We start from the raw sequence: 112,694 nt of genomic DNA, 5'->3' as shown, positions 1-112,694 counted from the left end.
TGCCGGTCTCGGACAACTATTTTGCCGCGCTGAACGCCGCCGTGTTTTCGGATGGGTCGTTCGTCTATGTGCCGCCCGGTGTGCGCTGCCCGATGGAGCTTTCGACCTATTTCCGCATCAATGCCGAAAATACCGGTCAGTTCGAACGCACTCTGATTATCGCCGACAAGGGGGCTTACGTCTCTTATCTGGAAGGCTGCACGGCGCCGATGCGCGACGAAAACCAGCTTCATGCCGCCGTGGTCGAGCTGGTGGCGCTGGAAGACGCCTCGATCAAATATTCGACCGTGCAGAACTGGTATCCTGGCGACGCCGAAGGCAAGGGCGGTATCTACAACTTTGTGACCAAGCGCGCCGATTGCCGGGGCGCGCGCTCGAAAGTGTCGTGGACTCAGGTGGAAACCGGTTCGGCGGTGACGTGGAAATACCCGTCGTGCATCCTGCGCGGTGACGACAGCGTGGGGGAATTCTACTCCATCGCCGTCACCAACGGGATGCAGCAGGCCGATACCGGCACCAAGATGATCCATCTGGGCAAGAACACCCGTTCGCGCATCATCAGCAAGGGCGTGTCGGCGGGCAAGTCGTCCAACACCTATCGCGGGCTGGTTTCGGCCCACGCCAAGGCCGGCGGGGCGCGTAACTTCACCCAGTGCGACAGCCTGCTGATCGGCAAGACCTGTGCCGCCCACACCGTGCCCTATGTTGAGTCCGACACCGCTTCGGCGCAGTTCGAGCACGAGGCGACGACGACCCGCCTCAGCGAGGATCAGTTGTTCTACGCCATGCAGCGCGGCCTGTCGCAGGAAGAGGCGGTGGCATTGCTGGTCAACGGTTTCGTGCGCGAAGTGTTGCAGGAACTGCCGATGGAATTTGCCGTCGAGGCGCAGAAACTGCTGGCCATCAGCCTTGAAGGGAGCGTGGGATGACGGAAGCCACTACACTCTATCGTCCCGTAGGCACTGCCGAACTTCGACTGATCGAAGCGACCGGATGGAGCGCGTTTCCGCCGCGTTTGCCTGAGCAGCCCATTTTCTATCCGGTTACGAATGAAGGCTATGCCGCTCAAATCGCTCGCGACTGGAATGCGGTTCATAATGATGACCACCGGGGTTATGTGACCCGCTTTGACGTGCGGACGGATGTTCTGAGCGCCTACGAAAAGAAGATCGTTGGTGGGCGTGAACACGAGGAATATTGGGTGCCTGCGGAGGAGCTTGACGCTTTCAACGCGGCCATCGTTGGCAAGATCGAGGTGACGCAAACTTTCGGTCTGGCCACGGAAGAAGAGAACAATAACAATGCTTAATATCGAAAACCTCACCGTCAGCGTTGACGATAAGACCATCCTCAAGGGCCTGAACCTGAACGTTCCGGCGGGTGAAGTGCACGCCATTATGGGCCCCAACGGCGCCGGGAAATCGACGCTGGGCTATACGCTGGCCGGGCGGCCGAATTACGAAGTGACGCAAGGGGCGGTCGATTTCAATGGCGAAGACCTGCTGGAGAAGGACGTGCATGAGCGCGCCGCGGCGGGGCTTTATCTGTCGTTCCAGTATCCGCTGGAAATCCCCGGCGTGCCGGCCATGACCTTCATCCGCACGGCGCTCAATGCCCAGCGCAAACTGCGTGGCGAAGAGGAGATGTCGGCTCCCGAATTCCTCAAGACCATCCGCGAGGTCGCCAAGACGCTGAAAATCGACATGGACATGCTGAAACGTCCGCTCAATGTCGGCTTCTCCGGCGGCGAAAAGAAGCGCATGGAAGTGCTGCAAATGGCGCTGCTGCAACCGAAGTTCCTGATCCTCGATGAAACGGATTCGGGGCTTGATATCGACGCGCTGAAGGTGGTGTCGGACGGCGTTAATGCCCTGCGTAGTTCTGATCGCGGGATGCTGGTCATCACCCACTATCAGCGCCTGCTCGATCATATCAAACCCGATCGCATTCACATCCTCGTTGGTGGCAGGATCGTCCATTCGGGCGGCCCGGAACTGGCGCTGGAGCTGGAAGCGCACGGCTATGACCGCTATGTCAATGAGGCGGCGTAATGGCGTTTGACCTGACCCCGCTCGACCTGTTCGACCCGTCGTCCTACCCGACACGGCGTCATGAGGAATGGAAATATTCCGACCTGTCGCGCGCCCTGCGTGACGCGCCGGCGCGCGCCGAGCTGACGCATCTTCAGGCCGAAGCCGGTGATTTCGGGGGCTTCTACTGGCACTGTGCGGGTGACGGGCAACTGGCTGACCTGCAAGCCGCCGTTTCCAGAGCGGTCCAGAGTTCGGGTGGGCGTCTCTACCTCGACTTGAGCGATGTCGGGGAAGAGGGCGCGGTCGCCGGTTATCAGGGCGAGGGCCGCATCACGCTGGGCACGGGTGAACACCTTATCCTGCTCGAAGACTATAGCGGGGCGCTGGACTATGCCGCGAGCACGGTCCTGCACTTCGATCTGGCCGAAAAGGCCACGCTGATCCGCGTGGTCATTCTCGATGAGCCGGAAAGCGCCGTGTCGGTGCGCCGTTCGACCGTGACCACCGCGCCGGGTAGCGTCTTCAAGCAGTACGTCTTCGCCACCGGGGCGAAGTTCCAGCGCTTTGAAACCCATGTCGAACACGCCGGGCATGGCGCGCAAGTCGAGATGCACGGGGCCTATCTGCTGAAAGACACAGCGCACTTCGACTACACGACGCGCGTCAACCACGCCGAGGTCGATGGCGTGACGGGGCAGTTGATCAAGGGCCTCGTCAAGGACCGCGCCACAGCGGTCTTTCAGGGCCGCATCTATGTCGAAAAGGGCGCGGACGGCACCGATGCGCGGATGCGCCATCAGGCCCTGATGCTCAATGACGGGGCGCACGTGCGCGCCAAGCCGGAGCTGGAAATCTACGCCGACGATGTGCAGTGCGCGCATGGCAATACCATCGGCGCGCTGGACGAGTCGGCGCTGTTCTTTTGTCAGTCGCGCGGTATGCCCGAAGAGGTGGCGCGCGCCCTCCTGATGCAGGCCTTTGTGGTGCCGGTCGCCGAGCAGATCGAAGACGAGGCCCTGCGTGAGATGGTGCTGAACTGGATCGCCGACAAGACGGAGGGATTCTATGCCCTTTGATGTCGAAGCGGTCCGCCGCGATTTTCCCATCCTCAGCCGTCAGATCAACGGTAAGCCGCTGATCTATCTCGATTCCGGGGCCTCGGCGCAGAAGCCGACCGCGGTTATCGAGGCGATGAGCCATCACATGGCGCAGTCCTACGCCAATGTGCACCGCGGCCTGCACCGGCTGGCCAACGAGGTGACCGATGCCTTTGAGGCCGGACGCGAGACGGTGGCGAAGTTCATCAACGCCGCGAGCCCGGAAGAGGTGATCTTCACCAAGTCGGCGACCGAGTCGATGAACCTCGTCGCCCAGACCTGGGGGCAGGCCCATATCAAGGCCGGTGATGAAATCCTCATCACCGAGTTGGAGCATCACGCCAATATCGTGCCGTGGCACATGCTGGCGCAGCGCACCGGTGCGGTGCTGAAATGGGTGCCGATCCTTGACGACGGTAGCCTCGATAGGGCGGCGTTCGATCAGTTGCTGACCGATCGCGTCAAGCTGGTCGCCGTGGCGCATATGTCGAACGTGCTGGGCACCATCAACCCCGTGCGCGAAATCGCCGACAAGGCCCACGCCGTGGGTGCCAAGGTGCTGATCGACGGTTGTCAGGGCGTGGTCCATCTGCCCGTCGATGTGCAGGCGCTGGGCTGTGACTTCTATGCCTTTTCGGCGCACAAGCTGTACGGCCCGACGGGGTTGGGCGTTTTGTGGGGCCGCTATGATCTGCTGGAGGCCATGCCGCCCTGGCAGGGCGGCGGCGAAATGATCGCCCACGTTTCCAAAGAGCGCATCACCTACGCCGAGCCGCCGCACCGTTTTGAGGCGGGCACGCCGGCTATTCTTGAGGTCATCGGGCTGAAAGCCGCCATTGACTGGCTGTCGCAGATTGACCGTGAGGCCGCTGCGGCGCACGAAATGGCGCTCTATGAACGCGCCCATGCGGGGCTGAAAAAGATCAATGCCCTGCGCATCTATGGTGAAGCGGCAGAAAAAGGGTCGATCCTGACCTTTTCTCTGGGCGCGGCCCACGCCCATGACGTTGCGCAGATCCTTGACCGCTACAATATAGCGGTGAGGGCCGGGACGCACTGCGCCGAACCCCTGATGACGCGGCTGGGTGTGACGTCTACGGTGCGCGCCTCCATCGCGCTTTACAATACCGAGGCCGAGATCGACGCGCTGATTGCGGCGGTCGAAAAGGCGCAAGGGTTTTTTGAGTAATGACCATGTCCAAGCACGAGATCATTTCCCTGTCCGGCGATGACGCCAGCGAACCGGTTGGCGAACCGGGTCAGGCCGAGCTGTTTGCGCCGGAAGAGACGACGGCGGTCGAACCGCTCCCTCAGGAAGAGCTGGATCGTCTGACCGACGAACTGATCGCGGCGTTCAAGACGGTGTTCGACCCGGAAATCCCGGTTGATATCTATGAGCTGGGCCTGATCTATCGCGTCGATATCAATGACAACCGCGAAGTGGTGGTCGATATGACCCTGACCGCGCCGGGGTGTCCGGTGGCCGGCGAAATGCCGGGCTGGGTGCAGAATGCGGTGATGGGCGTGCGCGGTGTTGCCGATTGTCACGTCAATCTGGTCTTCGATCCGCCGTGGGACTCTTCGAAAATGAGCGACGAAGCCAAGCTTCAGCTCAATATGTTCTAGTTCGCATGGGAGAAACGCGGTTTCCCCCATGTGCCCCCTTTCGTCAGTGTAAAAGGCCGCAGAGATAGCTATGGATATTCAGCCTGTTATCACGCCTCGTCCCCGTCGGCCGCGTCCGGCCATCGTGTCGCTGACCGATGCGGCGGCCGCTCAGGTGAAGGCCATTATGGCGCGCGCCGACAAGCCCTATGTGGGGCTGCGCGTCGGTGTGAAGCAGGGCGGCTGCGCGGGCCAGGAATACGTGCTGAGCTACGCCGAAGCCGCCGACCCGCTGGATGAGGTGGTCACCGACAAGGGCGTGACCATACTGATCGAACCCAAGGCGGTGCTGTATCTGGTCGGCACGGTCATTGATTATGAGACGACGAAGCTGGCGTCGAAGTTCGTGTTTAACAACCCGAATGAGACGGATGCCTGTGGCTGCGGCGAGAGTGTAACGATCAAGCCCGCAGCCACGGAATCTGATTAAAAATCGGCTGCGGCGAGAGTGTAACGATCAAGCCCGCAGCCACGGAATCTGATTAATCAGCCTCAGGCCCGCAGGGCGAGCGGCACAAACTCGATTTCCCCGCTGCGCCCGGTCAGCCAGTCGAGCGCCTCATCCGCCGTATAGAAGTTGCGCATCGTGTCCTTGGGGAAGGAGGCGTAGTCCTGCTGGATGTAGACCTCTTCCACCGCGTCATGCGTCACAAAGGCGACCCGGCGTCCGTCGTGGAAATCGCGCGTCCATTCGGCCCAGGTCTGCGCAAAGCGTTGGCGATCTTCGTCTTCCAGATGGCCGGTATAGCGGCGAAAGTCGATCAGACGGTCATAACGCCACGGTTCGCCGATTTCGGCATAGGCTTCGATGAAGCGGTCGCACAGTTCGGCGCTGGGGAAGGGGCCGAAGACGCGGGCAATGAGGATGGAATGGGTTTCATCCAGAAACACGCTGAGGCGGTATTTTTGCGACATGGGTAAGCTGTGACTTTGTGACGTGCCAGCCGAGTGTAGCGGGCAATGCTTAAAATCCGCTTAGCTTAAAAGTGAAATGCCGTTTCGGTAATCGGTTAAGGTTGTGACGAAGCCAACCACTCGATGGCTTCGTCACGGCGGTCGAAGAGTTGTATGAAGGCCTTGGGGAAGGCGTCACCGAGAGCGTTCAGGCGCGCACGGTCGAACGGGTCGTTGGAAATGAGGGCCAGACGCCGGCGCGGTGGAGGCGGCGTACCAGCGGCTTGAGTCAGCCAAGCGGCCGCCCGCATCAGGTCGGACAGTTCAACCACGCCCTGAGCCGAGCGCATATCCAGAATACGGTCGTAGAGCCAGGGCTTCTCGATTTTCTGATAAAGGTCGATCAGGGCGTCCACAAAGCCTTCGCTGGTATAGTCACCGCGGGCGGTGACTATCAGCAGGTTGTTATCCGTGTCGATCAGATGGGAGAGACGGAGAGGGCGCGGCACGGCGGACCTTACAGAACAGGAAACGGCTACCCTACTCTTAAAGATCGTCCGTTAAAAAACGCTTATATCCTATGTATTTAAGCGGCAACGGCCCCTTCAGTGATCAATTCGGAAGGTTCAACCGGGCCGCCGCGCGCTTCGGCGATCAGTTCCTGAGTGCGGCCTTCGATGCGCGCTTGCAGCACGGCCATGAACTGCGCCTTGTCGAGGCCGGGCGCGATCGGTTCAAGGAATTCCAGCACCGCTGTGCCGGCGGTCTTGCGATACTGGGTTTCCTGCCAGAACAGGCCGAGATTGGTGGCCACGGGCACTACGGGGCGGTTGAAATTTCTGTACATGTGCCACACGCCGGAACGATAGCGGCGATAGGTGCCGGGCGCATTGAGGTGGCCTTCGGGATAGATGAGGATGTGACGACCGTCACGGTCGGCTTCGGCCGAGCGCTGGCTGAGGCTGCGGCGCGCTTCGCGGCCGCCGCAATTGTTGACCACAATGGCGCCCAGCTTGCGCAGCAGCGTGCCCATCAGCGGGAACTTTTCCAGATGATCGCCGGTGACAAAGGCCACGTCCTCGAACTGCGAATAGAGGCAAAAGCCGTCACCCCACGACTGATGCTTGGCGGCGAAGATGACCGGCATGTCCGGAACGAGGTGACGGCCGCGGACCTCAAGCCGGATGCCAGCCAGTACCCGCATGGCCCAGACCATCCGCCGCGTATAGCGCTGTACCACCCACAGAACCGGTTTGCGGCCCGGCAAGAGCGACAGGCCAACAGCCATAAGGCTGTAGCTGATGGAGAAAACCCAGTAGGCGAGGGCGAACGCAAAGGCGCGCATGGAGGTATCCACAAAGAAAGCCAGTGACGGAGTCGTCACCAGCTTCTTGTCGCATAAATTTGAACAATGTTCAAATTATATTTTCCCAGTTATATTTCTCAGGCGGCGTCGGTCGCTTTCAAGGCGGATTTGGCGCAGGTGACCATGTTGCGACCATTGTTCTTCGACTGATAGAGGGCCTTGTCGGCGCGGTCGAGCAGGTCGTAGGCGTCTTCGCCATAGTCACGTTCGGCGATGCCGACGGAAATCGTGATCGTGCCCAGATCTTCATTGGTGGAACGGCGCTTGAGCACGCGAGAGGCGATTTCCTGCCGCGCTTCGTTGAGCAGGCGCTCGACAACGGCCATATTTTCGCTGGGGAAGATCATGGCAAATTCTTCACCGCCGTAACGGGCGGCCATGCGCGGGGCGCGACCGATGCGTGACAGGACCGAAGCGACGTAACGCAGGACCTGATCGCCCGTCTGATGGCCCCAGGTGTCGTTGAAGCGTTTGAAATGGTCGATGTCGAGAACGGCCAGGGTGATATTCTTGCCTTCGTCGCTGTCGCAATGGCGTTCCAGCGCTTCGTCGAAGGATTTACGATTGGCCAGATTGGTCAGGGCGTCGGTCATGGCTTCCAGACGCACCTGATCAAGGTGTTTGCGCAGACGTGCCACTTCGCGTGAGGATTCGCTAAGGCGGACTTCGAAATGGGCGTGCTGGTTGAGGATTTGTGAGGTGGCGTCCGTCAGACGCCCGACAAGCTGGCGTAGGCGTTGCGCGTCGGAATCCCCATCAATGCTGGTGCGTGCGCCTTCAAGCGTCTCGTTATAGTCTTTCTGCGCCTTCTGGGCTTCGTTGATGACTTCGCTGACCGAGGCCAGCTCGCGCGTCAGACGCAGGCCTGCGTCGCGCACCTCATCATTCAGCTTGAGGCGAGAAATGAATTTCGAAGCGAGGCTTTCGGAGATTTCCTCGGTAATCTTCTCACCCGAACCGATCAGGCGATGAATCTCCTGCGCCAGAGCCGAGTTGGGATCGCCCGCGACATAGAGCCAGATTTCATAATTGAGCGGCGTCGGCCAGACCCCGTGCACTTCCATCAGCCGAATGGCCTCCACGGCCAGACTATAGGCATTGGAACTGCGAACGCTCACTTCTATGTCGTTGCTCATAAAGGCTTCCTTGTGTCACGAATCGGGTGACGAGAAACACATTAAGTCAATTTCTCTGACAGGCGGTTAACGCGGGAACTTATTTTGCTTTACCCTAGCCCTCAGCGGTAGGCGCTGCGCAGCATAAAGGCCGGCACATGGCCGCCGAAACCCAGACCGTCCGGACCTTTGGGCAGGCTGTCTTCGTTGTCTTTCAACGGAAAATCGTCAGAGACCGCCGTTGCGCGCGGCGGCGGGGTGTCTGCCACGGGAGATTTGCGGCGGCGCGTTTTTTTCTCCGGCAGCGGAGCGGCGTCCACAACGACCTCTTCCGGGACCACGACTTCGGCGACGGCCTCAGGGGCTGATTCGCTCTTGCGGCCACGCTCACGGCGCGGGCGGGCCGAACGGTCACGCTCCGTGCGCTCACCACGACCGCGCGCGGGCTTTTCCCGCTCCGGACGTGCATCGGCCAGCGGGCTCCAATCGACGTCCAGTTCCAGCGGATTGGGCTCTTTCTTGATGAGCTTCAGAACCTTGTCGTAGTTCTTTTCATCGTTGGGCGCGAGGATCAGATAGGCCTCACCCGTGCGACCAGCGCGACCTGTCCGACCGATACGGTGCACATAGTCATCAGCATGGTGCGGCACATCGAAGTTGAACACATGGCTGACGCTGGGGATATCCAGCCCGCGCGCCGCGACGTCCGAGGCCACCAGCAGTTTCAGTTCGCCGCTGCGGAAGGCATCAAGCGTCTTCATGCGCAGGGACTGATCCAGGTCGCCGTGGATCGGTGCGGCGTTAAAACCGTGTACCGACAGGGACTTGGCGACGATATCGACATCGGTCTTGCGGTTGCAGAAGACGATGCCGTTATTGATCTCGAGCTGCCCGATCAGGGTGCGCAGGGCCAGCCGCTTGGCCTTTGCCAGCAGTTTGGAGTCGCCCGACGGCACGCGATAGACGTATTGGGTGATGTTTTCGTTGGTCGTTGCCGGGCGCGAGACTTCGATGCGGACCGGGTTCTTCAGGAACTGTTCGGTCAGGCGCGTGATTTCCGGCGGCATGGTCGCCGAGAAGAACAGGGTCTGACGCGACGGCGGCGTCAGTTTGAAGATGCGCTCGATGTCGGGGATGAAGCCCATGTCGAGCATGCGGTCGGCTTCATCAACGACCATCAGTTGCACGCCATTCAGCATCACCTTGGAGCGCTCAAACAGGTCGAGCAGACGGCCCGGGGTGGCGATCAGCACATCGACGCCCTTGTCCAGCTTGGCCACCTGATCGGCCATGGAGACACCACCGATCAGCAGGGCCCAGTTCAGTTTGCAATATTTGGCATATTTCTCAAAGGCTTCGGCCACCTGATCGGCCAGTTCGCGCGTCGGCGCCAGCACGATGGCGCGCGGCATACGGGCGCGTGAACGTCCTGAAGCCAGCTTCTCGATCATTGGCAGGGTGAAGGCCGCCGTCTTGCCGGTGCCGGTTTGGGCGATCCCCAGAACGTCCAGTCCGATCAGGGCAATGGGGATGGCCTGTTCCTGAATGGCGGTCGGCGTATCGTAGCCGGTATCGGCCACGGCTTTCAGGATATCGGGGTTCAGGCCTAGATCGGTAAATTTGGTCATTCAGCTTTGAAGGGTTGCCGTTTCGGACAGTCGCAGGAAAAAAATCAGCCGCCGCGTAAGCGCGGACACGGCGATAAATACGCCGGTAAAGGCTTTGCGGCCTCTAGTATCAGATTTTACATAAAAGGACAGAGATTTATTGCGCTGCGGCGGCTCAGACGTCCAGATCATCGCCGACAAATTCAGCGTTTTGCTGAATGTACTTGAAGCGCAGTTCCGGTTTACGACCCATCAGGGTTTCGACCAGATCCTCGATGTCGCTCTCATTCTCCGGCAAGGTGACGCGCGCCAGGGTGCGCGTCTTCGGGTCCATCGTCGTTTCCTTGAGCTGCGCCGGCATCATTTCGCCCAGCCCCTTAAAGCGGCCGATTTCAGGCTTCTTGCCCTTGAACTCTTTTTCAAGGATTTCAAGTCGATGCGCGTCGTCCTTGGCATAGACGATCTTGGTGCCGTGGCTGATGCGGTACAACGGGGGCATGGCCAGATAGAGGTGACCATTGCGGATCATCGACGGCATGGTGCGGTAAAAATAGGTGATCAGCAGCGAGGCGATGTGCGCGCCGTCGACGTCGGCGTCGGTCATGATGACGATGCGCTCATAGCGCAGGTCGTCTTCCTTGAAACGCGCCCCCGGCTGTACGCCGAGAGCTAGCCCCAGATCGGACAGTTCCTGATTGGACTTGGCCTTGTCGGCGGTCGCCGAGGCGATGTTGAGGATCTTGCCGCGCAGGGGCAGGATGGCCTGCGTATTGCGGTTACGCGCCTGCTTGGCCGAACCACCAGCCGAGTCGCCTTCGACGATGAACAGTTCGGTGCCATTGGCGTCCTGACGCGCGCAGTCTGCCAGCTTGCCCGGCAGACGCAGCTTGCGCGTCGCTGAGGCGCGCTGCACCTCCTTGTCCTTGCGCTTTTTCAGGCGGTCTTCGGCGCGTTCGACGACGAACTGCAACAGGCGATCGGCCTGCTTTGGCGAACTGATCAGCCAGTGATCGAACGGATCGGCCAACGCCTTTTCGACCAGACGCTGAGCCTCGCTGGACGACAGGCGGTCCTTGGTCTGGCCCTGAAACTCAGGGTTCTTGATGAAGACCGAGATGACCACGCCGGCTTGTGCCACCACGTCTTCGGCGGTGATAATGCCGCCGCGTTTGTCGCCGGTCATGTCGGCATAGGCCTTCAGCGAGCGGGTGAGGGCGGCGCGCAGGCCCGCCTCGTGCGTGCCGCCGTCAGGCGTCGGGATGGTGTTACAATAGGACTGCGTAAAGCCGTCAAATTCACCGAACCCGGCCCCGGACCAGGTAACGGCCCACTCTACGGCCCCGGCTTCACCTTGCCGTTCCACGCGGCCGGAAAAGATGTCGGTGACGGTTTCCGTCTCCTGAACGCGCTCAGCCAGATAGTCGGCCAGCCCGTTGGGAAAGTAGAACTTGTCTTCAGCCGGCGTATGGTCGCTGATCTGGCTGGGGTCGCACTTCCAGTGGATTTGTACGCCGCGGAACAGATAGGCTTTTGCTTTCGCCATGCGGTACAGGCGCGCCGGTTTGAAGTGCGCGCCGACGCCGAAAATCTCTTCATCCGGCTTGAAGCGCTCACGTGTCCCGCGCTTCTTCGACGGCGCAATCTGCTGGATGGGCCCCTGACTGAGGCCACGCGAAAAGACCTGCTGCCATTCAAAACCGTCGCGCCACACCGTTACTTCCAGTGTTTCGGACAGGGCATTGACCACCGAGACGCCGACGCCGTGCAGACCGCCGGAGGTTTCATAGGCCTTGCCGGAGAACTTGCCGCCGGAGTGCAGGACGGTCATGACGACTTCCAGCGCCGACTTGCCGGGGTATTTGGGGTGCGGATCGACGGGGATGCCGCGACCATCATCGCGTACCGACAGATAGCCGTCGGCGTCCAGTTCGACCCAGATGGCCTTGGCGTGACCGGCGACAGCCTCGTCCATGGCGTTGTCGAGCACTTCGGCGAACAGGTGGTGCATCGCCTTTTCGTCAGTGCCGCCGATGTACATGCCCGGACGCTTGCGCACCGGTTCCAGCCCTTCCAGCACCTCGATCGCATCTGCGCCATAACCTTCGGCGGTCATGGCGGACGGCTTGCTGGCGGCGACAGGCGGGGCCTTGATGGGCTCAGCTTTGGCCGGGGTGGGTTTGGCAGCAGGCATGGCTGGCGTATCCGTCTGAGGCACGGGGGCGTCGCCGCCGAAGAGAGAGGGCTGGGGAGGCGTAGTGGACATGCGCGTACTGTGGACCGATTCGGTGAATTTCCATCCGACAGGCGATGGAGGACGTGAACAATCCATAAACAAAAAGGCCGCAAACCCCAAGGGGCTTGCGGCCGATTTCTGTGGCTTAATGCCAGATGGCTTAGCCGGAAGACTTAGAACGCCGCCTTGAGGGTCACAGCGATCTGCTCCTTCATGAGGTTGCGGCCGTTAGCCGCCAGGCCCAGAGCGTGGTCGCCGGTGTCCCAGTAGCGGACGTCGAGCGACAGGTTTTGGGTCAGGGCGTAACCAGCACCAATGTTCCAGGTGGTATAGTCACCTGCCGACAGTTCCTGTTTGCCCATGGCACCCGAAACCGACCACTTTTCGGTCAGCGGATAGGCCGCGTTCAGCTCATAGTACGGGTTTTCCAGCGTTTCCCAGTTGGTGTACATGGCTGCACCGATCGTGCCCTTGCCCATCGGGTGCGAGAAACCAGCCTTCAGTTCGCCGAAGTTCAGCGCGTCTTCGTCCGGATAGGCATAGTAGATGGCACCGAAGTCGAACGACCAGTTGCCAACGGTCGGCTTCACGCCGGCGTACAGATCGACTTCCAGCGAAGCGTCCGAGCCGAAATCGACGTTCGACGCCCAGGTGCCGGCGTAGAAGGAGCCGTTGGTGTAGTCGATACCACCCTGAACAGCGGCTTCCTTGTTCGATTGCGAGATACCGCGCCAGACGTAGTTGTTGGTGGCGGCGATGTTGTAGCTGAGGGCGCCTTCAGCGGAGGCGGCACCGGCGACCAGAGCGCTGGCGGCGATCGTAGCGGCGAGGAGGAACTTCTTCATGATCTGTATCCTGTTTTATGGTTCAGATTATAGCCCGCAGCACGCAACTGCGGTGTAAATCGAAGTTTAATGTAGCAATTTTTACGCTGCGTACTACCCCCTGCGGAAGGTTTGGTGGCGCTTGATGTAAAATTGTCACGAATCTCTAACGCGATATTCACACAGGTCAACATAAATTATATAATTGATTTTAAATAATAAAAATTCGCGTTGAGGCGGGTTCTCTTTTGTGTGTGTTGCAAATGTGGCGAGGTTTTCCTGCGGCGCAGCGTTACTTTTGCGCCGCAGTGCGCAAAAAAGCGAATCGGTCTCAGACAGAGAAACCGCCCGCGCGAGTAGAGGGCGGTTTCCTGATCCAACCGTCTTTACGCCTTAAAACGCGGCCTTCAGGCTGAGCACAACACGTTCGTCGCTGTAACGTGTATCGACATCGGTATCGTGGTAACGCAGGTCCACAGACAGGTTGGAGGTGAAGGCGTAGGCCCCACCGAGGTTCCAGGTATTGTAGGTGCCATAGTCACCAAATGCGCCGGAAACGGACACCTTATCGGTCAGGGGGTAGGCGGCGTTGACTTCGAAATAGTCTTCGAAATTGTCATCTGTGTTGAAATAGGCCGCTGCACCGATCGTGCCCTTGCCGAGGGGGTGGCTAACGCCCAGTTTGACTTCCTCGAAATTCAGGTCGTCTTCCTGCGGATAGAGATAGGCCAGCACGCCGATGTCGAAGGTAAAATTACCGGCTGTGGGCTTTACCCCTGCGTAAAGGTCCAGCTCATAATCGGCCTTGCCACCGAAATCGACGTTGGACGCCCAGGTGCCGGCGTAAAAGATGCCGTTGGTGTAATCGATACCGCCCTGAATAGCCGCGTTTTCGTCAGTCTGGGTGACGCCACGCCAGACGTAGTCGGACGTAACCCCGACATTATAGCTGACCGTACCTTCGGCCGAGGCGGCACCCGCCGTGAACAGAGCTGTAGTGGCTGCGGCAATGATAATTACTTTTTTCATGATGACTTCCTCATTTTTTATGGAGCCACCTGAACGCTTCTCCTGCACAGTATTGGCGCTATAGAATTTTTGTGACGCCACAGTTTTCATAGTACATGTAAGAAAAGAAATTTCTATTCCCCGTTCAACAAACAAATGGACTGTATCAAAAATGCAAAATTTAAAAGAATTGTATTCATGGAAACTACATATAGATTATACGATATAAAAAAATGGAGCGCCCGAAAGCGCTCCATCCATGTCATTTATTTTGTATTTAAATATTAGTGATGCACTTCGTCATGCAGAGCCGAGTCGAGACCCGCTTCTTCATCCGCTTCCGACACGCGCAGGCCCGTAGTGAACTTGCAGATGACGAGGATGACGAGGGTGCCGATGGCCGACCACAGGATCGTGTAAACCAGACCCATGATCTGCGTACCGACGCTTGCACCTTCCGAAAGGCTGTTGATCGCCGGATCGGCGAACACGCCGGTCAGGACCGCGCCGAGGGCACCGCCCGCGCCGTGGATGCCGAAGGCGTCCAGCGAGTCATCGTAGCCGAGCAGCTTCTTGACCCACGAAGCGAAGACGTAGCAGACCGGACCCGCGATCAGGCCGATGATCAGGGCGCCCGTCGGGTTGACGAAGCCCGCAGCCGGGGTGATGGCGACCAGACCAGCGACTAGACCGGACAGGATGCCAAGCAGCGACGGCTTGCGACGGATGGTCCATTCGACCAGCTTCCACGACAGGGCCGCAGCCAGTGCCGCCAGGATCGTGTTGAGCAGGGCGGCCGCGCCGATGCCGTCCGGAGTCCAGGCCGAGCCAGCGTTGAAGCCGATCCAGCCGACGAACAGGAGCGCGGCGCCGATCATAACGAAGATCAGGTTGTTAGGCGCCATTTCTTCGGTGCCATAACCCTTACGACGGCCGAGGAAGAGGGCCGCAACCAGACCAGCCACACCGGAGTTGACGTGAACAACGGCGCCACCGGCGAAGTCGAGCACGCCCATGCTGCCCATGAAGCCGCCGCCCCACACTTGGTGACAGATTGGCGCGTAGACGAAGACCGACCACAGGGCCATGAACAACAGCAGACCCGACAGCTTGATACGCTCGGCGAAGGCGCCGGTGATCAGGGCCGGGGTGATGATGGCAAAGGTCATCTGATAGGAGATCCACAGCATTTCAGGCAGGCCGGGAGCCAGATTGAAAGCCGTATCCTTGGTGACGCCCTTCAGCAGGACCGTATCGAAACCGCCGATGAACTTGTTGACGGTCTCGGCCGGAAGACCGAACAGCGCCTTATCAGCCACCCCGAAGGACAGGCTGTAGCCGACGACATACCACAGGATGCCCGCGACGCACGACACGGCGACGGATTGCGTCACGGTGGCGATGACGTTCTTCTTACGCACCATACCGCCGTAGAACAGGGCCAGACCCGGCAGGGTCATCATCAGCACGAGGGCAGTCGAAAGGAAGACGAAGGACGAGGACGCAAGGTCCAGTTCCAGCGGCTTCTGGTGAGCGAGCAGGGCCGGAGCCGGCGCTTCGGCCGCAGCCGCTTCAGCCGGAGCGGCCTCTGAGGCCGGGGCCACTTCCGAAACCGCAGCTTCGGAAGTGACAGCCGCCGCGTGGGCGACGGTGACGACCGGAGCCGTCATGAGGAGGGCTGCGGAGGCCGCAAGCACCTTTGAGAATTTAATCCACGTTTTCAAGTTATCCCCCTTGGATAAGCGGATGTTGCACTCGCGAAGAGTGCCGCCATCCGATTGTTTCGCAAAGAGTTTTATTAAGACTTGAGGCGAGGAGCGGGCGTCGCGGGGCGCAATGCGTCATTTATGTGTCAATATGGCCGTCTGAAACGCGCAAACCCAGAAAAACGTTTTGGTATCATGTGATACGATAAAGGTATCATTTGAAATTAAATTTCCACCCGGCTTGACGTAACGGTATCTGGTGGTGGTTTGGATCGCCAAACGCAAACAAGCCGCCCCTTTTCAGGAGCGGCTTGTTCTTTGAAATCAACCCTTTGCAGGGAGATGTTCAGATTAGCCCTTGTAGTACATCTCGAACTCGATCGGGTGCGGACGCAGTTCGAAGGCCATCACTTCTTCCATCTTCAATTCGATGTAGGAGTCGATGAAGTCGTCGTCGAACACGCCACCCTTCTTGAGGAAGGCGCGGTCCTTGTCGAGGTTGTCAAGGGCTTCACGCAGGCTGCCGCAGACTTCCGGCACGGCCTTTTGCTCTTGCGGCGGCAGGTCGTACAGGTTCTTGTCGGCCGCGGGGCCCGGATCGATACGGTTTTCGATACCGTCGAGACCGGCCATCAGCAGGGCGGTGAAGGTCAGGTAGGGGTTGCCCAGCGGATCGGGGAAGCGCGCTTCGATACGCTTGCCCTTCGGCGAGGAGACCCACGGAATACGGATCGAGGCCGAACGGTTACGCGACGAATAGGCCAGCTTCACCGGGGCTTCGTAGCCCGGAACCAGACGCTTGTAGGAATTGGTCGTCGGGTTGGCGAAGGCGTTGATGGCCTTGGCGTGCTTGATGATGCCGCCGATGTACCACAGGCACAGGTCCGACAGGCCGGCATACTTGTCACCGGCGAACAGCGGCTTGCCGTTCTTCCAGATCGACTGGTGGACGTGCATGCCCGAACCGTTGTCACCGAACATCGGCTTCGGCATGAAGGTCGCGGTCTTGCCATAGGCGTGGGCGACGTTCTGCACGACGTACTTATAGAGCTGGGTACGGTCGGCCATGGTCAGCATGTCCGAGAACTTCAGGCCAAGCTCGTGCTGGGCCGGAGCCACTTCGTGGTGGTGCTTTTCCGGTTCCATGCCCAGTTCGCCCATGACGGCGAGCATTTCGCCGCGCAGGTCCTGGCACGAGTCGACCGGGTTAACCGGGAAGTAGCCGCCCTTCGGGCCCGGACGGTGACCCATATTGCCTTCGGCATATTCCTTGGCCGAATTGATCGGCAGTTCCGAAGAGTCGAAGGAGAAGCCGGTATTGTTCGGGGCGATCGACCAGCGGACGTCGTCGAACAGGAAGAATTCGGCTTCCGGACCGAAATAGACGGTGTCGCCGATGCCGGCCGACTGCACGTAGGCGAGCGCCTTCTTGGCGATCGAGCGCGGGTCGCGGTTATAGGGCTCGTTGGTGTCCGGATTGATGACGTCGCAGAACAGGAAGAGGGTCGTCTGCTGATAGAAGGGGTCGATATAGGCCGTCTTCAGGTCCGGGCGCAGCTTCATGTCGGATTCGTTGATGGCCTTCCAGCCGGCGATCGACGAACCGTCGAACATGGTGCCGTCATTGAGGAAGTCTTCATCGACGAGATCGATGTCGAAGGTCACATGCTGCATCTTGCCGCGAACGTCGGTGAAGCGAACGTCAACGTACTTGACGTCCTTTTCCTTGATGAGCTTGAGAATGTCTGCTGCGGTCATTTTTTGACGCCCTGGGTTTTTGGTTGGGTAGTTTGGGGAGGATCAGACCGCTTGCGGTCCGGACTCCCCGGTGCGGATGCGAACGACATCAATGACATCGCTCACAAAAATCTTGCCGTCGCCAATCTTGCCTGTGCGTGCGGCGGTCTGGATGGCCTCAAGTGCGGCCGGTGCCAGATCGTCGGCAACCACGAGTTCAATTTTGATCTTCGGCAGAAAATCAACAACATATTCCGCACCCCGGTAGAGTTCGGAATGTCCTTTCTGGCGGCCGTAGCCCTTGGCTTCCAGAACGGTCATACCCTGCACGCCGATTTCCTGAAGGGCTTCCTTCACTTCGTCCAGCTTGAAGGGTTTGATAACAGCTTCGATCTTTTTCATGAGCAATCCTGATCACGACCGTTAACAGCGAAAATCTTTTGCATTGCGACAGAATGCAAGCCAGATTCCGGTGAAACAGCTCACTTGACTGTAAAGATTTATTACGATGCGTGAGCGCACCCGTCCTGCCTTTAGACCCAGACGAGAGCGAATTCAAAAGGAAAATACGCCTGTTAGCTGATTTCCCCTTTTGGGTGTCTGATCATAGGCGCAGTGCAACCCGATATGATTGCGCCTGAAATTAAATGCAGTCGTTGATCAGGTAAAGTTTAAAACGAAACACGCGGCAAAAAAGGCTCCTGACACGCTGAAAAAGCGCCGTGATTGTTTTGCCCCTCGCCGGGTGCGGGCTCCCCCTTGACCTTGGCTTGCAATCAAAGCGTGTAGTTGAAGCTGATCGACAAGCGTGAGTGCGGGCTTTGATTAGTCGCAACCTCATGCCTAAGCCAGCTTTCCCACAGGAGCAAGGTGCCGCGGGCCGGGGGCACAGGCACGAAGGTCTGACGAAAGGGGAGTGCTGAGGGCAGGCGTTGTGGTGCGCACATCATAAAGCCCAGTCGCGGATCTTCAAACTGCAGGGCACCGGACCCGTTGGGCACTGTCAGGTACAGCGTGCCAGAAAAGGCGCTGTGGGTGTGGATGTGCGCCGAATGGGCACCACCCTGCTCAAGCAGGTTGATCCACATAGTCGCCATGCGCGGGGTTTTACCGCGAAGGTCCAGTTCAATCAGACGCGCATATAGAGTCACCTGAACGTCCAGCATATCTATCAGTTCGCTGAATGCCGGGTCTTCGGTCCTAAGGTCAACTATGCTTTCATAAGACGTGTAGCCGAGATAGCCCTGACGTCTGGACCAGTTACGCCCGGCCGTGTCGGTTTGCGCCAGACGCATCGAAGCGGCTTCCAGTCGTGTCAGAAGGGGCTCTGCCGGACTGTCCGCCAGATCGGTGCGATAGACCTCTGTGACGAACAACGGCATCAGTGTGGCAGGTGCCGGTACTTCCTTCATGGTGCTCCCCCATAGGTAAGTTTTTTGGTGAATCTTATGTCTGTGGAGACAATATACGAAAAAACCCCTGAACCGTGAGGCTCAGGGGTTTTCCGTAGAAAAGGTACAAATCCTTTTGGGATTAATACTCGTACGACTCTTCGATGGCCTGACCGGCGCCGCCTTCGAGAAGGTCGGCAGCGGCGGCTTCGTCAGCCAGACGGTCTTCTTCAAACTGCGAGGCGATAACGTTTTCGCCCGCGGCCTGACGCTCGGCTTCTTCAGCCGAACGCGCGACGTTGACCGTGATCGAGATCGTGACTTCGGCATGCAGGCGCACCTTGAGGGTGTGCAGGCCGAGGGTCTTGATCGGGGTATCGAGAACGATTTGATTGCGCTCGACCTTGCCGCCGGTTTCGGCGACCGCGTCGGCGACGTCACGGCCGGTGACCGAACCGTAGAGCTGACCGGTTTCACCCGCCTGACGGATGATCACGTACTGCTGACCGTCCAGTTCGGCGCCTTGCGTTTCGGCGGCCGAGCGAGCGGCGGCGTTACGGGCGACGATCTGTTCCTTCTGAGCTTCAAAGAACTTCAGATTGGCGGTCGTGGCGCGCAGGGCCTTGTGACGCGGCAGCAGGAAGTTACGGGCAAAGCCGTCCTTAACCGACACGACGTCACCGATAACGCCCAGATTTTCAACGCGTTCCAGGAGAACAACTTTCATGGGTGCGTCTCCTTACTTCACGACGTAGGGCAGAAGTGCCAAGAAGCGGGCGCGCTTGATGGCCTTGGCCAGCTCACGTTGCTTCTTTTGCGACACAGCGGTGATGCGCGACGGCACGATCTTGCCGCGCTCGGAGATGTAGCGTTGCAGCAGCTTCACGTCCTTGTAGTCGATCTTCGGGGCGTTGGCGCCGGAGAACGGGCACACCTTGCGGCGGCGGAAAAACGGACGACGAGCCGGAGCGGAGCCGACGGGAGCGCCCGGAGTGGCGGCGATAGTGTCTTCAGCCATCTTCAGATCTCCTTATTGCTCAGCGAATTCAGCACGTTCGGAACGCTCAGCGCGCTCCGGACGGTCACGACGCGACAGAACCGGCGACAGTTCCAGATCCAGCTCTTCGACGCGAACGGTCAGGAAGCGGATGACGTCTTCGTTGATCGACAACTGACGTTCCATTTCCTTTACGGCGGCGGCCGGCGCATCAATGGCCAGCAGCGAGTAGTGCGCCTTGCGGTTCTTCTTCACGCGGTAGGTGAGGTTGCGCAGACCCCAGTATTCGATCTTGGCGACCGAGCCGCCCAGTTCTTCGATCAGCGCCTTGAGGGTATCGTTGAGACCTTCCGCCTGTTGCGGCGAAATGTCCTGCCGTGCGAGCACGACGTGTTCATAAAGTGCCATTTGGTCCTCTTCCGTTGAGCGGGGTGGCGCGCATCCGGGCGGAAGTCCCGGACACACGATGGATCATGGCTCCTCACAATGAGGGATGACCACCACGCAAGCGAAGCGGGCGCTATAGTCTATAACTCCCGCATAATCAAGTCTCGGTAATCGCGAGAAAACGGTCTGCAACGGGCGCTTTCTGCGCTTACGGTGCTCACGTACAAGGTTAAGCTGCGCGCCGGTTCTCGAAACACACCCGTTTCGCCGCGTTTTGACGCGATTACGGTTCGGAAAAGCCGTTATTTCAGGCCATTCGCGGCGGCCAGCAGGCTGGGGACGTGGGTGGCAGCGTCTTTCGAGTCATGCACGAAAGCGATCTTGCCATCCTTGCTGATCACGTAGGAAACGCGGCCCGACATGGGCACCGCCGGCAGCTTGGCGTCGTATTTTTCAGCAATCTTGGCCCCCTTGTCGGAGCCCACCGGGAACTTGCCGCCGCAGTCCGCGGTCGAGAACTTCTGAAGCGTCGGCACATCATCCGCCGAAAGGCCCACAACGCTGATCTTTTTGGCGGCGAACTTGTCCATGTTCTCGGAAAACTGACGCGCCTCCAGCGAACAGCCACCGGTAAAGGCCTTGGGATAGAAGTACACGATCACCGGGCCCTGCTTCAGGGCCGATTTCAGCGAAAAATCATGAACCTTGCCATTGGTGGCGGCCTTGACCATGAAGTCGGGCGCCTTGTCGCCCACCTTGAGCGCGGCAAGGGCGGGGGAGGCGGCGGTAAGGGCAAAGGCAGCGGCAATCAGAGCGGCACGGGTGATCATGGGACGTCTCCATTGGATTTGTAACGTCTTATACGACGGTTTGCCGCCCTTGGCTCAGATAATCTGGCCGGATTTGACTTGTCCATTGCAACGTAAAAGCTTGCAATGGACAAGTGGTCCTCATTGGTAAGGCGGGTTGTGCTTTTCGATGAAGCTGACCACGGCATCCATGGTCTGCACACGGGTCGCTTCACGCGACAGGTGGTGATCCTCGTCTTTCAATAAAATCAGATCAACCTCCTTACCGGCTTTTTTGAGGGCGTCGCGCATCCGGTAGCTCTGATCAATCGGCACGACCGTGTCGTCCTTGCCGTGAATCAGTTGGATGGGGATGGTGACATTGGCCGCTTTCAGGTCCGGAGACACCTCCGCCCAGCGGCTTTCATCGCCCAGAAAACGCTTCCAGTAGAGCACCTTCCGAGCCTTTTTATCATAGCCGACGGACTCTTCTTCGTAAGAAATCATCTTCTTGAGATTGGTGACGGGCGCAATGCCGCTGGCGCAGCGATAGACGCCGGGATCGAGCGTCGCGCCCGCCATGGCCGCATAGCCACCGTAGGAGGCACCGACGATGCACACCCGCTTGGGGTCGATCGTGCCTTCCTTGGCCAGATAGCGCACGCCGTCCGACAGGTCGGTCTGCATTTTGCGGCCCCATTCGCCATAGCCCTTTTCCGTAAAGGCCTCCCCATAGCCGCTGGAGCCGCGGAAATTGGGTTGCAGGACGGCATAGCCGCGCGAGGCAATGGCCTGAGACATCCACTCGTAGCTGATGTCGTCATAGGACTCTGGCCCGCCATGCGGCAGCACGATAAGCGGCAGGTTTTTCGCTTCCCGACCCGGCGGCAGGGTCAGGTAGCCGTTAATCTCCAGCCCGTCCGCCGCCTTATAGGTCACCTTGCGTTTTTCGGCGACCCATTCTGCAGGCACTTCGGGGCGCGTTTGCCCTACGATCTTGAAGCTTCTGGTGGTGTAGTCGATAAAGTAGTAGGAGCCGGGATCGCCAGGGCCTTCGCCATAGACAATAATCTTTTTGCCATCATCCGAAACGTCCACAAGGCTGCGGTAGGTATAGTCTGGCATCCCTTTTTCGATCAGACGTGGCAGGCTGGCCAGATCAGGGGCAAAGAAGGTATAGGCGAGGCCATCGGGGCTGTAGTTGATAAATCCCGCCAGCTTGCCCGTCGCCGGATGATAGAAGGTGCCGACATTGCTGCCCTTGGTATCCAGAGGCTCGCTGAACCGGCCATCCGGGAAGACTTCGTAATAGTTGCCGGCCTTTTCGCCAGCATTGATATAGACCAGCACCGATTCGTCATCGCGGCCGCGTCCCAAAAGAGACGGGGCGTCCAGCAACTGCTTTTCCGAGTAGATCGCACGATACTTGCCATTCTGCCGGTAACGCAGCGTCCACACCCTGGTGTCACGATCATATTCGGCCCGCGCCATGATCTCGCCATCCGGACGCACGATCCAGTTTTGAACGTGATGGGGCACAACCTCCATTTCACGACCGCGCCCGGTATTCAGATCGAAATTATACAGACTGCGCAGGCCCTCGCCCTGAATTTTGACGTTGGAGGCGGTGACCCGGTAAGCGTCCTTGATCTTGATGCGGTTATAATCGCCCATAACGATGGGATAAAAACCCTCCACATTATCAAACATCGCGAAGGTCTTGTTGCGCGACAAATCGAGTATTTGTCCCGAATAATACTCATCCTTGCCGCCGACAAAGTCGCGCAGATAAACGGATTGCGACGAAATCAGGATGATGCGCGTCTCATCCCCCCAAAACAGCGAGCGGACCTTCACATCGCCGACCTTCAGCGCTTTGAAGTCATCCTTTTCAAGGTCAATATCCAGCAAGAGGCGTTGGGCCCCGTACCCTTTAATCAGGGCGATACGCTTCCCGTCGGGCGACAGGGCGACCTTATCAATGTCCGGTAATTTGCTAAAGGCCGTCAGTGGCGGCGGTGGCCCCAGTGTATTGGCCGGATCAGCTTCGGCCGCCGTCGAAAAGGCACAGGCCGCCAGAACGCCTGCAAAGACGCTGTGTTTGAGCATACGCATGAAATCCCCCTTAGACCCTTCTCCGTGGACGGCCCAACCGTCCTCAATCGCTTCTATCTTTACGAATATTTGCGGTCACCTACAACCGTTTTTCATGTCGATCAGATCAGCGGTGTCCGTCGGGGCGGGGCGCAAGCCTCTTGCCCTTGGGGGCGGATTGCCCTAACCCATGCCGCTCAAATCAACTGGTCGGGACAAGGCATTACATGACTCTGGCATTCGTTTTTCCGGGACAGGGCTCTCAGAGCGTCGGCATGGGGAGCGAGCTGTTCGATAATTTCGCGGCTGCCCGTGAGGTCTTCGGCGAAGTCAACGAGGTGTTGGGGCAGGACCTGCTCCGGCTGATGCGCGAAGGCCCGGAAGCCGACCTGACACTGACCGAAAATGCGCAGCCCGCCCTGATGGCCGTTTCGCTGGCGGTTGTTCGCGTGCTGAAGGCGGATTTCGGGGTTGATGTGTCGAAGGCCGCTTTCTGCGCCGGTCACTCGCTGGGCGAATATTCGGCGCTGGCGGCGATGGAGGTGCTGACGCTTGCGGACGCGGCCAGACTGTTGAAACTGCGCGGTCAGGCCATGCAGCGCGCCGTGCCGGTGGGGCAGGGCGCTATGGCGGCCCTGATCGGGGCCAAGGCCGATCTGGCCCTGGCCGAAGCCGCCTGCGAAGCCGGACGTGCCGCAGGTGTGGTCGTCGTGGCCAATGACAATAATGCCGGGCAGGTGGTGATTTCCGGTGAAAAGGCCGCCGTCGATCTGGCGGTCGAAAAGGCGAAGGAACTGGGGGCCAAGGCCATGCTGCTCAATGTGTCTGCACCTTTCCACAGTCCGCTGATGCAGCCGGCGGCCGAGGAAATGGCTGAGGCCCTGTCCAAGACCACCTTCCATGACCCGAAGTCCGTGCTGGTGGCCAATGTCACGGCCCAGCCGGTCGGCGACAAGGCGCAGTTTGCGCCGCTGCTGATCGAGCAGGTGACGGGCCGCGTGCGCTGGCGCGAGTCGGTGCAGTGGCTGGCGCAGGACGGCGGCGTGACGCAGTTTGCCGAGCTTGGCGCGGGCAAGGTGCTGAGCGGCATGATCAAGCGTCTGGCCCCCGACTCCGAAGCCGTGGCGCTGAATGGCGCGGCGGATTTTGAAGCGTTTGCCAAAAGCCTCTGATTTTTTTCCTTCTCACAGGAGACACCTATGTTTGAACTGACCGGCAAGACGGCGCTTGTGACCGGGGCCACCGGCGGGCTGGGGGCGCAGATCGCCCGTGCCCTGCATAAGCAAGGGGCTAAGGTCGTGCTGTCCGGTACGCGCGAAGCCGTGCTTCAGGAACTGGCCGCCGAGCTGGGCGAAGGCGCCTTCGTCGCCGCCTGTAACCTGTCGGACCCGGCTGAGGTCGATGGCCTGATCGCCAAGGCCGAAGCGGCGGCCGGTTCGCCGCTCGACATCCTCGTCGCCAATGCGGGCATTACCAAGGACGGCCTGATCCTGCGCATGAAGGATGAGGACTGGGATGCGGTGATCAAGGTCAACCTCGAATCCTATTTCCGCCTGTCACGCGCCGCCGTGAAGGGCATGATGAAGCGCCGCCACGGTCGCATCATCGGCATCACCTCGGTGGTGGGCGTCATGGGCAATGCCGGGCAGACCAACTACGCGGCCTCCAAGGCCGGCATGATTGGCTTCTCCAAGGCGCTGGCGCAGGAAGTCGCCTCGCGCAATATCACCGTCAACTGCATCGCGCCGGGCTTCATCGCCTCGCCGATGACCGATGTGCTCAATGAGCAACAACGCGAAGGCATCCTGTCGAAAATCCCGGCCGGTGCTCTGGGCGAAGGGGCCGATATTGCCGCCGCCGCCGTCTATCTCGCCAGCAATGAAGCCGGTTACGTTACGGGTCAAACCCTGCACGTGAACGGCGGCATGGTGATGATTTAACCCCGCCATCACGTCTTTGTTGTGAAAGACTGCCTTTCGGGCCGCTGAAAATGGCTTGAAACCTGCACAGTGTGTGCATAAAAGGCAGTTGGCTTAGATTCCGATACCCGGCCCCTGCAAAGCCATAAGCCGCTTTGGGTCGTGTTTATATAACCTGTTAGAGGGCCTGATATGTCTGAAGTTCTTGAACGTGTTCGCAAGATTGTGATTGATCATCTGGACGCCGATCCGGATAAGGTCACGGAAAAGGCGAGCTTCATCGACGATCTTGAGGCCGACAGCCTCGACATCGTTGAGCTGGTCATGGCTTTCGAAGAAGAATTCGACATCGAAATTCCTGATGACTCGGCTGAGCACATCCTGACCGTTGGCGACGCCGTCAACTACATTCAGGAAAAGCTCTCCGCTTAATCTGAATTACCGGATTGAGGGCGTGGTTTCGACGGTCTGTGCCGCATCGAAGCCGCGCCCTTCTGCTATTTGCATAACAGGGCTGATTTTAAATGGTTCGTCGCGTCGTCATCACAGGATTGGGTCTTTTGTCGCCTTTGGGCGCGGGTGTGGATATTTCGTGGAAGCGTCTGCTTGATGGGCAGTCGGGGGCCGGAAACATCACCGCCTTTGATACCACAGACTATGCCTGCACGGTGGCCTGCGAAGTCCCGACGGTTGATGGCCGCGGCGGTGGCGGCCCCGACATCGAAGGCTCTTTTGATCCGTCCACCGTCCTGTCGCCCAAGGAACGCCGCAAGGTCGATGACTTCATCCTGTACGCCATTGCGGCGGCCGATGAAGCGCTCAATGACGCCAACTGGCACCCCGAAAGCGCCGAGGATCAGGAGCGCACCGGCGTCATGATCGGGTCGGGCATCGGTGGCCTTGGAATTATCGCTGATACGGCGCTTGAGCTTCAGGCCAAGGGCCCGAAGCGCATTTCGCCCTTCTTTATCCCGTCCTCGCTGATCAATCTGGCCTCTGGTCAGGTGTCGATCCGTCACGGCCTCAAGGGCCCGAACCATTCGGTCGTTACCGCCTGCGCCACCGGCGCGCACGCCATTGGTGACGCCGCCCGCCTGATCAAGTGCGGCGATGCCGACGTGATGGTCGCAGGCGGGGCCGAATCGGCCATCGTGCCCATCGGTATTGCGGGCTTTATCGCCTGCCGCGCCCTGTGCACCGCCTTCAACGATCAGCCGACCAAGGCCTCGCGCCCCTACGACAAGGACCGCGACGGTTTCGTCATGGGCGAAGGTGCGGGCATTGTGGTGCTGGAGGAATACGAACATGCCAAGGCGCGCGGTGCCAAGATCTACGCCGAAGTGCTGGGTTACGGCCTGTCGGGTGACGCCTACCACATCACCGCACCGTCGGAAGACGGCGACGGCGGCTACCGCGCCATGGTCGCTGCGGCCAAAAACGCGGGTATTGACCCGGCCGAGATCGACTACGTCAATTCGCACGGCACCTCGACCATGGCCGACGGCATTGAACTGAAGGCTATCGAGAAGTTTCTGGGTGAGCGCGCGGCCACCGGTACGGTGTCCTCGACCAAGTCGGCGATCGGCCACCTGCTGGGTGGGGCAGGCGCGGTCGAAGCCATCTTCTGCGCCCTGGCCATCCGCGACCAGATCGCGCCACCGACCATCAATCTCGACAATCCGGCCTATGAAACCCCCATCGACCTTGTGCCGCATAAGGCCAAGCCGATGACGATCAACAAGGTTCTGTCGAACTCGTTCGGCTTCGGCGGTACCAATGCCGCCCTGATCCTCGGCAAAGTGGACTAAGATGGCGAAGCAGAAGGCCCGCCCAGCCCCGCGGCGCAAAGACCGGCGTCTGATGGCGCCGGTGGCGGGCCTCTTGTCCGGTATCGTCCTGCTGCTTCTGGCGGCAGGACTGTTCGTTTTTGCCAATACCTATGGCCCCGGACCTTCGGCGAAATCCGGAAATGTCACCGCCGTGACGGTCGAACGCGGGCAGGGGCTCAATGCCATTGCACGTAAGCTGAAGCAGCAGGGCGTCATCCGTTCGGTGACCTTCTTCCGAATCGCTGCCAAGCTGGATGGCCGCGACAATGCCCTACGCGCCGGGACCTATGAATTTCCGTCGCGCCTGTCGATGATCGGTGTCCTCAATCAGATCCTTGAGGGCCGTGTGGTGCAGCACTTCATCACCATCCCTGAAGGCCGCACCTCGGCGCAGGCGGTACGCATTCTGATGGCGACCAAGGGCCTGACCGGCGATGTCGAAGTGCCGCCGGAAGGGTCTATCTTGCCTGAAACCTATCAGTACGAGATCGGTGAAACCCGTCAGTCGGTGCTGGATCGTATGCTGGCCGCCGGGCGTGAAACGCTCGATGAGCTGTGGGCCACACGCGCGCAGGACTTGCCGCTGAAAACCAAGGAAGAAGCGCTGATCCTCGCTTCGGTCGTCGAGAAGGAAACGGGTCTGGCCCATGAGCGCCCGAAGGTCGCGGCCGTGTTTGTGAACCGCCTGCGTCAGGGGATGCGTCTGCAATCTGACCCGACCGTGGTCTATGCGGTGTCCAAGGGCGAGCCTCTGGGGCGTGGGTTGAGGCGCTCCGAACTGGATACGCCCAGCCCGTGGAACACCTATCTGATCGACGGTCTGCCGGTCACCCCGATCGCCAATCCGGGCAAGGAGTCTTTAAAGGCCGTGCTCAATCCACCGTCGAGCAAGGACGTGTATTTCGTTGCGGACGGCACGGGCGGCCACGTCTTCGCCGAAACCTACGAGCAGCACCTGATCAATGTCGCCAAATGGCGTCAGATCGAGGCGCAGGCCACGCCCGCTTCGGCCCAACCCGTCAAGGACACCGGTAAATGACCCTGTCGAGCATGACCGGCTTTGGCCGGGTGGAAGGCCATCATGGGACGGTCGCCTGGGTTTATGAGGTGCGTTCGGTCAATGGGCGCTCATTGGACCTCAAGACGCGCGTGCCGTCAGGCTACGACTATGTGGAGCGGGCGGCGCGTGATCTGGTCAAGCAGCGTTTTCAGCGCGGTCAGGTGTCGCTGAACCTCAGCCTCCAGACGACCGAGGTCCAGACGGGATACAGCATTAATCACGCTGTCCTCAACCAGTATCTCGAAGTGGGGCAGGGCCTGATGCAGGCCGGTCAGGCGACCATGCCGTCGCTGGACGGGCTTTTGTCCCTGCGCGGCGTCATCGAAGCGGCCAGCGCGGAAACCAGTACCGACGTGGCGGCGCTGGAAGCGCCCCTGCTGGCCGATCTGGGAGCGGTGCTTGAACACCTGAAAACCGCGCGTCAGGACGAGGGGCGGGCGCTATTTGAGGTGCTGAGGCAGCACCTGAGCGCCATGACAGACGCCGTGGACCGGGCTGAGGCGCTGGCGGCGCAGCAGACCGAAGTGATCCGCGAACGCTTCACCCGGCGTCTGAATGAGCTTTTGCCCGATGCTGACCTTCAGGAGCGCATCCTTCAGGAAGCTGCCGTCATGGCCGTCAAGGCCGATGTGCGCGAGGAACTGGACCGACTGCGCACCCATATCACCTCCGCGCACACGCTCCTCAGCGACAGCCAGTCGCAGGGGCGCAAGCTCGATTTCCTGTCACAGGAATTCATGCGCGAGGCCAATACCCTCTGTTCGAAAGCCGCCTTCAGCGACCTGACCAAGGTGGGGCTGGAGTTAAAGTCGGTTATCGACCAGTTCCGAGAACAGGTTCAAAACGTAGAGTAATATGCCTAATTCCCAACGTCTTCGCCGCGGCCTCATGCTGATCGTTTCCTCGCCTTCGGGCGCGGGTAAGACCTCGCTGTGCCGCCGCCTGATGGCCGATCACGCCGATCTGGATCTGTCGATTTCGGTGACCACCCGCTCACCGCGCCCCGGTGAAAAGGACGGCCGTGAATATCACTTCATCAGCGACGCGGCGATGGATGATCTGGTCAAAAACGACGCCCTGCTGGAATGGGCGGCGGTGCACGACCATCGCTATGGCTCGCCGCGCGAACCTGTGGAAAAAGCCCTGTCTCAGGGCCAGAACGTTTTGTTCGACATCGACTGGCAGGGGGCGCAGCGCATCTCGGCCAAGGCGCCGTCGGACGTGGTGCGTGTCTTCATCCTGCCGCCGTCGATGGAAGAACTGAAGCGTCGCCTCTATGCCCGCGCGCAGGACGCCGACGACGTGATCCAGCGCCGTCTGAGCCGTGCCAAGGGCGAGATCGCGCATTGGGCCGAATACGACTATGTCATTCTGAATGATGATTTCGACCGCTCCTATGCCGAGCTGGTGCATATCTATCATTCAGAAACGGCGCGCCGGTCGCGTGGCCTGTGGATCGCTCCGTTCGTCGATGAGCTGATGGGTGAAGATATTTAGCTCATTATGTGTCTGCCGTAGACGTCATAATGCGGATTTTGCATTCTGCCGGTCGGTGACTTCGCCATCGTGATGTTGTTTGAAATGGTGGTTTGAACGCTATAATACCAACGGCCGAAGATGCTGACCGCATCCGGCCGTTGAGAACTCGAGAATGTCTCATATGTATCAGTGACATGAGAAATTCTCGAACGGAATACCAAGAGTCATTTTCAATGACCCTTGGTATAATTCCACTGGGAATCAGTCTGCTTCAAACGAGCTAAGCGCTGGGGACAGGCTGTGTTTCGCCTCGGCACGTAGCCGGGCCCTGCGGTAAAGCGTCGCCAATAAGCCGCATTTGCCCGCAATAAGCCGGATATGACCGTGATCAGGGCTTTGCGCGAGGGGCGGGCTTTGATACACACGACGCAATATGATGCGGACGCTCTTCGTAACGGAACCGCGTCGCGGTGACGGAGGGTGTTTGTGAAGTCCACTGAGCGTTGGTTCGCCATGGCGGGGGTGGTGCTGATGTCGATGGTGGCCATCGCTGGCTTCGCTATCGCCATCTATGCCGCATGGCTGTTCCACGACCTGCCCGACGGCAATGAAATTGTCGATTATCGCCCGCCCACCTCGACGCGCCTGTTTGCCTGGGACGGCACGCTGATCGGTGAGTTCGCGCAGGAACGCCGTATCTTCATCCCCTATAACCGCATCCCTGAGCGCGTCAGCCGCGCCTTTCTGGCTGCCGAAGACCGCAACTTCTTCAACCATTCCGGCGTCGATGTCGGGGGCCTGTCGCGGGCCATGGTCAAGAATGTCATCAATTTTGTGCAGGGCCGCCGCCTCGAAGGCGGATCGACCATCACCCAGCAGGTGGCCAAGAACGTCCTGTTGTCGAACGAGCGGACCATCGGGCGCAAGCTGAAAGAATTTATTCTGGCGCGGCGGCTGGAAACCTCGCTGACCAAGGAACAGATTCTCGAACTCTATCTGAACGACATCTATCTGGGCTATCGCTCGAACGGGATTGGTACGGCGGCCTATAACTATTTCGGCAAGTCGGTCGATCAGTTGACCCTCGCCGAGACCGCCTATCTGGCGGCCCTGCCCAAGGGACCGCACAACTACCATCCCATCCGTCGCAAGGATCAGGCCATTGCCCGCCGCAACTGGATTCTGGGCGAGATGGCGTCGGTAGGCTGGGTGACCAAGGCCGAGGCCGAGGCCGCCATGCGTGAGGACCTGGTGGTGCAGTCGGCCCCGCAGCGCGCCAAGTATCGCGATGCCGACTTCTTCGTCTCTGAGGTTGAGCGTCGCTCCAAGGCCCTGTTCGGAGAAGATATCTACTCCGCCGGCTACTATATGAAGACCACGCTTGACCCCAAGCTCCAGACGGCGGCGCGCATCGCCCTGATGGACGGGCTTGAGCTGTACGACCGTCGTCACGGCTGGCGCGGCGCGTGGGGCAATATCGGCAGCATCAACGAAGGCTGGCAGCAGGAGGCCGCCGCCGTCGAGGCCAAGTTGCCGGAGCGGCGTCGCGCCCCCTTTGAGCGTCCCGACTGGCAGGTTGCGGTGGTCGAACGCCCCGGTGGCTCCATCCGTCTGGCCGAGGCCCCGGCGGGCGAAAATCACGGTACTCTTCGCGCTTCGGATGTGGCGTGGGCGCAGGGCGGGGCGGGGCTCAAGGCCGGCGACCTGATCTATGTGGCGCGCGACGCCACAGGCGCCTATGCGCTCAAGCAGGTGCCGGCGGTCAATGGCGCGCTAGTCGCGGTTGATCCGTGGACGGGCCGCGTCGTGGCCATGGTCGGCGGTTACTCCTTCTCGCTGTCGAAGTTCAACCGCGCCACGCAGGCCAAGCGTCAGCCGGGTTCGGCCATAAAACCGTTCATCTACGCCACCGCGCTGGAGGGTGACTTCACGCCGGCCTCGATCGTGGTCGATGGCCCGATCACCTTCAAGGGGGCCAATGGCGAGGCGTGGTCGCCCAAGAACTATTCGCGCACCTATTACGGGCCGCAAACCCTGCGCAAGGGGCTGGAGCTGTCGCGTAACGCCATGACCGTGCGCCTCGCCGATAAGGTGGGTATGAAGACGGTGGCGGCGAAGGTCGTGCAATATGGTGCGGTCGATAGTATGGAACCCTATCTGTCGAACGCGCTGGGTTCGACCGAAACGACGCCCTATCAGCTCACCGCCGCCTATTCGGCCTTCGTCAATGGCGGGCGGCGCATCAAGCCGCACCTGATCGAGCTGGTGCAGGATTATCAGGGCAAGGTCATCTACCGCGCCGATCAGCGCAAGTGCCCGGCGGGTTGCACCCGCGCCTTTGACGGTACGGAATCGCCGCGCCTGACCCCCGAAGGTCAGCAGGTGATGGACCCCATCGTCGCCTATCAGATCAACTCCTTCCTGCAAGGCGTGGTGCAGCGCGGTACGGCGGCGCGCGCCAGTGCGCTGGGCATCCCGCTGGGCGGCAAGACCGGCACGACCAATGAATACCGCTCGGCGTGGTTCGTCGGCTTTACGCCCGATCTGGTGGCCGGGGTGTTTGTCGGCTTTGACGACAACCGTTCTCTGGGTGAGTCGGAAACCGGCGGTTCGGCGGCCCTGCCGATTTTTATCGACTTCATGGCGGCGGCCACCAAGAACAAGCCTGTCAGGGACTTCCGCAAGCCAAAGGACGCGGTCTATGTGTCCATCCGTGGCCACGAAGAAGCCTTCCGTCCGGGGACTGAGCCGAAGCCCATCGAGCGCACACCCGATGTGGTGGATGGGCCCAAACCCTATACCGAGGTGTGGCGCGATGGCCTGACCGGGCAGCCGTCCAATCAGGCGACGCCGCAGGAACAGCCGAAAAAGAAGAAGTACGTCGATGAAATCGAGGAAGAGGTTCTTTACTGAACTTCTTCCGCTCGCGGCCGCCTGACCGCGAAACGTGTTGCCATTTCGCGCGGGCGCGGCTATCCCCCACGGCTATCTTTTTTACCGTAAGGACATTGTAATGCGACTGGATGTTGAGGCTTCGGCCAGGGACATCGAGCAATCCATCGGATTGCTCAGGAGGCGTCTTTGACTGGGACGTCGCTCTAAGACGTCTCGACGAACTGAATGCGCGGGTCGAAGACCCGACGCTGTGGGACAAGCCCGAAGAGGCGCAGTCCGTGATGCGCGAACGCACCAAGCTGAGCGGTGGCGTCGATGCGGTCAACAGCCTGACCAAAGAGCTTCAGGACGCGCTCGACTATGCCGAGCTGGCCGATATGGAGGGCGACGAGGAACTGCTCGAAGAAGCCCGCGCCATGCTGAAAGCCATCAAGGACAAGGCCGCGCGCGCCGAGCTTGAGGCGCTCCTGTCCGGCGAAGCCGACGGCAACGACGCCTATGTCGAAATCAATTCCGGGGCCGGGGGCACGGAGTCGTGCGACTGGGCCGGTATCCTTTTGCGCATGTACACGCGCTGGGCCACCCAGCACGGTATGACGGTAACCATCGAAGAAGAGACGCCCGGCGAACAGGCGGGCATCAAGTCGGCGACCATCATGGTCAAGGGCACCAATGCCTATGGCTGGCTGAAGACCGAGGCCGGGGTGCACCGTTTGGTGCGTATCTCGCCCTTCGATTCCAATGCGCGTCGCCACACCTCCTTTGCCTCGGTGTGGGTCTATCCGGTGGTTGATGACACCATCGTCATCGACATCAATCCGGCCGATGTGCGCACCGATACCTACCGCGCGTCGGGGGCGGGCGGTCAGCACGTCAACAAGACCGACTCGGCGGTGCGTCTGACGCACATCCCGACCGGTATCGCCGTGGCCTGTCAGGCCGGACGGTCGCAGCACGCCAACCGCGACGAAGCGTGGAAGATGCTGCGCGCACGCCTGTACGAGTTGGAACTGCAAAAGCGCGAGGCGGCGCAAGCCGCTCTCGAAGACCAGAAGACCGATATCGGCTGGGGTCACCAGATTCGATCCTACGTGCTTCAGCCCTATCAGATGGTCAAGGACCTGCGTACCGACGTCGAAACCTCGGATTCGCAAGGGGTTCTGGACGGTGATCTGGACGCCTTCATGGGGGCGTCTCTGGCCCAGCGGGTCGGCGCGACCCGCGATGCCGTCGAAGAGTAAACCGAAAGCCGGGGCACAAACCCCGGCTTTTTTTGTACTCATAGCCGATACGCCCATGCCGCCCGCCCTTCGCCGCTCACTGGATTTGATCCGTCGTCTGATGCCCCCCGAACAGCCGTGGTGGCTGATCGGCTCGGCGGCCCTGTTTCTGAGCGGGGTGCGGGTTACGGTGCGCGACGTGGACGTTTATGGCCCTTCAGAGGTCATTGAGGCCGCCCGGATCGCCCTGGGCGTGCCCGTGAGTGCGCCGCGCGCCGACGATCGCTTTCGCTCCCGCCCTTATTTCCAGTATCGTCCACCGGGCGGGCTGGAGATCGACTTTATGGGCGGATTGCAGGTGTTTTCAGCGGGTGACTGGTGTGAATTGCAAATCGAAAGTGATGCATGGATCGAAGGGGTGCGGGTGCCGTCAATCCCTGACCAATTAGCGATCTTGCAGCTATTCGCCCGCAAAAAAGATTTAGAGCGCGCCGCGGTGTTGCGGTGCCTGAATAAGGCTCTGTACTGATCATGCCCGATGCCGAGGATCAGCAACACTGTGATAAAGACGTCCTGATACTGGCCTTTGCCAGATTGGCGGCCACAGAAGGCTGGACGGAAAAGACGCTGACGCGCTTTTGCCGTGAGCACGGGATAACGGCCACAGAGCAGGGGCAATACTGGCCTAACGGCATTCGTAGCCTTGGCCATGGTCTGAATATCTATGCGGACGCTCATACGCAGGCCGATTTTCAGCAAAAGGGGAAACAGCCTCTGTCTCTTATCCTGAGACGTCGGTTTGAACAAAATGAGCCTTTCAAATTCTCTGTCCTCAGCTTAGCCCGATCAGATCTATGGCACCCTGTCGATACGTTTCGGCGAACGTGGAAGACAGCTTCGCTGTTTTGGCAGGTTCAAGACAGGCCCATATCCGGGGCAACCCTCTGGCAAAATCTGAAAACAGGGTTGCTGGTTATTTTCTACAGCCTGTGTGTGCTTATCTGGCTGTCAGATAAACCGCCATACCGGCGCCTTGGGGTTTGGGTGCAGGTGACGGCCCGTATTTTAGGGGCAAGATAGTCATGGATTGGTTCGCACTTGTGATGCCTGCTGATCGGCGGGCTCTTGCAAAACAGTTGTTGGTCACGATCGAGGAGGTAGGTGCAAATAGAAAAGCCCTGTGTCTGGCATCTATCGAAACTTTTGGCCATTCAAGCTATTGGAAAAAGATATTCCCCTCCGGTGTGACCGAAGTTCTCTGGTTCATTAGTGAGGTATCAGACGCCAGTATGGCGTCGGCCTTTTCTATGGTGCCAGCCAACGACATGAAGGCGGTCATAGACACGCGATTTGAGCAGAACCGCGACTTAAAGCGGTTTGTCTGGCAGGTGATGATTTACGATCTTCGACATCCAATTCAGGCGTTGAAACGCATGCAACGGACGGCCGGTGTTATGATGGATTGCCTCGGGGCCCGTCCAGCACCGAGGTTCTTTCATCTGGCATCACTGAATCTGGTCTACACGATGATTGTGTTTGTCTGGTTGACAGATCGCACGCCCGAAAATCGACGGACAAAGGCTGTAACTCAGGTGGCGATGCGCTGGCTCGGCCTTTGATCGTGGGCGCAGGTTCAAAATCTGCTAAGGCGTCCATACGCCTTGGATGCCTTGTCATTTCCTGCGCGCCCTGCCTTACTGAGGGGCAATGGAGGCGGAGATGTGGAAATGGATCGGTGTGCTGTGGTGTCTGGCCGGACCGGCGATAGCGGCGGACTACTACGTCAATGGGACGACAGGTAACGACGCCCAGCCGGGTACTCAGGCGCAACCCTGGCGCAGCCTCAGCCGCGTCAATGCCCAGACGCTTGAACCCGGCGACCGTATTCTGCTGGCGCGTGGCACGGCCTTTGTCGGGCATCTGACTATCGCCCAGTCCGGCACCGAGGCCAAACCCATCGTGGTCAGCGCCTATGGCGAGGGGCCCGCGCCGAAGCTGATGAACCCGCGCTTCGGGCTGGAATTCGGGCGGGTCGTATCGGTGTACGGCAGCTATGTGACCGTCGAAAACCTCTACCTCTATGACGGGGCCACCCCGCCGCCGGATGAGCCGCCCTTGCCGTGGAAGGAAAGCCACCAGCACAAATTGGTGACCGATATGGCCGGTATCTATACCGATGCGGCCACTCACCACGTCACCCTGCAAAACAATGAATTCAACAACATGCCGGTGGGTGTTCGCGTGCGTGGCGCGAACTCACTTGTAAAAAGCAATTATTTTCACGACGCCTCGCGCATCACTGAATACTGGGGCGCGATGGCCATTGTCATCGTCGGGCCGCACAATGAGGTGGCGCACAACCGCATCGAAAACTACGGCTTTTACGGCGGGGCCTATGTCAATGACGGAGCGGCGGTCGAACTGGACGGCGAGGACCGTTTCTTCGACGCGCACCATACCTTTGTGCACCACAATCTGTCGCGCAATACCAAGGGCGGCTTTCTGGAAATCGCTGGCAATACGCACGACGTGACCATCGCCAACAATATCAGCGACGATGTCGATAAGTTCGTCGGCACCAATGGCATCCGTAATCTGAAGATCGACGGCAATATTATCATCCGTACACGGATTCCGGACATCACGGACAAGGACTTCTGGTCGTTGCGCGCGATCTTCTGGTCGATCTGCTGGAACGGCTGCGCCGGCGACCGCGACGCCGGGGTGAGCATCACCAACAACATCTTCTATCTGACGGCCCCGCATCGCATCTATCTGGGGCCGGAAAATCCGCACGGCTTTATGTCGGCCACGCACAGCGCCAATCTCTACTGGTCGCCGGACGGGGACGCCGCCGCCCTGCTGGGTCAGCCACTGGGGGCCGGGGAGGCCATTGCCGATCCGGGGTTTAAAGACCTGCTGGACGGGGATTACGGGCGGCAAACGCAATGAAACGTCCTGATCCCGCAACACAAAATGTCGAGCGCAATATTGAGCGCGCCCGTTCGCTCTTCTTTCAATTAGCCGATAAGTATGCCTTAAAGTTGGAGTGGGATGAGACGTCTCCGGTTGAACTCGCGGCGACGCTGCCCCAGCAGCCTGGCCTTGATTGGCCATTATGGTTGTGTTTGCAGAATAATGATGAGCTTTGGATAGTGAGCCGCTTTTTTACATTCTCGTGGTTTCCTATGAACGATGCCAAAGTAGAGGCAGCGATTGCTGAGGCTTTGGACGGTATTCTGTCAGGAGGATTGCAACTCAGGTGTGTTTACGGATCACTAGGTCAATCGCCGTGCCGAGTGGAACTTGAAACGGGCGCTTTCGATAAGGGGCCTTCGCTGGCTTCATACGGGTTTGGGCCGATATTTTTCAGATTCGGTGGTGCCGAGGTGATCCTGCGCAATGGTCATCCTACGATTAAAACGGGCCGTGCGGTGAAGCTGCCCTTACCGTGATGTGTGCCTGACCATCGAAGCGACGATCACAAAAAATAATCCCCCACACCCCCTCGACAAGCGGGGGCGGTTGCGCTATGGCATCCTCCCTTTTAAGGCGTATTGCGTCTTTAAGCCTGCCCGAATGCCGGTCTTCTGCTCTTTCCACCGGCGATGGGGCCTGACTTTCTGTTTTGGAAAGTTATTGAAAAACAGCGTCTTTGACCGCAAGCGGTCATAAAAGAGCGGGCGCATCCAACTGTTTCTCAATGCCCCATCCGGGGTCTCTCGACACATTCACTGCGTCTCAAACGCTTTACAGGAACAACGATGGCCTTATCGTTCACCGAAAAGAAGCGGATTCGGAAGTCTTTTGGCCGAATCCCCGAAGCGATCCGTATGCCGAACCTGATCGAGGTTCAGCGCTCCTCCTACGAACAATTCCTGCAACGTTTCGTCCGCGCTTCGGAGCGCGTTGACGACGGTCTGGAAGCCGTGTTCAAGAGCGTCTTCCCGGTCAAGGACTTCAACGAGCGTGCGACCCTCGAATACGTCTCTTATGAGTTCGAAGAGCCGAAATACGACGTCGAAGAGTGCATTCAGCGCGACATCACCTATGCCGCCCCGCTGAAGGTCAAGCTGCGTCTGATCGTGTTTGAAACGGACGAGGACACGGGTGCCCGTTCGGTGAAGGACATCAAGGAGCAGGACGTCTATATGGGCGATATCCCGCTCATGACGGACAAGGGCACCTTTATCGTCAATGGCACCGAGCGCGTGATCGTGTCGCAGATGCACCGTTCGCCGGGCGTCTTCTTCGACCACGACAAGGGCAAGACCCATTCGTCGGGCAAGCTCCTGTTCGGCGCGCGTATCATCCCGTACCGCGGTTCGTGGCTCGATTTCGAATTCGACGCCAAGGACATCGTCTATGTGCGTATCGACCGCCGCCGCAAGCTGCCCGCCACGACCTTCCTGTCGGCGCTGGGCATGGACGGCGAAGAAATCCTCACCACCTTCTACGACGTTGTGCCCTATGAGAAGCGCGATGCCGGTTGGGTCACGCCGTACAAGTTCGAGCGCTGGCGCGGGGTGAAGCCGGAATTCGACCTGATCGACGCCGACTCGGGCGAAGTGGTCGCGCAGGCCGGGACCAAGATTTCGGCGCGTACCGCCAAGAAGCTGGGCGACACGGTCAAGGCGCTGCTGCTGTCGCCGGACGCCCTGAATGGCAAGTATCTGGCGCGCGACGCGGTCAATTTCGAGACCGGTGAAATCTACGCCGAAGCCGGTGACGAGCTGGACCCCGCCGCCATCAAGGTGCTGGAAGAGCAGGGCTTCACCACTATCGACGTGCTCGATATCGACCACGTGACCGTGGGCGCCTATCTGCGCAACACGCTGCGCGTCGATAAGAACACGTCGCGCGAAGACGCGCTGTTCGACATCTACCGCGTCATGCGTCCGGGCGAGCCCCCCACGATCGAAGCTGCCGAAGCCATGTTCCAAGGCCTGTTCTTCGAACTGGAGCGCTACGACCTGTCGGCCGTGGGTCGCGTCAAGATGAACATGCGTCTTGAGCAGGACGTCGCTGACTCCGAGCGCACCCTGCGCAAGGACGATATTCTGAAGATCCTGCGCATCCTGATCGGTCTGCGCGACGGTCGCGGCGAAATCGACGATATCGACAACCTCGGTAACCGTCGCGTGCGTTCGGTGGGCGAGCTGCTGGAAAACCAGTACCGCGTCGGCCTGCTGCGCATGGAACGCGCCATCAAGGAGCGCATGTCGTCGGTCGATATCGACACCGTCATGCCGCACGATCTGATCAATGCCAAGCCGGCCGCGGCGGCGGTGCGTGAATTCTTCGGCTCGTCGCAGCTGTCGCAGTTCATGGACCAGACCAACCCGCTGTCGGAAATCACGCATAAGCGTCGCCTGTCGGCCCTTGGGCCGGGCGGTCTGACGCGCGAACGCGCAGGCTTCGAAGTCCGCGACGTGCACCCGACCCACTATGGCCGTATCTGCCCGATTGAAACGCCGGAAGGCCCGAACATCGGTCTGATCAACTCGCTGGCCACCCACGCCCGCGTCAACAAGTACGGTTTCATCGAAAGCCCGTACCGCAAGGTCATCGACGGCAAGCCGCAGGACGAAGTCGTCTATATGTCGGCGATGGAAGAGTCCAAGCACGTCATCGCTCAGGCCAATATCAAGCTGGGCAGCGAAGGCATTGTCGAAGACCTCGTGCCGGGCCGTGTCAACGGTGAGCCGGGTCTGCAACCAGCCCCGACCGTCGATTATATGGACGTGTCGCCGAAGCAGGTCGTTTCGGTCGCCGCTGCGCTGATCCCGTTCCTCGAAAACGACGACGCCAACCGCGCGCTGATGGGTTCGAACATGCAGCGTCAGGCCGTGCCGCTGGTGAAGGCCGATGCGCCCTTCGTCGGCACCGGCATGGAATCGGTCGTCGCCCGCGACTCAGGCGCGACCATCGCCGCCCGCCGCACCGGCGTGATCGAGCAGGTGGACGCCACCCGTATCGTCGTGCGCGCCACGGATGAGCTCGACCCCACCAAGCCGGGCGTCGATATCTACCGTCTGTCGAAGTTCCAGCGTTCCAACCAGAACACCTGTATCAACCAGCGTCCGATCGTGAACGTGGGTGACAAGGTGTCGGCCGGTGACATCATCGCGGACGGTCCGTCTACCGATCTCGGCGATCTGGCTCTGGGCCGCAACGTCCTCGTGGCCTTCATGCCGTGGAACGGCTACAACTTCGAAGACTCGATCCTGATTTCCGAACGCATCGTGCGCGACGACATCTTCACCTCTATCCACCTGGAAGAGTTTGAAGTCATGGCCCGCGACACGAAGCTTGGGCCGGAAGAAATCACCCGCGACATCCCGAACGTCGGCGAAGAAGCCCTGCGCAACCTCGACGAAGCCGGTATCGTGGCCATCGGTGCCGAAGTGCAGCCGGGCGACATCCTTGTCGGCAAGGTGACGCCGAAGGGCGAAAGCCCGATGACGCCGGAAGAAAAGCTGCTGCGCGCCATTTTCGGTGAAAAGGCTTCGGACGTGCGCGACACCAGCTTGCGTCTGCCCCCCGGCGTTGCCGGTACCATCGTCGAAGTCCGCGTCTTCAACCGTCACGGTGTGGACAAGGACGAACGCGCCATGGCTATCGAGCGCGCCGAAATCGAGCGTCTGGGCAAGGACCGCGACGACGAACTGTCGATCCTTGAACGCAACATCTATGGCCGCCTGAAGGAAGTCATCCTCGGTCAGACCGCCGTTTCGGGCCCGAAGGGTCTGGGTCGCGGTGAAATCACCGAAGAGAAGCTCTCCGAAATCTCGAAGGGCCTGTGGTGGCAGATCGCGCTCGAAGATGAGAAGCTGATGGGCGAACTGGAGGCCATGAAGCGCCAGTTCGAAGACGCCCGCAAGCGTCTGGACCGTCGCTTTGAGGACAAGGTCGAAAAGCTGCAACGCGGTGACGAACTGCCGCCGGGCGTCATGAAGATGGTCAAGGTCTTCGTGGCCGTGAAGCGCAAGCTTCAGCCGGGCGACAAGATGGCCGGCCGTCACGGCAACAAGGGGGTTATCTCCAAGATCCTCCCGGTCGAAGACATGCCGTTCCTCGCCGATGGTGAGCACGTCGATATCGTGCTGAACCCGCTGGGCGTGCCGTCGCGCATGAACGTCGGTCAGATCTTCGAAACCCACCTCGGCTGGGCCTGCGCCAATATCGGCAAGCAGATCACCAACCTGCTCGAAGAGTGGCAGAACGGCGGTCAGAAGCAGGCGCTTATCGACCACCTGAAGGGCGCTTACGGTGCTGATCAGGAACTGCCGGAAACGGAAGAAGAGCTGATCCAACTGGCCAAGAACCTCGCGCGTGGCGTGCCGATTGCGACCCCGGTCTTTGACGGTGCGCACATCAACGACATCGAGAACATGCTTGAGTTTGCCGGTCTTGATCGTTCGGGTCAGTCGATCCTGTACGATGGTCTGACGGGTGAGCAGTTCAAGCGTCCAGTCACCGTCGGCATCATCTACATGCTGAAGCTGCACCACCTTGTCGATGACAAGATCCACGCACGCTCCATCGGGCCATACTCGCTCGTCACCCAGCAGCCGCTGGGCGGTAAGGCGCAGTTCGGCGGTCAGCGCTTCGGGGAAATGGAGGTCTGGGCTCTGGAAGCCTATGGTGCCGCCTATACCCTGCAGGAAATGCTGACCGTGAAGTCGGACGACGTCGCCGGCCGGACCAAGGTGTACGAAGCCATCGTCCGCGGCGACGACAGCTTCGAAGCCGGTATCCCGGAAAGCTTCAACGTCCTGATCAAGGAAATGCGTTCGCTGGGTCTGAACGTGGAACTGGAAAACGGGCAGGGATAGTCCTGACCTTCGCCTACGCTCCTCCCCTGCGAAGCGGGGGAGGGGGACCACGAAGTGGTGGAGGGGGCCTTCTCCCGCATCGCTGCCCACTAAGTTCTAATGACGGAAAGCTGGAATTCATATGAACCAGGAAGTCCTCAATATCTTCAATCCGGTCCAGGTCGCCCCGACCTTCGACCAGATCCGCATCACCCTGGCCTCGCCCGAAAAGATCCTGTCGTGGTCGTTCGGTGAGATCAAGAAGCCGGAAACCATCAATTACCGCACGTTCAAGCCGGAACGTGACGGCCTGTTCTGCGCCCGTATCTTCGGTCCGACCAAGGACTACGAATGCCTGTGCGGCAAGTACAAGCGCATGAAGTACAAGGGCATTATCTGCGAAAAGTGCGGCGTCGAAGTGACCCTGTCGCGCGTTCGCCGTGAACGCATGGGCCATATCGAGCTGGCGTCGCCGGTCGCGCACATCTGGTTCCTGAAGTCGCTCCCCAGCCGCATCGCCATGTTCCTCGACATGGCGCTGAAGGACGTTGAGCGCGTTCTGTACTTCGAAAACTACATCGTCACCGAGCCGGGCCTGACGCCGCTGAAGCTCAACTCGCTGCTCAGCGAAGACGAGTACTATCGCTATCAGGAAGAGTTCGGCGACGACAGCTTCACCGCTGAAATCGGGGCCGAAGCCATCCGCAATATGCTGATGTCGATGGACCTCAACGAGGTCGCCGACAAGCTGCGCGCCGAGCTGGCCGACAATCCGTCGGAAATGAAGGCCAAGAAGGCCTCCAAGCGCCTCAAGCTGATCGAAAACTTCATTGAATCCGGCAACCGCCCGGAATGGATGGTGCTGACGGTCGTGCCGGTCATTCCGCCGGAACTGCGCCCGTTGGTGCCGCTGGACGGTGGCCGCTTCGCCACCTCGGACCTCAACGACCTCTATCGCCGCGTCATTAACCGCAACAACCGTCTGAAGCGCCTGATGGAACTGCGCGCGCCGGACATCATCATCCGCAACGAAAAGCGGATGTTGCAGGAATCGGTCGATGCCCTGTTCGACAACGGCCGTCGCGGTCGCGTTATCACCGGCGCCAACAAGCGTCCGCTGAAGTCGCTGGCCGACATGCTGAAGGGTAAGCAGGGTCGCTTCCGTCAGAACCTGCTCGGTAAGCGCGTGGACTATTCCGGTCGTTCGGTTATCACCGTCGGTCCGGAACTGAAGCTGCACGAATGCGGCCTGCCCAAGAAGATGGCGCTGGAACTGTTCAAGCCCTTCATCTATGCGCGTCTCGACGCCAAGGGCCTGTCGGGCACCGTCAAGCAGTCCAAGCGCATGGTCGAGCGCGAGCAGCCGCAGGTGTGGGACATCCTCGAAGAGGTCATCCGCGAACACCCGGTCCTGCTCAACCGCGCCCCGACCCTGCACCGCCTCGGCATTCAGGCCTTTGAGCCGAAGCTGATCGAAGGTAAGGCGATCCGTCTGCACCCGCTCGTCTGTTCGGCGTTCAACGCCGACTTCGACGGCGACCAGATGGCCGTCCATGTGCCGCTGTCGCTCGAAGCGCAGCTTGAAGCGCGCGTGCTGATGATGTCCACCAACAACATCCTCAGCCCCGCCAACGGCAAGCCGATCATCGTGCCGTCGCAGGACATCGTGCTGGGTCTCTACTACCTGTCGCTGGTCAAGGACGGTGAGTTGGGTGAAGGCATGATCTTCGCCGACCTCAACGAAATCCAGTCGGCGCTTGATGCCGGCGTGGTTTCCATGCACGCCAAGGTCAAGTGCCGCTTCACCGAAGTGGACCCGGACGGCGTTCAGCGCACCCGCGTCATCGACACGACGCCGGGCCGCATGAAGATCGCTGCCCTGCTGCCGCTGCACGCCTCCATCGGCGTCCGCGTTCTGGAAAAGAACCTGACCAAGAAGGAAATCGGTAACCTGATCGACGTGGTCTATCGCCACTGTGGTCAGAAGGCGACGGTGATCTTCGCCGACCAGATGATGGCTCTGGGCTTCAAGGAAGCCGCCCGCGCCGGTATCTCGTTCGGTAAGGACGACATCGTTATCCCCGAAACCAAGCACGGCATCGTCGAAGAGACGCGCAAGCTGGTGGAAGAATACGAGCAGCAATACGCCGACGGTCTGATCACCAAGGGTGAGAAGTACAACAAGGTGGTTGATGCCTGGTCCAAGGCGACCGACCGTGTGTCGGACGAGATGATGAAGGAAATCAGCCGCAAGCTGAAGACCGATGATGGCCGTGAAAAAGAGATCAACTCGATCTACATGATGGCCAACTCCGGTGCCCGTGGTTCGCAGGCCCAGATGAAGCAGCTCGGCGGGATGCGCGGCCTGATGGCCAAGCCGGACGGTTCGATCATCGAAACGCCGATCATCTCGAACTTCAAGGAAGGTCTGACCGTTCTTGAATACTTCAACTCGACCCACGGTGCGCGTAAGGGTCTGGCCGATACGGCTCTGAAGACGGCGAACTCCGGTTACCTGACCCGTCGTCTCGTGGACGTGGCTCAGGACTGCATCATCATGGAAGAGGACTGCGGCACGACCAAGGGCATCACCATGCGCGCCGTCGTCGAAGGCGGTGACGTGCTGGTGTCTCTAGGCGCGCGCGTTCTCGGTCGTACCACGGCCGAAGACATCAAGGACGTCGCTTCGGGCGAAGTCGTGGTGCCGGCTGACACCTATGTCGATGAAAACGTCGTCGATCAGATCGAAGCCTCCGGCGTTCAGTCGGTCAAGGTGCGCTCGGTTCTCACCTGTGAGGCCGAACAGGGCACCTGCGCCGCCTGCTACGGTCGTGACCTGGCCCGCGGCACCCGCGTCAATATGGGTGAAGCGGTAGGCGTCATCGCGGCTCAGTCGATCGGTGAACCGGGCACGCAGCTCACCATGCGTACCTTCCACATCGGCGGTACGGCTCAGGTGGCCGAGCAGTCCTTCTATGAGACGACGTCGGACGGCGTGATCAAGCTGTCGGCGGCTCCGACCGTTCGCGGCTCGCACGGCGACCTGATCTCCATGTCGCGCAACCTGATCATCACCATCTTCCACGATGGTAAGGATCGCGAAACCTATAAGGTGCCCTACGGCTCGCGTCTGCGTGTCGAAGAGGGCACCGAGGTCAAGAAGGGCCAGCGTCTGGCGGAGTGGGACCCCTATACCACCCCGATCATCACCGAAGTCGGCGGTAAGATCCGCTTCGAAGACCTGACCGAAGGTCAGTCGGTCCGCGAGGAAACCGACGAAGCCACCGGCATCACCAACCGCGTCGTCACCGACTTCCGCGCCTCTTCGCGCGCGGCGGATCTGCGTCCGACGCTCGGTCTGGTCGATGACAGCGGCGCCTATAAGCGTCTGTCGAACGGGGCCGAAGCCCGCTACCTGCTGCCGGTCGGGGCCATTCTCTCCGTCGGCAATGGCGACGAGGTCCGTCCGGGTGAAATCATCGCCCGTATCCCGACCGAAGGCGCCAAGACCCGCGACATCACCGGCGGTCTGCCGCGCGTCGCCGAACTGTTCGAAGCCCGCCGTCCGAAGGATTGCGCCGTCATCGCCGAAATGGATGGCCGCGTCGAATTCGGTCGCGACTACAAGAACAAGCGGCGCATCAAGATCACCCCGGAGGATGGCGGCGAACCCGTCGAATTCCTGATCCCGAAGGGCAAGCATATCTCCGTCCACGACGGCGATATCATCCAGAAGGGCGACTACATCATCGACGGCAACCCCGATCCGCACGATCTGCTGCGTATTCAGGGCGTTGAGGCGCTGGCCGAATACCTCGTCAACGAGGTGCAGGAGGTCTATCGTCTGCAAGGCGTGCCGATCAACGACAAGCACATCGAAGTCGTGGTCCGTCAGATGCTGCAAAAGGTCGAAATCCTGGAGCCCGGCGATACCGGCCTCATCAAGGGCGATCAGCTCGACAAGGGCGAAGTGGAAGCTGAGAACCTCAAGGCCGAAAAGCGTGGCGGTCGTCCGGCCCTCACGGCCCCGGTCCTGCTCGGTATCACCAAGGCCTCGCTCAACACCAAGAGCTTCTTCTCGGCCGCTTCGTTCCAGGAAACGACGCGCGTCCTGACCGAAGCCTCGGTGCAGGGCAAGATCGACACCCTCGACGGCCTGAAGGAAAACGTCATCGTCGGCCGTCTGATCCCGGTCGGCACCGGCGCCTACCTGCGCCGCCTGCAACGCATCGCCATGAAGCGCGACGAGGCTCTGGCCCATCAGCGCGAAGAGACGATGGAGCCGCTGCCGGCGGAAGTCCTGCTCGAAGGCCCTGTGGCTGAATAGTAAGGAAAGAAAGGCGAGGGGTCTCGACCCCTCGACCCCCAAACAAAAAAGCCTCCGGGGTTCGCTCCGGAGGCTTTTTTATAAGACCTGTCCCGCCGCCCAGCCCGACGACCAGGCCCACTGAAAATTATAGCCACCCAGCCAGCCCGTAACATCCAGCGCTTCGCCGATGATGTAGAGGCCGGGGCAAAGCTGGCTTTCCATGCTTTGCGATGACACTTGGGCCGTATCGACGCCCCCCACGGTCACCTCGGCGGTGCGGTAGCCTTCGGTGCCGTCCGGGATCAGCGCCCACGGCTGCATCAGAACCGTCAGCGCGCTTAAGCGCTTGTCCGAAAGGTCGGCAATGCGCGTCTCAGGGGCGATGATCGTGGCCTCCAGAATGCGCTCACTGAGGCGCGCCGGTACGAGGTCGGGCAGAACATTACCGATATGCTGGCGCGGCGTGGATTGGCGGCGCTCTTTCAAAACGGCCAAGGCATCGGTGCCCGGCAACAGGTCGATTTCCACCGTCTGTCCCGGCGTCCAGAAGGAGGAAATCTGTAACATGGCTGGCCCCGACAGGCCGCGGTGGGTAAACAGGAATCCATCCTCAAACACCGTCTTGCCGATGCGGGCGCGTGCCTGAAGAGAGACGCCGGAAAGCCCTGAAATATAATCGAGTTTTTGTCCGCCCAGCGTAAAGGGCACAAGGCCCGCACGCGGGGCAATCAGCCCATGCCCGAAGCGCTGCGCCACCTCATAGGCAAAGCCCGTCGCGCCCATCTTGGGGATCGACAGCCCCCCCGTGGCCAGCACCAGCTTCGTCGTCTCGATCACGCCATCCGGCAGGGACAGACGAAACCCCTCTGGCGTTTTGTCGAGCCCCTGCACCGGGCTTTGCAGCCACAGTTCGCCGCCGTGGGCGCGCAGATCACCCAGCAGCATGTCGATAATATCTTTGGCCGAATTATCGCAAAACAACTGACCTTCGGTCTTGTGGTGATAGGGGATGTTGTGGGCGATGACGCGGTCAAGAAAATCCCAGGGCCCGAAGCGTTTCAGCGCCGATTTGCAGAAATGCGGGTTTTGCGACAGATAGTGTTTGGGCGCGGCTTCAAGGTGCGTAAAGTTGCAGCGCCCGCCGCCGGAAATGCGGATCTTCTCCGCCGGGGCCCGCGCATGGTCGATGACGACCACCTTGCGACCGCGCTTTGCCGCTTCGATGCCGCACATCAATCCGGCGGCACCGGCCCCGATTATGACCGCATCAAAGCTACGCATGGACTTATCCCGAAAAATTTACCGCGACCTGACGCTTGGTCACGCTTGTGTCTGAAAAAATTGCCGTTAAGGTCAAGCCCGACGGCGTCAACTCAAGCGCCTTACACACACTCAGAGGAAATGACCATGTCCGATCTGGCCGCCATTACGCAAAAAATCACCGCCGCCGTGGGCGAAAACTCCGGTCTGGGCAAGATCGTCAAGCTCGACTTCGGTGACGATGGCAAGATCCTGATCAATGCCGCCAATGTGCCGAACGTTGTCTCCAACGAAGACGGCCCCGCCGATACCACGGTCGTCGTCTCCATCGACAACCTGAAGGCGCTGGCGCAGGGCCAGCTCGATCCGATGATGGCCTTCATGCAGGGCAAGCTGAAGATCATCGGCGATATGGGCATCGCCCAGAAGCTGGTGCCGCTGCTGAAAGGCTAAACATCTGGAACCCCGCTTCGGCGGGGTTTTTTGTTAGCCTGGTCCCGACCGATTGGGAGCCGATTGCGCGATCACGCGGTCGCCGACAAACGGATTGTGCGCGCGTTCGGCGGCGAAACTCGACATCGGGCCGTGGCCACAGACGAACTGCACATCCCCCAGCGGCCAAAGCCGCGTGGTGATGGCGTTGATCAGGTCGGCGTGGTTGCCGCGCGGAAAATCGGTACGCCCGATTGAGCCGCGAAACAGAATATCCCCCACCTGAGCGAACTGGCTTTCGGGGTGGTAGAAGATGACGTGGCCCGGCGTATGGCCGGGGCAGTGGATCACCTGCCATTCGGTTTCACCCAAGGACACTGTGTCGCCGTGCGTGAGCCAGCGCGTCGGCTCGAAGCTCTGAGCATCGTAAATGCCCCAGCGTTTGGCGTCTTCCGGGATGCGCTCGATCCAGAAGCGGTCGTCCGCGTGCGGGCCTTCGATAGGCGCGCCCGTCGCCTCATGCAGGGCCTGCGTCCCGCCAGCGTGGTCGGCGTGGCCGTGCGTCACCCAGATTTTCTCAACCGTCAGGCCGCGCCGCTTTATTTCGGCCAGCACCGGCTCGATATCGCCGCCGGGGTCGATCACGGCGGCTTTCTGCGTTTTTGTACACCACACGACGGTGCAGTTCTGCTGTAGCGGCGTGACGGGGGCGACGAACAGACGGATAGGGGGTTCAGCGGTCATCGGGTTTCCGGCAATGAAAAGGCTCCGGCCAGATATGACCGGAGCCTTGATAAACTACAAGCCTCAGACGGCCTATTTCACGTCATCGACGCCCTTGCCAAAGGCTTCGGCCGGAGACGCCAGATCGGTGTCTTCGGTAATGTCGATGCCTTTGGCGAGCTTCGACTGCCAGAAGCCATAGAGGGCATAGATCAGCGCACCGACGATGGCATAAACCACCAGAATGGTCAGCGGCAGGGTATTGCCCTTCATGGCATGATCGACCATCGGCGCAAAGTTCTGCCAGGCGAGGAACAGACAGGCGAGGATGCCGAGGACCGCCGTGAAGATACCACCGGGCACTTTGAACGGACGCTCCATTTCCGGGTGGGTAATACGCAGGAAGATCACCGAGAAGCAGACGATCGAGAAGGCGACCGCCGTGCCCAACGACACCAGATCACCCAGCAGGCTGATCGGCAGGAAGGCCGCCGCAATGGCAATCATGATGCCCAGAACGATGGTGCCCAGCCAAGGCGTGCGGAACTTCGGGTGAATCTTGGCGAAGACGGCGGGAATCAGGCCGTCGCGCGCCATGGTGTAGAAGATGCGGGTCTGACCGAAGCAGAGGACCAGCATCACCGACGACAGACCGGCCACAGCGCCGATCTTGATCAGCAGGCTGATGGCGTTCATCGTGCCGCTTTCCGTCCACGGGGCCGAGAAGTTGGCCCACGTCAGCGCCATACGGTCGATAGCCACCGCGATCGGGGCCGGGCTGGCCAGTTCCTTGTACGGCACGACGCCGGTCATGACGGCGGCGACGGCCATGTAGATGAGCGTACAGATGATCAGCGCCCCCAGAATGCCGACGGGCACATCGCGCGACGGGTTCTTGGCTTCGGCGGCGGCGGTGGAAACGGCTTCGAAGCCGACATAGGCGAAGAAGATGATGGCCGCACCACGGAAGATGCCGCCGATGCCGAACTCGCCGGGATTGCCGGTCGGCTCAGGGATGAAGGGGTGCCAGTTGGCCGGATTGATATAGGTGACGCCCACCGCAATGAAGGCCAGAAGCACAATGATCTTCAGGACGACGATGGCGTTGTTGACATTGGCCGATTCCGACACGCCCAGAATTAGCAGGCCGGTCACCAGAGCGATACCGATGGCCGCGATCAGGTTGAAGGTGCCGGTCATCATCATGGTGGTGTGCCCGGAGTCATTGGTCACGGCCTGAACCAGCGGCGTTGCCCACATGGCCGCCGGGTGCGAGGGGTCGCCTCCGGCCAAGGCTGGCAGGTGGACGCCAAAATCCGCCAGAAGACTGACCACGTAGCCTGACCAGCCGACGGCGACGGTCGAAGCAGCGATGCCGTATTCCAGCACCAGCAGCCAGCCCATGATCCACGCGAACACTTCGCCCATGGTGCCATAGGCATAGGTATAGGCCGAGCCCGATACCGGCATGGTCGAAGACAGTTCGGCATAACAAAGGCCGGCAAGCGCACAGGCTATACCGGCCACAACGAAGGAAATCATGATCGCCGGACCAGCATTGGCCGAGGCGACCTGTCCGGTCAGCACGAAGATACCGGCGCCGATAATGGCCCCGACGCCCAGAGACATGAGGTTGATCGGGCCGAGCGTGCGCTTGAGCGGGCTCTTGGCCGCTTCTGCCTGAATCTTGGCGATGGACTTTTTCAGGCCCAGCCGAGCAAATATATTGGACATGCGTCCCCCAAATGGTGCGACAGAAGGGCTGCGCCCTGACGCAAACCCTTAACGAAACCGTGACGCTAACGTCATCTTGTCGCTTTGGCAACGACATATATTTACACATTTCGCGCCTTGCGTCTGCAAACTGTTTGGGATTGTCGACAAAGGACGCTCACACTTTGCCCCAAATCGGAGTAGATGAGGCATATGCTGCCCATTGAAGAGATTTTTGCGCCGCTGAGGGCCTTTCTGGCTGAGCGCACGACCGCCATACTGATCGCGCCGCCGGGGGCGGGCAAGACGACGGGCGTGCCTCTGGCCCTGCTCGATGAGGCGTGGCTGGCCGGGCAAAAGATCGTCATGCTTGAGCCGCGGCGGCTGGCGGCGCGGGCGGCGGCCATGCGTATGGCGGAGGTTTTAAGCGAACCCGTGGGCCAGACAGTCGGCTACCGCGTGCGCGGCGACAGCCGGGTGTCGAAACAGACGCGCATCGAAGTCGTCACCGAAGGGGTGTTTGCGCGGCTGATCGTCGATGATCCGGCGCTGGAAGGCATTGGCTGCGTCATTTTCGACGAGTTTCACGAACGCAGCCTCGACGCTGATCTGGGGCTGGCCTTCGCCCGCGACAGTCAGAGCGTCCTGCGCGACGATCTGCGTATTCTTGTCATGTCGGCGACGCTGGACGGGGAGCGGGTCCGGGGCGTGTTGCCCGATGCCGAGGTGTTTCATTCGCTGGGCCGCGCCTTTCCGGTGACCACCCACTATACCGGCCGCGATTTGACTCTGCGGCTGGAAGAGAATGTGGCGAAGGTCGTGGCGCGGGTGGCGGTCAGGCTGACGCCCGAGCGCGCCGAGACGATGCTGGTCTTCCTGCCGGGGCAGGGCGAAATCCACCGCGTGGCGACTCTGCTGGCCGAAAAGGGCCTGCCGCCCTTCATCGAGGTGCACAAGCTCTACGGGGCGATGGAGGCGAAGGATCAGACGCGGGTGCTGGCCAAAAACGCCCCCGGCACGCCGCGCATCGTGCTGGCCACCGCCATTGCTGAAACCTCGCTGACGCTCGACAAGGTGTCGATGGTGGTCGATAGCGGCGTGGCGCGACTGGGGCGCTTCGATGCGGCGCGCGGCGTGGTACGTATGGTGACCGAGCGCGTCTCAAAGGCCGCCGCCGATCAGCGGCGCGGGCGGGCCGGGCGGACGCAGGCGGGAGACTGCTACCGCCTGTGGGATGAAGAAAACGACCGGTCTTTGATCCCCTTTGCGCGGCCGGAGATCCTCGATACCGACCTGTCGCGGCTGGTGCTCGATCTGCGCCTGTGGGGGGCGAAATCGACTGATGGCCTCGCCCTGCTTGATCATCCACCGAAGGCGGCTCTGCACGAGGCCGAAAAGCTGCTGCGTGGGCTGGATATTCTTGACGCAAAGGGTGAAGTCACGCCGCACGGGCGGCTGGTCGGGCGGCTGCCCATGTCGCCGCGTCTGGGGCATATGCTGCTGCTGGCCGCGCGTGACGGCTTGAGCGATCAGGGGGCTTCGCTGGCCGTGCTGTTGTCAGAGAATGGCTTGGGGGGCAAGGCGACCGATCTTGACCTGCGGCTGGAGGGCCTGTCGAAGGACCGTTCGCCCAAGGTGACGCAGGCGCGGCAACTGGCGCAGACCTGGGCGCGGCTGGCCGGGCAACTGGTGCGTGACGTGCGAAAGGACGCAGCGTCGGCGCAAACCGCCGTCAAATCGGTCCATGCCCTGCTGGCCGAATGTTTCCCTGAGCGCGTGGCCAAGGCGCGGGGGAAGGCCGGCGAATTTGTCATGGCCAATGGGCGCGGCGTCTATGTCGATGAACATGATCCACTGGCGCGGTCGGCCTATATCGCGGTCGGTGATCTGGGCGGCGGGGGCGGGCGCGACCGCGTGCTGCTGGGCGCGGCCTTGAGCGAGGCCGAGGTGCTGACCCTGTTTGCCGACCGGCTCGAAAAGCGCACCGTGCTGGAGCGCTTCAATGGCCGCTACCGCGCGCTGGCGCAGGTGCGCTTTGGCGAACTGATCCTGTCGAGCCAGCCTTTACCCGCCGTGCCGCCGGAATTGCTGATTGAGGCCGAGGCTGAAGAAATCCGCACCAAGGGGCTGAAAGTCCTGAAATTTTCTGAGAATGCCGAAAGCCTGCGCGCGCGCGTCAATTTTCTGCACGCGCAGGACCCGACCTGGCCCGATCTGTCGGATGAGGCCCTGCTGAGCGGTCTGGCCGACTGGCTAGGGCCCTATGCGGCGGGGCGGCCCCTGTTGTCGCTGACCGCCAGCGACGTGTCTCAGGCTCTGCTGGGGCGGCTCGATTATGAGCAGCAACGCGCACTCGACACGCTGGCGCCCGAACACTGGCGGATGCCGACGGGGTCGAATATCCGCATCGACTATGGGGCCGAGGGCGGGCCGCGGCTGGAGGTGCGGGTGCAGGAGCTTTATGGCGTGACGCAACACCCCGTGGTGGGACCGCAGCGGACGCCGCTGACGCTCGCCCTGTTGTCGCCGGCGCATCGCCCTATCCAGATTACGAAAAATCTCCCCGCCTTCTGGGATGGCTCATGGACGGAGGTGCGCAGCGACATGAAGGGCCGCTATCCACGTCATGTCTGGCCGGAAAACCCACGCGACGCTGATCCCACCACGCGGGCCAAGCCGCGCGGTACGTAAAACTATCTTCTCACACTTCACGTATAAGCCGCAGGAGTTGCCATGATCACCGTCCATCACCTGAATAATTCGCGTTCGCAGCGCGTGCTGTGGCTTCTGGAAGAACTGGGTCTCGACTATGAGATCGTGCGCTATCAGCGCGATCCCGACATGTTCGCGCCGCCCGAACTGAAGGCCATCCATCCGCTGGGTAAGTCACCGGTCATTACTGATAATGGCCTGACCATCGCCGAAACGGGCGCGATTGTGGACTATATTCTGGACACCTATGCGCAAGGGCGACTGGTGCCCGAAGACCCCAAGGCGCGGCTTCTGATGCGCTACTGGCTGCACTATGCCGAAGGGTCGGCCATGCCGCTATTGCTGCTGAAACTGATCACCAGCCAGCTTCCGGCCAAGGTGCCGGGGCTGATCCGTCCGATTGCCGGGCTGATCGCCAAGGGGCTGGAGGCCAAGATGGTCACGCCGGGCCTGAAGACGCATCTGGCCTTCTGGGAAACGTCGCTGAAAGACACCGGCTGGTTTGCGGGCAAGGCCTTGAGCGCCGCCGACATCATGATGAGCTTTCCGGTCGAGGCGGCGGTGAGCCGCGCCGGAGCGGGACAGAGCGCGGTATTGCGGGGCTTTGTCGAGCGTATCCACGCCCGCGAGGCCTATCAACGCGCCCTGTCCCGTGGCGGGCCTTACGACTACGCCTGAGTCTTGGTCGTGGTCGTCTTGGTTTCGTGGTTGTGGATGGGCTTCGACTGATCGTCTTTGACGATGACGACGCAGCCCGACAGGCTGGCGGCGAGGACGGTGAGGGCGGCCACTTTGAGGATAAGCGATTTCATGTCTGATCTTTCTGGGTAAGGGGAGGAAGGAACGGCGGTTTATCCGCGCGTTTTAAGGGTAAGAGCGCTTTTGGGCTGCAAGGCCTGGCTGTCGTCGGCCCTCCCTTCCAGATACATCAGGCATCCGGAAAGCGTCACGGCCACGGCCGCTACCGCCAGAAGTTTCAAGGTCAGTTTCATTGGTGTTGATCCCATTGTTGGTACAGGGGACCAAGCACCCAGCCCAAGCCCCACCTGAGGCATACTGCCCTGAATCTGAACGTAAACTGAATGACAAATATGTAATGAAACCCGTCTGTTCGATGGACCGGCTCATACCAGCGGTCATTCTTTATGACCGCTGGTATGAGAGGTGACCTACAGGCCGCAGGCGGCATAAATCATAATGCCCGTGGCCACCGACAGGTTGAGGCTGTCGGCGCGGCCGCGCATCGGGATCTTGACGTGCAGGTCGCAGGTATCGGCAATCTCCGGCGTCAGGCCCGACTGCTCGGTGCCCATCAGCAACAGCGTCGGGCGTTTGTACGGCGCGCTGCGGTGATCGTGTTTGGCGGTCAGTAAGGTGCCGACGACGGAGCCGGTCCAGCGGCCGCGATCGGCGATAAATTCCTCGCGTGTGCATTTGACGATGGGCAGGGCGAAGATCGAGCCCATGGTGGCGCGCACGGTTTCGACGCTGAACGGATCGACGCAATCCCCTATCAGGATGACGCCGCCGATGGCTGCCGCGTCGGCGGTGCGGATGATGGTCCCCAGATTGCCGGGATCGCGCACCTGCTCCAGCGCTACCCAGACCTCATGGCTGTCCGGGTCAATCTCCGACAGACGCCGGATGCGCTGGGCAAAGACCGCCAGCACCATCTGCGGGTTTTCCTTGCGCGAGATCTTTTCGAGGATGTCGCGCGTCACCTCAAGCACCTGCCCGCGGGCTTTCAGCGTCTCGTCAATGGCGCGCTGAAGCAGAGGGTGGTGATCGGCGTCCTTGCCATAGATCAGGATCTGCGGCGCGATCCCCTGATCCAGCGCGTCGATAATGATCTTCAGACCCTCGGCCAGAAACTGCTTGGTGGCCTCGCGCTCCTTGCGCATATGCAGGGCGCGGATGTCCTTGATTGTCTGGTTGGTTAGGGAAGTAATCTGCTTTATAGACATGGGCTTAGACCGGGTCCTTCATCCAGCGCGCAAAGAAGGACATGCCGAATTCGCGCGGGGCGACCGGGGATGCTTTCGCGCCTTTGGGCGTCTTCGGGTCTTCGCACAAAGTCAGTTCGCCATAGTCGATACGGCCGTGACGCTGGCCAATCGTTTCGGCCATCAGATGGGCCAGGGCCGGGCCTGAGACACGCGCCGCATAGGCGTTGAGCAAGAAGAAGGCCGCATCATCCGACAGAAGCTGCGCGCACAGGTCGAGCAGTTCGGGCAGGTCTTCGAACAGCCGCCACACTTCGCCGGTCGGGCCGCGTCCGTATTTCGGCGGATCGAGGATGATGCCTTCGTATTTGGAGCCGCGCTTGACCTCGCGCTGCACGTATTTGCGGGCGTCTTCGACGATCCAGCGGATGGGGGCGTCTTCCATGCCGGACAGGGCAGCATTGTCACGGGCATAGGCGACGGATTTCTTGGAGGCATCGACGTGGGTGACACGCGCGCCGGCGGCGGCGCAGACAAGGCTGGCGACGCCCGTATAGCCAAACAGGTTGAGGACGCGCGGCTGGTCGTTGCGCGCTTCGATGGCGGTCTTCTGCCACGCCCAGTTGGCGGCCTGTTCCGGGAAGAAGGCAAGGTGGCGGAAGGCGGTGAAGCGGCCATAAAATTTGACGCGGTCATAGCCTAAGGCCCATTGCTCGTCCGGGCGGCGACGGAAGGACCAGCGGCCGCCATCCTCGTCCTCGTTTTCGGCGTCAAAAACCGCGTCGGCCTTGTCCCACAACTCAGGATATTTCGGCGACCACCAGCATTGTGGCTCCGGCCGGATGACCAGATAGTCGCCATAGCGTTCGAGCTTCAGTCCCTTGCCGGAGTCAATCAGGGCATAGTCGCGCCACGGCAGGGTGCGCAGGGTCAGGGGCGTCGGGCTGATCTCGGTCATGCGCTGGCCATACCGCCCGCCGCCGCCCGCGTCAAATCTTCCTGTCAAGGCTATGAGGGGTTTGTCATCGCGGCTTCGGACGGGGCGTGCTCGGTCTTGTCCCAGTGGAAAGGCCGAACGACAAGCTGATAAAGCGCGAACAACGCGCCGAAGGATTGCAGGCCCCAATAGACAGGCAGCCCCAGACGATCCCATAGGCTGAGTTTCAAGCCCGCGCGGCGGGCGCCGATATCGAGCGCGATCTGCGCAAAGCCCATCCCGCACACCAGAAGGATCAGATCGGGCAAGCCTATGCCGCCAAGATCGGGTTGCCACAGATGCAATAGTCCCTGAGCGAGCGTCAGCGCCATGAACGGGGCGTAGCACAGGGCCGAGAAGACGTTCAGGCCAAGACTCAGCATCAGACCAAGGATGGTCATGACGGGTAAATCGCTAAGGCTACGGGTGTGCACCAGCAGGGTTTGCATATGGCCCTTGATCCAGCGTGTGCGCTGAGGCAACCAGGCGCGTGTATCCTCAGGCGGGCTTTCACGGGTCGGGGCCTCAATCAGGCCGCAGCCATAGCCACACCGCACCAGACGATAGGCCAGGTCGGCATCTTCGGTGACATTGTGGGCATCCCAGGCTCCGACGGCTTTCAGCGCTGGGGCGCGGAAATGGTTGCTGGTGCCGCCCAGCGGGAAGGTCAGGCCGAAGCGGTGCAGGGCCGGCAGCAACACGTCGAAATGCACGGCGTATTCGGCGGCGAATTGCCGGGCTATGAAGCCGCGCGACCCGGCGGGCCGCAACGGGGCCTGAAGGCAGGCGATATCCTCAGGCAGGTCGGCAAAGGCGGCGGCCGCTTCGCGCAACTGTGACGATGCCGGGATGTCTTCGGCGTCATAGATGGCCATAAGATCACCGCACGCGCGGCTCAGGGCAAGGTTCAGGGCACGCGGCTTGGTGCGCGGCGTGCCGCTTTCGACCCGTACAACGCGCATATGGTGGCGATGCGGATGGCGGTCGCGGTCCAGAAGGCCCTCAAAGGCGATCAGCGTTTCGGCATCGTCGTCTTCGAGCGCAAACAGAATTTCCAGTTTGTGACGCGGATAGTCGAGAGCTTCGAGGGCGCAGATCAGTTGCGGCGCTATGGCCGCTTCCTTGTACAGGGCGACAATCACCGTATAGACGGGCAGTTGGCCATCGGTCAGGGGCGGGACGGTGTACGGTCTGCGGGGGGTGAGAGAGGCGGTCAGTCTGAAGGTCGCATTTGTCATGAATAGCGCCCAGCACAGACCGTAAAGACATTGCGTTACCGCATCGAACGCCAGCCACAGACCGCTGATGAGCGTCAGGCTTAACACCATCAGCGACGCCCACTGCCAGACGACCGGGGGTGATTGCGCCGAAAAACGCGGATCAAGTGCGGCTATGCCTCTTGCGGAATCGGAGACGACGTATAGGTTCGGCCGCGCGCTGTCGGCGAGGGCCGCGTGCTCGACGGCTATGCGTTTAGGTTCCGGCGGCATGTTTCCCCCCCACGGCCTGAGGGGTACAACTTAAGACCGAAAATAGCCCTGTGGATAACTAACCTAAGGTGGTAAATCGGGTGAGAAATATCATTCTTTGGTTGTTTTTGGGCGGTTTTGGCCTTTTTGCGTGTGGCGCCGGGGCTAAACCCTTGCGTGTCGTATCTCTGGATATGTGCGCCGATCAGTACGCGCTGGCGCTCCTGCCTCCTGACCGTATCCTCAGCCTGTCGCCGCGCGCCCGCCATCAGGACAGTTTTTACCGCGCACGGGTCGGGGCGACCCCGCTGCGTCGGCCGACGCTGGAGGCGCTACTGGCGCTGAAACCCGATGCCCTTGTCCGCACCTGGGGCGGCGATGCCCGACTGATCAAGCAGGCACAGGCAAATGGCATAAAAATTATACAAATCAATGAGATTTCGACTTTTTCTGAGGCGGAGGCCGAGGTCAAAAACGTGGCAGCACAACTGGGCGTGGCGCAGGCCGGGGCACGCGAAGCGCAAGACATGACGGCGGCTCTGGCAAAGGTGCCGGTACCGGAACGCCCGCGAACGGTCCTCTATTACACCCCTTCCGGTTTTTCGGCGGGAGCCGAGACCTGGGTGGGTCAGGTTATCGGTGCGACCGGCCACAGGCTGGTGGCGTCGCAACCCTATTTCTACTATCTGTCACCCGAAGTGTTCTTAAGCGAAAAGGCGGAGGTCTATGCGCTGGGCTTCTATGAGGATGCCTATGCCATGCGGCGGGCGCCGGGGCGGCATCCGCTCGTGCGGGCGCGAATCGAGCGGGCGGCGCAAGTGACCATCCCCAGCCCGATGCTGGCGTGCAGTGCGTGGTACGCGGCGTTTGGCCTGCCTGAGCTGGCGGAGAAAATATCTTGAAAATAGGAATCATTCTGGCCCTTTCGGCGGCTCTGTTGCTGGTCCTGCTGATGGGCATGGGCGAGGTGGCGCTGAGGCCCGCCGACTATGCCGAGGCCTTGCGCGCGCCCGGCAGTCTGGCCGGAGACATCCTGTGGCAGATACGCCTGCCGCGTAATCTGTGTGCGCTGCTGGTCGGGGCCATGTTGGGGGTGGCCGGCGCGGTGGCGCAGGGCTATTTCCGCAACCCGCTGGCCGAGCCCGGCCTGATGGGCGTGTCGGGCGGGGCCGGTCTGGGGGCAGCGGTCGCCATCGTGCTGGGGCTGGGCCTGACGCCCGGCGCGGTCGAAGGCTTTGCCCTGCTGTTTGCCGGCGGCGTTTCGCTGATTATTCTGGCCTTTGTCAGCCGCTTTCCGGATCGGCAGGCCCTGATTCTTCTGGGGGTCGGTTTGTCGAGCCTGACCGGGGCGCTGATGGCGCTGGTCTTCAATTTGTCGCCCTCGCCGGTGACCACCGCCGAAATTCTGGGCTGGATGATGGGCTCGGTCGAAAACCGTAGCTGGACGGATGCGGCCATGGCGGCGGGGGGGCTTTTGCTGTCCGCGCTTATGCTGTGGCGGGTGGGGCCGGGCCTGAGGTTGCTGACGCTCGGCGAAGACACGGCGCGCTCGCAAGGCGTCGATCTGCGCCAACTGGCGGCCCTGTCGGTTGTCGCCATCAGCGTACTGGCCGGGCTGGCCGTCGCCGTGTCGGGAGTAATCGGCTTTGTCGGGCTGGCCGCGCCACATCTGGTGCGGGGTCTGGGCGTGCGCGACCCCTATCGACTGATCGCGCCTTCTGGACTGGCGGGCGGGGTAATGGTGCTGCTGGCCGATGGCGCGGTGCGCCTGCTGCCGACCTCGACGGATATTCGACTGGGGGTGCTGACCTCGCTGATCGGCGCGCCGCTGTTCGCAATTCTGGCCTGGAAAAGCGCGAAGGAATGGGTGCAGGGATGATCGAGACACACAGCCTTAGCGTCCGTCTGGGGCAGACCGAAGCCGTCCGCGACGTGTCTCTGCGTTTCGAGCCCGGACGCCTTTACGGGCTGGTCGGGCCGAATGGGTCGGGCAAGACAACGCTTTTGCGGGCGCTGGCGGGGTTGGTGGCGCCGTCAGAGGGTGCCGTGCGGATCGACGATCACGCCCTGTCGTCCCTCTCCCTGTCCGAACGCGCGGCGCGGATTGGCTATCTGCCGCAGACGCGCAGCATCAGTTGGGATCTGGCGGTGCGTGAGATTGTGCAACTGGGCGCGCAGCGCTTTCGCGATGCCGAAGCGCGCGCCGAGGCCGCATTGCGTGACGTGGGCTTGAGCGAGGCGGCGCATCGGCGGGTCTTTTCGTTGTCGGGCGGGCAAAAGGCGCGGGTGCTGCTGGCGCGGTTGCTGGCGACGGACTGTCCGGTCCTGCTGCTCGATGAGCCCCTGACGGCGCTTGATCCGGCATGGCAGCGTCAGGGGTTGGGTGTGCTGAAGGCCGCCGCCGCACGCGGCCATGTCGTGATCGCCAGCCTGCACGATCTGGGGCTGGCGGCGGCCTTCTGCGATGCGGTGTGCGTCATGCACGACGGGCGCGTGGCGGGGTTTGGCGCGCCTGAAGAGGTCTTCACACCGCCTTTGCTGGCTGAGGTTTTCCACCTGAACGGTGGGTTCCGCCCCAGTGATGACGGCCCCGCCCTGCACCTTGCGGCCAGCCCGGTCAGTTCCCTGACGTCGCTTTCAGGTCATTATAGTTGACCGGTCCGGTTGGCAGGCTGCCCGTATCCTCGCTGTCGCCCGTTTGCGGTGTGTAGGCGATGATCATGCCGCGTTTCAGGTCGGCCATTGGCGTCAGGGGCGCGGTGCCGCCATTGAGGCGGGCGCGATAGACGGCGTTGTTTTCCATTACCCGCATCATGTAGTTGCGCGTCTCGGTAAAGGGGGCGCACTCGATAAAGGCGATGGGGTCGGCCGTTTCGCCACGCGGATCGCCGCAGTCGATGATCCACTGCGGCGGACGATTCGGCCCGGCATTGTAGCCAGCGGCGGCCATGACGTAGGAACCGCCGAAGCGATCCACCAGTTCCCCGAGGTGATAGGCCCCCAACTGCATATTGTAGTCAGGATCGTACAGCATCGAGTCGGAATAGGTCAGCGACATGCGCCGCGCCACGCCTTTTGCGGTGGGGGGTATAAGTTGCATCATGCCGCGCGCATTGGCGCCCGAGCGCACCATCGGGTCAAAGCCCGATTCCTGACGGGTGATGGCCAGTACAAAAGAGCCTTCGGGCGATTTGACAGCGGGCAGCGCACGCAGCGGATAGGCGCGTTCGGGCAGGTAGAAGCCGCGTTGCTGAGAGACGCGCGCCGCGCGCATGGCCAGATCCTGCGTGCCATAGGTCCCGGCCAGATCGACCAGCAGGGCCTGCTCCTCGGCGGACGGCAGCACGTCGTCCAGCGCCAGAATCAGGGCGTTGAACAGGTCGCGTTCTCCGCTCTGCCCCAGAATCTTCGCGGCCTTGACCATGTCACGGTTTTCAAAACGCGCACGGTCGGCGGCGGTCGGCACGGGGTCCTTGCCCAGGGTGATGGCCTTCACACCGGCCTTTTCGGCGGCCAGTTGACCGTAGAAGGCGTAGATGAACTGACCGCCTTCGACGAAATGGGTGTGCGCCTTTTCGGCGTCACCGGCTTGGGCGCGGGCCTCATAGGCGCGACCCAGCCAGTAGTGGGCGCGGCTGCGGGTAATGGGCGAGGTGCCGGCTTCGCGGACTTTTTCGAAGTGGGGCAGGGCCAGATCGGGGCGATTGAGGCGAATCAGGGCGGTCCATCCGGCAAAAAACTCGCCTTCGGCCTTCTTTTCGCCGTTGGGGAAGCCGCCGCCGTTCATCGCCTCATAGGCGGCCTGATAGTTGCGGGCCTTGAGCGCGGCGCGGAAATAGGACAGGCGCTCGACCCACAGATTGCTCATGGCCGCGTCCGACGCCGGGGCAGGCGGCAGGTCGGCCAGCAGGCCAAAGCCCAGCGTCTCCAGCTTGGCGCGGCGCAGCGAACGCAGGCGCTCATAGGCCAGCACCGGGTTGCGCGGGCTGACGGCCAGCGCCTGTTCGTACAGGGTGACACCCGCCGCCGAACCGGAGCGCAGGGCCATGGCGGCCGTGGCCACCTTGCGGCTGGTTTCATCGACCAGCGGTAGCATGGCATTGGTGGCGGGCCCTTGCGTGCCCAGCAACAGGGTGGTGAGGCGCGCCTTGTGGTCCTCTGTCGTCAGATAGCGGCCAAAGCTGGCCTGAAAGCGCGACTGATCGGTTGCGTCAAAGGCCTGATCCCGCCACCATGCGCGCGCCAGCGCTGCGGCTTCGGTCGTCTGACCTACGCGCTCATAGGCGCTGATCAGGGCCATAGCCCCATCGACCGACAAGGGCGGCGCGCCTTTGAACCAGTCGATGGTCTGCTGCGGCGTCAGACTTCCGTTCCCGATCTGCTTTTCGGCCGCCAACTGGCGCTTCTGCTCGCGCGGCCAGCCCCACAGATCACGGCGCGCGCCATCGAGCGCGGCAAACCCATAGATGTCGCCGTCCGTGTTGATAATGGCCCACTGCACGATTTTGCGCGCTACCGGATCGCTTAAGCTGCCGCGCAGAGACTCGGCCAGAGCGAAATTCTTGCTGCGCGCCGCCTCCAGCGCCTGTTTCAGCGTGGCGCGGTCGGCTTCGGTGATAAGCCCCGCCTGATAAGGACGCGGTGCCGATGTCGTATCCTGCGCCAGAACGGGCGACAGGGCCATCCCGGCCGTCAGCGCGATCAGGGCCGCGCCGCCCATCCAGCGGCACCACGACGTCACCGAGCGCGCATTGAATGTCCGGAAAGCCTTGGTCATCACAAATTCCTCAAGCGTAGGGGGCAGGTCATAATGGCCGTACATGACAGCACAATTATGTGTCCGGGTTTTGTACCGTGATTTCCGCGGTGCGGTGGTCACGCTTCGATCACAAAAACCGTCAGAGCAAACGTAACGGCGTAATGGTGCGGATATTTAGGTTCGACGCAAGTCGCGCCTTATTCCGACGTTTTCTTTTTACAAAGTCGTTGCAGCAAATCCATTGTGGTTTTAAGGCTCATCCCCACATTTCGATCTGCTTAATCCGGATGATGACCTCCATGTCGAACCTTGATGCCCTGCCCCTGTTTTCCGGCGTAATTACCGCGCTGGTGACACCGTTCAAAAACGGTGAGGTGGACTATGCGGCGTTCAAACAACTGGTGGAGACGCAGATCAAGGCGGGTGTGCACGGTCTGGTGCCCGTGGGCACGACGGGCGAAACCTCGACCCTGTCGATGGAGGAGCACAAGGAAATCGTGCGCCTGTGCGTCGAAGTCGCCGCCGGGCGGGTCAAGGTCATCGCCGGGGCCGGGTCGAACAACACCGCCGAGGCGCTGGAGCTGGCGCGTCATGCCAAGACGGTCGGCGCCGATGCCGTGCTGGTCGTTGTGCCCTATTACAACAAGCCGTCTCAGGAAGGTTTGTATCAGCATTTCAAGGCGCTGAACGATTCGGTTGAGATACCGGTGATGCTGTACAACGTGCCCGGCCGCACGGTGATCGACATTTCAAATGACACCATTGTGCGCTTGTCGAAGCTACCCAACATCGTTGGTATCAAGGACGCCACCGGTGATCTGGTGCGCATGAGCCAGTTGCGAATCGCTATCGAACCCGGCTTCTCGTTCATCTCCGGCGATGATCCGACGCTTCTCGGCTATATGGCGCACGGCGGTCACGGCGTGATTTCGGTGACCTCCAATGTTGCACCGGCGGAGATGGTGGCACTCTATAATGCCGCGAAGGCAGGTGATTTCGCCACCGCCCGGACCTGGCAGGACAAGCTGATCAAGCTGCACAAGGTGCTGTTTGCCGATGCGTCTCCGTCCCCCACCAAATACGCCCTGAGCCGTCTGGGTCAGACGACTGACGAGGTACGCCTGCCCATCGTGCCCTGCGCCGAATCCGTGCGGCCGCTGGTCGATGAGGCCATGAAAGCCGCGGGGCTCTGACTTGGCCGAAAAAGAGCAATCCAACTATAAGGTCATCGCCGATAACCGGCGGGCGCGCTTCGACTATTTCCTCGAAAACAATACCGAGGCGGGCATCGTCCTGACCGGCACCGAGGTCAAGTCGCTGCGTCAGGGTCGCGCCAATATCGCCGAATCGTACGTCTCGATCGAAAATGGCGATGAGCTGGTGCTGATCAATGCCGATATTCCGCACTATGGCTTTGCCAACCGCTTCAATCATGAGCCGCGCCGCCATCGCAAGCTGCTGATGCACCGGCGTGAGATCGCGCGCTTCATGATCGCCGTGCAGCGCGAAGGCATGACCATCGTGCCGACGAAGCTCTATTTCAATGACAAGGGCAGGGTGAAGGTCGAGATCGCGCTGGCCAAGGGCAAGAAGCTGCACGACAAGCGCGAGACGGAAGCGAAGCGAGATTGGGGCCGCGAAAAGGCCCGTCTGTTGAAGGACCACGGATAAACAAAAGGCCCCGCCGGATGGTGGGGCCTTTTCCTGTTTAATCCTCAAACTCGTCGTGGCGCGTATTAGCGGGCTGCTGACGGGGGCGGCCGACGACGCTGGCCAGATCGGCCAGATCGACAAAGGTGTCGGCCTGACGGCGCAGTTCATCGGAGGTCATAGGCGGTTGCGACTTGACGGTCGAAACGACCGTAACGCGACAGCCCTTGCGCTGCACCGCTTCGATCAGGCGGCGGAAGTCGCCATCGCCGGAGAATAGCACCAGATGGTCAGCGTGGTCAGCAATTTCCATCATGTCGCAGGCGATTTCGATATCCATATCGCCGCGCCACCGCTTGCGCCCCTGCGCATCCGTATATTCTTTGGCGGTCTTGGTAATCAGGGCAAAACCGTTATAGTCCAGCCAGTCCACCAGCGGGCGGATCGGCGAATAGTCGTCGCCTTCGACCAACGCCGTGTAATAGTAGGCCCGCAACAGAACGCCGCGTTTACGAAACTCATCGAGAAGCTTGCGGTAATCAATATCGAAGTTAAGAGCCTTGGCTGCCGAGTAGAGGTTGGCGCCATCAATAAACAGAGCAATCTTGTCGGTGGGATAAAAACTCATTTAAATGGCTTTCGTTTAAAAAATCGAAGAAAAAAATGTCTAAAACAGTAGCGGCGTTATCGGCGATCCGGCCTGACATCTACATTGCCTATGGCGCGAATTTGCCTCACGAGTATTTAAATCCTTTGCAGGCCTTGGAGAGGGTTGTCAAGCGCTTGTGCCTTGATGACATAAAGGTTACGCGGATTTCATCCCTGTGGCGCTCTCAGGCCTGGCCGGACCCGGACCATCCACCTTACCACAACGCTGTCATGGCGGTTTGCACCACTTTGAAACCGGACGATTTACTCGCGCACTTACACGCGCTGGAGGCCGAAACCGGTCGCGTGCGGGGCGAAAAAAGCAATCTGCCGCGCGTGCTTGATCTCGACTTGATTGTCTATGGCGATGTCGTGCGACAAGGCGACCTGGTCCTGCCGCATCCGCGCGCCCATGAGCGGGGCTTCGTTATGGGGCCGATGGCGGAGATCGCGCCGGACTGGCGGCATCCGGCGTTGGGTTTGAGCGCACGGGAATTGTACGCGCGGGTGACGGTGGGGACGGACGCCTATCCGGCGGAGGATACGTCCGCCTTATTAGAGCGGAATGATTTCTAGTGGAATCATTCCGCTCAAGCCGCCATTGAGGCGGCGGCCAAGGTGGCGAAGCCACCGCCCGGCGAGGGGCTAAACAAAAATCTAGATCATTATGTTTCTTCCAGAAATCATAATGATCTAGGCCGCTGAGGGCGCTGTTCCAGCCAAGTGTAGAGCCCGACGCCGCCCAGCACAAGTGCAGTGCCGATCAGGTCGATCAGTGAGAGACTTTCTTTCAGGATGAGCACGCTCAGTCCCATGGTGAAGATGGGATTGATGAAGCCGATGACGGCATTGGCCTGAGAACTGATGCGCGCCAGAGCGAAGCTCACCAGATAGCCGGGCAGGACGGTCGCGCCGATAGCCAGACCGAGCGCCAGCCCCCACAGTCCCGGATCGGCCGGTATGGCGCTGGCCTGATGCGTCAGGCCGAAATGGATGAAGGTGGCGATGGCCGCCCCCACCATGCCCACCGAGGTAAACAGGGCGGCGCCCATTTGCGCGATCAAAGGCTTGGCCAGCAGCAGATAAAGGGCGAAGGCGACCGAGGAGGCCATGACCCAGCCGGCACCGATGGCGACGTCCGGTCCGCCGCTGCCCGCTTCCGACCAGAAGACGAGGGCCAGACCGGCATAGGCAATTCCAAAGGCGGGCAGGGCCAGTATCTTCAGTGGCTGACGGAACAACCACGCGCCCAGAAGGATGACGAACAGAGGGTAGGTGAACAGGATCAGGCGTTCAAACTGCGGCGACAGGTGCACCAACCCTTCGAAATCGGTATAGCTGGCGAACCAGTAGCCCAGCGCGCCAACCGCCAGCGCCTTGAGGTACAGGCTGCCCGACAGGGGCGCGGCCTTGCGCTGGCGATAGCGGGTGATCAGGCCGACGGCTATAAAGAACGGCGTGGCGATGAGAAGCCGCAGGGTCAGCAGAGTCGAGGCATCGACCTGATAGGCATAGGCCAGCTTGATAAAGATGCCCTTGGTGGCGAACAGAAAGGCCCCGGCCAGAGCCAGAGCATAGCCGCTCCAGCGCGACAGGGCGGACGGGGACGCAACAGGAGAGGACGCAGCGGACATGATGCGCGTCTCTTAGGCGAGGCGGGCAGGCGGTGCAACCGCTGCACGGCGGCTTGAACGTAAATGACAAGTAATTCTTGTGTTTTGCAGCGACACTGGCTAAAGACAGGGTGAACGAACACGGCTCACGCTGTCGGTCAAGGCGAAGTGCGTCTTGGCGGCGGCGTTTTTGTCATTATTTGCAAAGGGTTCTGCATGGCTCGCGTCACCGTCGAAGATTGCGTCGAGAAAGTCGATAACCGTTTCAATCTGGTGCTGCTGGCGGCGCATCGCGCCCGCGCCATCTCTTCGGGTGCCTCGATCCTGCTCGACCGCGACAACGACAAGAACCCGGTCGTGGCCCTGCGTGAGATCGCCGAGGACAAGCTGCCGCCGGAAAGCCTGACCGAAAGCCTGATTGCCTCGCTGCAGCGCGTCGATGAGCGCACCGAGGCCGAGGAAGAGGCCGAAACCCTGGCCCTGCTGGCTGATCCGCAGCACCAGCAGATGTCGGAAAGCGAGCTGATCCGCGCGCTTCAGTCCGATCGTGACGGCGGTCAGGAAGAACGCTACTAAGCCTCTGCTATTCAACGCATTTTGAAAACACCGGCCTGTCGCTCAGGCCGGTGTTTTTCTTTGTGTGCCCTCTTGCCCGTAACTTTGCCTGTAAACCCTGCTTTTTTATTGGCGATTAAAGGTTTGCGGGGTTACTCTTTGACTCGCGTGGCGGGGCTCTTATCTAAGGAGCCTGCATGTATGAGAAGAGTACGGTTCTGGACATGGCAACTGAAGGGCAATCGGTAATCACGGCACGGGTTTCGTCTGAAAACGAACCGCCTGCCGTGCCGCCCGGTTTCCCGGAAGAAACGCCTCAGGAAGTGCCGCCCGGTGAGCCAAAGGAGGGGGATGACATCCCCCCGCCCGAAACGCCGCCAATCGATCCGGTGGAAACCCCACCGCTCGATCCGCCGGCGGAAGCGCCTCCGATCCAGCCCCCCCCGAAATGCCGTCAATGACGGATAAGGCGCAGGCTCCCAAGCCTGCGCCTACCCCCGCTCCGAAGCGTCGTTTCCTGCGTCAGATGGAGCTGATCGACCGCGTCGCCGCCTATGATCCGACCGTCGATGAGGCGCTGCTCAACCGTGCCTATGTCTATGCCATGCGGATGCACGGCGCGCAGTTGCGCGCTTCGGGCGACCCCTATTTCGCCCATCCGATCGAGGTGGCGGGGATTCTCACCGACTACAAGCTGGACGCGGCCGCCATTGTCACGGCGCTGCTGCACGACACCATCGAGGACACGCCTGCCACGCGCGAGGAAATCGCTTCGCTGTTTGGCGAAGAGATCGCGCAACTGGTCGAAGGCGTCACCAAGCTGACGCGGCTGGAGCTGAAGTCCGAATATACCAAGCAGTCGGAAAACCTGCGCAAATTCATTCTGGCCATTTCCAAGGACGTGCGCGTGCTGTTGGTCAAGCTGGCCGACCGTCTGCACAATATGCGCACCCTGCAATACGTGCCGGAGCACAAGCGTGAGCGCATTTCGCGCGAGACGCTGGAGGTTTATGCGCCGCTGGCCCGGCAGATCGGTTGCAACCGCTTCGCTACTGAGCTGGAAGACCTGGCCTTCACCTTTATCAATCCGCGCGGGCGGGCGGCGATCCTGCAAAGACTGGCCGATCTGCGCGATCAAAAGGGCGCAGCGGTTGCCGATATTGCTCGCGACATTCAGGACACGCTGTCGGTCGCCGGTATCCGGGCGCGGGTGTCGGGTCGGGAGAAATCGCCCTATTCGATCTGGCGCAAGCTGCAACGCAAGTCGATTGGATTCTCACAACTGTCGGATATTGTGGCGTTTCGCGTCATCGTCAATAGCCCGGACGACTGCTACCTGTCTCTGGGCGTGCTGCACCGCAAGTGGCCCTGCGTGCAGGACCGCTTCAAAGACTTTATCTCGACGCCGAAATCCAACAATTACCAGTCCCTGCACACCACCGTTATCGGCCATAAGGGCGCGCGCATCGAAATGCAGATCCGCACCGAGGTGATGGACCGCGTGGCCGAAGAGGGGCTGGCGGCGCACTGGGGCTATAAGAACCAGTCCTATGGTTTCGATGAGGCGGCGGCGACGCAATGGGCTGAGCGTAACCCCATCGCCAATCTGCGCGCCATCGTGCAGATCGCCGAAAATGGTGGAGATTCCGATGAATGGGTCGAACACGCCAAGCTGGAAATGTTCCTTGATCAGGTCTTCTGCTTCTCGCCCAAGGGCCGCCTGATCTCCCTGCCGCGCGGGGCCATGCCCCTCGACTTCGCCTACGCGGTGCATACCGAGGTGGGCGACAAGGCCATCGGCGCCGTCATCAATGGCGAGCACAAGCCGCTGCGCACGCCCTTGCAGAACGGCGATCAGGTCGAAATCATCACCGGCGTCGAAGCGCGGGTGAACCCGGATTGGCAGTCCCTGACCATTACCGGTCGCGCGCGCGCCGCCATCCGCCGCAGCATCCGTCAGACCCAGCGCGACGACTTCATCCGTATGGGGCGCTCGGCGCTGGAACGCGGGGCGGCGCAGGTCGAAAAGACCCTAACCGACATGTCCTGGCGTCCGGCCTTTGAACGCTTTCAGGTGCAGAGCGAAGACGAGCTGTTTGAGCTGTGTGGCCGTGGCAAGATCGCGCCGGCCAAGGTGCTGGAGGCCCTGTTCCCCGGCCTGAAACTGCCCGCCACCCTGACCACGGATTCCTTCAGCCGCATCAAGGATGGTGAAGACGCCACGGCCTTTGTGCGCGGCCATGCCCTAAGGCTGCAGCAGAAGATCGTCTTTTCGCGCTGCTGCACGCCGGTGCCGGGCGACCGTATCGTCGGCATTGTCGAAGGCGCGGTGGTCCACGTCCATTCCATCGAATGCGAGCAACTTGAGTCCTATGAGGGACAAAAAGAGGTGTGGATCGACCTGCAATGGACGCTCAACGCCGAAAAGAACACCGTCTCGCCCGCCCGTATCCGCGCCAATATGCGCAACAAGCCGGGTGTTCTGGGGCAGGTTTGTACCCTGATCGGTGAGGCGAAAGGCAATATCGTCAATATCCGACTGTCCAATCAGCAGGTCGATTTCCTCGATGCCGAATTCGAAGTCGAGGTGCTGGATGCCCGCCACCTGACCAATATTACGGCCGCCATCCGCACCAATCCCTCGGTCGAAGGGGTTGAGCGGATCAGAGGCTGAGCCGGGTTTATTCCGGCGTGATGAGGGTCATGCCCGCGTGCTCCGCCGCCGCCACATCAAAGGTCAGGGTCCTCTCGCATCCAGCGCTCAGGTTTAGCCGATGGATCAGGGCGTCAGAAAAGTCCGCCTTGCCGGCTTTGTAATCGGCAAGCGCGCGATAGAGGTCTGGCTTATGCTCAAAACGGAGCTGATAGGCCCCCAGTAAAATCTCCAGCGTCTCAATGATGGCGTCGCGGGTGAGTTTATAACTGCGCGTCAGCACCCACACGGTTTCGACACAGGTCACCACCGATACAAAACCCGGCTGATCGTCGGTCAGGCCTTCGATCAGCGCCGAAGCCAGAGCGGCCTGGGCCGGATCGTCCTGCATGATGTAGCGAACGATCACGTTGGTATCGAGCCCGATCATTTGCCGGACGCAGCCTGTCCGATGGCCTCATTCATCTCTTCGACGCTGACGGGGCGGTCCGGCTTGCCAAAGCGGCCCTTGAGTTCTGTCATGGACCGCGTGGCGGCGCACAGCAGAAACTTTCCGGGTTCGATCTCGACGAATTCCACCCGGTCGCCCTGACTGACCGACATGGCCTTGCGCACCTCAGCGGGAATGGTGATCTGACCTTTGGTGGTGAGCGTTGCGGTACTCATTTTTCGGCCTCCAACGCCTTACTTTAATGTAAGGGATCAAAGTAAGCAAATCACGAGTGTGTACGAATGCGCCTGAAATACTTATTGGGTCGGACGACGATTTGGCCTATGTAGCGGCAAAACACATACTGCCGGGACCCTCCCATGACCTCTGAAGACGTGATCAATGAATTCCGTGACGCCAATGCCCTGAGAGAGGGGCATTTCGTGTTGTCGAGCGGGCTGCATTCGCCGCTGTTCCTGCAAAAAAACCTCGTCTTCATGAATGCCGACCGCTGTGAGCGCCTGTGCAAGGCGCTGGCCGAAAAGATCGTGGCGCAGGCCGGTAGCGTCGATGTGGCGATTTCGCCGGCCGTGGGCGGCATCATTCCCGGCTATGAGACGGCGCGGCACCTGAAGGTCCCGTCCATGTATGTCGAGCGCGTCGAGGGTGAGTTCAAGCTGCGTCGCGGCTTCCACATCGAACCCGGTGCGAAAGTGGTCATGGTCGAAGACATCGTCACCACCGGCCTGTCGTCGCGCGAATGTATCGCGGCCATTCAGGCGCTGGGCGGCGAAGTCGTCGCGGCGGCCTGTATCGTTGACCGGTCGGGGGGCAAGGCAGATGTCGGCGTGCCGCTGATCTCGCTGGCCAGCCTCGAAGTCCCGGCCTATCCCGCCGATGCCCTGCCGCCGGAACTGGCCGCTATTCCGGTGCAGGACCCCGGCAGCCGTCGTCTGTCGCAAAAGGCCTGATGCCATGAACCGCATCCGTCTGGGTATCAATATCGACCACATCGCCACGGTGCGCAATGCGCGCGGCGGCCATGCGCCTGACCCGGTGCGCGGCGCGCGCCAGGTGCTTGAGGCCGGGGTCGATGGCATCACGGCGCACCTGCGCGAAGATCGCCGCCACGTGCTCGATAAGGATATCTGGGCGCTGAAAGCCGTCTGTGATGCGTTTGGAAAGCCGCTGAATTTCGAGATGGCGGTGACCGATGAGATGATCGGCATTGCGCTCGATCTCAAGCCGCACGCCTGCTGTCTGGTGCCCGAACGGCGTCAGGAACGCACCACCGAAGGCGGTCTGGATGTGGCGGGTAATATAGACGTCGTGGGGCCCGCGGTCGCGCGGCTCAATGCGGCGGGTATCCGTACCTCGCTGTTTATTGCCACCGACCCGCTTCAGGTATCGGCAGCGTCGAACATCGGCGCGCCCGTGGTCGAATTCCACACGGGGGCCCTGTGCGACGCCTGGCGCGAAGGTGAACGCTCCATCGTCGAATCCGAGATGAAGAAGCTCGAATGGGCGGCGCACATGGCGGCCGAGGTCGGCATAGAGGTCCATGCGGGCCACGGCATCGACTATGATACCGTGACCTTTATTTCGCGTGTGCCTCAGATCAAAGAACTGAATATCGGCCACTTCCTGATCGGTGAAGCCATCTTTGTGGGGCTTGAGGCTTCGGTCAGCCGTATGCGGCACCTGATGGACGCTGCGCGCCTATGATCCTTGGCGTGGGCATGGACCTGACCGACGCACGGCGCATCCGGCAATCGGTCGAACGTTTCGGTCAGAAATTCCTCGACCGCGTGTTCACGCCCGCCGAGCAGGCCTATGCCCTGTCGAAAACGCCGGTGCATCCGACCCTGGCCAAGCGTTTCGCCGCCAAGGAGGCGGTGATGAAGGCGCTGGGCAGCGGTTTGCGCGGCTTTCATTTCACCGACATAGAGGTGCGCAATGATGCGCTGGGCAAGCCTGAGGTGACACTTAAAAGCGGCGCGCTTGACCGGCTTCAGGCGCTGTTACCGCAGGGCTGCGCGGCGCGCATCCACCTCAGCCTGACGGATGAGGGCGATCTGGCCGGGGCCTATGTGATTATCGAGGCGCTCCCTGAATAAAATGTAACGTCTATTTTTGGCCGGAATCTAAAAATAGACAGGCCGAAGGAATGCGCTTAAAGCTATAGGCGTTAAAGGAATGGGGCTGTTTATGAGCGCTGAGGACAAGGTTACGGAAGACGTGGCCGTAGAAAAAGATATTGTCGAAAGCGACGAAAAGTCGACGGTTAAGGACGAATGGTCGGATATTATTAAGACCGTGGCGATCGCCCTGATCATCACTCTGGTTTTCCGCACGCTGTTTTTCCAGCCCTTCACCATCCCGTCGGCCTCAATGGAGCCCAACCTCTATGAGGGCGACTACATTGTGGTGCGCAAGTGGGACTATGGCTATTCGAAGCACTCCATCCAGTTTTCGCCGCCGGTGATTTCGGGCCGCATTTTCGAAAAGCAGGCCAAGCGCGGCGACATCGTGGTGTTCAAGCTGCCCAGCAACACCAAGGTCGATTACATCAAGCGCGTCATCGGCCTGCCCGGCGACCGCGTTCAGGTGAAGAATGGTCAGGTCTTTATCAATGATCAGCCGGTGACCACCATCGACAAGGGGCCGATCTCCGCCGGTATCACCTATGCGACGCCGGATGTTGAGGTGATGCAGGAAGACCTTCCTGACGGCGCAACCCACCTCACGCAGGATATGGGTTATAAGCCCGAAGCCGACGATACGCAGGAATTTACCGTCCCCGAAGGTCAGTATTTCGTGATGGGCGACAACCGCGACAACTCGCTCGACAGCCGTTTCTCGCCCGCCGATCCGTTCCAGCCGGGCGTTGGCTTCGTGCCCGCCGAAAACCTTGAGGGCAAGGCGGTTATGGTGCTGATCTCGTGGAACAAGGGGGCCTCGCTGTTCAAGCCGTGGACGTGGCTCGACCTGCGCTGGGACCGTTTCTTCAAGTCCCTGAAATAATGACACGTATGCAAAGGGATGCCTCCGGTCATCGGCAGAAGGTGCTGGATGAACTGGAGGCGAAACTCGGATACCGCTTTGCGGACCGTCAACTGCTCGACAGCGCGCTTACCCACGCCAGTGTCAGCGATGGGCGCCCCAAAAAGACCGTCTCCGGCGATAATGAGCGGCTGGAGTTTCTTGGGGATCGCGTGCTGGGCCTGCTGGTGGCCGAAGCCCTGATGCAGGCCTTTCCGCAGGCCGCCGAAGGGGAGATGTCGCAACGCCTGCACGGGCTGGTCAGCCGCGAAACCTGCGCGGCGGTGGCCACGTCTCTGGGCGTCGGGGCGGCCATGCGTCTGGCCCCCGGCGAAACCAAAAGCGGCGGGCGCTCCAACCTGACCATTCTGGGCGATGCCTGTGAGGCCCTGATCGCAGCGGTCTATCTCGACGGCGGTTTTGAGACGGCGCGGCGCATCTTCGCCCCCCTGTGGCAACCGCATATCCGCGCCAGCCACTCCCGTTCGCACCTGAACCCCAAGTCGCACCTTCAGGAATGGGCCGCGCAGCAGAAGCTGGCTTCACCGAAATATGAGATCGTGGAACGCACTGGTCCCGATCATGCCCCTATCTTTAAGGTCGCGCTCACGCTAGAAGGCTATGATCCCGTCGTCGCCAGCGGCAAGTCCCGTCAGGACGCCGAAAAGGCGGCGGCCCTCAGCTTTATCGAACACGCAGGTCTTAATTGACGATCACCTCTTCTTCTCCCGCGACAACGCGCGCGGGTTTCGCCGCCATCATCGGCGCGCCCAATGCGGGCAAATCCACCCTTGTCAACGCCCTGGTCGGTTCCAAGGTCTCCATCGTCACCCAGAAAGTGCAGACGACGCGCTTTCCGGTGCGCGGTATCGCCATTCATGGCGAAGCGCAGATCGTGCTGGTCGATACGCCGGGTATCTTCAAGCCGCGCCGGCGTCTGGACCGTGCCATGGTCAAATCGGCCTGGGGCGGAGCCGAAGATGCCGACATCGTCGTCATGCTGATCGACGCTCCGGCGCATCTGGCCGTGCATTTCCCGGCCCCCGACACCAAGCCGACCGGTGCCGACAAGCTGGCGGTCGAAGACGCCGAGACCATCATTGCCGGGCTGAAGGCTAATAACCGCCGCGCCATTCTGGTGCTGAACAAGATCGACCTTCTGCGCCGCGATAACCTGCTGGCTCTGGCCGACAGCCTGTTCAAGGAAGGTGTTTTCGATCAGGTCTTCATGATCTCGGCCGAAAAGGGCAATGGCATTGGCGACCTCATGGAGGCGCTGGCTGATAAAATGCCTTCGGGGCCGTGGCTTTATCCGGAAGATCAGGCCGCCGATGCGCCGGTGCGTATTCTGGCCGCCGAAATCACCCGCGAAAAGCTGTTCCTGCGCGTGCATGAGGAACTGCCCTATGCCTGCGCCGTGGTGACGACCGACTTCAAGGACATGCCGGACGGCGCGGCGCGCATCGAACAGACCATCTTCGTCGAACGCGACGGTCAGCGCGCCATCGTGCTGGGCAAGAACGGCCAGACTTTGAAATGGATCGGTCAGCGCGCCCGTCAGGAGTTGATGGATATTCTCGACCGCAAGGTGCACCTGTTCCTTCACGTGCAGGTTAATGAGCGCTGGAGCGACGACCGGGCTTTATATGCGCAGTTTGGTCTGGAGTTCGGGGAGTAATTTCACGTGAGGCTGGCCGGTAGACGCTCCGCCTTTCTCCTCCCTTGCGAGCCTTTAGGCGAAGCGGGGGAGGTGGCACGCCGGAGTCCTAACGAAGGCGTGTCGGAGGGGGCTTCACGTTACCGTCCGGCCCCCTCCGTCTCGCCGCGCTTCGCGGGCTCGCCACCTCCCCCGCTGGCGCAGGGGAGGAGGATTTGACCTTCGAAGACGATGCCTTTGTCCTAAGCGCCCGGCCGCATGGGGAAACCGGTGCGGTGGTGCATTTTCTGACTCTGGAACACGGTCATATCGCCGCCCATGTGCCCGGCGGGGCCTCGCGCCGGCTCAAGCCCTATCTGCAACCGGCCAGCCGCGTGCGCCTGTCCTATCGGGCGCGCACCGCCGACCAACTGGGCTCGGCCACGCTCGAGCCCGAAGGCGACGCTACGGCTGACATTTTCGACGACCCGATGGCCCTGATCGGCGTGCAGTGCGCCTGCGTCATGACGCGGGCCGTCCTGCCTGAGCGCGAGGCCTATCCGGGGGCGTTTTATGCCTTTGAAGCGCTGATCAAGGCCTTCGGCCTGCCCGGCGTCTGGCCCTATGTCTATGTGCGCTTCGAGATGGGCCTGCTGGAAGCCGTCGGGTTTGGCCTCGACCTGTCGGTCTGTGCGGTGAGCGGCAGCCGCGACGATCTGATCTATGTCTCGCCGCGTTCGGCCCGCGCTGTCAGCCGCCGCGAAGGCGAGCCCTATAAGGATAAGCTGCTGCCTTTACCGGGATTTTTGCTGTCGTCACAAGGCGGCGTTCAGGCCGACGATCTGCGCCGCGGGCTGGACCTGACCGGCTATTTTCTGGAGCGGCATATCTTTCATCCGCTCAATCAACCCTTGCCCGAAATCCGCACGCGCCTTATCGACAGTGTACGGGATTACTGATTCCGTTTTTAAAATATACGCGAAAACATCGTTCTCCATGCTTTGGTAACGTGTTTTCACTAAGTTAGGCCGATGGGCTCGATTCGGGCGGGTAGTTTGACGGGTATGTCAGGGTATAGCGAACAGGAACTGCGGGCAGCCAACGTCAATCCGGAGACGGGTTTGGCGACGGACTACCTCAACCTGTTCAACGAAGCGATCATGCTGTTCGAAATGGGCCTCGACATGCCGGACATGGCTGAGGAGCTGATGGACTGGCGGCGTCGCGGCTATGTCGAACACTTTGAAAATTCCGGCTTTGAGCAAAAAGACGTGGTCATCGCCGCCTATAAGGCGTCGCCCGACATGGTGCGCAAACCCTTCGATGAGGCCTGCGAAAAGGCGCTTGAGGAGTTCGAGTCCGGCATCCAGATTCTGCTCAGTTCCAATCTTGAAGACGAGGCGGCGCGCGAAGATCTGGCGGCGCGTCTGGACAGCCTGAAGGCTCGGGTCGTTGAAATGGACGCTCATATTCACGGGCGGGCCGAGCGCATCGAAAACGATCTGCAAAACGCCGTGGACGCCCTGTTCTGAGCATTTAAACCCTGCTGACAGATTTTGTCATCACGCTCTGCGACGTTCCCTCCCTCAACAGGAGCGAACCATGACCCTCACAGCCACCTGCTATTGTGGCGCGACCCGCATCGACATCTTAAAAGCGCCCGAAGGCGTGCGGACCTGTAACTGCACCTACTGCCATCGCGTCGGGGCCGTATGGGCCTATTTTGCGCCAGGTGAGGTGACGATCCACAGTTCGACGCACGATCGCACCTATTCGGCCAGTGGTGGCCTCAATCAGCATCATTTCTGCGGCCATTGTGGCGGCAATACGCACGGTGACAGCCCAGACTGGGCCTCGGCCTATAATGCCGACGGAACGCCCAAAGGGGAGGCGGGCGTCGTGCCGGAACAGCGCATCGTTGCCATCAATATGCGCATGGTCGATGGCTTTGATCTGAACAGCCTGCCGGTCGAAGCGCTGGATGGCCGCAACAATTGGTGAGGGCGCCCTCCACAACCTGTTCTGCATATGTGCTTGTGCGAAAAGCGCGAAAGCCTTACGCATAAGGCATGAGCAACGATGTGATTCCTGACGAAGGCGGCCGTATCCTCAGCGAACCGATGGGCGAGGCCCTGTCGCGGCGCTATCTGGCCTATGCGCTGTCCACCATCATGCACCGCGCCCTGCCGGACGTGCGCGACGGCCTGAAGCCGGTGCACCGGCGCGTCTTGTACGCCATGCACAATATGCGGCTGAACCCGCAGGCGGCGGCGCGCAAATCGGCCAAGGTCGTCGGGGAAGTCATGGGTAACTTCCACCCGCACGGCGATCAGTCGATCTACGACGCGCTGGTGCGTATGGCGCAGTGGTTCGCCCAACGCTATCCCATGGTCGATGGGCAGGGGAATTTCGGTAATATCGACGGCGATAGTGCCGCCGCCATGCGTTACACCGAATGCAAGATGACGACGGCGGCCATGCTGCTGCTGGACGGCATCGACGAAAACGCCGTCGATTTCCGCCCGACCTATGACGGTCAGGACGAGGAGCCGGTCGTGCTGCCGGCGGCGTTCCCGAATCTGCTGGCCAATGGCGCGACGGGCATCGCCGTGGGCATGGCGACCTCCATCCCGCCGCACAATGTCGCGGAGCTGATCGACGCCTGTAAGCTGCTGATCGCCGAACCCGATACCGACACCAACGGCCTGATGGCCATTATTCCGGGGCCCGACTTTCCGACCGGCGGCATCTGCGTCGAACGCCGCGAAGCCATTTTTGAGGCCTATGAGACGGGGCGCGGCAGCGTGCGGGTGCGTGCCCGCTATGAGGTTGAGGATCTGGGGCGCGGGGCCTGGCGTATCCTTGTTTCTGAAATCCCGTATCAGGTGCAGAAGTCGCGGCTGATCGAGCAACTGGCCGACCTGATCGAGGCCAAGAAGGCCCCGCTGCTGGGCGATGTGCGCGACGAATCCGATGAAGAGGTGCGCCTGATCCTTGAGCCCAAGACGCGCAATATCGACCCCGAAGTGCTGATGGAAAGCCTGTTCAAGATCTCCGATCTGGAAACGCGCTTTGCCTTCAACATGAACGTGCTGGACAAGACCGGCACGCCGCGCGTCATGGGTCTGAAGACCATCCTGACCTCCTTCCTTGACCACCGCCGCGAAGTGCTGATCCGGCAGTCGCAATGGCGTCTGGACAAGATCGAGAAGCGTCTGCACGTCCTCGACGGCCTGATGATCGCCTTCCTCAATCTGGATGAGGTGATCCGCATTATCCGTGAGGACGAGACGCCGAAACAGACCCTGATGGCGCGCTTCGAACTGACCGAGGTGCAGGTCGATTACATTCTTGATACGCGGCTGCGGCAACTGGCGCGGCTGGAAGAAATGGCCATCAAGGGCGAGCACGACAAGCTGTCGAAGGAACGCGACGGCCTGTTGTCGCTGCTGGGCTCCGAAAAGAAGCAGTGGAAGCGGATCGACGAACAACTGACCGAGGTGCGCAAGCAACTTCTGTCGGCGCGCCGGACCACCTTTGCCGAAGCGCCGCAGGGCGTCGAGGTGGCGGCCATCGAATCGTACCTGCCCAAGGAGGCCCTGACCGTTATCCTGTCCGAGCGCGGCTGGATTCGCGCCACCAAGGGCCGCGTCGATGATCCGTCGGAGCTGAAGTTCAAGGAAGGCGACAATCTCGGCTTCCTGGTGCCCGGCTACAATACCGACAAGCTGCTGATCATGACCTCAGACGGCCGCTTCTTTACGCTCGGCTGCGACAAGCTGCCGTCCGGTCGCGGGCACGGTGAACCGCTCCAACTGATGCTGGAGATGGAAGAAAACACCCGTATCGTCAACGTCTTCATGTTCACGCCGGGGGCTAAGCGCCTGATGGTGTCGAAGAACGGCTATGGCTTCGTGATGAACGAAGAGGACGCCGTCGGCAACAAGAAGGCCGGCAAGTCGGTGCTAAATGCGGATGGCACCGAGGCCTTTGTGGCTTTGCCGGTGACGGGCGACCACGTGGTTATTCTGGGTGAAAACAACAAGGTGCTGGTCTATCCCGTCAGCGAGTTGCCGGAAATGGCGCGCGGCAAGGGCGTCAAGCTGCAAGGCTATAAGGACGGCGGCGTGAAGGACATCGCCATCTTCGATCAGGCCGGGCCGGTGCAGTGGTACGACGGATCGGGCAAGGCGCGCGACTTCAAGGACTGGAAAGACTTTGTGGGCAAGCGCGCCAGCGTCGGCAAGATGGCCCCGCGCGGCCTGCGCAAGCTGCGTCCGGCATAAGGCTTTACGGAACCACAGATTACACAGATTCCACAGATTGGGACGCGCCCCGGCGCGTCTCTTTTTTGTCAGGCCCGGTTATGCCGCTCAGATTGTCGGGTTTTGCAGGCACAGTGTGTGGCGGAAAGCCTCGTAGTCACTGCGCACGTCATCTGTGCAATCTGTGTAATCTGTGGTTCTCTCTTTCTACCCTAAAAAACGTCCAGCCACGCAAACGATTTTCCACTTGCGCCCTTATCCGCCTTTCGGTGCATATGCCGCATGCGTAAGATTTTTGGCTTTCACGACACTTCCGAAACCCTCAGTGCCATGCTGACCCATACGGTGGGGCGCATTGAGGGTAAGCACACAACACTACGGGAACTGATCGACATGATGGGCGAGCAGGGTCTGCTGCTGCTCTGCGTGTTGCTGTGCCTGCCGTTTTTGATCCCTGTGTCGGTGCCGGGCATTTCCATTCCGTTCAGCGCCGCCATCATCCTCATTGCCGTGGCTATTCTTTTCAACCGCCTGCCGTGGCTGCCGGAAAAGATACTGGACCGTGAGATCGAGACGGCGAAGCTGGTGCCGGTGCTGCAACGCGGGGTTGGCGTGGTGTCGAAGATCGACCGTTTCGTCAAGCCCCGCCTTTTGAGGCTGACCAGCGGCGCAGTGTCGAACCGCGTTAATGCGCTGGTCCTCATCTATGCGGCGGTGATCATGATGCTGCCGCTGGGGATTATTCCCTTTTCCAACACCCTGCCGGCGGTGGCGATTCTGCTGACGGCGGTCGGCATGATCCAGCGTGATGGCCTGTTTGTGCTGCTGGGGCAGGTGTTTGCACTGGCGGCCACGCTGTATGTCGGCGGGATTATTTATGGCGCTTTTGCCGCCGGGCGCGGACTGAACTCAGTCTTCAGTTAAATCCGGGTCGATCTCGGTCCAGCCGAAATCGGTCAGCGCCTCCAGCGGGCGATAACGCGCCTTATAGTCCATCTTGGGCGAGCCCTTCACCCAGTAGCCGAGATAGACATAGGCATAACCCGCGCGTTGTGCCTGATCTATGTGGTCCAGAATGACGAAGCGGCCCAGCGAGCGGTTCATCAGGTCCGGGTCGTAGAAGCTATAGACCAGTGACAGGCCGTCATTGAGCGCATCTACCAGTACGCAGCCGATCAGTTGCCCCTCCAGCCGGTATTCGATGATGTGGGTGCGCACCAGCGTGTCTTCGACCATGGCCACCAGATCGGGCCAGGTCATGTCCATCATGCCGCCGTCGGGGTGGCGCGCCTTCAGATATTTTTGAAGCAGATCATACTGTTCGCGCGTCGCTTCGGCCTCACGGAAATGCCGCGTCAGCCCTGCATTGCGTTTCAGGATGCGTTTGTCCGTTCGGTTGTGCTGATAGCCGTGTACGGGGATGCGCACCGACTGACAGGCGCGACAGGCCGGGCAAGCTGGACGGTAGGCGATGTTCTGAGAACGGCGGAAGCCGATGGCCGAGAGCTGATCATTGACATTGATGGCTTCGAGGGGGGGGAGGTGCACAAACACCTTCCGTTCCTCCTGACCTTCCAGATACGGGCAAGGGCCAGGGATGGTCAGATAGTATCTGAGCTTTCGTCCCGGAAAATGCTCGCTCATGGGGTGATGCCTGATGATCCTGTCATCCCATCAGACCCCATTTTTCCGTCAAAGAGAAGGGTTTTCTGGGAGAACGGGCGCTTCGCGTAGCAAAATAATCGCAATGCGGCGATTGCCAGCCAGAGTCGGGTCGTCCGGATACAGAGGTTCCTTCGCCGCCTTGCCTGAAACCTGCGCCACGCGGTCCTGATCGACACCGGCCCCCTGCAACACCTGACGCGAGGCATCGGCGCGATCAGCCGACAGTTTCCAGTCCTTATCCGACTGCCCCATGCCGGGGGTGCCGGTCGTGTGCCCGGTGATCGAGATGCGGTTGGGCAACTGATTGACGACCTTGGCCACGGCGCGCAGCAACAGGCGGGCGCGTTCATTGGGCTGGGTAGAGTTGGCATTGAACATGGCGCGCCCTTCCTGATCGATCAGTTGGATGCGCAACCCTTCTGGCGTCTGGTCGACAAGGATGTTTTTCGACAATTCGGCCAGTTCGGGCATGTCCTGAAGCGCCTGACGCAGCGATTCGGCGGCCGAGCGGAACGAAGCCTCCTCGCGCTTTTGCAACTCTTCGCGCAGTTCCTCTTCCGGCGTCTGCGACAGGTCGGCGGCATTTTTGGCGGTGCCGTCACGATCCTGCACGTCCGGGGCTTCCGGGGCCATATGCTCGATAAAGGCCATCGAGCCTTCCTGCTTGACGCCGTCATGGCCAATGGCGGTCCCGGCCAGAATGCCGCCTGAGCCGGAAGTCGTCTGAGACACGCTGGCCGGGGCGAAATAGTCGGCCACGCCCTTTTTCTGTTCAGGGGAGGTGGTGTTGATCAGCCACATCAGCAGGAAGAAGGCCATCATGGCGGTCACGAAGTCGGCATAGGCAACCTTCCACGCGCCGCCGTGGTGTCCGCCGCCGACGACCTTCTTGACTTTCTTGATGACAATGGGGGCGTCGCGACTGGCCATACGAACTCCGGAACTTCATCAATCTATCGGTCATTAATCTTAACAGGCGGTTGAGGCCGTCAGCGGTTTTGAGGCGGTTTCAGCGATTGACCCCCGCAGGCTTTTGGGGTCAAAGGAGGGGGTATTCCTGTTGCCATGAGGTTCCGTTGAGCGACCCTGATCGTCTGGCCTATCGTCACGCCCTGGGCACCTTTGCCACCGGCGTGGCTGTCGTCACCATTCCCGTGGTGGACCGTGAAGGCCACCCGTGCGTCATGGGGCTGACCATCAACTCGTTCGCCTCTGTGTCGCTTGAGCCGAAGCTGATTCTGTGGTCGCTGGACCTTAAGTCTGAGCGCTATGCCCTGTTTGCCGAGGCGCAGAGTTTTGGCATCAATATCCTCAACGCAGCGCAGCGTGATCTGTCTGACCGCTTTTTCCGTGAAAACCCCTATTGCCGCGAAGCCGACGACCTGTCGTTTGCCGACGAACCGCTGCGTTTGAAAGGGGCGCTGTCCTGGCTGAAATGCCGTCAGTACCAGACACAGGTGCTGGGGGATCATCTGATGATTGTCGGTGAGGTCGAAGCCTTCGATCAGTCCGAAACCCATTTTGGCGAACACGGCCTGACCTATTTCCGTGGCCGCTATGGCCAGACCCACCCTTTACCGGTTTGAGGCATTCCATGCGTATCGTATTTGCAGGTCTGGGCGTCATGGGCGCCCCCATGGCCGGTCATCTGTTGAAGGCCGGTTTCGAGGTCGTGGGCTTCAACCGTTCGGTGGATAAGGCGATGGCGTGGGGGGAGGCGCACCGCGCGGCCTTTGCCACCGACTTTGAAGAGGCCGTGGAAAATGCCGAGGTGCTGGTCCTGTGCGTCGGGCGCGATGATGATGTGCGCGATCTGGTGACGCGGGCGGCGGAGCGCATGGCGGTGGGCAGTCTGATCGTTGACCACACGACGACTTCGGCCCGACTGGCGCGTGAGCTTTCGGTCCTATGTGCCGGGAAAGGTTTGCATTTTGCCGATGCGCCGGTGTCCGGCGGACAAGCGGGTGCCGTCAATGGCGCCTTGTCGGTCATGGTCGGGTGCGAAGACTCGCAACTGGCCCGCGTGCGCGCGGTGACCCTGCCCTATACCAAGTCTTTGACCCGGATCGGCGAGGCCGGTGCCGGCCAGACGGCCAAGATGTGCAACCAGATTGCCATTGCCGGGGCGGTGCAGGGCATTGCTGAGGCGCTGCATTTTGCCAAATGCGCCGATATTGACCCGGAACTGGTGTTTCAGGCCATCTCACAGGGCGCGGCCGGGTCGTGGCAGATGTCGAACCGCTGGGCGACCATGGCCGAGGGCAGGTACGACTTCGGCTTTGCCGTGGACTGGATGCGCAAGGATCTGGGGATTGCGCTTGATGAGGCGCGTTCAAACGGCGCGCACCTGAGCGTCGCCGCACTGGTCGATCAGTTTTATTCCGAGGTGCAGGCTATGGGCGGCCAACGCTGGGACACCTCATCGCTGCACGCGCGTCTGGAGGCGCGGCGGAAGTAAATGTTCAACTTTTCAGAGACTGGAGATAGTCCTTGAAGCCGGTTGTATATTCATCGTCAAAGCTAATTTGACTTATGTCTTCCCAATCGATTTCGACGGGGCCTTCCAAAGGCGCGGCCACAGCATCAATGCCATTCAAAATAAGGCGACGTGAAACCTGAGCAATCTCTCCGACTTCACACTCATTACCTATGTTGACGGCGATGGTTTTTTCCAAAGTTTTTAGTGCCCAACAGAGTTCTGGCAGACTATTTAAATTTATGCCATCGGGTTGTACGCCTTTGTGAATACCGAAAGAACGTAGAATGATTGAACGTCCGGTTTCAGTCGGGCTTTGTCGCCAACCGACAAGGTGACTAAGAGCAAAAACGGCAAACCCATCAGTATGCCAATCGTCAATGGTTTGGAGCAAGGCAAGCTTCTCCGTCAACGCAATGACATAACCTTCATATTGACTATAATCATCGAGATGATCGGTTATGAGTTTGACGCAGTCGGTGGACGCTAAGGCTACATTGAGGGTTTTGACCGGATACTCGTAATCGTTATCGCTCATCGCGCTAACTTCTCCGACACGTATTTTGCAAAATACGTCAAAACGCCCGACGCGCCGGCGCGTTTGAAGGCGAGCAGCGTTTCGAACACGCCCTTGTCGTGGTCCATGAAGCCGGCATTCACCGCCGCCTTGATCATCGCGTATTCGCCCGACACCTGATAGACGAAGGTTGGCACCTTGAACGTTTCCGACACGCGCTGCACGATGTCAAGATAGGGCAGGCCGGGCTTGACCATCACCATGTCGGCGCCTTCCTGAAGGTCCATGGCGACTTCGCGCAGGGCCTCGTCCGTATTGGCGCTGTCCATCTGATAGGTCTTCTTGTCACCTTTTAACGCCGAGGTGCCGACCGCGTCACGGAACGGGCCGTAGAAGGCCGAGGCGTATTTGGCGGCGTAGGACAGGATCAGCTTATCGGTCAGGCCCTGTGCCTCCAGCGCCTTGCGAATCTCACCGACTCGTCCGTCCATCATGTCAGAGGGGGCCAGCACATCGGCCCCGGCCTCGGCCTGCACCAGCGCCTGCCGGGTGAGAATCTCGATGGTTTTCTCGTTGTGAATCCGGCCGCCGCTAAGGATGCCGTCGTGGCCGTGCGAGGTGAAGGGATCGAGCGCCACATCGACGATCAGGCCTATTTCCGGCACGGCGGATTTGATGGCGCGGCAAGTGCGGGCGATCAGACCGTCGGGGTCATAGGCGGCCGTCGCGTCATCGTTGCGCAGCGACGGATCGATATTGGGAAACAGCGCCAGGGCCGGTATGCCCAGCGCATAGGCTTCTCTGGCTTCCTTGACGGCTTCGGCGATGCTCAGACGATCGACGCCTTCCAGCGAGCGGATGGGGTCACGCGCCACGTCCTTGTCGTGCACAAAGATCGGCCAGATCAGGTCGGAAACGCTGAGGTGGTGTTCGGCCACCAGATCACGCACCCAAGCCGATTGGCGCAGGCGGCGCGGGCGGGCCAGAGGGTAGGCACCGACGAGAGGGGGGAAGGTCATGGAGGCACCCCATTTTTTTCGCGCATTTGATTCCGAAAACCGTTGAACACTTTTCGGAATGCGCTCTAAACGCATCGCTTACCGCGGCGCGCAATTACCAGATCAACGGGGCAGGGGCTTACGCCGTTCTGAAGCGTTTGCCAATCGGCTTGTGATTATTGAGCTTCAGAACGCCGTTCACCGACGTAGCCAGAATCCATACGGTGGCCATGAAGGTCAGCAGGGCCGAAACCACATAGCCCGAAGAGACGCCGAGTATGGTCGAAACCGGGATGCTGGAAATATCGAGGTCGCTAAGATCGAGGTCGATTCGTCGCCAGTCGGAGATGTCGTATTGCGACCAGATGAGGTTAGCGAGCGTCCAGGTCAGCACGACGGTACAGATAACCGCGATAAAGGTCGCCATGCCCCATAGGGCGAAAATCGCCCAGAAGTGTTTGATCTGATAGCGAAAATGCGTCTGAACATAGGAGGTGCAGTTGCTTTTGCGCAGATAGGCCAGCGCCGCGCCGATCAGGGCCGTAATGCCCAGTGAAAACGGGCTGACGAACAACAGGCCATAGACGACATAGGCCAGATTACGCTCGTCCTCTTCGCAGACGGCGGCACTGGATTGACCGGTAAAGGCAGTATCGGCGACGGCTTTGGAAGACGAAGCGTTCATGACCGGACCTTTGCTGACGGTTGTTAGCGCACCCCATGAAACCCTATATTTGCAAAAAATTCATTATAATGCAAACACAGTTCGATTGTGCCGATAGGCGGGCTGGGAAGAGGTGCGTCATTATGCACCAGCGTCAGGGGCAGATTTGATGCGCCACAGGTCGAAACCTATGGCATATTGATACTGGCCATAAGCGGGACAACCCACTATAACGGCTATGGTCAAACAGGGCGTTGAGACCCTGACAACAACCCACCGAGGGCCCGGTTTCTTTTGTGGAAACGGGGTTGAGATAAGTACATGGATTACAACGCCGCATTCGAGGCCGCCATCGACGCCGTCCGCAAGGAGGGTCGTTACCGCGTTTTTGCCAATCTGAAGCGTCATCGCGGCGCCTTCCCGCGCGCCACCTGGCAGCGCGAAGACGGGAGCGAGCGCGACGTCACGGTCTGGTGTTCCAATGACTATCTCGGTCAGGGGCAAAACCCGGTGGTGATTGAGGCCATGCACCGCGCCATCGACGAAGCCGGTTCGGGCTCGGGCGGCACGCGCAATATCTCCGGTACGACCTGGTATCATAACGAACTTGAGGCCGAGTTGGCCGATCTGCACCACAAGGAAGCCGCTCTGGTCTTCTCGTCGGGCTATGTTGCCAACGAGGCGACCCTGACGACCCTGTACAAGATTTTGCCGGGCCTGATCATTTTTTCGGATGCGCTGAACCACGCCTCGATGATTGCGGGCATACGCAATGGCGGCGGAGCGCGTCACGTCTTCCGTCACAACGATCTGGCGCACCTCGAAGAACTGCTGGCGGCCGCCCCGGTCAATGCGCCCAAGCTCATTGCCTTTGAGTCGGTCTATTCGATGGATGGCGATATTGCCGAGATCGCCGGGACCATCGCTCTGGCCAAGAAATACAACGCCCTGACCTATATCGACGAAGTGCACGCCGTGGGCCTCTACGGAGAGCGCGGGGCCGGCGTGGCCGAACGCGACGGCGTAATGGATCAGATCGACATTATCGAAGGCACGCTCGGTAAGGCCTTTGGCATGATGGGTGGCTATATTGCCGGTAAGGCCGCCATGTGCGACGCCATCCGCCTGTGGGCTTCGGGCTTCATCTTCACCACCTCGCTGCCCCCGGCGGTGATGGCGGGCGCGGCGGCCAGCGTGCGCTGGCTGAAAGCGCACAATGAGCGCCGAGTCGCTCATCAGGAGCGCGCCCAGACCCTGATGCGCCGGTTCCGCGAACTGGGTATCCCGGTCCTGCCGTCGGTTAGCCACATCGTGCCGGTGCTGGTCGGCAATCCGGTGCATTGCAAGATGATTTCGGACATGCTGCTCAATGATTTCAACATCTATGTGCAGCCGATCAATTACCCGACCGTGCCCAAGGGCACCGAGCGTCTGCGCTTCACGCCGTCACCGGACCATGATGACGACATGATGGATGAACTGGTCAAGGCGATGGATAAGCTGTGGAGCCACTGCAATGTGGCCCGTATGCCGGCGGTGGCCTGACGTCTTGGCAGATCAGGGGTTTGGGGGTATCCTCACTCCATGAACGCCGTGTCCAGAATTGCGATCTCTGATCTGACGGTTGAGGAGCGCCTCGAACTGATCGAGGCGTTGTGGGATAGTCTTCAGGACGACGCGGGTTTGTCTCCGGCTCAGATCGAAAAACGTGATCGTCATCTGGCGATGATCGGCGGCCCTGTGCCTGCGTCACATCTCGCTGAAATCGAACGCCGCATGGAAACCTTCGAGCAAGACAAAGCGGATTCCGTGCCTTGGGACGTGTTCCGAGAGCGGCTCGCAAATAAATACGGCTTCTGACGAATGCACGACATCCGCATCGGGCCCGCCGCGCAAGCTGATGTCGAGGCTGTGTGCAGATGGTATGATAGCGAACATCCGGAGGCTGTGCAGCTCTGGCTTGAGGCGTTTGATCGGGCGCTGACAAGTATAAGAAAACATCCGCAGCGGTACGTTTTGATTGCCGAGAATATTCGACGCATTAAATTGCGGCGGCATTCGTACACGTTGTACTATCGCTTTAGCGAAAACGAGATTGAAGTTCTGGGCGTTTTTCATGATCGGCAAAGCCCCGATCGCTGGCAAAGCCGTTTCAGGGAGTAACCCATGTCCGAATTTCTCCTCGAACTTCAGCGCAACGGCGCCTATCTGAAGGTCACGGCGGTTGATCCGGTGTCGGGCGAAGAGGTGTCTACCCTGGGGCCCGCGACGGACCCGGAGGCGGTCAAGCGGCTGGCGGTGCAGAAGCTGAAAAACCGCCTCGAAGCGCTTAAGCCGCCGCCTTTGAACCGCGGGCGCGGCGGCATTATCTGCTAAACCTGAGGATCAGACGTTTTCACTTGGATTCGCTGTCTCAAAGGTTTAACAGACGCGCAATTTCGGACGATGCGCTATATATAGTGCCGACCTTCCTCCAGACGACAGGATAAAGCTCGTGAACGCTCCCGCTTCCTTCATCCCGCAAGGCTATTTCAACAGCGACCTGGCCCACGCCGACTCGGCCGTTCTGGCGGCGATCAAGGGCGAACTGACCCGTCAGCAGGATCAGATCGAGCTGATCGCTTCGGAAAACATCGTCTCGAAGGCGGTGCTTGAGGCGCAGGGTTCGGTCCTGACCAACAAATACGCCGAAGGCTATCCGGGCCGCCGCTACTATGGCGGTTGCGAATATGCCGACGAAGTCGAAAAGCTGGCGATTGAGCGCGCCAAGCAACTGTTCAACTGCGCCTTCGCCAATGTGCAGCCGCATTCCGGGGCCAACGCCAATCAGGCGGTCTTCTTCTCGCTGCTGCAACCGGGCGACACCTATATGGGCATGGATCTCGCCTGTGGCGGTCACCTGACGCACGGTTCGCCGGCCAATCAGTCGGGCAAGTGGTTCAAGGTCGTCCCCTATGGCGTGCGTGAAGACAACCACCTGATCGACTATGATCAGGTCGAAGCGCTGGCCAAGGAACATCAGCCCAAGCTGATCATCGCCGGGGCCTCCAACTATAGCCGTCACATCGACTTTGCCCGCTTCCGCCAGATCGCCGACAGCGTCGGGGCCTATCTGTTTGTCGATATGGCCCACTATGCCGGTCTGGTCGCGGGCGGCGTCTATCCGGACCCGCTGCCGCACGCCCACGTCGTCACCACCACCACGCACAAGACCCTGCGCGGTCCGCGCGGCGGCTTGATTCTCTCCAACGACGAGGCGCTGGGCAAGAAGATCAATTCTTCGGTCTTCCCCGGCCTTCAGGGCGGTCCGCTGATGCACGTTATCGCGGCCAAGGCCGTGGCCTTTGGTGAGGCGCTGCAACCGGAATTCAAGGCCTATGCGGCGCAGGTCGTGGCCAATGCCCGCGTGCTGGCCGAAACCCTGATGGCGCGCGGTCTCGGCGTCGTTTCCGGTGGCACCGACAGCCACGTCATGTCGGTCGATCTGCGCCCCAAGGGCCAGACCGGCAAGGCGACCGAGCACGCGCTGGAAGAGGCCTTCATCACCTGCAACAAGAACGGTATCCCGTTCGATCCGCAGCCCTTCACCATCACCTCCGGCGTGCGTCTGGGCACCCCGGCGGGCACGACCCGCGGCTTCCGCGAGGAAGAGTTCCGCCTGATTGGCAACCTGATCGCCGATGTGGTCGATGGCATGGCCTCGAACTCCGGCGCGCCGGATGAGGCCGTGACGGCCAAGGTGCGCGCGCAGGTCAAGACCCTGACCCAGCGCTTCCCAATCTACGCGTAGTTATTTTTGTCGCGCAATTCATCCGAAAACCGGTGCCCACTTTTCGGATTGCGCTTGGAGCCCTGAATGCGCTGCCCCTTCTGCGGAAACCCTGAAACCCAGGTCAAGGACTCCCGTCCCTCCGAGGATGGGGCAGCCATTCGCCGTCGCCGCTCTTGCAGCGAATGCGGCGGGCGCTTCACCACCTTTGAACGGGTGCAGTTGCGCGAACTGATTATCGTCAAGCGGTCTGGCCGCCGTACGCCGTTTGACCGCGAAAAGCTGGAACGCTCGATTTCGCTTGCAACACGCAAGCGTCAGATTGATCCGGAGCGTATCGACCGCATGGTGTCGGGCATTGTGCGTCAGCTCGAAAGTCTGGGCGAAACCGAAATCGGCTCCGAAGTGGTCGGTGAGCTGATCATGAAGGCCCTGCGCTCGCTCGATTCCGTGGCCTATGTGCGCTATGCCTCGGTCTATCGGGATTTTCAGGAAACGTCGGATTTCGCGAAGTTTCTGGGGGCCGAAGGCTTTGAGGGTGACGGGATAGACGTGCCGCTGACGCCCGCCCCGGCCGGCAATCCCGACCCGAAGGACCCGTCGCCCATCCGTCAGGGGCTGGGCGAACAGGACCTGTCCGCAACCGATGATGCGTGAAGCCCGATGAGGATGAGATGACCGGCTGGAGACGGGCTTCACGCTTTTTTTTATGCCCTCAGGTGCCGGGCAGGCTCGCCGCAAAGGCGGCGGCGCGCGCTTGCGCTTGCCAAACATCACGCGGTGATGTTTGGAGGGCATTATGATCCGTCCGTTCGTCACGCTCAAACTGGCCACCACGCTCGACGGGCGCATCGCCACCCACACGGGCGAAAGCCGCTGGATCACCGGTGAGCCCGCCCGTCGCGCCGTGCACGAACTGCGGGCCTCGCACGATGCTGTGCTGGTTGGCATCGAAACCGTCCTGAAGGACGATCCCGAACTGACCGTGCGTTTGCAGGGCTATGAGGGTTATCAGCCGGCGCGTGTCGTTCTGGATTCGCGCGGACGCATCCCGCTGCATTCCAAACTCGTGCAGACGGCGCGCGTCATCCCGACCTATGTAGTGACGACGCACGACCTCAATCCGGAGCTGGTCTCGCTGGGTGTGCGGCCGTTGAAGGTCGCCTCGCGGCATCAGCGCGTCGATTTGATCGCGGCTCTGGAAGCACTCAATGAGGCCGGGATCGACCGCCTGTTTGTCGAAGGCGGCGGACAGATCGCCACGGCCTTTGTCAAGCTGGGGGCGGTGGACCGACTGGAATGGTTCCGTGCGCCCACTATATTGGGCGGTGACGGTCGCGCCGTGATCGGTTTTCTCGACATTGCGGACATCAACCGGGTGATCCGTTTCACCCGCGTGGGCGTTCAAGCGGTAGGCGACGATTTGTGGGAAAGCTACGAACTGGAGTAGCGCCGTCTCCCTTTGACGCAGAGATGGCAAGTAAGGACGCAGTATGTTTACAGGCATCATCACCGATATAGGCACCCTGACCGCCATTGACCGCCACGACGGCGGGGCACGCTTTGAGGTACAGACCGCCTATGACCTTTTGACCGTCGATATCGGGGCCTCGATCGCCCATTCCGGCTGCTGCCTGACCGTGGTGGAAAAGCGCGGCGACCGTTACACGCTTGACCTGTCGAACGAAACTCTGGCCGTTACCACGCTCGATCACTGGCGTGTGGGCGACCGCGTGAACCTTGAACGGGCGCTGAAGGTCGGAGACGAGCTGGGCGGTCATATCGTGTCGGGCCACGTCGATGGGGTAGGGGAGTTGATCGCCCTCACCGAAGACGGTGACGCCTACCGCCTGAAGGTGCGTGTGCCGCGCCCGCTGCACCGCTATATCGCGCACAAGGGCTCGATTGCGCTCGACGGCATTTCGCTTACTGTTAATGAGGTCGAGGACTATGTGTTCGGCGTGGCCATTATCCCGCACACCTGGACGCATACCACCCTGTCCGACCGCAAGGTGGGCGACAAGTTAAACCTTGAGATCGACCTGATGGCACGCTATGCCGCGCGCTGGCGCGAAACGCTCTAGAGCGAAATGACTTTAGATGAAAACGCCATTTCGCTCTAAATTTTTGTTTTGTCGCGATGTTTTTGCGGAAAACCGCTCACACTTTTCCGCACATCGCTCTAAATTCGCGCCCCCTGTTTCTACGCTCCTGTGAGGGGGCGTACTCGTAAGAGATACCCATGACCTTCAACCGTATCGCCACCGACCTCAACCCGGTCAGCTCCGAAAGCCCCATCTCGAGCATCGAGGATATTCTGGAGGACGCCCGCAATGGCCGCCCCTATATCCTCGTCGATGCCGAGGACCGCGAAAACGAAGGCGACATCTGCATCCCGGCCCAGATGGCGACGCCGGACGTGGTCAACTTCATGGCGCGCTTCGGGCGCGGCCTGATCTGTCTGGCCATTACGGGGGAGCGTTCGCGTCAGTTGCGCCTGCCACCGATGGCCGCTGAAAACGGCGCGCGCAATGGCACAGCCTTTACGGTGGCGATTGAGGCCAAAGACGGCATCACCACCGGCATTTCGGCGCACGACCGCGCCCGCACCATCGCCGTGGCTATCGACCAGACCAAGGGCTATGACGATATCGTCAGCCCCGGCCACGTTTTCCCGCTGGTGGCGCGTGATGGCGGCGTGCTGGTGCGCGCCGGTCATACCGAGGCTGTGGTCGATATTTCGCGCATGGCCGGCCTTTATCCGGCGGGCGTCATCTGTGAGGTGATGAACGACGACGGGACAATGGCGCGCCTGCCCGACCTGATCAAATTCGCCCAGACGCACGGCCTGAAGATCGGCACCATTGCCGACCTGATCGCCTATCGTCGCCGCACGGAGCGCTTTGTCGATCGCGTACTGGAAAAGCCCTTCGAAAGCCAATGGGGCGGCCCGTTCCGCCTGTTCGTCTATCGCAACCGCCTCGATCAGGGCGAACATATCGCGTTGGTCAAGCATCAGCCGGTGCCGAACAAGGCGACCCTGGTGCGGATGCATCAGCTCGATGTCGCCGCCGACGTGCTGGGGGCTTCGGACGGTCGCGCCGGTCTGGTCGAACAGGCGATGAAGGCGCTGGCCGCCTATGATGGCCCGGCGGTGATGGTCATGCTGCGTGATCTCGACCCCAAGGTGATTTCCAACCGCTTTTCTGCCGACGAAGCGGGCACGCCTCAGCCACGCGGCCTGCGCGACTATGGCGTTGGGGCGCAAATTCTGCTCGATCTGGGGGTGCGTGACATGATCGCCCTGTCGGATTCCAAGCCTAAGCCTGCTGCGCTGGAAGGCTACGGGCTTCAGATTATCGACTGGAAACCGCTCAGCTAAACGCACCCTGTCGTGAGATTTGGCTTTTTATGTTCTCGATAAGCCAGTAAGTACGGACTGAACCTGTCCTCAAGGATTGAACTCTTGACCATTGATACCCCCCTGCGCATCCTCATCGTCGAAAGCCGTTTCTATGAGGATATTTCCGATGAGCTGCTGGCCGGTGCCAAGGCGGCGCTGGAAGCCTATGGCGCGGAATATGATGTGATCACCGTGCCGGGGGCGTTTGAGGTGCCGGGCGCCATCGCCATGGCCGAAGACGCCTCTCAGGGGCCCGCCGGGCGCAAATATGACGGCTATGTCGCACTGGGCTGCGTCATCCGTGGTGAGACGACCCATTACGATTATGTGTGCGAAGAATCGGCGCGCGGTCTGATGGACCTGACGCTGAAACAGCTTCTGTGCATCGGCTACGGCATCCTGACCGTCGAGGACGAGGATCAGGCCTGGGCCCGCGCCCGCCGCTCGGAAGGCGACAAGGGCGGCACGGTCGCCAAGGTGGCGCTCGACATGATCGCCCTGAAGAAGGCCCTTCGCGGAGGCAACCATGGTTGATCCGCTGAGCCTGAAATCCGTCATCGAGCAACTGAACGCCAATGAGGCGGCCGAGTCCGGGCGTCTGTCGCTTAAGGAAAAGCGCGCCCGCACCGTGGCGCGTCTGGTGCTGGTACAGGCCCTCTATCAGATGGAGATTGCAGGGACGGGCGTTGAGTCGGTCATCCGCGAATTTGCCGACTTCCGCTTTGATGGCCACATCGAAGGCGAGGGCGGCGAGGAGCAGCGTCTGGGCACGGCGGATGAGGCCTTTTTCGCTGATGGTCTGCGCACCATCGTCAAGGCTCAGGCCGAAATCGATGTGCTGATCGCCGAGCGTCTGGCCTCCAACTGGCGTCTTGACCGCATCGACACCACGCTGCGCGCCATCCTGCGCGCCGGGGCGTGGGAACTGAAATTCCGCCCGGATGTCGCCGTCGAGGTGGTGATCAACGAATATGTCGAGATCGCCAAGGCCTTCTTCGGCAATGAAGAGGCACGGTTCGTCAACGGCGCCCTGGACGGCATCGCCAAGGACGCAAGGTAAGCCTCCCATGACCGGCGACAACAGCGAATTCAGCGTCATCGACCGGTTGTTCAAGCCTCTGGCCGGCCTGAATGCCGAGGCGCGCGGCCTGATCGACGATGTGGCGGTGCTGGGCGCGCGCGAAGGCTATGACCTTGTGGTCACCACCGACGCCATGGTCGAAGGGGTGCACTTCCTTTCGACCGATCCGCTCGATCAGGTGGCGCGCAAGCTGTTACGGGTCAACATCTCTGACCTCGTGGCCAAGGGGGCCGACCCTTATGGCTATCAACTCCTGACCGCCTGGCCCAAGGGCATGGCCTATGAGGGCAAGGCGGCCTTTGCGGCGGGCCTGCGCCTCGATCAGGATGAATTTGATTTCGACCTGTTCGGCGGAGATACGGTTTCGACCGAAGGCCCGCTGTTGCTCAGCATTACCGCCTTCGGCCATGCCCCCGTGGGCCGCGCCCTGTCGCGCGCCGGGGCGCGGGTTGGGGATCATGTGCTGGTTGGCGGCTTTATCGGCGACGCCCATCTGGGCCTGCGCGTGCTGCGCGGGGAATTTGACGAACTGTCTGAGGCACACAAGGCGCATCTGGTGCAGGCCTATCGCCTGCCGCAGCCGCGCGACGATCTGGCCGAGGTGGTGCTCGATCACGCCCATGCCTCAATGGACGTCTCGGACGGTTTGATCGCCGACGCCCTGCATATGGCCAGAGCCTCTGAGGTGGCGCTTGTGATTGACCTCGACCGCGTGCCGACTTCGGCCGCGGCCCGCGCCGCCATCGCGCAGGGGGCCGATGTGACCGATCTGATCACCGGTGGCGACGATTACCAGATTTTGTGCACGGCCAATGCCTCCGGGGCCGAGGCTCTGAAGGCCGCCGGTTTCTATGAGATCGGCCATTGCGAAGCCGGAACCGGCGAGGTCTCGGTCATCAGCGGCGGCAAGGTCATCGAGATCGAGGACAAGGGCTGGGTCCACGTCTGAGGCCTGGAAGAGGCTCTACGGATGCCCCGCATGTGTGCCAAGCTTTTTTAGAGAAACCACAGATTGCACAGATTGGCGCTTCGTGCCGTGGAGCACGCGGAAGCGATCGCTTGCCATTTGAAACGTATAATCTGTGAAATCTGTGTAATCTGTGTTTCTCAAAACCATCTGCACAGAGCCCCTAAACGGCTTCTAAACCGTTTTCGCCTAAATTCAGGCCATGACCCAGACCCGACGCCTTTTGCTCAGCACGCTCCTGTGCGCCTTCGCCATGCCCGCACTGGCTTCCGAAGCCAAGAAGGAGGGCGGTGAGCCTTATGTCAAGCTGGCCCCCGTGGCCCTGCCGGTCACCGAGAATGGCCGCGTCATCAACTACCTGTTTGTGACCCTGCGCATCAACCTGACGGCCAAGGCCGACGTCAATGCGCTGCGACTCAAGGAACCCTATTTCCGCGACCTTCTGATCCGTGCAGCGCACAAGCAAAGTTTCGCGCTGCCGAACAAGCGCGACACGCTGGACGAGGCGCGTTTCAAAAAGGTGATGATCCCGGAATTTACCAAGATCGCCGGGGCGGGAAATATCGAAACCTTGGAAATACTGGCGCAAAACCCCAAGAAGTTGATGAACTGACGGTGTGTCGCCACCGCTTATACCGCAAGTGTTCACGGGTTTGTGAAGTTTGAATACAGGTTGCGGTGCAATAAATGTGCGACATTTTGCGGCGATTACTTTCGCAATTACCTAACTTGCACCTGTCTGAAAGTTGCGGCACTCTCCTGATCTTGCCGGGAGGGGTATGGACGTGCCTGCCCGGCACGCGCGTCACCCGGCGCGCCACAACAGATAACGACAGGGGTTTGGTATGACGTCATGGATAGGGCTGGTCATAGCGGCTGGCGTGTTAGGTTTGGTGTACGGGGTCGTTCAGACCCTCAGTCTGCTTAAAAAACCACAGGGCAATGCCCGGATGCAGGAAATCGCTGCGGCGATTCAGGAAGGGGCCGGGGCCTATCTCAAGCGGCAATATACGACCATTGCTATTGTGGGTGTGGTCATCTTCATCGCCGCTTTTCTGGTGCTGGGCACCTATGCCGCCGTTGGCTTCCTGATTGGCGCGGTCCTGTCCGGGGCGGCGGGCTTTGCCGGGATGCTGATTTCGGTGCGCGCCAATGTGCGTACCGCCGAAGCCGCCTCGCACAGTCTGCAACAGGGGCTGAACCTCGCCTTCGGGGCCGGGGCCGTGACGGGCCTGTTTGTTGCCTCGGGCGCGCTTCTGGGCGTCGCGGGTTATTACTTCATCCTGACGGACGTTCTGGGCCTTGAAGGCACCAGCCGTCCGGTGATCGACGCCCTTGTGGCCCTGGGTTTTGGGGCATCGCTGATCTCGATTTTTGCGCGTCTGGGCGGCGGTATCTTCACCAAGGGGGCCGATGTCGGCGGCGACATGGTGGGCAAGGTCGAGGCGGGCATCCCCGAAGACGACCCGCGCAACCCGGCCACCATTGCCGACAATGTGGGCGACAATGTCGGCGACTGCGCCGGCATGGCGGCGGACCTGTTTGAAACCTATGCCGTGACGACGGTGGCCACCATGGTGCTGGGGGCGATCTTTTTTGCGGGCACGGCTCTGGTCGGGCCGATGATGCTGCTGCCGCTGGTCATCTGCGGCGCGTGTATCATCACCTCTATCGTCGGCACCTTCTTTGTCCGTCTGGGCAAGGACAACCATATTATGAACGCCCTGTATAAGGGCCTGATCGTTACCGGTGTGTTGTCCATCGGCGCGCTGGCGGCGGTGATCGAACTGGTGATCGGCTTCGATACGCCCATCACCTATGCCGGAGCCCCGGCGGGCTTTACCGGCCTGACCCTGTTCTGGTGCGGTCTGATCGGGCTGGCGGTGACGGCAGGCTTTATCGTCGTCACCGAATACTACACCGGTACGGGTAAGCGGCCCGTGGTGTCGATCGCGCAGGCCTCGGTCACCGGGCACGGCACCAATGTCATTCAGGGGCTGGCCGTTTCGATGGAAGCCACGGCCATTCCGGCCCTGATCATCGTCGGCGGCATTATCGGCTGTTACCTGCTGGCCGGGCTCTATGGCATCGCCATCGCCACCACCACCATGCTGGCCCTGGCCGGGATGATCGTGGCGCTGGATGCTTTTGGGCCGGTCACCGACAATGCCGGGGGGATCGCCGAAATGGCGGGCCTCGACAAGGCGGTGCGCCACACCACTGACGCGCTGGACGCCGTGGGCAATACCACCAAGGCCGTCACCAAGGGCTATGCCATCGGTTCGGCGGGTCTGGGGGCGCTGGTTCTGTTTGCCGCCTACACGTCGGACCTCAAATATTTCGCGGCCAATGCCGCGCCGGGCTCCTTCTTTGAGGGGCTGGGGGAACTGACCTTCTCCCTGTCCTCGCCGTGGGTGGTGGTGGGCCTGCTGATCGGCGGCCTTTTGCCCTATCTCTTTGGCGGCATGGGCATGACGGCGGTCGGTAAGGCGGCGCAGGCCGTGGTCGAAGAGGTGCGGCGTCAGTTTCGCGAAGATTCTGGCATCATGGCCGGGACGTCCAAGCCCAACTATGGCCGCGCCGTGGATATGCTGACTAAGGCGGCCATCCGCGAAATGGTCGTGCCGTCACTGTTGCCGGTCCTGTCGCCTCTGGTCCTGTTTGGGATCGTCTATGCCATAGGCGGCGCGGTCCCGGCCTTTGAGGCGCTGGGGGCCATGCTGCTGGGGGTGATCGTGACGGGCCTGTTCGTCGCCATTTCGATGACGTCGGGCGGCGGGGCCTGGGATAATGCCAAAAAGTCGTTCGAGGATGGCTTTGTCGATAAGGACGGCGTGCGTCACCTCAAGGGCTCTGAGGCGCACAAGGCCTCGGTGACCGGCGACACGGTGGGTGATCCGTATAAGGACACGGCGGGCCCGGCGGTCAATCCGATGATCAAGATCACCAATATCGTTGCCTTGTTGCTGCTGGCTGTGCTGGCGCATGTAGCCTGATCACTGGAGAGCGGCGTTCGCGTGAGCGCCGCTCTCTCCACAGATGGCAACAGATAGGTTCGCATCTGTAACAGGATTGCGGGATTTGCGTCGTTTTTGAGAACCACAGATTACACAGATTTCACAGATTGGCGCTTCGCGCCGTGGAGCTTCTGGAAGCGGTCGCGGGCGATTTGAAACGCATAATCTGTGAAATCTGTGTAATCTGTGGTTTCCCTGAAGGGTGCCCCTACATCCCTATCTGTGGAGAAACAAAAAACCCCTCCGGAGACGCCTCCGGAGGGGTTTTGAATTTCAGAAATCGCGTAACGACTATTCGCGGCGGCGCTGGCCGCCCGGATTGGTGTCTTCTTCGTTGGTGAGGGTCTGACGGCCGACGTTGCCGAGGATTTGTTCCAGAGCCGTCAGTTCACGGCCGCGGGTTGGCGTCTTGTTGGGGTTCAGCGCGATGTCACGGCTATCGGCCAGCGACAGGGTTTTTACGTTTTTGACCGCCTGCGTCTCCTTGTCGAATTCGACGATGGTGACGCTGCGCGAGGTCAGGGTCGCGGGCTTATAGGTCATTTTCGAGGTCGTCTGCGTGATATAATACCACACGCCGGGGTCGAAGGTGGCGACCTGAGACGGGGAGCCGAACTTGGTACGCACGCTGGTCTGCGTGTCCTCACCCACCTTGATGTCGGTGGCGGGATTGGCTTCGATGGCGAGATAGCCCTGACGCGAAACGCTGGGGGCGCAGGCGCCAAGCGTGGAAGCGGCGGCGGCAACGGCGGCGAGAGCCAGAAGGGTGGACGGCTTGATCATCAGGTTCCGTTCGGGTTTGACCTTGGGTGCCAGACTGTTTAGTGCAATCTTGGGGCCGAATGAAGGCCATAAATATTCCGGCTTGGCAAGAACGCAAACGGAGACGGGGACGTAAATGCTCGACAAATTCCTCAGCTCGCTCGGCGAAAGTCTGGGTCTGAAAAAGCCCAATCCGACGCGCGTGGCCGGCGAAGCCCTTTATGCGGCGGCTGTGGCGCAGTCGCGTCAGGTCGTTTTCTATACCGATTATGGCGTGAAGGATGAGATCGGTGCGCGATTCGAGCTTCTGGTGCTGCATGTCGTCCTGCTGATCAACCGCCTGAAATCGGACGACGAACACTATCGCGAAACCTCTCAGGCCCTGTTCGATTCGCTGCTGCTGGCGCTGGACGATACGCTGCGCGAACAGGGGGTGGGCGACCTGACCGTGCCGAAAAAGATGAAAAAGCTCAGCCAGCAGGTCTATACGCGGCTGGTGCGCTGGAACGAAATCTGGGACGAGGCGGGCGCAGAGGACGCGACCGCCGCGCAGGCCGATTACCTGCTGCGCACCGTCTATGCCACGGATGAAGACCCGGACCCGCAGGCCCCTCTGTGGGCGGCGGGCCTGAGCGCCTATATGAATGAGGTCCGCACGCAGGTGCGCGCAGACAAATTGCTGGCCGGTGAGGTAAACTGGCCGGATGTATCGCGTTTAAATACCAAGGAGAACTGAGCCATGACCGAAGCCGATGCCCCGCTGTGGACGCACATTGTGCGCTTTGACGAGGCCTTTCGCGGGCTCGATCTGACCCTGACGGCCGATGAGGCGCGCCGCACGCTGATCGCCGAAAACTTCGGCATGATCGAACTGCACGCGCTGACGGCAAGGATCACGACGAAGGGCCGGAAGTCACCGGGTAGCGATGAGGTGATCGTTGATGTCGATCTGAGCGGTGAAGTGACGCAGGAATGCGGCGTGACGCTCGATCCCTTCCGTCACCCGATCGCGGCGCGCATCGACGTCGTGGTGGTGGCGCAGGCCCGTAAAAACAAGACCGACGACGAAGAGACGGAACTGAGCGTCGAAGACCTTGATGTGCCCGATGTGGCGGTCAATGGTCAAATCGATGTCGGTCAATACGTCATCGAAGCGCTGGGGGAAGCCTATGATCCCTTTGCGCGCAAGCCCGGTGCCGTGTTCGAGGAACCGGATCAGCCCAAGGAGCCGTCGCCTTTCGCCGTGCTGTCGCGCCTGAAGGGCGATGACGCCTGAACGGGCGATCTGAAAAAGCATCTTGATAAGTTCGGCGGGGGCGTTATCGTCCGCCGCCTCGGGGACTCGCTTTATTTCCACCTTCCGGCCGTGCGTCAGAGGGTCTATAAGGGCGACCCTGGCATCTCTGTGAGGTCTTAGAGCGTCCCTTGTCTTCCCCTGATCCTATTTCGCCGTCCGAAACGCCTGTGGGAGGCATAGGCGTCGCCCCTGAGGGCACAGTTGTCATCGCAATCGATGCCATGGGCGGCGATCATGGCCCCCGTGTGACTGTGCCGGGTACGGCAGAAGCGCTGAAGCGCGACGGTTCGGGCCGGTTGCGCTTTCTGCTGCACGGCGATGAGGCATTGATTGCGCCGGAACTGGCCAAATGTCCGGAACTGAAGGCCGTCGCCACCATTGTCCACACTGATCAGTCGGTGGCGATGGACGAAAAGCCGGCTCAGGCCCTGCGTCGTCGGACAACCAGCCTGTTTATGGCCATTTCCTCGGTCAAAAGCGGTGCGGCCCACGCGGTCGTCTCGGCCGGCAATACCGGTGCGCTGATGGCGCTGTCGAAGATGATCCTCAAAATGATCACCGAGGACCTTGAGCGTCCGCCGATTGCCTGTTCGTGGCCGAACGCCAAGGGCGGCATGGGAACGGTGCTCGATGTCGGGGCCAACGTGACCTCCGACGCCAATCAGCTTATCGAATTCGCCGTTATGGGCACGGCCTTCCACCGCGCTGTGCGCGGCAAGGATAAACCCACGGTTGGCCTGCTGAATGTCGGCTCCGAGGACGTCAAAGGCCATGAAGAGGTGCGTGAGGCGCACCGTATTCTGCGCGAAGGCGTGGACGGCATCAATTACTACGGGTTTGTCGAAGGCAACGATATCGGCAAGGGCACGGTGGACGTCGTCGTCACCGATGGCTTTACGGGCAATATCGCGCTGAAAACCGCCGAAGGCACCGCCAAGTTCGTCAAAAACCTGTTCAAGGACGCGCTGACCTCCTCGTTGCTGTCCAAGCTTGGGGCACTTCTTGCCGCGCCGGCGCTGCGGGCTATGGCCAAGACGGTCGATCCCGGTGCGGCCAATGGAGGCCCGCTTCTGGGGCTCAACGGCATTGTCGTCAAAAGCCACGGCGGGGCCGAGGCCTGGGCCTATTCCAATGCCGTAAGCGTCGCCATTTCGCTGGCCGCCAGTGCCTATGCGACGGACATCCGCAAGGCGCTGGCCCACGTTCGCGAGGCGCACATCGCATCGCCCGAAACGCCGCAACCCCCGCAGATGGCGGATGAAAAGGTATCCTGAGCATGAGCGTAACACGTACGGCGGTAACCGGCGTCGGCGGTTATCTGCCTGAAACGGTCCTCTCTAACGAGGACTTCACCCGCATGGTGGATACCACGGACGAATGGATCGTGGCGCGCACCGGTATCCGCAAGCGTCACAAGGCGGGCGATACCCAACTGACTAGCGATCTGGCCGTCGAAGCGGCGAAGATCGCTCTTAAGGCAGCGGGGCGCACGATCGAGGATATAGACCTCATCATCGTCGCCACCACCACGCCGGACATGACCTTTCCGTCCACCGCCTCCATCGTTCAGGCCAAGCTGGGCGTGCCGCGCGGCGCGGCCTTCGACGTGCAGGCGGTCTGTTCGGGCTTCGTCTATGCCCTGAGCGTGGCCGATGGGTTTGTCGCGCGCGGCCTGTCGAAATGCGCGCTGGTCATCGGGGCCGAGGTGATGAGCCGCATCCTCGACTATACGGACCGTTCGACCTGCATCCTGTTCGGCGACGGGGCCGGGGCCGTGGTTCTGGAGCCCGTGCAAGGTAATGGCACGGCGCAGGATACGGGCATCCTCAGCTTTGACCTGCAATGCGATGGCTCGAAGACCGATCTTCTGTACGTCGATGGCGGGGTCTTTAATTCGGGGCAGCACGTCGGCAAGATTCGCATGCAGGGCAATCAGGTGTTCAAGCACGCCGTGCAGAAAATCTCCGAAGCCGCCGAATCGGCCATCCACAAGGCGGGGCTCGACCATCAGGCCGTGGACTGGTTCATCCCGCACCAAGCCAATCAGCGCATCCTTGACGGCGTGGCTGACCGGCTGGGGATGGATCGTGAGAAGGTCATCTCGACCGTGGCTGAACACGCCAACACCTCAGCGGCCTCGATTCCTTTGGCCTGGTATGCGGGGATACAGGATGGACGGGTCAAAAAGGGCGATCTGGTGCTGATCGAAGCGCTGGGCGGCGGCCTGACCTGGGCGGCGGCGGCGATCCGCCTGTAGGGCTAACCGTATATTGAGACGAAAATCTCATTTATTTGATGACAAGCCGCGTCCAACCCTTTGACGTGAACGGGAAAATGCGTATGGTTCCCTCTGATGGATCATTCCGGAGGGGATTAGATATGAAAGCCACGACCCTGACCCGCGCCGAACTGTTCGAAGCGGTGCACAACGAACTGGGCCTGCCGCGTCAGGAATGCGCCGCGCTGGTCGAGCGTACCCTCGATCTGGTCATTGATTCGCTGGAAAAGGGCGAGACGGTCAAGCTGTCGGGCTTTGGCGTGTTTCAGGTCCGCGAAAAGAACGCTCGCGTGGGGCGCAACCCCAAGACGGGTAAGCCGGCGGCCATTGATCCGCGCAAGGTCATCTCCTTCCGCGCTTCGCAGATCATGAAGGCGCGCGTCGATGCCGGTGTCGGCGAATAAGTCGTAAAAAAGGCCAGTACACGTGTCCAAGGGGCCTCTCGCCTTTCGTACCATTTCCGAAACCGCTGACGCGGTGGGCGTGCCCCAGCATGTGCTGCGGTTCTGGGAAACCAAGTTCACCTTTATCCGTCCGACCAAGCGCGCCGGGGGGCGGCGTTTCTATCGGCCGCAGGATATTGACCTGCTGATGGGGGTGAAGGTGCTGCTGCACGATCGCGGCTATACGATTCGCGGCGTGCAGAAGCTGTACAAGGATGAGGGGCAAAAGGCGCTTCTGTCGGCCGGGCAGGGCGGCAGCACGGCCTTTATCCCGGCGGCGGAGGGTTACGCTGAGCCGGACGAGGCGCCGATGGAGGTCGTATCCGCGCCGCCCTTACCGCGCAAAGTCATGGCCGACAGTGCCGAACCGGCCTTTGATTTCGAGGAAATGTCGGCCCTGCCGGTCGTTCGCGGCCTGAGCGAAGAGACGCGCACGCGGCTTCTGGCCATCGCCCAAAGCCTCGAAAACGCGCAAAAAACCATGCTGCGCAGCCTCAAGGGGCTCTGATCCGCCGCATGTGAGCGGTGGAAAACGTCTCTGGCCTATTGCAGGCCGCTTTATTCCTCTCTATAAGCCGCGTTCTCCTTACCAGGGGAGGCCTCTGCGAAGAGGTGTCGGAGCGTGGCGCAGCCTGGTAGCGCACTTGACTGGGGGTCAAGGGGTCGCAGGTTCGAATCCTGTCGCTCCGACCATTTAAACACATAAGGGTCGCCCCTTCGGGGCGGCCCTTATGTGTTTAAGGTCTCCGCTCCAGGTTCCGAACCGCGAAGGGGCACAGATTTCGTAAGGCCTGTTCTCCGCGGCTATCCTCTCGTTTCTCCCCAACATACTGCATTTTTTTGACGGCAAAGGCTTGCGTGAGTTCCGGCGTTTCCGTATAGAGCGGCCTCCAGACGCAGACGACCGGTTTCGGGCGTGTGCGTATCCCTTATTAAAGGGATGCCTTCTTTATCGGGGAGTGGCGCAGCCTGGTAGCGCACCTGCTTCGGGAGCAGGGGGTCGCAGGTTCGAATCCTGTCTCCCCGACCATCAAAACAAAACAGACGGTCCCTTATGGGACCGTCTGTTTTGTTTTTGGGCCGAAGATATGCATTCGAACCGTGAGAGGTTCGACGGCGAGTGATGATCAAGAAGCGAAGCCCTCTTGATCACACGCAGACGCGGCGGAGCGTAGCGGAGCCACATCGACCCGAAAGGGCGATGGACGCCGAAGGCGCCCGAAGGGTAAGCCGCGTTAAAACGCGGCGCATCAATCCTGTCTACTCCTACGCATTCGACGGAACGCTTTTACCATCGCTCACGGCGATGATGATAATATTCCCGTTCGCGACGCTCATAACGATCATAGCGGTCGTACCGGTCATAGCGGTCGCGGTAGTAATAGCTGCGCGGGGCCGGATAATAGCGTGGGCCGTAATAGCGCTCGCGATAAACATAATAACCATCATAGCGCGGTCGCGATTCGTAATAGACGACGCCATAGCCCGGCGGCGGGGGCGGCGGGTCGTAATAGCCGCTGCGTTCATAGGAATAGTAGCGGCCATCGTGGCAATCGACCGAGGCATTGCCCAAGGCTCCGCCGACCACGGCGCCTAAGGCGGCCCCGGCGACCGTATTGCCGCCGCGGTCGTAGCGATGCGAGGAACCGTTGCCGATGGCCGCTCCGGCCAGAGCGCCGATCACCGCGCCTGTGGCGGTGGAGTTGGATTTGCGCTGATAGCAATAGCCGTCATAGCCTTGTGCCGAAGCGAGAGTAGGGGCGGCCAGACCGATAAGGCCAACCCCGATCAGGGCCAGCGGCAGATGCCGTTGAAAAAAGGAGGGTTTCATAATGCCACCTGAGGATATATGCGTGGGATGACGCCATTGAGCACCCGCCAAGCTGAACGGCATCTGAATGGATTGCGGCGGAAATGCGCCGCATTTATAAGCGTCATTACGTCAGGTCGCGGACGATACAAGATTTATTGCATCAGACCCCTTGATCCTTTTGCGCTCTTGAGGCATAAGGCGCGCCTTCCGACCGGACGAACAACCGGTCAACACATCATTCTACGCTTGAAAGGCTTGGGTAAAAGCTTATCGAGCCTCACTTGAAAAAGAGAGTCGGACATGGCCGTACCTAAGCGGAAAGTATCCCCCTCGCGGCGCAACATGCGTCGCTCGCACCACGCGCTCGGCGCCAACTCGTATGTGGAAGACAAGGACACCGGCGAACTGCGCCGTCCGCACCACATCGACCTGAAGACCGGCATCTACAAGGGCCGTCAGGTGATTACGCCGAAAAAGGACTAACCGCCTTTATCGACCGAAGATATAAAGACGCGGCGCCTCAGGTGCCGCGTTTTTGATTCCGGAAGGCCTTTCATGCCCCCCTATCCCTATCGTCTGGTGATCTTCGATTTCGACGGCACGCTGGCCGATTCGTTTCCGTGGTTCCTTGAGGTGTTCGATCATCTGGCCGAACGCTTCGGCTTTGAGAACCCGGACCGCTCGCACCTTGACGAACTGCGCCGTCTGGGGCCGCGTGAGCTGCTGAAGCGTCTGAAGGTGCCGCTGCTCAAACTGCCGGCCATTGCCACCTATGCCCAGAGGTTGCAAAACCAGCAGATCGAAAAAATCGTGCTGTTCGACGGGATCGCTGAGGTGATCCGCGACCTGAAGGCGCGCGGCGTGACCGTGGTGGTGGTGACTTCCAATGACGCCGACAATGTACGTACCGTTCTGGGCAGCGAACTGAGCACGCTGATTGATCATTATTCCTGTGGATCGTCGCTGTTTGGCAAGGCGGCCAAGTTCAAGACCGTGCTCAAGGCCTTCAAGACGAAACCGACCGAGGCCTTGTCCATCGGTGATGAACTGCGCGACATCGAGGCGGCGCGTAAGGTGGGCATTGCCGTCGGGGCCGTGACCTGGGGCTATGCCCACGAAGACAGTCTGCTGAGCGAAAAGCCCGATCACGTCTTCGCGAAGCCCGCCGATATACTCAATATATGAGACGCATTCCCCGTGGCGGGCTTGTCAGGCTTGGGCGCGCTTGCTAAGCAACCCTCGTTTTTCAAACCCCTCAGGGAAGATTGCCATGTCCGCCATTATTGATATCGTTGCTCGTGAAATCCTCGACTCGCGCGGCAATCCGACCGTTGAGGTCGATGTCACCCTCGAAGACGGCGCTTTCGGTCGCGCCGCTGTGCCGTCGGGTGCCTCCACCGGCGCGCACGAAGCCGTCGAAAAGCGCGATGGTGACAAGAGCCGCTATCTGGGCAAGGGCGTGCGTCAGGCCGTGGACGCGGTCAATGGCGAAATTTATGAGGCCCTGAGCGGCCTCGATGCCCGCGATCAGCGTCACATCGACCAGATCCTGATCAATCTCGACGGCACCGAGAACAAGGGCCGTCTGGGGGCCAATGCCATTCTCGGCGTGTCGCTGGCCGTGGCCAAGGCGGCGGCGGCTTCGGTCAACCTGCCGCTCTATAAGTATGTCGGCGGCCTGTCGGCCCGCGTCCTGCCCGTGCCGTTGATGAACATCATCAATGGCGGCGCGCACGCCGACAACCCCATCGACATTCAGGAATTCATGATCGTTCCGGCCGGTGCCGAAACCTTCTCCGAAGCCCTGCGTATGGGCGCGGAAATCTTCCATAGCCTGAAATCGGCGCTCAAGGCCGCTGGCCACAACACCAATGTCGGTGACGAAGGTGGCTTTGCGCCGAACCTGTCCTCGGCCGAGGTGGCCCTGCAATTCATCGTCGATGCCGGTGCGGCGGCGGGCTACAAGGCCGGTGAAGATTTCTGGCTGGCGCTCGACGTGGCCTCGACCGAGTTCTTCAAGGACGAAAAATACCATCTGGAAGGCGAGGGCAAGGTCCTCAGCCGCGAAGAGATGGTCGATTATCTCGAAAACCTCGCCGACAAGTTCCCGATCTGCTCGATCGAAGACGGCATGTCGGAAGACGATTTCGAAGGCTGGGCGCTGCTGACCGAGCGTCTGGGCGACCGTTTGCAACTGGTCGGCGACGACCTGTTCGTGACTAATCCGAACCGTCTGGAAACCGGCATTGTCGAAGGCCTCGCCAACTCGATCCTCGTCAAGGTGAACCAGATCGGCACCCTGTCGGAAACCATGGACGCCGTCGATATGGCCCACCGTTCGGGCTATACCTCGGTGATGTCGCACCGTTCGGGTGAGACCGAAGATTCGACCATTGCCGACCTGGCGGTGGCGCTGAACTGCGGTCAGATCAAGACGGGTTCTCTGGCGCGTTCGGACCGGTTGGCCAAGTACAACCAGCTCCTGCGCATCGAATCGATCCTCGACGACGAAGCCGTCTATGCGGGTCTTTCGGTGATCCGCAGCTAAAACCGGAACCGGTCTCTCACCGGCTGGGACGTTTTTTACAAATCTGCCAAAAAGAGCGGCGCAGGTATCCTGCGCCGCTCGCGTTTTATGATAAATTCTTTCAGTTGAAGTGACATGTTCGGTAACAGTTTGTTAAACCGACGCGGCCAAAAATCCCTCCTGTCAATGTGGTCCGTCCAGAAGGGGCGAAAGTTGTGATTCAGAAACTGAGGCCTTATTTGCCTACCGCGATCATCGCTATATTTCTGACCTACTGCGGCGTACAGTATTTGACTGGCGATAAAGGGTTCTTTTCGCAGGAAACCCGTCAGGTTGAGCTGGCCGAAAAGCAAAAGCTTCTGGCTGATCTTGCCGCTGAGCGGCAGGACCTTGAAGCCCGCGCCCGTTATTTGAGAACTGATAATCTTTCCAAAGAATTGCTTGAAGAACGCGCCCGCGTTCTCCTGGGGCTCAATGCCCCTAACGAATACGTGATCCGTGATCACATCGCCCCTGCGCGCAATTCCTGAGTCCGCAAGGGGACTTTACGTCAGCCTGGGCTTTGCCTAAGAGAAGTCCTGACGTGAATTCAGGCGGTTTTTGACGAACCCTGAGATTCCGGTGGCCCTGCTGCCGGATTTTCCCACGGGATCACCGAAACTGACTGCATCCCCCTCTATGGGCGGCCGGCCTTTTTATGCCGGTGCGCGCTCGAACGTCTTTTTGACCGGCTGCGAACGTCTCTGCCTGCGGGTAAGGCGCGAGCGGCACGATTAACCCCAGGGAGGTTTCCATGGCGCGCGCCGCCAAGGCCACTGACACCGGAACGACGGGTTCCGCCAAACGCAATGTCTCCAAAGACGAACTCCTGAAATATTACCGTGAGATGGTTCTCATCCGCCGCTTCGAAGAGCGTGCGGGTCAGCTCTACGGCATGGGTCTGATCGGGGGCTTCTGCCACCTGTACATCGGTCAGGAAGCCGTCGCTGTGGGCATGGAAGCCGCCTCTATCGACGGCGATCAGGTCATCACCGGTTACCGCGACCACGGCCACATGCTGGCCGCCGGTATGGACCCCAAGGCCGTTATGGCCGAGCTGACCGGCCGTATCGGCGGCTCGTCGAAGGGTAAGGGCGGGTCGATGCACATGTTCGACATCGAAACCGGCTTCTTCGGCGGTCACGGCATCGTCGGCGCTCAGGTGTCGCTGGGGACGGGTCTGGCCTTTGCCGACTGGTACCGCAACAATGGCAATGTCTCCTTCACCTATTTCGGTGACGGTGCGGCCAACCAGGGTCAGGTCTACGAAAGCTTCAACATGGCGAAGCTGTGGAACCTGCCGGTCGTCTATGTGATCGAAAACAACGAATACGCCATGGGCACGGCTCTGGCCCGCGCCTCGGCGACGACCAACCTGTCGCAGCGCGGCGCGTCGTTCGGCATCCCCGGCGAAACCGTGGACGGCATGGACGTGTTCGCGGTGAAGGAAGCCGCTGAGCGCGCCGCTGAATACGCCCGTTCAGGCAAGGGGCCTTACATTCTGGAAATGAAGACGTACCGCTATCGCGGTCACTCCATGTCCGACCCGGCCAAGTACCGTTCCAAGGAAGAGGTCGATGAGGTCAAGACGACCCGCGACCCGATCGACCATATCAAGACGATGCTGGAGCAGGCGGGTGTCGAAGAGGCCGAAATCAAGGCCATCGACAATGAAATCAAGGCGATCGTTATGGAGGCCGTCGAGTTCGCTCAGACCAGCCCCGAACCCGATCCGTCCGAACTGTACACCGACGTTTATCTTGAGGCCTGATCCCAGATGACCGACATTCTTATGCCCGCTCTCTCTCCGACCATGGAGGAGGGCACCCTTTCCAAGTGGCACATCAAGGCCGGTGACGAGATTTCCGCCGGTCAGGTGATCGCCGAAATCGAAACCGACAAGGCGACGATGGAAGTCGAAGCCGTCGATGAAGGCGTGGTCGAGGCCATCCTGATCGAAGCCGGCACCGAAGGCGTCAAGGTCAACACGCCGATCGCGCGTCTGGCCGGTGGCGAAAGCGCGCCCGCGCCCAAGGCCGAAGCGGCCCCTGTGGCCTCTGTTGAAGCCGCAGCCCCGGTTGCGGCGGCGGCCCCTGTGTCGAAGCCCGCGGCTGATCCGGAGTTCCCGGAAGGCACGCCGATGGTCAAGATCACGGTGCGCGATGCGCTGCGTGACGCCATGGCCGAAGAAATGCGCCGCGACGACCGCGTCTTCCTGATGGGTGAGGAAGTCGCCCAGTATCAGGGCGCCTACAAGGTCTCTCGCGGCCTGCTCGAAGAATTTGGCGACCGCCGCGTTATCGACACGCCGATCACCGAAATGGGCTTTGCCGGCATCGGTTCGGGGGCGGCCATGGCCGGTCTTAAGCCGATCATCGAGTTCATGACCTTCAACTTCGCCATGCAGGCCATCGACCACATCCTGAACTCGTCGGCCAAGACGCTGTACATGTCGGGTGGTCAGATCAAGTCGGCGATCGTTTTCCGTGGCCCGAACGGTGCCGCGGCCCGCGTCGCCGCCCAGCACTCGCAGGACTATTCGGCGTGGTACGCCAACGTTCCAGGCCTGAAGGTCATTGCGCCTTATGACGCCGCTGACGCCAAGGGCTTGCTGAAGGCAGCCATCCGTGATCCGAACCCCATCGTCTTCCTTGAACACGAGATGATGTACGGCAACGAGTTTGAAATCCCCGATGTCGAAGACTTCGTCCTGCCTATCGGCAAGGCCAAGATTCAGAAAGAGGGCAAGGATGTCACCATCGTCGCCCACTCGCGCATGGTCGGTTTTGCGCTCAAGGCGGCTGAGAAGCTGGCCGAAGAGGGTATCGACGCTGAAGTCGTCAACCTGCGCACGCTTCGTCCGCTGGACACTGACACGGTCGTCGCCTCGGTGAAGAAGACCAACCGTCTGGTCACCGTCGAAGAAGGCTGGGGCCCGTGCGGCATCGGTGCCGAAGTCGCCGCCCGCGTCACCGCCGAAGCCTTCGACGATCTGGATGCGCCGCCCGCCCGCGTGCATCAGGAAGACGTCCCGATGCCTTACGCCGCCAACCTCGAAGCCCTGACCGTCCCGAGCGTTGAGAAGATCATCGCCGCGGTCAAGCAAGTCTCGTACAAGTAAGAGGGGCCACACATGACCGATATTCTGATGCCGGCGCTCTCGCCCACCATGGAAGAGGGCATTCTGGCCAAGTGGCACGTCAAGGTCGGGGACACTGTGTCCGCCGGTGACGTGATCGCCGAAATCGAAACCGACAAGGCGACGATGGAAGTCGAAGCCGTCGATGAGGGCGTGGTTGAGGCCATCCTGATCGAAGCCGGGACCGAAGGCGTGAAGGTGAACACCCCTATCGCGCGCCTAGCGGGTGAGGGCGGTTCGGCGGCTCCGGCGCCCCAGACTCAGGCTAAAGCTGAGGCCCCGAAAGCCGCCGAAGCGCCGAAGCCCGCCGCGGCTCCGGCCCCTGTGGCCGCCGCCCCCGTCGCAGCCCCGGCCGCTTCGGGTGGGGTGCGCGTGGCGGCTTCGCCGCTGGCGCGTCGTCTGGCCGAGATCAATAAGCTCGATCTCAAGCTGCTGAAAGGCACCGGCCCGCACGGTCGTATCATCAAGCGCGATATCGAAGCCGCTCTGGCTTCGGGCACCGGCAAGGCCGGTTCCGCCCCGGCGGCGACCACCGCAGCGGCTGAGCCGCGCAAGGTACAGACCCTTGAGCAACTGGGCATTCCGGCGGGGTCCTACGATCTCGTCCCGCTCAACAATATGCGCAAGGTCATCGCCCGCCGCCTGACCGAATCCTTCCGCGACATCCCGCACTTCCCGCTGACCGTCGATATCGAACTCGACAACCTGCTGGCGGCGCGCACCAAGATCAATACGGCGCTGGAATCGCAAGGTATCAAGGTCTCGGTGAACGATATTGTCATCAAGGCGGTGGCGTTGGCGCTGAAGCAGGTGCCGGAAGCCAATGCCTCCTTCACCCCCGAAGGCATTGCCATGCACCACAATGCCGATATCGCTATGGCCGTGGCCATCGACGGTGGCCTGATCACCCCGATCATCCGCAAGGCCGAGACCAAGTCTCTGGCTCAGATCGCCAAGGAAACCAAGGATCTGGCGGCGCGCGCCCGCGATATGAAGCTGAAGCCCGAAGAGTTCCAGGGCGGCACTTTCTCGGTGTCCAACCTCGGCATGTTCGGCATCAAGCAGTTCGCCTCCATTATCAACGAACCGCAGGGCTGCATCCTGTCGGTCGGTGCCGGTGAACAACGCCCGGTCGTCAAGAACGGCCAACTGGCGGTCGCCACCGTCATGACCGTCACCCTGACCTGCGATCACCGCGTGGTCGATGGGTCGGTCGGTGCCAAGTACATTACCGCATTGAAGGGCCTTCTCGAAGACCCGATTAAAATGTTGGCTTAAGGAGTTGATTCAACATGTCTTATGATCTGGTTGTTATCGGCTCCGGTCCCGGCGGTTACGAAGGGGCCATCCGCGCCTCTCAGAACGGCCTGAAGGTCGCCATCGTCGAGCGTGAATTGCTGGGCGGCATCTGCCTCAACTGGGGCTGTATCCCGACAAAGGCCCTGCTCAAGTCGGCCGAAGTGTTCGACAAGATCAATCACCTCGGTGATTACGGTCTGACCGGCGAAAAGCCGGGCTTCGACTTCGAAAAGGTCATCGCCCGCTCGCGCGCCGTCGCCAAGCAGCTCAATGGCGGCGTTGGCTACCTGATGAAGAAGAACAAGATCGATGTGATCGAGGGCTTCGCCACGCTGGAGCCCGGCAAGGATGCACCCAAGGTGCGCGTCAAGCTGAACAAGGGCGGTGAACAGGTCATCGAGCCGAAGAACGTCATGCTGGCGGTTGGGGCGCGTGCGCGTGAAATCCCGGCCATCGGCGCGGTTTCGGACGGCGAACGCATCTGGACCTATCGTAACGCCCTGACGCCCAAGGCCATGCCGAAGTCGCTGGTGGTGATCGGTTCGGGCGCTATCGGCATCGAGTTCGCCTCCTTCTATCGTTCGCTGGGCGCTGATGTCACCGTGGTCGAGGCTATGGACCGCATCCTGCCGGTCGAGGACAAGGAAGTATCCGCTGAGGCCCAGAAGGCCTTTGAAAAGCGTGGCTTCAAGTTCCGTCTGGGGGCCAAGGTGACCAAGGTCGAAAAGACCTCTGCGGGCGTCAAGGTATCGGTCGAGGTCGTCGGCAAGGCCGAAACGCTGGAGGCCGAAGGCTGCATCGTGGCCGTCGGCATCGTGGCCAATACCGAAAACCTCGGTCTGGAAAAGCTGGGCGTCGAGATGGACCGCGGTCACATCAAGAACGACAGCCACGGCAAGACCAATGTGAAGGGCCTCTACGCCATCGGCGATTGCGCCGGGCCGCCCTGGCTGGCGCACAAGGCTTCTCACGAAGCCGTCCACGCGGCCGACTACATGGCCGGCAAAAAGCTGTCGAACCTCAATCCGCCGATTCCGGGCTGCACCTACGCCACGCCGGAAGTCGCCTCGGTCGGTATCACCGAGCAGGGCGCGAAGGAAAAGGGTCTGGACGTCAAGATCGGCCGCTTCCCCTTCAAGGCCAATGGCAAGGCGATTGCTGCCGGTGAGCCGGGCGGTTTCGTCAAGGTCATCTTCGACAAGAAGACCGGCGCGCTTTTGGGGGCCCACCTGATCGGGGCCAATGTCACGGAAATGGTGCAGGGCTTCTGTCTGGCGATCACCATGGAAGCGACGGAAGAGGACCTGCAAGGGACCGTCTTCCCGCACCCGACCATGTCGGAGGCCATCCTCGAAGCGTCTCTGGATGCCGACGGTCGTATGATCAATTTGTAGGACCATCATGGGGGAAACAGGTTTCCCCCATGTACCCCCTTCGCCGTATTGTGAAAAATTTCTTGGGGCGGTCCGTCGAAATTTTTCGCTTTCAAGCGTAAAAAAGCCCGCTCTGAAGCAGAGCGGGCTTTTTGATTTTATTGGAAAAATTATAATTTCAAAACGCAATTTAAATTTAGTTTTATTTTGCAACCTACGTTTCATCACGTCAATCCCAGCCAATCGCGGACAGGGCCGATACGTCTCAGCACCCATCGCTCGATCAGGGCCACAAGGATCAGGCATAGCCCCATCATCGGCAGGAAGAGGGCAAGGCCCAGTATCAGCAGACCCAGTCCCGTGCCCAGCCGTTCGTCGGGCAGGCGGCTGGGCGCGCCCAGTGTGACTTTGTCCGGTCGCCGTCGCCACCACATCATCACCGCCGAAACGCATAGCGTCAAAAGCCCTGCGGCGGTCAGCACCCCCAGCGCCTGATTGAGCGCGCCGAACAACTGGCCCTCGTGCAGGGCGATACCCACACCGAACACCCGGTCGATCAGCGGCTTATCGCCAAAGGTCTTGATCTGCGCCACGTCACCCATGTGATCGAAGGTGACGGTGACGCCCTTGGGCCGGTTCTGGGTCTGGGAGACGCCCTGCCACGGCTTGCCCTTGGCCGGTGCCATCAGCACGACCGGCGGCGGCAGGTCGGCAGCGCGCAGTTCGCCCGCCATATGGTCCAGAAGCGTCAGATCGACCGCGCCTCCGGTTTGCGCACTGCCGTGGCCGTGGCTGTCGTGCTCGCTGGCCTTGTCCGCTGCGCGGCTGGTGGACCAGTCGGGTTTGGACGACTGAGCGATCACCGCCTGACGCACCACCTTGAAACCGGCCCCCCAGACGGTCGTCCACGGCAGGCCGGTAAGCAGCAGACAGAGCGCGAAAAATGACACCCACAGACCCGTCACCGCGTGCAGATCGCGCCAGAACAGCCTAGCCTCAAGGCGCGGCCACAGAACTCCGGCCGGACCTTTTGTGCCCCGCGGCCACCACAGATAGAGGCCGGTAAGGATCATCACTATGGCCCAGCACGCTGCCGTTTCGACCAGCAGGGTGCCGAACAGTCCGGCAAACAACTCGCCATGGATGGTTTTGACGACATTCATAAACCGCGCCTCTTCGGGCACGGATTTCAGCACGGTCAGGGTTTCCGGGTGCACA

Annotated in this window: 113 protein-coding genes, 2 tRNA genes and 1 pseudogene (2 of these 116 cut by a window edge); 78 read left to right on the top strand and 38 right to left on the bottom strand. The window is 60.7% G+C overall.

The annotated features are described in order from the left end of the window. From sufB to EM6_RS14770, 7 genes are all read left to right on the top strand, one after another. A protein-coding gene (gene sufB / locus EM6_RS14800) for a Fe-S cluster assembly protein SufB (protein WP_126423898.1) crosses the window boundary here: on the top strand, nucleotides 1-929 show its 3' portion. Its footprint begins 538 nt before the window's first position; only the last 929 of its 1,467 coding nucleotides appear in the window; its start codon lies beyond the left edge, outside the window; its stop codon occupies nucleotides 927-929. Beyond that, entirely contained in the window at nucleotides 926-1,309 is a 384-nt protein-coding gene (locus EM6_RS14795; protein WP_126423897.1) for a hypothetical protein, read from the top strand. The genes sufB and EM6_RS14795 overlap by 4 nt, the downstream gene beginning before the upstream one ends. After that, on the top strand, nucleotides 1,302-2,051 hold the full coding sequence (gene sufC / locus EM6_RS14790) for a Fe-S cluster assembly ATPase SufC (RefSeq protein ID WP_126423896.1): 750 nt from the start codon (nucleotides 1,302-1,304) through the stop codon (nucleotides 2,049-2,051). The genes EM6_RS14795 and sufC overlap by 8 nt, the downstream gene beginning before the upstream one ends. Next, a complete protein-coding gene (locus tag EM6_RS14785; protein ID WP_126423895.1) occupies nucleotides 2,051-3,109 on the top strand; it encodes a SufB/SufD family protein in 1,059 nt (352 codons plus the stop codon). Before sufC ends, EM6_RS14785 begins: the two co-directional genes overlap by 1 nt. After that, nucleotides 3,099-4,319: an aminotransferase class V-fold PLP-dependent enzyme gene (locus tag EM6_RS14780; RefSeq protein WP_126423894.1), complete on the top strand. Its 1,221-nt coding sequence runs from the start codon at nucleotides 3,099-3,101 to the stop codon at nucleotides 4,317-4,319. Before EM6_RS14785 ends, EM6_RS14780 begins: the two co-directional genes overlap by 11 nt. 5 nt (nucleotides 4,320-4,324) lie before the next feature. Continuing rightward, complete coding sequence (locus EM6_RS14775) at nucleotides 4,325-4,756, top strand: SUF system Fe-S cluster assembly protein (RefSeq protein WP_232037187.1); 432 nt, start codon at nucleotides 4,325-4,327, stop codon at nucleotides 4,754-4,756. Nucleotides 4,757-4,826: 70 nt separating this feature from the next. After that, nucleotides 4,827-5,225 (top strand): HesB/IscA family protein, encoded by a 399-nt coding sequence (locus EM6_RS14770; RefSeq protein ID WP_126423893.1) that lies wholly within the window; start codon nucleotides 4,827-4,829, stop codon nucleotides 5,223-5,225. Between the two features lie 62 nt (nucleotides 5,226-5,287). On the opposite strand, the gene EM6_RS14765 is transcribed toward EM6_RS14770, so the two are convergent. From EM6_RS14765 to EM6_RS14685, 17 genes are all read right to left on the bottom strand, one after another. Further along, the gene (locus EM6_RS14765; protein WP_126423892.1) at nucleotides 5,288-5,710 is read right to left on the bottom strand and encodes a hypothetical protein; all 423 of its coding nucleotides are present in this window, start codon (nucleotides 5,708-5,710) and stop codon (nucleotides 5,288-5,290) included. A 95-nt stretch (nucleotides 5,711-5,805) separates the two neighbouring features. Continuing rightward, the gene (locus EM6_RS14760) at nucleotides 5,806-6,198 is read right to left on the bottom strand and encodes an STAS/SEC14 domain-containing protein (protein WP_126423891.1); all 393 of its coding nucleotides are present in this window, start codon (nucleotides 6,196-6,198) and stop codon (nucleotides 5,806-5,808) included. Nucleotides 6,199-6,275: 77 nt separating this feature from the next. Further along, entirely contained in the window at nucleotides 6,276-7,034 is a 759-nt protein-coding gene (locus EM6_RS14755; protein ID WP_126423890.1) for a lysophospholipid acyltransferase family protein, read from the bottom strand. 98 nt (nucleotides 7,035-7,132) lie between these two features. After that, entirely contained in the window at nucleotides 7,133-8,191 is a 1,059-nt protein-coding gene (locus EM6_RS14750; protein ID WP_126423889.1) for a GGDEF domain-containing protein, read from the bottom strand. 101 nt (nucleotides 8,192-8,292) lie between these two features. Further along, nucleotides 8,293-9,798 (bottom strand): DEAD/DEAH box helicase, encoded by a 1,506-nt coding sequence (locus tag EM6_RS14745; RefSeq protein WP_126423888.1) that lies wholly within the window; start codon nucleotides 9,796-9,798, stop codon nucleotides 8,293-8,295. 154 nt (nucleotides 9,799-9,952) lie between these two features. Further along, the gene (parE, locus tag EM6_RS14740) at nucleotides 9,953-12,040 is read right to left on the bottom strand and encodes a DNA topoisomerase IV subunit B (protein ID WP_126423887.1); all 2,088 of its coding nucleotides are present in this window, start codon (nucleotides 12,038-12,040) and stop codon (nucleotides 9,953-9,955) included. A gap of 143 nt (nucleotides 12,041-12,183) precedes the next feature. Then, nucleotides 12,184-12,855, bottom strand: coding sequence for a TorF family putative porin (locus EM6_RS14735; protein ID WP_126423886.1), 672 nt, complete (start codon nucleotides 12,853-12,855; stop codon nucleotides 12,184-12,186). A 372-nt stretch (nucleotides 12,856-13,227) separates the two neighbouring features. Beyond that, nucleotides 13,228-13,863 (bottom strand): TorF family putative porin, encoded by a 636-nt coding sequence (locus tag EM6_RS14730; protein ID WP_126423885.1) that lies wholly within the window; start codon nucleotides 13,861-13,863, stop codon nucleotides 13,228-13,230. Between the two features lie 263 nt (nucleotides 13,864-14,126). Then, nucleotides 14,127-15,566, bottom strand: coding sequence for an ammonium transporter (locus EM6_RS14725; protein WP_126423884.1), 1,440 nt, complete (start codon nucleotides 15,564-15,566; stop codon nucleotides 14,127-14,129). 333 nt (nucleotides 15,567-15,899) lie between these two features. After that, nucleotides 15,900-17,306, bottom strand: a complete 1,407-nt coding sequence (glnA, locus tag EM6_RS14720; RefSeq protein ID WP_013480240.1) for a type I glutamate--ammonia ligase — start codon at nucleotides 17,304-17,306, stop codon at nucleotides 15,900-15,902. A gap of 42 nt (nucleotides 17,307-17,348) precedes the next feature. Then, nucleotides 17,349-17,687 (bottom strand): P-II family nitrogen regulator, encoded by a 339-nt coding sequence (locus EM6_RS14715; protein ID WP_013480241.1) that lies wholly within the window; start codon nucleotides 17,685-17,687, stop codon nucleotides 17,349-17,351. Nucleotides 17,688-18,061: 374 nt separating this feature from the next. Beyond that, on the bottom strand, nucleotides 18,062-18,697 hold the full coding sequence (locus EM6_RS14710; protein WP_126423883.1) for a TIGR02466 family protein: 636 nt from the start codon (nucleotides 18,695-18,697) through the stop codon (nucleotides 18,062-18,064). 121 nt (nucleotides 18,698-18,818) lie between these two features. Next, entirely contained in the window at nucleotides 18,819-19,403 is a 585-nt protein-coding gene (gene rplI / locus EM6_RS14705) for a 50S ribosomal protein L9 (RefSeq protein WP_126423882.1), read from the bottom strand. A gap of 12 nt (nucleotides 19,404-19,415) precedes the next feature. Next, nucleotides 19,416-19,694: a 30S ribosomal protein S18 gene (gene rpsR, locus EM6_RS14700; RefSeq protein WP_013480244.1), complete on the bottom strand. Its 279-nt coding sequence runs from the start codon at nucleotides 19,692-19,694 to the stop codon at nucleotides 19,416-19,418. A gap of 12 nt (nucleotides 19,695-19,706) precedes the next feature. Next, the gene (gene rpsF, locus EM6_RS14695; protein ID WP_013480245.1) at nucleotides 19,707-20,081 is read right to left on the bottom strand and encodes a 30S ribosomal protein S6; all 375 of its coding nucleotides are present in this window, start codon (nucleotides 20,079-20,081) and stop codon (nucleotides 19,707-19,709) included. 281 nt (nucleotides 20,082-20,362) lie between these two features. Next, nucleotides 20,363-20,890, bottom strand: coding sequence for a peroxiredoxin (locus EM6_RS14690; protein WP_126423881.1), 528 nt, complete (start codon nucleotides 20,888-20,890; stop codon nucleotides 20,363-20,365). A gap of 120 nt (nucleotides 20,891-21,010) precedes the next feature. Further along, nucleotides 21,011-22,963, bottom strand: a complete 1,953-nt coding sequence (locus EM6_RS14685; protein WP_126423880.1) for an alpha/beta hydrolase family protein — start codon at nucleotides 22,961-22,963, stop codon at nucleotides 21,011-21,013. Between the two features lie 206 nt (nucleotides 22,964-23,169). Between EM6_RS14685 and fabD the strand changes: the two genes are divergently transcribed. The 16 genes from fabD to rpoC all read left to right on the top strand — a co-directional run bounded on the left by fabD (nucleotide 23,170) and on the right by rpoC (nucleotide 45,488). Further along, nucleotides 23,170-24,114, top strand: a complete 945-nt coding sequence (gene fabD / locus EM6_RS14680; protein ID WP_126423879.1) for an ACP S-malonyltransferase — start codon at nucleotides 23,170-23,172, stop codon at nucleotides 24,112-24,114. A gap of 27 nt (nucleotides 24,115-24,141) precedes the next feature. Beyond that, on the top strand, nucleotides 24,142-24,882 hold the full coding sequence (gene fabG, locus EM6_RS14675) for a 3-oxoacyl-[acyl-carrier-protein] reductase (RefSeq protein WP_126423878.1): 741 nt from the start codon (nucleotides 24,142-24,144) through the stop codon (nucleotides 24,880-24,882). Between the two features lie 171 nt (nucleotides 24,883-25,053). Further along, complete coding sequence (locus tag EM6_RS14670) at nucleotides 25,054-25,293, top strand: acyl carrier protein (RefSeq protein WP_013480251.1); 240 nt, start codon at nucleotides 25,054-25,056, stop codon at nucleotides 25,291-25,293. A 92-nt stretch (nucleotides 25,294-25,385) separates the two neighbouring features. Beyond that, a complete protein-coding gene (gene fabF, locus EM6_RS14665; protein WP_126423877.1) occupies nucleotides 25,386-26,669 on the top strand; it encodes a beta-ketoacyl-ACP synthase II in 1,284 nt (427 codons plus the stop codon). A gap of 1 nt (nucleotide 26,670) precedes the next feature. Further along, the gene (gene mltG / locus EM6_RS14660) at nucleotides 26,671-27,729 is read left to right on the top strand and encodes an endolytic transglycosylase MltG (protein ID WP_126423876.1); all 1,059 of its coding nucleotides are present in this window, start codon (nucleotides 26,671-26,673) and stop codon (nucleotides 27,727-27,729) included. Beyond that, entirely contained in the window at nucleotides 27,726-28,604 is an 879-nt protein-coding gene (locus tag EM6_RS14655; protein ID WP_126423875.1) for a YicC/YloC family endoribonuclease, read from the top strand. Before mltG ends, EM6_RS14655 begins: the two co-directional genes overlap by 4 nt. A gap of 1 nt (nucleotide 28,605) precedes the next feature. Then, a complete protein-coding gene (gene gmk, locus EM6_RS14650; RefSeq protein ID WP_126423874.1) occupies nucleotides 28,606-29,247 on the top strand; it encodes a guanylate kinase in 642 nt (213 codons plus the stop codon). A gap of 462 nt (nucleotides 29,248-29,709) precedes the next feature. Further along, on the top strand, nucleotides 29,710-32,142 hold the full coding sequence (locus EM6_RS14645; RefSeq protein WP_331876640.1) for a penicillin-binding protein 1A: 2,433 nt from the start codon (nucleotides 29,710-29,712) through the stop codon (nucleotides 32,140-32,142). A gap of 100 nt (nucleotides 32,143-32,242) precedes the next feature. Then, nucleotides 32,243-33,365 (top strand): peptide chain release factor 2 gene (gene prfB / locus EM6_RS14640; RefSeq protein WP_126423872.1). Its coding sequence is split into 2 segments (ribosomal slippage): nucleotides 32,243-32,311 and nucleotides 32,313-33,365, totalling 1,122 coding nucleotides; the frame shifts between segments, so codons are not numbered across the junction. 55 nt (nucleotides 33,366-33,420) lie between these two features. Next, nucleotides 33,421-33,873: a hypothetical protein gene (locus EM6_RS14635; RefSeq protein ID WP_126423871.1), complete on the top strand. Its 453-nt coding sequence runs from the start codon at nucleotides 33,421-33,423 to the stop codon at nucleotides 33,871-33,873. A gap of 2 nt (nucleotides 33,874-33,875) precedes the next feature. Then, nucleotides 33,876-34,424, top strand: coding sequence for a hypothetical protein (locus tag EM6_RS14630; RefSeq protein ID WP_126423870.1), 549 nt, complete (start codon nucleotides 33,876-33,878; stop codon nucleotides 34,422-34,424). Between the two features lie 2 nt (nucleotides 34,425-34,426). Next, nucleotides 34,427-34,963, top strand: coding sequence for a hypothetical protein (locus tag EM6_RS14625; protein ID WP_126423869.1), 537 nt, complete (start codon nucleotides 34,427-34,429; stop codon nucleotides 34,961-34,963). 100 nt (nucleotides 34,964-35,063) lie between these two features. Next, a complete protein-coding gene (locus EM6_RS14620; RefSeq protein ID WP_172961273.1) occupies nucleotides 35,064-36,296 on the top strand; it encodes a chondroitinase-B domain-containing protein in 1,233 nt (410 codons plus the stop codon). Beyond that, entirely contained in the window at nucleotides 36,293-36,799 is a 507-nt protein-coding gene (locus EM6_RS14615; RefSeq protein WP_126423867.1) for a hypothetical protein, read from the top strand. The genes EM6_RS14620 and EM6_RS14615 overlap by 4 nt, the downstream gene beginning before the upstream one ends. Nucleotides 36,800-37,108: 309 nt before the next feature. Then, nucleotides 37,109-41,182 carry a DNA-directed RNA polymerase subunit beta gene (gene rpoB, locus EM6_RS14610; RefSeq protein WP_126423866.1) on the top strand — a complete coding sequence of 1,358 codons (4,074 nt, stop codon included), beginning with the start codon at nucleotides 37,109-37,111 and terminating at the stop codon, nucleotides 41,180-41,182. A gap of 121 nt (nucleotides 41,183-41,303) precedes the next feature. Continuing rightward, complete coding sequence (gene rpoC / locus EM6_RS14605; protein WP_126423865.1) at nucleotides 41,304-45,488, top strand: DNA-directed RNA polymerase subunit beta'; 4,185 nt, start codon at nucleotides 41,304-41,306, stop codon at nucleotides 45,486-45,488. Between the two features lie 78 nt (nucleotides 45,489-45,566). Here rpoC and EM6_RS14600 read toward each other — a convergent pair whose 3' ends face one another. Next, entirely contained in the window at nucleotides 45,567-46,751 is a 1,185-nt protein-coding gene (locus tag EM6_RS14600; RefSeq protein WP_126423864.1) for an NAD(P)/FAD-dependent oxidoreductase, read from the bottom strand. 126 nt (nucleotides 46,752-46,877) lie between these two features. Here EM6_RS14600 and EM6_RS14595 point away from each other — a divergent pair, with 126 nt between their 5' ends. After that, complete coding sequence (locus EM6_RS14595; protein WP_013480446.1) at nucleotides 46,878-47,183, top strand: SCP2 sterol-binding domain-containing protein; 306 nt, start codon at nucleotides 46,878-46,880, stop codon at nucleotides 47,181-47,183. Between the two features lie 33 nt (nucleotides 47,184-47,216). Here EM6_RS14595 and EM6_RS14590 read toward each other — a convergent pair whose 3' ends face one another. Together EM6_RS14590 and EM6_RS14585 are read right to left on the bottom strand one after the other, a co-directional pair. Beyond that, nucleotides 47,217-47,906, bottom strand: coding sequence for an MBL fold metallo-hydrolase (locus EM6_RS14590; protein ID WP_126423863.1), 690 nt, complete (start codon nucleotides 47,904-47,906; stop codon nucleotides 47,217-47,219). Nucleotides 47,907-47,978: 72 nt separating this feature from the next. After that, nucleotides 47,979-49,619: an amino acid permease gene (locus tag EM6_RS14585; protein ID WP_126423862.1), complete on the bottom strand. Its 1,641-nt coding sequence runs from the start codon at nucleotides 49,617-49,619 to the stop codon at nucleotides 47,979-47,981. A 192-nt stretch (nucleotides 49,620-49,811) separates the two neighbouring features. On the opposite strand from EM6_RS14585, the gene hrpB reads away from it, so the two are divergent. Then, nucleotides 49,812-52,289, top strand: a complete 2,478-nt coding sequence (gene hrpB, locus EM6_RS14580; protein ID WP_126423861.1) for an ATP-dependent helicase HrpB — start codon at nucleotides 49,812-49,814, stop codon at nucleotides 52,287-52,289. Between the two features lie 42 nt (nucleotides 52,290-52,331). Continuing rightward, complete coding sequence (locus EM6_RS14575) at nucleotides 52,332-52,988, top strand: glutathione S-transferase family protein (RefSeq protein ID WP_126423860.1); 657 nt, start codon at nucleotides 52,332-52,334, stop codon at nucleotides 52,986-52,988. Here the strand turns inward: EM6_RS14575 and EM6_RS17425 are convergent. The 5 genes from EM6_RS17425 to EM6_RS14560 all read right to left on the bottom strand — a co-directional run bounded on the left by EM6_RS17425 (nucleotide 52,979) and on the right by EM6_RS14560 (nucleotide 56,719). Then, complete coding sequence (locus tag EM6_RS17425) at nucleotides 52,979-53,122, bottom strand: hypothetical protein (RefSeq protein WP_172961272.1); 144 nt, start codon at nucleotides 53,120-53,122, stop codon at nucleotides 52,979-52,981. The two genes, EM6_RS14575 and EM6_RS17425, sit on opposite strands and share 10 nt — an antisense overlap. Nucleotides 53,123-53,161: 39 nt before the next feature. Further along, a complete protein-coding gene (locus tag EM6_RS17420) occupies nucleotides 53,162-53,302 on the bottom strand; it encodes a hypothetical protein (RefSeq protein WP_172961271.1) in 141 nt (46 codons plus the stop codon). A gap of 177 nt (nucleotides 53,303-53,479) precedes the next feature. Then, nucleotides 53,480-54,274, bottom strand: coding sequence for a TrmH family RNA methyltransferase (locus EM6_RS14570; protein ID WP_126423859.1), 795 nt, complete (start codon nucleotides 54,272-54,274; stop codon nucleotides 53,480-53,482). Between the two features lie 4 nt (nucleotides 54,275-54,278). Beyond that, entirely contained in the window at nucleotides 54,279-55,211 is a 933-nt protein-coding gene (locus EM6_RS14565) for a class I SAM-dependent methyltransferase (protein ID WP_126423858.1), read from the bottom strand. Between the two features lie 50 nt (nucleotides 55,212-55,261). Next, a complete protein-coding gene (locus tag EM6_RS14560; protein WP_126423857.1) occupies nucleotides 55,262-56,719 on the bottom strand; it encodes a glycosyltransferase in 1,458 nt (485 codons plus the stop codon). A 152-nt stretch (nucleotides 56,720-56,871) separates the two neighbouring features. Between EM6_RS14560 and EM6_RS14555 the strand changes: the two genes are divergently transcribed. The 3 genes from EM6_RS14555 to EM6_RS14545 are packed head-to-tail and all read left to right on the top strand — an operon-like array spanning nucleotide 56,872 to nucleotide 59,353. Further along, nucleotides 56,872-57,600, top strand: coding sequence for an ABC transporter substrate-binding protein (locus EM6_RS14555; protein WP_126423856.1), 729 nt, complete (start codon nucleotides 56,872-56,874; stop codon nucleotides 57,598-57,600). After that, nucleotides 57,597-58,577, top strand: a complete 981-nt coding sequence (locus EM6_RS14550; RefSeq protein ID WP_126423855.1) for a FecCD family ABC transporter permease — start codon at nucleotides 57,597-57,599, stop codon at nucleotides 58,575-58,577. Before EM6_RS14555 ends, EM6_RS14550 begins: the two co-directional genes overlap by 4 nt. Continuing rightward, nucleotides 58,574-59,353 (top strand): ABC transporter ATP-binding protein, encoded by a 780-nt coding sequence (locus EM6_RS14545; protein WP_232037139.1) that lies wholly within the window; start codon nucleotides 58,574-58,576, stop codon nucleotides 59,351-59,353. The genes EM6_RS14550 and EM6_RS14545 overlap by 4 nt, the downstream gene beginning before the upstream one ends. On the opposite strand, the gene EM6_RS14540 is transcribed toward EM6_RS14545, so the two are convergent. Then, on the bottom strand, nucleotides 59,316-61,475 hold the full coding sequence (locus EM6_RS14540) for a lytic transglycosylase domain-containing protein (protein ID WP_232037138.1): 2,160 nt from the start codon (nucleotides 61,473-61,475) through the stop codon (nucleotides 59,316-59,318). The two genes, EM6_RS14545 and EM6_RS14540, sit on opposite strands and share 38 nt — an antisense overlap. A gap of 281 nt (nucleotides 61,476-61,756) precedes the next feature. Between EM6_RS14540 and dapA the strand changes: the two genes are divergently transcribed. Then, a complete protein-coding gene (dapA, locus tag EM6_RS14535) occupies nucleotides 61,757-62,650 on the top strand; it encodes a 4-hydroxy-tetrahydrodipicolinate synthase (protein ID WP_126423852.1) in 894 nt (297 codons plus the stop codon). A gap of 1 nt (nucleotide 62,651) precedes the next feature. Continuing rightward, a complete protein-coding gene (gene smpB / locus EM6_RS14530) occupies nucleotides 62,652-63,128 on the top strand; it encodes an SsrA-binding protein SmpB (RefSeq protein WP_013480432.1) in 477 nt (158 codons plus the stop codon). Nucleotides 63,129-63,165: 37 nt separating this feature from the next. Here the strand turns inward: smpB and EM6_RS14525 are convergent, their stop codons facing one another. Beyond that, the gene (locus EM6_RS14525) at nucleotides 63,166-63,735 is read right to left on the bottom strand and encodes an NYN domain-containing protein (protein WP_126423851.1); all 570 of its coding nucleotides are present in this window, start codon (nucleotides 63,733-63,735) and stop codon (nucleotides 63,166-63,168) included. A gap of 35 nt (nucleotides 63,736-63,770) precedes the next feature. On the opposite strand from EM6_RS14525, the gene folK reads away from it, so the two are divergent. Then, a complete protein-coding gene (gene folK / locus EM6_RS14520; RefSeq protein WP_126423850.1) occupies nucleotides 63,771-64,331 on the top strand; it encodes a 2-amino-4-hydroxy-6-hydroxymethyldihydropteridine diphosphokinase in 561 nt (186 codons plus the stop codon). Between the two features lie 107 nt (nucleotides 64,332-64,438). Here folK and EM6_RS14515 read toward each other — a convergent pair whose 3' ends face one another. Then, on the bottom strand, nucleotides 64,439-65,389 hold the full coding sequence (locus EM6_RS14515) for a DMT family transporter (protein WP_126423849.1): 951 nt from the start codon (nucleotides 65,387-65,389) through the stop codon (nucleotides 64,439-64,441). 195 nt (nucleotides 65,390-65,584) lie between these two features. Here EM6_RS14515 and rpoZ point away from each other — a divergent pair, with 195 nt between their 5' ends. From rpoZ to EM6_RS14500, 3 genes are all read left to right on the top strand, one after another. Continuing rightward, nucleotides 65,585-65,944, top strand: a complete 360-nt coding sequence (rpoZ, locus tag EM6_RS14510) for a DNA-directed RNA polymerase subunit omega (protein WP_013480428.1) — start codon at nucleotides 65,585-65,587, stop codon at nucleotides 65,942-65,944. A gap of 176 nt (nucleotides 65,945-66,120) precedes the next feature. Then, a complete protein-coding gene (locus EM6_RS17415; RefSeq protein WP_126423848.1) occupies nucleotides 66,121-66,384 on the top strand; it encodes a hypothetical protein in 264 nt (87 codons plus the stop codon). After that, nucleotides 66,372-68,597: a RelA/SpoT family protein gene (locus EM6_RS14500; RefSeq protein WP_126423847.1), complete on the top strand. Its 2,226-nt coding sequence runs from the start codon at nucleotides 66,372-66,374 to the stop codon at nucleotides 68,595-68,597. Before EM6_RS17415 ends, EM6_RS14500 begins: the two co-directional genes overlap by 13 nt. A gap of 7 nt (nucleotides 68,598-68,604) precedes the next feature. Here EM6_RS14500 and EM6_RS14495 read toward each other — a convergent pair whose 3' ends face one another. Together EM6_RS14495 and EM6_RS14490 are read right to left on the bottom strand one after the other, a co-directional pair. Then, nucleotides 68,605-69,006 carry a PIN domain-containing protein gene (locus EM6_RS14495; protein ID WP_126423846.1) on the bottom strand — a complete coding sequence of 134 codons (402 nt, stop codon included), beginning with the start codon at nucleotides 69,004-69,006 and terminating at the stop codon, nucleotides 68,605-68,607. Beyond that, a complete protein-coding gene (locus EM6_RS14490; protein ID WP_126423845.1) occupies nucleotides 69,003-69,242 on the bottom strand; it encodes an AbrB/MazE/SpoVT family DNA-binding domain-containing protein in 240 nt (79 codons plus the stop codon). Before EM6_RS14490 ends, EM6_RS14495 begins: the two co-directional genes overlap by 4 nt. A 144-nt stretch (nucleotides 69,243-69,386) precedes the next feature. Here EM6_RS14490 and pyrE point away from each other — a divergent pair, with 144 nt between their 5' ends. The 11 genes from pyrE to EM6_RS14435 all read left to right on the top strand — a co-directional run bounded on the left by pyrE (nucleotide 69,387) and on the right by EM6_RS14435 (nucleotide 78,873). Continuing rightward, nucleotides 69,387-69,977, top strand: coding sequence for an orotate phosphoribosyltransferase (gene pyrE / locus EM6_RS14485; protein ID WP_126423844.1), 591 nt, complete (start codon nucleotides 69,387-69,389; stop codon nucleotides 69,975-69,977). Nucleotides 69,978-69,981: 4 nt separating this feature from the next. Next, nucleotides 69,982-70,731, top strand: a complete 750-nt coding sequence (locus EM6_RS14480; RefSeq protein ID WP_126423843.1) for a pyridoxine 5'-phosphate synthase — start codon at nucleotides 69,982-69,984, stop codon at nucleotides 70,729-70,731. Continuing rightward, complete coding sequence (gene acpS / locus EM6_RS14475) at nucleotides 70,728-71,123, top strand: holo-ACP synthase (protein ID WP_126423842.1); 396 nt, start codon at nucleotides 70,728-70,730, stop codon at nucleotides 71,121-71,123. Before EM6_RS14480 ends, acpS begins: the two co-directional genes overlap by 4 nt. Nucleotides 71,124-71,214: 91 nt before the next feature. Then, nucleotides 71,215-72,030 (top strand): signal peptidase I, encoded by an 816-nt coding sequence (lepB, locus tag EM6_RS14470; RefSeq protein WP_126423841.1) that lies wholly within the window; start codon nucleotides 71,215-71,217, stop codon nucleotides 72,028-72,030. After that, complete coding sequence (gene rnc / locus EM6_RS14465) at nucleotides 72,030-72,758, top strand: ribonuclease III (protein WP_126423840.1); 729 nt, start codon at nucleotides 72,030-72,032, stop codon at nucleotides 72,756-72,758. Before lepB ends, rnc begins: the two co-directional genes overlap by 1 nt. Then, nucleotides 72,755-73,726 (top strand): GTPase Era, encoded by a 972-nt coding sequence (gene era / locus EM6_RS14460; protein WP_126423839.1) that lies wholly within the window; start codon nucleotides 72,755-72,757, stop codon nucleotides 73,724-73,726. The genes rnc and era overlap by 4 nt, the downstream gene beginning before the upstream one ends. 194 nt (nucleotides 73,727-73,920) lie before the next feature. Next, nucleotides 73,921-74,643 (top strand): DNA repair protein RecO, encoded by a 723-nt coding sequence (gene recO, locus EM6_RS14455; protein ID WP_126423838.1) that lies wholly within the window; start codon nucleotides 73,921-73,923, stop codon nucleotides 74,641-74,643. A 105-nt stretch (nucleotides 74,644-74,748) separates the two neighbouring features. After that, nucleotides 74,749-75,216, top strand: a complete 468-nt coding sequence (locus tag EM6_RS14450; protein ID WP_232037185.1) for a hypothetical protein — start codon at nucleotides 74,749-74,751, stop codon at nucleotides 75,214-75,216. Between the two features lie 70 nt (nucleotides 75,217-75,286). Beyond that, nucleotides 75,287-75,685, top strand: a complete 399-nt coding sequence (locus tag EM6_RS14445; protein ID WP_126423836.1) for a GFA family protein — start codon at nucleotides 75,287-75,289, stop codon at nucleotides 75,683-75,685. Between the two features lie 68 nt (nucleotides 75,686-75,753). Next, on the top strand, nucleotides 75,754-77,970 hold the full coding sequence (gene parC / locus EM6_RS14440) for a DNA topoisomerase IV subunit A (protein ID WP_126423835.1): 2,217 nt from the start codon (nucleotides 75,754-75,756) through the stop codon (nucleotides 77,968-77,970). Between the two features lie 261 nt (nucleotides 77,971-78,231). After that, complete coding sequence (locus tag EM6_RS14435; protein WP_126423834.1) at nucleotides 78,232-78,873, top strand: exopolysaccharide biosynthesis protein; 642 nt, start codon at nucleotides 78,232-78,234, stop codon at nucleotides 78,871-78,873. On the opposite strand, the gene EM6_RS14430 is transcribed toward EM6_RS14435, so the two are convergent. Next, entirely contained in the window at nucleotides 78,859-79,593 is a 735-nt protein-coding gene (locus tag EM6_RS14430) for an arginyltransferase (protein WP_126423833.1), read from the bottom strand. The genes EM6_RS14435 and EM6_RS14430 overlap by 15 nt on opposite strands. A 48-nt stretch (nucleotides 79,594-79,641) precedes the next feature. Further along, on the bottom strand, nucleotides 79,642-80,544 hold the full coding sequence (locus EM6_RS14425; RefSeq protein WP_126423832.1) for a flagellar motor protein MotB: 903 nt from the start codon (nucleotides 80,542-80,544) through the stop codon (nucleotides 79,642-79,644). Between the two features lie 146 nt (nucleotides 80,545-80,690). Here EM6_RS14425 and EM6_RS14420 point away from each other — a divergent pair, with 146 nt between their 5' ends. After that, entirely contained in the window at nucleotides 80,691-81,200 is a 510-nt protein-coding gene (locus EM6_RS14420; RefSeq protein WP_232037136.1) for a flavin reductase family protein, read from the top strand. Between the two features lie 8 nt (nucleotides 81,201-81,208). Further along, nucleotides 81,209-82,072, top strand: coding sequence for an NAD(P)-dependent oxidoreductase (locus EM6_RS14415; protein ID WP_126423830.1), 864 nt, complete (start codon nucleotides 81,209-81,211; stop codon nucleotides 82,070-82,072). A 4-nt stretch (nucleotides 82,073-82,076) separates the two neighbouring features. On the opposite strand, the gene EM6_RS14410 is transcribed toward EM6_RS14415, so the two are convergent. From EM6_RS14410 to EM6_RS14400, 3 genes are all read right to left on the bottom strand, one after another. Further along, nucleotides 82,077-82,628 carry a hypothetical protein gene (locus EM6_RS14410; RefSeq protein WP_126423829.1) on the bottom strand — a complete coding sequence of 184 codons (552 nt, stop codon included), beginning with the start codon at nucleotides 82,626-82,628 and terminating at the stop codon, nucleotides 82,077-82,079. Further along, nucleotides 82,625-83,626 (bottom strand): porphobilinogen synthase, encoded by a 1,002-nt coding sequence (gene hemB / locus EM6_RS14405; RefSeq protein ID WP_126423828.1) that lies wholly within the window; start codon nucleotides 83,624-83,626, stop codon nucleotides 82,625-82,627. Before hemB ends, EM6_RS14410 begins: the two co-directional genes overlap by 4 nt. A 118-nt stretch (nucleotides 83,627-83,744) precedes the next feature. Further along, nucleotides 83,745-84,290 (bottom strand): hypothetical protein, encoded by a 546-nt coding sequence (locus tag EM6_RS14400; RefSeq protein ID WP_126423827.1) that lies wholly within the window; start codon nucleotides 84,288-84,290, stop codon nucleotides 83,745-83,747. 300 nt (nucleotides 84,291-84,590) lie between these two features. Here EM6_RS14400 and hemA point away from each other — a divergent pair, with 300 nt between their 5' ends. The 14 genes and pseudogenes from hemA to EM6_RS14330 all read left to right on the top strand — a co-directional run bounded on the left by hemA (nucleotide 84,591) and on the right by EM6_RS14330 (nucleotide 96,485). Beyond that, a complete protein-coding gene (gene hemA / locus EM6_RS14395) occupies nucleotides 84,591-85,814 on the top strand; it encodes a 5-aminolevulinate synthase (protein WP_126423826.1) in 1,224 nt (407 codons plus the stop codon). Between the two features lie 39 nt (nucleotides 85,815-85,853). Further along, nucleotides 85,854-86,129, top strand: coding sequence for an addiction module protein (locus EM6_RS14390; RefSeq protein WP_126423825.1), 276 nt, complete (start codon nucleotides 85,854-85,856; stop codon nucleotides 86,127-86,129). A gap of 3 nt (nucleotides 86,130-86,132) precedes the next feature. Then, a complete protein-coding gene (locus EM6_RS14385; RefSeq protein ID WP_126423824.1) occupies nucleotides 86,133-86,432 on the top strand; it encodes a type II toxin-antitoxin system RelE/ParE family toxin in 300 nt (99 codons plus the stop codon). Between the two features lie 3 nt (nucleotides 86,433-86,435). After that, nucleotides 86,436-86,645, top strand: coding sequence for a DUF6898 family protein (locus EM6_RS14380; RefSeq protein WP_126423823.1), 210 nt, complete (start codon nucleotides 86,436-86,438; stop codon nucleotides 86,643-86,645). A 118-nt stretch (nucleotides 86,646-86,763) separates the two neighbouring features. Then, nucleotides 86,764-88,059, top strand: coding sequence for a serine hydroxymethyltransferase (glyA, locus tag EM6_RS14375; protein ID WP_269471950.1), 1,296 nt, complete (start codon nucleotides 86,764-86,766; stop codon nucleotides 88,057-88,059). A 66-nt stretch (nucleotides 88,060-88,125) separates the two neighbouring features. Then, nucleotides 88,126-88,584: pseudogene (nrdR, locus tag EM6_RS14370) on the top strand (transcriptional regulator NrdR); the annotation flags it as partial. Nucleotides 88,585-88,837: 253 nt separating this feature from the next. Continuing rightward, the gene (locus EM6_RS14365) at nucleotides 88,838-89,488 is read left to right on the top strand and encodes a RibD family protein (RefSeq protein WP_126423821.1); all 651 of its coding nucleotides are present in this window, start codon (nucleotides 88,838-88,840) and stop codon (nucleotides 89,486-89,488) included. A gap of 43 nt (nucleotides 89,489-89,531) precedes the next feature. After that, entirely contained in the window at nucleotides 89,532-90,122 is a 591-nt protein-coding gene (locus tag EM6_RS14360; RefSeq protein ID WP_126423820.1) for a riboflavin synthase, read from the top strand. A gap of 158 nt (nucleotides 90,123-90,280) precedes the next feature. Next, the gene (gene ribB / locus EM6_RS14355) at nucleotides 90,281-91,420 is read left to right on the top strand and encodes a 3,4-dihydroxy-2-butanone-4-phosphate synthase (RefSeq protein ID WP_126423819.1); all 1,140 of its coding nucleotides are present in this window, start codon (nucleotides 90,281-90,283) and stop codon (nucleotides 91,418-91,420) included. Nucleotides 91,421-91,504: 84 nt separating this feature from the next. Continuing rightward, nucleotides 91,505-91,975, top strand: coding sequence for a 6,7-dimethyl-8-ribityllumazine synthase (locus EM6_RS14350; protein WP_013480399.1), 471 nt, complete (start codon nucleotides 91,505-91,507; stop codon nucleotides 91,973-91,975). Beyond that, nucleotides 91,968-92,501: a transcription antitermination factor NusB gene (nusB, locus tag EM6_RS14345; RefSeq protein WP_126423818.1), complete on the top strand. Its 534-nt coding sequence runs from the start codon at nucleotides 91,968-91,970 to the stop codon at nucleotides 92,499-92,501. Before EM6_RS14350 ends, nusB begins: the two co-directional genes overlap by 8 nt. Before the next feature lie 7 nt (nucleotides 92,502-92,508). Continuing rightward, nucleotides 92,509-93,471, top strand: a complete 963-nt coding sequence (thiL, locus tag EM6_RS14340) for a thiamine-phosphate kinase (RefSeq protein ID WP_126423817.1) — start codon at nucleotides 92,509-92,511, stop codon at nucleotides 93,469-93,471. Nucleotides 93,472-93,691: 220 nt separating this feature from the next. Beyond that, entirely contained in the window at nucleotides 93,692-94,102 is a 411-nt protein-coding gene (locus EM6_RS14335; RefSeq protein WP_126423816.1) for a hypothetical protein, read from the top strand. 232 nt (nucleotides 94,103-94,334) lie between these two features. Beyond that, on the top strand, nucleotides 94,335-96,485 hold the full coding sequence (locus EM6_RS14330) for a sodium-translocating pyrophosphatase (RefSeq protein ID WP_126423815.1): 2,151 nt from the start codon (nucleotides 94,335-94,337) through the stop codon (nucleotides 96,483-96,485). A gap of 312 nt (nucleotides 96,486-96,797) precedes the next feature. On the opposite strand, the gene EM6_RS14325 is transcribed toward EM6_RS14330, so the two are convergent. Next, complete coding sequence (locus EM6_RS14325) at nucleotides 96,798-97,289, bottom strand: outer membrane protein assembly factor BamE (RefSeq protein WP_126423814.1); 492 nt, start codon at nucleotides 97,287-97,289, stop codon at nucleotides 96,798-96,800. A gap of 115 nt (nucleotides 97,290-97,404) precedes the next feature. Between EM6_RS14325 and EM6_RS14320 the strand changes: the two genes are divergently transcribed. The 8 genes from EM6_RS14320 to EM6_RS14285 all read left to right on the top strand — a co-directional run bounded on the left by EM6_RS14320 (nucleotide 97,405) and on the right by EM6_RS14285 (nucleotide 102,316). Then, nucleotides 97,405-98,004, top strand: a complete 600-nt coding sequence (locus EM6_RS14320) for a ubiquinol-cytochrome C chaperone family protein (RefSeq protein ID WP_126423813.1) — start codon at nucleotides 97,405-97,407, stop codon at nucleotides 98,002-98,004. 3 nt (nucleotides 98,005-98,007) lie between these two features. Beyond that, nucleotides 98,008-98,544, top strand: coding sequence for a YceD family protein (locus EM6_RS14315; RefSeq protein ID WP_126423812.1), 537 nt, complete (start codon nucleotides 98,008-98,010; stop codon nucleotides 98,542-98,544). A 242-nt stretch (nucleotides 98,545-98,786) separates the two neighbouring features. After that, nucleotides 98,787-99,839, top strand: a complete 1,053-nt coding sequence (plsX, locus tag EM6_RS14310) for a phosphate acyltransferase PlsX (RefSeq protein ID WP_232037184.1) — start codon at nucleotides 98,787-98,789, stop codon at nucleotides 99,837-99,839. A gap of 2 nt (nucleotides 99,840-99,841) precedes the next feature. Next, nucleotides 99,842-100,822 (top strand): beta-ketoacyl-ACP synthase III, encoded by a 981-nt coding sequence (locus EM6_RS14305; protein ID WP_126423810.1) that lies wholly within the window; start codon nucleotides 99,842-99,844, stop codon nucleotides 100,820-100,822. Nucleotides 100,823-100,944: 122 nt separating this feature from the next. Then, complete coding sequence (locus EM6_RS14300) at nucleotides 100,945-101,247, top strand: integration host factor subunit alpha (protein ID WP_126423809.1); 303 nt, start codon at nucleotides 100,945-100,947, stop codon at nucleotides 101,245-101,247. Nucleotides 101,248-101,269: 22 nt separating this feature from the next. Next, on the top strand, nucleotides 101,270-101,794 hold the full coding sequence (locus EM6_RS17770; protein ID WP_126423808.1) for a MerR family transcriptional regulator: 525 nt from the start codon (nucleotides 101,270-101,272) through the stop codon (nucleotides 101,792-101,794). Between the two features lie 108 nt (nucleotides 101,795-101,902). Then, nucleotides 101,903-101,979 (top strand) — tRNA-Pro (locus tag EM6_RS14290). 260 nt (nucleotides 101,980-102,239) lie between these two features. Further along, nucleotides 102,240-102,316, top strand: a tRNA-Pro gene (locus tag EM6_RS14285). A 258-nt stretch (nucleotides 102,317-102,574) separates the two neighbouring features. On the opposite strand, the gene EM6_RS14280 is transcribed toward EM6_RS14285, so the two are convergent. Then, nucleotides 102,575-103,117 (bottom strand): glycine zipper domain-containing protein, encoded by a 543-nt coding sequence (locus EM6_RS14280; protein WP_126423807.1) that lies wholly within the window; start codon nucleotides 103,115-103,117, stop codon nucleotides 102,575-102,577. A 282-nt stretch (nucleotides 103,118-103,399) separates the two neighbouring features. Here EM6_RS14280 and rpmF point away from each other — a divergent pair, with 282 nt between their 5' ends. The 8 genes from rpmF (at nucleotide 103,400) to lpdA (ending at nucleotide 111,497) form a co-directional block, all read left to right on the top strand. Continuing rightward, complete coding sequence (gene rpmF / locus EM6_RS14275; RefSeq protein WP_126423806.1) at nucleotides 103,400-103,582, top strand: 50S ribosomal protein L32; 183 nt, start codon at nucleotides 103,400-103,402, stop codon at nucleotides 103,580-103,582. A 72-nt stretch (nucleotides 103,583-103,654) separates the two neighbouring features. Further along, entirely contained in the window at nucleotides 103,655-104,284 is a 630-nt protein-coding gene (locus EM6_RS14270) for an HAD hydrolase-like protein (RefSeq protein WP_126423805.1), read from the top strand. An 85-nt stretch (nucleotides 104,285-104,369) separates the two neighbouring features. Beyond that, complete coding sequence (gene eno, locus EM6_RS14265; protein WP_126423804.1) at nucleotides 104,370-105,647, top strand: phosphopyruvate hydratase; 1,278 nt, start codon at nucleotides 104,370-104,372, stop codon at nucleotides 105,645-105,647. A gap of 194 nt (nucleotides 105,648-105,841) precedes the next feature. Then, nucleotides 105,842-106,156: an FtsB family cell division protein gene (locus EM6_RS14260; protein ID WP_126423803.1), complete on the top strand. Its 315-nt coding sequence runs from the start codon at nucleotides 105,842-105,844 to the stop codon at nucleotides 106,154-106,156. A gap of 263 nt (nucleotides 106,157-106,419) precedes the next feature. Beyond that, the gene (gene pdhA, locus EM6_RS14255; protein ID WP_013480382.1) at nucleotides 106,420-107,436 is read left to right on the top strand and encodes a pyruvate dehydrogenase (acetyl-transferring) E1 component subunit alpha; all 1,017 of its coding nucleotides are present in this window, start codon (nucleotides 106,420-106,422) and stop codon (nucleotides 107,434-107,436) included. A gap of 6 nt (nucleotides 107,437-107,442) precedes the next feature. Next, complete coding sequence (locus EM6_RS14250; RefSeq protein ID WP_126423802.1) at nucleotides 107,443-108,786, top strand: pyruvate dehydrogenase complex E1 component subunit beta; 1,344 nt, start codon at nucleotides 107,443-107,445, stop codon at nucleotides 108,784-108,786. A gap of 12 nt (nucleotides 108,787-108,798) precedes the next feature. Continuing rightward, nucleotides 108,799-110,082, top strand: a complete 1,284-nt coding sequence (locus tag EM6_RS14245; protein ID WP_126423801.1) for a pyruvate dehydrogenase complex dihydrolipoamide acetyltransferase — start codon at nucleotides 108,799-108,801, stop codon at nucleotides 110,080-110,082. A 14-nt stretch (nucleotides 110,083-110,096) separates the two neighbouring features. After that, nucleotides 110,097-111,497, top strand: a complete 1,401-nt coding sequence (gene lpdA, locus EM6_RS14240) for a dihydrolipoyl dehydrogenase (RefSeq protein ID WP_126423800.1) — start codon at nucleotides 110,097-110,099, stop codon at nucleotides 111,495-111,497. A gap of 203 nt (nucleotides 111,498-111,700) precedes the next feature. On the opposite strand, the gene EM6_RS14235 is transcribed toward lpdA, so the two are convergent. Then, nucleotides 111,701-112,694 carry the 3' portion of a PepSY-associated TM helix domain-containing protein gene (locus EM6_RS14235; RefSeq protein ID WP_126423799.1) on the bottom strand. The gene runs 338 nt beyond the window's last position, so only the last 994 of its 1,332 coding nucleotides appear in the window; its start codon lies off the right edge, out of view; the stop codon is at nucleotides 111,701-111,703.

It is taken from the genome of Asticcacaulis excentricus (assembly GCF_003966695.1).
Lineage (GTDB): Bacteria > Pseudomonadota > Alphaproteobacteria > Caulobacterales > Caulobacteraceae > Asticcacaulis > Asticcacaulis excentricus_A.
Note: the sequence above shows the minus strand (reverse complement) of the source record. Positions and strands in the feature narration are given on the sequence as shown.

What these genes read in the sequence shown, in the direction of transcription:
- EM6_RS14595 (WP_013480446.1), top strand. Translation starts at nt 46,878, where the DNA reads ATGTCCGATCTGGCCGCCATTACGCAAAAAATCACCGCCGCCGTGGGC.
- EM6_RS14315 (WP_126423812.1), top strand. Translation starts at nt 98,008, where the DNA reads ATGACCGAAGCCGATGCCCCGCTGTGGACGCACATTGTGCGCTTTGAC.
- EM6_RS14300 (WP_126423809.1), top strand. Translation starts at nt 100,945, where the DNA reads ATGAAAGCCACGACCCTGACCCGCGCCGAACTGTTCGAAGCGGTGCAC.
- EM6_RS14615 (WP_126423867.1), top strand. Translation starts at nt 36,293, where the DNA reads ATGAAACGTCCTGATCCCGCAACACAAAATGTCGAGCGCAATATTGAG.
- rpoB (WP_126423866.1), top strand. Translation starts at nt 37,109, where the DNA reads ATGGCCTTATCGTTCACCGAAAAGAAGCGGATTCGGAAGTCTTTTGGC.
- hemB (WP_126423828.1), bottom strand. Translation starts at nt 83,626, where the DNA reads ATGACCTTCCCCCCTCTCGTCGGTGCCTACCCTCTGGCCCGCCCGCGC.
- glnA (WP_013480240.1), bottom strand. Translation starts at nt 17,306, where the DNA reads ATGACCGCAGCAGACATTCTCAAGCTCATCAAGGAAAAGGACGTCAAG.
- EM6_RS14745 (WP_126423888.1), bottom strand. Translation starts at nt 9,798, where the DNA reads ATGACCAAATTTACCGATCTAGGCCTGAACCCCGATATCCTGAAAGCC.
- EM6_RS14280 (WP_126423807.1), bottom strand. Translation starts at nt 103,117, where the DNA reads ATGAAACCCTCCTTTTTTCAACGGCATCTGCCGCTGGCCCTGATCGGG.
- fabF (WP_126423877.1), top strand. Translation starts at nt 25,386, where the DNA reads ATGGTTCGTCGCGTCGTCATCACAGGATTGGGTCTTTTGTCGCCTTTG.
- EM6_RS14620 (WP_172961273.1), top strand. Translation starts at nt 35,064, where the DNA reads ATGTGGAAATGGATCGGTGTGCTGTGGTGTCTGGCCGGACCGGCGATA.
- EM6_RS14270 (WP_126423805.1), top strand. Translation starts at nt 103,655, where the DNA reads ATGCCCCCCTATCCCTATCGTCTGGTGATCTTCGATTTCGACGGCACG.
- EM6_RS14250 (WP_126423802.1), top strand. Translation starts at nt 107,443, where the DNA reads ATGACCGACATTCTTATGCCCGCTCTCTCTCCGACCATGGAGGAGGGC.
- EM6_RS14330 (WP_126423815.1), top strand. Translation starts at nt 94,335, where the DNA reads ATGACGTCATGGATAGGGCTGGTCATAGCGGCTGGCGTGTTAGGTTTG.
- parE (WP_126423887.1), bottom strand. Translation starts at nt 12,040, where the DNA reads ATGTCCACTACGCCTCCCCAGCCCTCTCTCTTCGGCGGCGACGCCCCC.
- gmk (WP_126423874.1), top strand. Translation starts at nt 28,606, where the DNA reads ATGCCTAATTCCCAACGTCTTCGCCGCGGCCTCATGCTGATCGTTTCC.
- EM6_RS14685 (WP_126423880.1), bottom strand. Translation starts at nt 22,963, where the DNA reads ATGCGTATGCTCAAACACAGCGTCTTTGCAGGCGTTCTGGCGGCCTGT.
- plsX (WP_232037184.1), top strand. Translation starts at nt 98,787, where the DNA reads ATGGGCGGCGATCATGGCCCCCGTGTGACTGTGCCGGGTACGGCAGAA.
- EM6_RS14630 (WP_126423870.1), top strand. Translation starts at nt 33,876, where the DNA reads ATGCCCGATGCCGAGGATCAGCAACACTGTGATAAAGACGTCCTGATA.
- EM6_RS14305 (WP_126423810.1), top strand. Translation starts at nt 99,842, where the DNA reads ATGAGCGTAACACGTACGGCGGTAACCGGCGTCGGCGGTTATCTGCCT.
- pyrE (WP_126423844.1), top strand. Translation starts at nt 69,387, where the DNA reads ATGACCTCTGAAGACGTGATCAATGAATTCCGTGACGCCAATGCCCTG.
- dapA (WP_126423852.1), top strand. Translation starts at nt 61,757, where the DNA reads ATGTCGAACCTTGATGCCCTGCCCCTGTTTTCCGGCGTAATTACCGCG.
- EM6_RS14415 (WP_126423830.1), top strand. Translation starts at nt 81,209, where the DNA reads ATGCGTATCGTATTTGCAGGTCTGGGCGTCATGGGCGCCCCCATGGCC.
- EM6_RS14545 (WP_232037139.1), top strand. Translation starts at nt 58,574, where the DNA reads ATGATCGAGACACACAGCCTTAGCGTCCGTCTGGGGCAGACCGAAGCC.
- EM6_RS14715 (WP_013480241.1), bottom strand. Translation starts at nt 17,687, where the DNA reads ATGAAAAAGATCGAAGCTGTTATCAAACCCTTCAAGCTGGACGAAGTG.
- acpS (WP_126423842.1), top strand. Translation starts at nt 70,728, where the DNA reads ATGATCCTTGGCGTGGGCATGGACCTGACCGACGCACGGCGCATCCGG.
- EM6_RS14435 (WP_126423834.1), top strand. Translation starts at nt 78,232, where the DNA reads ATGCGTAAGATTTTTGGCTTTCACGACACTTCCGAAACCCTCAGTGCC.
- EM6_RS14795 (WP_126423897.1), top strand. Translation starts at nt 926, where the DNA reads ATGACGGAAGCCACTACACTCTATCGTCCCGTAGGCACTGCCGAACTT.
- EM6_RS17425 (WP_172961272.1), bottom strand. Translation starts at nt 53,122, where the DNA reads ATGAAATCGCTTATCCTCAAAGTGGCCGCCCTCACCGTCCTCGCCGCC.
- EM6_RS14710 (WP_126423883.1), bottom strand. Translation starts at nt 18,697, where the DNA reads ATGAAGGAAGTACCGGCACCTGCCACACTGATGCCGTTGTTCGTCACA.
- EM6_RS14785 (WP_126423895.1), top strand. Translation starts at nt 2,051, where the DNA reads ATGGCGTTTGACCTGACCCCGCTCGACCTGTTCGACCCGTCGTCCTAC.
- lepB (WP_126423841.1), top strand. Translation starts at nt 71,215, where the DNA reads ATGAGCGCTGAGGACAAGGTTACGGAAGACGTGGCCGTAGAAAAAGAT.
- EM6_RS14320 (WP_126423813.1), top strand. Translation starts at nt 97,405, where the DNA reads ATGCTCGACAAATTCCTCAGCTCGCTCGGCGAAAGTCTGGGTCTGAAA.
- rpsF (WP_013480245.1), bottom strand. Translation starts at nt 20,081, where the DNA reads ATGGCACTTTATGAACACGTCGTGCTCGCACGGCAGGACATTTCGCCG.
- EM6_RS14500 (WP_126423847.1), top strand. Translation starts at nt 66,372, where the DNA reads ATGCCGTCAATGACGGATAAGGCGCAGGCTCCCAAGCCTGCGCCTACC.
- EM6_RS14670 (WP_013480251.1), top strand. Translation starts at nt 25,054, where the DNA reads ATGTCTGAAGTTCTTGAACGTGTTCGCAAGATTGTGATTGATCATCTG.
- EM6_RS14360 (WP_126423820.1), top strand. Translation starts at nt 89,532, where the DNA reads ATGTTTACAGGCATCATCACCGATATAGGCACCCTGACCGCCATTGAC.
- EM6_RS14590 (WP_126423863.1), bottom strand. Translation starts at nt 47,906, where the DNA reads ATGACCGCTGAACCCCCTATCCGTCTGTTCGTCGCCCCCGTCACGCCG.
- EM6_RS14730 (WP_126423885.1), bottom strand. Translation starts at nt 13,863, where the DNA reads ATGAAAAAAGTAATTATCATTGCCGCAGCCACTACAGCTCTGTTCACG.
- EM6_RS14570 (WP_126423859.1), bottom strand. Translation starts at nt 54,274, where the DNA reads ATGTCTATAAAGCAGATTACTTCCCTAACCAACCAGACAATCAAGGAC.
- EM6_RS14755 (WP_126423890.1), bottom strand. Translation starts at nt 7,034, where the DNA reads ATGCGCGCCTTTGCGTTCGCCCTCGCCTACTGGGTTTTCTCCATCAGC.
- EM6_RS14480 (WP_126423843.1), top strand. Translation starts at nt 69,982, where the DNA reads ATGAACCGCATCCGTCTGGGTATCAATATCGACCACATCGCCACGGTG.
- rpoZ (WP_013480428.1), top strand. Translation starts at nt 65,585, where the DNA reads ATGGCTCGCGTCACCGTCGAAGATTGCGTCGAGAAAGTCGATAACCGT.
- EM6_RS14750 (WP_126423889.1), bottom strand. Translation starts at nt 8,191, where the DNA reads ATGAGCAACGACATAGAAGTGAGCGTTCGCAGTTCCAATGCCTATAGT.
- EM6_RS14425 (WP_126423832.1), bottom strand. Translation starts at nt 80,544, where the DNA reads ATGGCCAGTCGCGACGCCCCCATTGTCATCAAGAAAGTCAAGAAGGTC.
- EM6_RS14490 (WP_126423845.1), bottom strand. Translation starts at nt 69,242, where the DNA reads ATGAGTACCGCAACGCTCACCACCAAAGGTCAGATCACCATTCCCGCT.
- EM6_RS14735 (WP_126423886.1), bottom strand. Translation starts at nt 12,855, where the DNA reads ATGAAGAAGTTCCTCCTCGCCGCTACGATCGCCGCCAGCGCTCTGGTC.
- EM6_RS14410 (WP_126423829.1), bottom strand. Translation starts at nt 82,628, where the DNA reads ATGAGCGATAACGATTACGAGTATCCGGTCAAAACCCTCAATGTAGCC.
- EM6_RS14245 (WP_126423801.1), top strand. Translation starts at nt 108,799, where the DNA reads ATGACCGATATTCTGATGCCGGCGCTCTCGCCCACCATGGAAGAGGGC.
- EM6_RS14575 (WP_126423860.1), top strand. Translation starts at nt 52,332, where the DNA reads ATGATCACCGTCCATCACCTGAATAATTCGCGTTCGCAGCGCGTGCTG.
- EM6_RS14335 (WP_126423816.1), top strand. Translation starts at nt 93,692, where the DNA reads ATGACCCAGACCCGACGCCTTTTGCTCAGCACGCTCCTGTGCGCCTTC.
- pdhA (WP_013480382.1), top strand. Translation starts at nt 106,420, where the DNA reads ATGGCGCGCGCCGCCAAGGCCACTGACACCGGAACGACGGGTTCCGCC.
- EM6_RS14400 (WP_126423827.1), bottom strand. Translation starts at nt 84,290, where the DNA reads ATGAACGCTTCGTCTTCCAAAGCCGTCGCCGATACTGCCTTTACCGGT.
- folK (WP_126423850.1), top strand. Translation starts at nt 63,771, where the DNA reads ATGTCTAAAACAGTAGCGGCGTTATCGGCGATCCGGCCTGACATCTAC.
- EM6_RS14770 (WP_126423893.1), top strand. Translation starts at nt 4,827, where the DNA reads ATGGATATTCAGCCTGTTATCACGCCTCGTCCCCGTCGGCCGCGTCCG.
- sufC (WP_126423896.1), top strand. Translation starts at nt 1,302, where the DNA reads ATGCTTAATATCGAAAACCTCACCGTCAGCGTTGACGATAAGACCATC.
- EM6_RS14765 (WP_126423892.1), bottom strand. Translation starts at nt 5,710, where the DNA reads ATGTCGCAAAAATACCGCCTCAGCGTGTTTCTGGATGAAACCCATTCC.
- EM6_RS14625 (WP_126423869.1), top strand. Translation starts at nt 34,427, where the DNA reads ATGGATTGGTTCGCACTTGTGATGCCTGCTGATCGGCGGGCTCTTGCA.
- mltG (WP_126423876.1), top strand. Translation starts at nt 26,671, where the DNA reads ATGGCGAAGCAGAAGGCCCGCCCAGCCCCGCGGCGCAAAGACCGGCGT.
- EM6_RS14775 (WP_232037187.1), top strand. Translation starts at nt 4,325, where the DNA reads ATGTCCAAGCACGAGATCATTTCCCTGTCCGGCGATGACGCCAGCGAA.
- EM6_RS14495 (WP_126423846.1), bottom strand. Translation starts at nt 69,006, where the DNA reads ATGATCGGGCTCGATACCAACGTGATCGTTCGCTACATCATGCAGGAC.
- EM6_RS14325 (WP_126423814.1), bottom strand. Translation starts at nt 97,289, where the DNA reads ATGATCAAGCCGTCCACCCTTCTGGCTCTCGCCGCCGTTGCCGCCGCC.
- EM6_RS17420 (WP_172961271.1), bottom strand. Translation starts at nt 53,302, where the DNA reads ATGAAACTGACCTTGAAACTTCTGGCGGTAGCGGCCGTGGCCGTGACG.
- rpoC (WP_126423865.1), top strand. Translation starts at nt 41,304, where the DNA reads ATGAACCAGGAAGTCCTCAATATCTTCAATCCGGTCCAGGTCGCCCCG.
- EM6_RS14390 (WP_126423825.1), top strand. Translation starts at nt 85,854, where the DNA reads ATGAACGCCGTGTCCAGAATTGCGATCTCTGATCTGACGGTTGAGGAG.
- EM6_RS14780 (WP_126423894.1), top strand. Translation starts at nt 3,099, where the DNA reads ATGCCCTTTGATGTCGAAGCGGTCCGCCGCGATTTTCCCATCCTCAGC.
- EM6_RS14380 (WP_126423823.1), top strand. Translation starts at nt 86,436, where the DNA reads ATGTCCGAATTTCTCCTCGAACTTCAGCGCAACGGCGCCTATCTGAAG.
- rpsR (WP_013480244.1), bottom strand. Translation starts at nt 19,694, where the DNA reads ATGGCTGAAGACACTATCGCCGCCACTCCGGGCGCTCCCGTCGGCTCC.
- EM6_RS14690 (WP_126423881.1), bottom strand. Translation starts at nt 20,890, where the DNA reads ATGATCACCCGTGCCGCTCTGATTGCCGCTGCCTTTGCCCTTACCGCC.
- EM6_RS14655 (WP_126423875.1), top strand. Translation starts at nt 27,726, where the DNA reads ATGACCCTGTCGAGCATGACCGGCTTTGGCCGGGTGGAAGGCCATCAT.
- EM6_RS14365 (WP_126423821.1), top strand. Translation starts at nt 88,838, where the DNA reads ATGATCCGTCCGTTCGTCACGCTCAAACTGGCCACCACGCTCGACGGG.
- lpdA (WP_126423800.1), top strand. Translation starts at nt 110,097, where the DNA reads ATGTCTTATGATCTGGTTGTTATCGGCTCCGGTCCCGGCGGTTACGAA.
- nusB (WP_126423818.1), top strand. Translation starts at nt 91,968, where the DNA reads ATGGTTGATCCGCTGAGCCTGAAATCCGTCATCGAGCAACTGAACGCC.
- EM6_RS14540 (WP_232037138.1), bottom strand. Translation starts at nt 61,475, where the DNA reads ATGACCAAGGCTTTCCGGACATTCAATGCGCGCTCGGTGACGTCGTGG.
- EM6_RS14445 (WP_126423836.1), top strand. Translation starts at nt 75,287, where the DNA reads ATGACCCTCACAGCCACCTGCTATTGTGGCGCGACCCGCATCGACATC.
- EM6_RS14385 (WP_126423824.1), top strand. Translation starts at nt 86,133, where the DNA reads ATGCACGACATCCGCATCGGGCCCGCCGCGCAAGCTGATGTCGAGGCT.
- fabD (WP_126423879.1), top strand. Translation starts at nt 23,170, where the DNA reads ATGACTCTGGCATTCGTTTTTCCGGGACAGGGCTCTCAGAGCGTCGGC.
- hrpB (WP_126423861.1), top strand. Translation starts at nt 49,812, where the DNA reads ATGCTGCCCATTGAAGAGATTTTTGCGCCGCTGAGGGCCTTTCTGGCT.
- hemA (WP_126423826.1), top strand. Translation starts at nt 84,591, where the DNA reads ATGGATTACAACGCCGCATTCGAGGCCGCCATCGACGCCGTCCGCAAG.
- rplI (WP_126423882.1), bottom strand. Translation starts at nt 19,403, where the DNA reads ATGAAAGTTGTTCTCCTGGAACGCGTTGAAAATCTGGGCGTTATCGGT.
- EM6_RS14560 (WP_126423857.1), bottom strand. Translation starts at nt 56,719, where the DNA reads ATGCCGCCGGAACCTAAACGCATAGCCGTCGAGCACGCGGCCCTCGCC.
- ribB (WP_126423819.1), top strand. Translation starts at nt 90,281, where the DNA reads ATGACCTTCAACCGTATCGCCACCGACCTCAACCCGGTCAGCTCCGAA.
- EM6_RS14585 (WP_126423862.1), bottom strand. Translation starts at nt 49,619, where the DNA reads ATGTCCAATATATTTGCTCGGCTGGGCCTGAAAAAGTCCATCGCCAAG.
- eno (WP_126423804.1), top strand. Translation starts at nt 104,370, where the DNA reads ATGTCCGCCATTATTGATATCGTTGCTCGTGAAATCCTCGACTCGCGC.
- EM6_RS17415 (WP_126423848.1), top strand. Translation starts at nt 66,121, where the DNA reads ATGTATGAGAAGAGTACGGTTCTGGACATGGCAACTGAAGGGCAATCG.
- rpmF (WP_126423806.1), top strand. Translation starts at nt 103,400, where the DNA reads ATGGCCGTACCTAAGCGGAAAGTATCCCCCTCGCGGCGCAACATGCGT.
- EM6_RS14525 (WP_126423851.1), bottom strand. Translation starts at nt 63,735, where the DNA reads ATGAGTTTTTATCCCACCGACAAGATTGCTCTGTTTATTGATGGCGCC.
- EM6_RS14565 (WP_126423858.1), bottom strand. Translation starts at nt 55,211, where the DNA reads ATGACCGAGATCAGCCCGACGCCCCTGACCCTGCGCACCCTGCCGTGG.
- EM6_RS14515 (WP_126423849.1), bottom strand. Translation starts at nt 65,389, where the DNA reads ATGTCCGCTGCGTCCTCTCCTGTTGCGTCCCCGTCCGCCCTGTCGCGC.
- rnc (WP_126423840.1), top strand. Translation starts at nt 72,030, where the DNA reads ATGACACGTATGCAAAGGGATGCCTCCGGTCATCGGCAGAAGGTGCTG.
- EM6_RS14635 (WP_126423871.1), top strand. Translation starts at nt 33,421, where the DNA reads ATGCCGCCCGCCCTTCGCCGCTCACTGGATTTGATCCGTCGTCTGATG.
- EM6_RS14450 (WP_232037185.1), top strand. Translation starts at nt 74,749, where the DNA reads ATGTCAGGGTATAGCGAACAGGAACTGCGGGCAGCCAACGTCAATCCG.
- fabG (WP_126423878.1), top strand. Translation starts at nt 24,142, where the DNA reads ATGTTTGAACTGACCGGCAAGACGGCGCTTGTGACCGGGGCCACCGGC.
- EM6_RS14430 (WP_126423833.1), bottom strand. Translation starts at nt 79,593, where the DNA reads ATGAGCGAGCATTTTCCGGGACGAAAGCTCAGATACTATCTGACCATC.
- parC (WP_126423835.1), top strand. Translation starts at nt 75,754, where the DNA reads ATGAGCAACGATGTGATTCCTGACGAAGGCGGCCGTATCCTCAGCGAA.
- thiL (WP_126423817.1), top strand. Translation starts at nt 92,509, where the DNA reads ATGACCGGCGACAACAGCGAATTCAGCGTCATCGACCGGTTGTTCAAG.
- EM6_RS14600 (WP_126423864.1), bottom strand. Translation starts at nt 46,751, where the DNA reads ATGCGTAGCTTTGATGCGGTCATAATCGGGGCCGGTGCCGCCGGATTG.